General features: G+C 68.2%; 120 protein-coding genes, 1 tRNA gene and 1 pseudogene. 58 read left to right on the forward strand and 64 right to left on the reverse strand.

What is annotated here, in order from left to right:
* The 4 genes from KBZ13_RS00005 to KBZ13_RS00020 all read left to right on the forward strand — a co-directional run.
* Positions 1-764, forward strand: a 764-nt coding sequence (locus KBZ13_RS00005) for a hypothetical protein (RefSeq protein WP_255004782.1), incomplete at its 5' end; no start/stop codon positions are given.
* A 253-nt stretch (positions 765-1,017) separates the two neighbouring features.
* Positions 1,018-1,320 carry a HigA family addiction module antitoxin gene (locus KBZ13_RS00010; RefSeq protein WP_255004783.1) on the forward strand — a complete coding sequence of 101 codons (303 nt, stop codon included), beginning with the start codon at positions 1,018-1,020 and terminating at the stop codon, positions 1,318-1,320.
* A 110-nt stretch (positions 1,321-1,430) separates the two neighbouring features.
* On the forward strand, positions 1,431-1,727 hold the full coding sequence (locus tag KBZ13_RS00015) for a hypothetical protein (protein WP_255004785.1): 297 nt from the start codon (positions 1,431-1,433) through the stop codon (positions 1,725-1,727).
* Positions 1,724-2,005, forward strand: a complete 282-nt coding sequence (locus KBZ13_RS00020) for a type II toxin-antitoxin system YafQ family toxin (RefSeq protein WP_255004786.1) — start codon at positions 1,724-1,726, stop codon at positions 2,003-2,005. Before KBZ13_RS00015 ends, KBZ13_RS00020 begins: the two co-directional genes overlap by 4 nt.
* Positions 2,006-2,191: 186 nt before the next feature.
* Here KBZ13_RS00020 and KBZ13_RS00025 read toward each other — a convergent pair whose 3' ends face one another.
* Genes KBZ13_RS00025 through KBZ13_RS15675 form a run of 3 tightly spaced genes read right to left on the reverse strand, consistent with a single transcriptional unit; the run spans position 2,192 to position 3,019 of the window.
* A complete protein-coding gene (locus KBZ13_RS00025) occupies positions 2,192-2,434 on the reverse strand; it encodes an AbrB/MazE/SpoVT family DNA-binding domain-containing protein (protein ID WP_255004787.1) in 243 nt (80 codons plus the stop codon).
* 58 nt (positions 2,435-2,492) lie between these two features.
* The gene (locus tag KBZ13_RS00030; RefSeq protein ID WP_255004790.1) at positions 2,493-2,741 is read right to left on the reverse strand and encodes a DUF2442 domain-containing protein; all 249 of its coding nucleotides are present in this window, start codon (positions 2,739-2,741) and stop codon (positions 2,493-2,495) included.
* 20 nt (positions 2,742-2,761) lie between these two features.
* Positions 2,762-3,019 (reverse strand): DUF4160 domain-containing protein, encoded by a 258-nt coding sequence (locus tag KBZ13_RS15675; RefSeq protein WP_315859577.1) that lies wholly within the window; start codon positions 3,017-3,019, stop codon positions 2,762-2,764.
* 741 nt (positions 3,020-3,760) lie between these two features.
* On the opposite strand from KBZ13_RS15675, the pseudogene KBZ13_RS15770 reads away from it, so the two are divergent.
* The 5 genes and pseudogenes from KBZ13_RS15770 to KBZ13_RS00050 form a co-directional block, all read left to right on the forward strand.
* Positions 3,761-3,934: pseudogene (locus tag KBZ13_RS15770) on the forward strand (type II toxin-antitoxin system RelE/ParE family toxin); the annotation flags it as partial.
* On the forward strand, positions 3,934-4,215 hold the full coding sequence (locus tag KBZ13_RS00035; RefSeq protein WP_255004792.1) for an XRE family transcriptional regulator: 282 nt from the start codon (positions 3,934-3,936) through the stop codon (positions 4,213-4,215). The pseudogene KBZ13_RS15770 and the gene KBZ13_RS00035, both read left to right, overlap by 1 nt.
* Positions 4,216-4,439: 224 nt before the next feature.
* Positions 4,440-4,673 (forward strand): DUF433 domain-containing protein, encoded by a 234-nt coding sequence (locus KBZ13_RS00040; protein ID WP_255004794.1) that lies wholly within the window; start codon positions 4,440-4,442, stop codon positions 4,671-4,673.
* Between the two features lie 119 nt (positions 4,674-4,792).
* Entirely contained in the window at positions 4,793-4,951 is a 159-nt protein-coding gene (locus KBZ13_RS00045) for a DUF5615 family PIN-like protein (RefSeq protein ID WP_255004796.1), read from the forward strand.
* Between the two features lie 89 nt (positions 4,952-5,040).
* The gene (locus KBZ13_RS00050) at positions 5,041-5,253 is read left to right on the forward strand and encodes a type II toxin-antitoxin system HicB family antitoxin (protein WP_255004797.1); all 213 of its coding nucleotides are present in this window, start codon (positions 5,041-5,043) and stop codon (positions 5,251-5,253) included.
* Positions 5,254-5,425: 172 nt separating this feature from the next.
* On the opposite strand, the gene KBZ13_RS00055 is transcribed toward KBZ13_RS00050, so the two are convergent.
* The gene (locus KBZ13_RS00055) at positions 5,426-6,667 is read right to left on the reverse strand and encodes a cation:proton antiporter (protein WP_255004804.1); all 1,242 of its coding nucleotides are present in this window, start codon (positions 6,665-6,667) and stop codon (positions 5,426-5,428) included.
* Positions 6,668-6,856: 189 nt separating this feature from the next.
* Between KBZ13_RS00055 and KBZ13_RS00060 the strand changes: the two genes are divergently transcribed.
* A complete protein-coding gene (locus KBZ13_RS00060; RefSeq protein WP_255004806.1) occupies positions 6,857-7,231 on the forward strand; it encodes a hypothetical protein in 375 nt (124 codons plus the stop codon).
* Positions 7,218-7,538: a hypothetical protein gene (locus KBZ13_RS00065; RefSeq protein ID WP_255004807.1), complete on the forward strand. Its 321-nt coding sequence runs from the start codon at positions 7,218-7,220 to the stop codon at positions 7,536-7,538. The genes KBZ13_RS00060 and KBZ13_RS00065 overlap by 14 nt, the downstream gene beginning before the upstream one ends.
* Before the next feature lie 100 nt (positions 7,539-7,638).
* Here the strand turns inward: KBZ13_RS00065 and KBZ13_RS00070 are convergent, their stop codons facing one another.
* Positions 7,639-11,637 carry a magnesium chelatase subunit H gene (locus KBZ13_RS00070; protein WP_255004810.1) on the reverse strand — a complete coding sequence of 1,333 codons (3,999 nt, stop codon included), beginning with the start codon at positions 11,635-11,637 and terminating at the stop codon, positions 7,639-7,641.
* Between the two features lie 100 nt (positions 11,638-11,737).
* Between KBZ13_RS00070 and dapB the strand changes: the two genes are divergently transcribed.
* The 5 genes from dapB to KBZ13_RS00095 all read left to right on the forward strand — a co-directional run bounded on the left by dapB (position 11,738) and on the right by KBZ13_RS00095 (position 15,114).
* Complete coding sequence (gene dapB / locus KBZ13_RS00075) at positions 11,738-12,589, forward strand: 4-hydroxy-tetrahydrodipicolinate reductase (protein ID WP_255004814.1); 852 nt, start codon at positions 11,738-11,740, stop codon at positions 12,587-12,589.
* The gene (locus KBZ13_RS00080; RefSeq protein ID WP_255004816.1) at positions 12,589-13,236 is read left to right on the forward strand and encodes a hypothetical protein; all 648 of its coding nucleotides are present in this window, start codon (positions 12,589-12,591) and stop codon (positions 13,234-13,236) included. The genes dapB and KBZ13_RS00080 overlap by 1 nt, the downstream gene beginning before the upstream one ends.
* A gap of 81 nt (positions 13,237-13,317) precedes the next feature.
* Positions 13,318-13,581 carry a high light inducible protein gene (locus tag KBZ13_RS00085; protein ID WP_255004821.1) on the forward strand — a complete coding sequence of 88 codons (264 nt, stop codon included), beginning with the start codon at positions 13,318-13,320 and terminating at the stop codon, positions 13,579-13,581.
* A gap of 104 nt (positions 13,582-13,685) precedes the next feature.
* On the forward strand, positions 13,686-14,861 hold the full coding sequence (locus tag KBZ13_RS00090) for an FAD-dependent monooxygenase (RefSeq protein ID WP_255004823.1): 1,176 nt from the start codon (positions 13,686-13,688) through the stop codon (positions 14,859-14,861).
* Positions 14,862-14,901: 40 nt separating this feature from the next.
* Entirely contained in the window at positions 14,902-15,114 is a 213-nt protein-coding gene (locus tag KBZ13_RS00095) for a DUF2949 domain-containing protein (protein ID WP_255004825.1), read from the forward strand.
* Between the two features lie 3 nt (positions 15,115-15,117).
* On the opposite strand, the gene KBZ13_RS00100 is transcribed toward KBZ13_RS00095, so the two are convergent.
* Positions 15,118-15,645, reverse strand: a complete 528-nt coding sequence (locus tag KBZ13_RS00100; RefSeq protein WP_255004830.1) for an adenine phosphoribosyltransferase — start codon at positions 15,643-15,645, stop codon at positions 15,118-15,120.
* Between the two features lie 36 nt (positions 15,646-15,681).
* Here KBZ13_RS00100 and KBZ13_RS00105 point away from each other — a divergent pair, with 36 nt between their 5' ends.
* The 4 genes from KBZ13_RS00105 (at position 15,682) to KBZ13_RS00120 (ending at position 17,562) form a co-directional block, all read left to right on the forward strand.
* A complete protein-coding gene (locus tag KBZ13_RS00105; protein WP_255004831.1) occupies positions 15,682-16,251 on the forward strand; it encodes a DUF3038 domain-containing protein in 570 nt (189 codons plus the stop codon).
* A gap of 10 nt (positions 16,252-16,261) precedes the next feature.
* Complete coding sequence (locus KBZ13_RS00110) at positions 16,262-16,861, forward strand: DUF4335 domain-containing protein (protein ID WP_255004836.1); 600 nt, start codon at positions 16,262-16,264, stop codon at positions 16,859-16,861.
* A gap of 90 nt (positions 16,862-16,951) precedes the next feature.
* Positions 16,952-17,194 carry a hypothetical protein gene (locus KBZ13_RS00115; protein WP_255004838.1) on the forward strand — a complete coding sequence of 81 codons (243 nt, stop codon included), beginning with the start codon at positions 16,952-16,954 and terminating at the stop codon, positions 17,192-17,194.
* Positions 17,194-17,562, forward strand: a complete 369-nt coding sequence (locus KBZ13_RS00120) for a hypothetical protein (protein ID WP_255004840.1) — start codon at positions 17,194-17,196, stop codon at positions 17,560-17,562. The genes KBZ13_RS00115 and KBZ13_RS00120 overlap by 1 nt, the downstream gene beginning before the upstream one ends.
* On the opposite strand, the gene KBZ13_RS00125 is transcribed toward KBZ13_RS00120, so the two are convergent.
* Entirely contained in the window at positions 17,547-18,083 is a 537-nt protein-coding gene (locus KBZ13_RS00125) for an EF-hand domain-containing protein (protein WP_255004844.1), read from the reverse strand. The two genes, KBZ13_RS00120 and KBZ13_RS00125, sit on opposite strands and share 16 nt — an antisense overlap.
* A 144-nt stretch (positions 18,084-18,227) precedes the next feature.
* Between KBZ13_RS00125 and KBZ13_RS00130 the strand changes: the two genes are divergently transcribed.
* The 5 genes from KBZ13_RS00130 to KBZ13_RS00150 all read left to right on the forward strand — a co-directional run bounded on the left by KBZ13_RS00130 (position 18,228) and on the right by KBZ13_RS00150 (position 21,933).
* Complete coding sequence (locus KBZ13_RS00130) at positions 18,228-18,953, forward strand: response regulator (RefSeq protein ID WP_255004850.1); 726 nt, start codon at positions 18,228-18,230, stop codon at positions 18,951-18,953.
* Positions 18,954-18,955: 2 nt separating this feature from the next.
* Positions 18,956-20,296, forward strand: a complete 1,341-nt coding sequence (locus tag KBZ13_RS00135; protein ID WP_255004853.1) for an ATP-binding protein — start codon at positions 18,956-18,958, stop codon at positions 20,294-20,296.
* 77 nt (positions 20,297-20,373) lie between these two features.
* Positions 20,374-21,375, forward strand: coding sequence for a polyphosphate kinase 2 (ppk2, locus tag KBZ13_RS00140; protein WP_255004854.1), 1,002 nt, complete (start codon positions 20,374-20,376; stop codon positions 21,373-21,375).
* A gap of 53 nt (positions 21,376-21,428) precedes the next feature.
* Positions 21,429-21,755 (forward strand): hypothetical protein, encoded by a 327-nt coding sequence (locus KBZ13_RS00145; RefSeq protein ID WP_255004856.1) that lies wholly within the window; start codon positions 21,429-21,431, stop codon positions 21,753-21,755.
* Entirely contained in the window at positions 21,748-21,933 is a 186-nt protein-coding gene (locus KBZ13_RS00150) for a hypothetical protein (RefSeq protein ID WP_255004857.1), read from the forward strand. The genes KBZ13_RS00145 and KBZ13_RS00150 overlap by 8 nt, the downstream gene beginning before the upstream one ends.
* Before the next feature lie 156 nt (positions 21,934-22,089).
* Here KBZ13_RS00150 and KBZ13_RS00155 read toward each other — a convergent pair whose 3' ends face one another.
* Entirely contained in the window at positions 22,090-23,376 is a 1,287-nt protein-coding gene (locus tag KBZ13_RS00155; RefSeq protein WP_255004860.1) for an Nramp family divalent metal transporter, read from the reverse strand.
* Between the two features lie 116 nt (positions 23,377-23,492).
* On the opposite strand from KBZ13_RS00155, the gene KBZ13_RS00160 reads away from it, so the two are divergent.
* Positions 23,493-24,599, forward strand: coding sequence for an FAD-dependent oxidoreductase (locus KBZ13_RS00160; protein ID WP_255004862.1), 1,107 nt, complete (start codon positions 23,493-23,495; stop codon positions 24,597-24,599).
* Positions 24,600-24,640: 41 nt separating this feature from the next.
* Positions 24,641-25,072: a hypothetical protein gene (locus KBZ13_RS00165; RefSeq protein WP_255004863.1), complete on the forward strand. Its 432-nt coding sequence runs from the start codon at positions 24,641-24,643 to the stop codon at positions 25,070-25,072.
* On the opposite strand, the gene KBZ13_RS00170 is transcribed toward KBZ13_RS00165, so the two are convergent.
* The gene (locus KBZ13_RS00170; protein ID WP_255004865.1) at positions 25,030-25,248 is read right to left on the reverse strand and encodes a hypothetical protein; all 219 of its coding nucleotides are present in this window, start codon (positions 25,246-25,248) and stop codon (positions 25,030-25,032) included. The two genes, KBZ13_RS00165 and KBZ13_RS00170, sit on opposite strands and share 43 nt — an antisense overlap.
* 54 nt (positions 25,249-25,302) lie before the next feature.
* Positions 25,303-25,890 carry a thermonuclease family protein gene (locus KBZ13_RS00175; RefSeq protein ID WP_255004866.1) on the reverse strand — a complete coding sequence of 196 codons (588 nt, stop codon included), beginning with the start codon at positions 25,888-25,890 and terminating at the stop codon, positions 25,303-25,305.
* A 537-nt stretch (positions 25,891-26,427) separates the two neighbouring features.
* On the opposite strand from KBZ13_RS00175, the gene KBZ13_RS00180 reads away from it, so the two are divergent.
* The 3 genes from KBZ13_RS00180 to KBZ13_RS00190 all read left to right on the forward strand — a co-directional run bounded on the left by KBZ13_RS00180 (position 26,428) and on the right by KBZ13_RS00190 (position 27,758).
* Complete coding sequence (locus KBZ13_RS00180) at positions 26,428-26,817, forward strand: AbrB family transcriptional regulator (protein ID WP_255004867.1); 390 nt, start codon at positions 26,428-26,430, stop codon at positions 26,815-26,817.
* A 78-nt stretch (positions 26,818-26,895) separates the two neighbouring features.
* Entirely contained in the window at positions 26,896-27,066 is a 171-nt protein-coding gene (locus KBZ13_RS00185; RefSeq protein ID WP_255004868.1) for a hypothetical protein, read from the forward strand.
* A gap of 86 nt (positions 27,067-27,152) precedes the next feature.
* Positions 27,153-27,758: a HupE/UreJ family protein gene (locus KBZ13_RS00190; protein ID WP_255004869.1), complete on the forward strand. Its 606-nt coding sequence runs from the start codon at positions 27,153-27,155 to the stop codon at positions 27,756-27,758.
* Between the two features lie 9 nt (positions 27,759-27,767).
* On the opposite strand, the gene KBZ13_RS00195 is transcribed toward KBZ13_RS00190, so the two are convergent.
* Positions 27,768-27,899, reverse strand: coding sequence for a hypothetical protein (locus tag KBZ13_RS00195; protein WP_255004871.1), 132 nt, complete (start codon positions 27,897-27,899; stop codon positions 27,768-27,770).
* A gap of 91 nt (positions 27,900-27,990) precedes the next feature.
* Between KBZ13_RS00195 and gap the strand changes: the two genes are divergently transcribed.
* Positions 27,991-28,992, forward strand: coding sequence for a type I glyceraldehyde-3-phosphate dehydrogenase (gap, locus tag KBZ13_RS00200; protein WP_255004879.1), 1,002 nt, complete (start codon positions 27,991-27,993; stop codon positions 28,990-28,992).
* A gap of 129 nt (positions 28,993-29,121) precedes the next feature.
* On the opposite strand, the gene KBZ13_RS00205 is transcribed toward gap, so the two are convergent.
* Positions 29,122-29,268: a chlorophyll a/b-binding protein gene (locus KBZ13_RS00205; protein ID WP_255004880.1), complete on the reverse strand. Its 147-nt coding sequence runs from the start codon at positions 29,266-29,268 to the stop codon at positions 29,122-29,124.
* Between the two features lie 107 nt (positions 29,269-29,375).
* Here KBZ13_RS00205 and KBZ13_RS00210 point away from each other — a divergent pair, with 107 nt between their 5' ends.
* Positions 29,376-30,566: a fatty acid desaturase family protein gene (locus tag KBZ13_RS00210; RefSeq protein ID WP_255004882.1), complete on the forward strand. Its 1,191-nt coding sequence runs from the start codon at positions 29,376-29,378 to the stop codon at positions 30,564-30,566.
* Positions 30,567-30,643: 77 nt separating this feature from the next.
* A complete protein-coding gene (locus KBZ13_RS00215; protein ID WP_409995583.1) occupies positions 30,644-31,036 on the forward strand; it encodes a hypothetical protein in 393 nt (130 codons plus the stop codon).
* 30 nt (positions 31,037-31,066) lie between these two features.
* Here KBZ13_RS00215 and KBZ13_RS00220 read toward each other — a convergent pair whose 3' ends face one another.
* The 4 genes from KBZ13_RS00220 to KBZ13_RS00235 form a co-directional block, all read right to left on the reverse strand.
* The gene (locus KBZ13_RS00220) at positions 31,067-31,435 is read right to left on the reverse strand and encodes a hypothetical protein (RefSeq protein WP_255004884.1); all 369 of its coding nucleotides are present in this window, start codon (positions 31,433-31,435) and stop codon (positions 31,067-31,069) included.
* 54 nt (positions 31,436-31,489) lie between these two features.
* Positions 31,490-31,574, reverse strand: a tRNA-Ser gene (locus KBZ13_RS00225).
* A 65-nt stretch (positions 31,575-31,639) separates the two neighbouring features.
* Positions 31,640-33,970: a ribonucleoside-triphosphate reductase, adenosylcobalamin-dependent gene (nrdJ, locus tag KBZ13_RS00230; RefSeq protein WP_255005774.1), complete on the reverse strand. Its 2,331-nt coding sequence runs from the start codon at positions 33,968-33,970 to the stop codon at positions 31,640-31,642.
* Positions 33,971-34,195: 225 nt separating this feature from the next.
* Complete coding sequence (locus KBZ13_RS00235) at positions 34,196-34,645, reverse strand: hypothetical protein (RefSeq protein ID WP_255004886.1); 450 nt, start codon at positions 34,643-34,645, stop codon at positions 34,196-34,198.
* A gap of 101 nt (positions 34,646-34,746) precedes the next feature.
* Between KBZ13_RS00235 and KBZ13_RS00240 the strand changes: the two genes are divergently transcribed.
* Positions 34,747-35,511: a DUF92 domain-containing protein gene (locus KBZ13_RS00240; protein ID WP_255004887.1), complete on the forward strand. Its 765-nt coding sequence runs from the start codon at positions 34,747-34,749 to the stop codon at positions 35,509-35,511.
* Positions 35,512-35,525: 14 nt separating this feature from the next.
* On the opposite strand, the gene KBZ13_RS00245 is transcribed toward KBZ13_RS00240, so the two are convergent.
* From KBZ13_RS00245 to KBZ13_RS00275, 7 genes are all read right to left on the reverse strand, one after another.
* On the reverse strand, positions 35,526-36,365 hold the full coding sequence (locus KBZ13_RS00245; protein WP_255004890.1) for a sigma-70 family RNA polymerase sigma factor: 840 nt from the start codon (positions 36,363-36,365) through the stop codon (positions 35,526-35,528).
* A 180-nt stretch (positions 36,366-36,545) separates the two neighbouring features.
* Positions 36,546-37,226 (reverse strand): GDSL-type esterase/lipase family protein, encoded by a 681-nt coding sequence (locus tag KBZ13_RS00250; RefSeq protein ID WP_255004894.1) that lies wholly within the window; start codon positions 37,224-37,226, stop codon positions 36,546-36,548.
* On the reverse strand, positions 37,217-38,776 hold the full coding sequence (locus KBZ13_RS00255) for an ABC transporter permease subunit (protein WP_255004899.1): 1,560 nt from the start codon (positions 38,774-38,776) through the stop codon (positions 37,217-37,219). Before KBZ13_RS00255 ends, KBZ13_RS00250 begins: the two co-directional genes overlap by 10 nt.
* The gene (locus KBZ13_RS00260) at positions 38,773-39,543 is read right to left on the reverse strand and encodes an ATP-binding cassette domain-containing protein (protein WP_255004940.1); all 771 of its coding nucleotides are present in this window, start codon (positions 39,541-39,543) and stop codon (positions 38,773-38,775) included. Before KBZ13_RS00260 ends, KBZ13_RS00255 begins: the two co-directional genes overlap by 4 nt.
* 86 nt (positions 39,544-39,629) lie before the next feature.
* Positions 39,630-40,853, reverse strand: coding sequence for a hypothetical protein (locus KBZ13_RS00265; RefSeq protein ID WP_255004941.1), 1,224 nt, complete (start codon positions 40,851-40,853; stop codon positions 39,630-39,632).
* Positions 40,854-41,138: 285 nt separating this feature from the next.
* Positions 41,139-42,083, reverse strand: a complete 945-nt coding sequence (locus KBZ13_RS00270) for a putative selenate ABC transporter substrate-binding protein (protein ID WP_255004946.1) — start codon at positions 42,081-42,083, stop codon at positions 41,139-41,141.
* An 18-nt stretch (positions 42,084-42,101) separates the two neighbouring features.
* A complete protein-coding gene (locus tag KBZ13_RS00275) occupies positions 42,102-43,280 on the reverse strand; it encodes a pyridoxal phosphate-dependent aminotransferase (RefSeq protein WP_255004948.1) in 1,179 nt (392 codons plus the stop codon).
* Between the two features lie 128 nt (positions 43,281-43,408).
* Between KBZ13_RS00275 and KBZ13_RS00280 the strand changes: the two genes are divergently transcribed.
* The 3 genes from KBZ13_RS00280 to KBZ13_RS00290 all read left to right on the forward strand — a co-directional run bounded on the left by KBZ13_RS00280 (position 43,409) and on the right by KBZ13_RS00290 (position 46,795).
* Entirely contained in the window at positions 43,409-44,023 is a 615-nt protein-coding gene (locus tag KBZ13_RS00280) for a uracil-DNA glycosylase (protein WP_255005776.1), read from the forward strand.
* 31 nt (positions 44,024-44,054) lie between these two features.
* Positions 44,055-45,302 (forward strand): (E)-4-hydroxy-3-methylbut-2-enyl-diphosphate synthase, encoded by a 1,248-nt coding sequence (gene ispG / locus KBZ13_RS00285; protein WP_255004950.1) that lies wholly within the window; start codon positions 44,055-44,057, stop codon positions 45,300-45,302.
* 125 nt (positions 45,303-45,427) lie between these two features.
* Complete coding sequence (locus KBZ13_RS00290) at positions 45,428-46,795, forward strand: S41 family peptidase (protein ID WP_255004953.1); 1,368 nt, start codon at positions 45,428-45,430, stop codon at positions 46,793-46,795.
* A gap of 65 nt (positions 46,796-46,860) precedes the next feature.
* On the opposite strand, the gene KBZ13_RS00295 is transcribed toward KBZ13_RS00290, so the two are convergent.
* Positions 46,861-47,028 carry a hypothetical protein gene (locus KBZ13_RS00295; protein ID WP_255004955.1) on the reverse strand — a complete coding sequence of 56 codons (168 nt, stop codon included), beginning with the start codon at positions 47,026-47,028 and terminating at the stop codon, positions 46,861-46,863.
* 119 nt (positions 47,029-47,147) lie between these two features.
* Complete coding sequence (mfd, locus tag KBZ13_RS00300) at positions 47,148-50,684, reverse strand: transcription-repair coupling factor (RefSeq protein ID WP_255004956.1); 3,537 nt, start codon at positions 50,682-50,684, stop codon at positions 47,148-47,150.
* Positions 50,685-50,777: 93 nt separating this feature from the next.
* On the opposite strand from mfd, the gene KBZ13_RS00305 reads away from it, so the two are divergent.
* Positions 50,778-51,602 carry a hypothetical protein gene (locus KBZ13_RS00305; RefSeq protein ID WP_255004957.1) on the forward strand — a complete coding sequence of 275 codons (825 nt, stop codon included), beginning with the start codon at positions 50,778-50,780 and terminating at the stop codon, positions 51,600-51,602.
* A 71-nt stretch (positions 51,603-51,673) separates the two neighbouring features.
* Positions 51,674-53,803, forward strand: coding sequence for a glycogen debranching protein GlgX (glgX, locus tag KBZ13_RS00310; protein WP_255004961.1), 2,130 nt, complete (start codon positions 51,674-51,676; stop codon positions 53,801-53,803).
* Here glgX and KBZ13_RS00315 read toward each other — a convergent pair.
* Together KBZ13_RS00315 and KBZ13_RS00320 are read right to left on the reverse strand one after the other, a co-directional pair.
* Positions 53,749-54,348: a histidine phosphatase family protein gene (locus KBZ13_RS00315; protein WP_255004964.1), complete on the reverse strand. Its 600-nt coding sequence runs from the start codon at positions 54,346-54,348 to the stop codon at positions 53,749-53,751. The genes glgX and KBZ13_RS00315 overlap by 55 nt on opposite strands.
* Before the next feature lie 126 nt (positions 54,349-54,474).
* Positions 54,475-55,410: a hypothetical protein gene (locus KBZ13_RS00320; RefSeq protein ID WP_255004969.1), complete on the reverse strand. Its 936-nt coding sequence runs from the start codon at positions 55,408-55,410 to the stop codon at positions 54,475-54,477.
* A gap of 65 nt (positions 55,411-55,475) precedes the next feature.
* Between KBZ13_RS00320 and KBZ13_RS00325 the strand changes: the two genes are divergently transcribed.
* The 4 genes from KBZ13_RS00325 (at position 55,476) to KBZ13_RS00340 (ending at position 58,474) form a co-directional block, all read left to right on the forward strand.
* Entirely contained in the window at positions 55,476-56,285 is an 810-nt protein-coding gene (locus KBZ13_RS00325) for a TerC family protein (RefSeq protein WP_255005778.1), read from the forward strand.
* Positions 56,282-56,629 carry a DUF6464 family protein gene (locus KBZ13_RS00330; protein WP_255004971.1) on the forward strand — a complete coding sequence of 116 codons (348 nt, stop codon included), beginning with the start codon at positions 56,282-56,284 and terminating at the stop codon, positions 56,627-56,629. Before KBZ13_RS00325 ends, KBZ13_RS00330 begins: the two co-directional genes overlap by 4 nt.
* 182 nt (positions 56,630-56,811) lie before the next feature.
* Positions 56,812-58,056, forward strand: a complete 1,245-nt coding sequence (locus tag KBZ13_RS00335; RefSeq protein ID WP_255005788.1) for a DEAD/DEAH box helicase — start codon at positions 56,812-56,814, stop codon at positions 58,054-58,056.
* Between the two features lies 1 nt (position 58,057).
* Positions 58,058-58,474, forward strand: a complete 417-nt coding sequence (locus KBZ13_RS00340; protein WP_255004972.1) for an MAPEG family protein — start codon at positions 58,058-58,060, stop codon at positions 58,472-58,474.
* A 20-nt stretch (positions 58,475-58,494) separates the two neighbouring features.
* Here the strand turns inward: KBZ13_RS00340 and KBZ13_RS00345 are convergent, their stop codons facing one another.
* The 12 genes from KBZ13_RS00345 to KBZ13_RS00400 form a co-directional block, all read right to left on the reverse strand.
* Positions 58,495-58,929: a 23S rRNA (pseudouridine(1915)-N(3))-methyltransferase RlmH gene (locus KBZ13_RS00345; protein WP_255005790.1), complete on the reverse strand. Its 435-nt coding sequence runs from the start codon at positions 58,927-58,929 to the stop codon at positions 58,495-58,497.
* Between the two features lie 6 nt (positions 58,930-58,935).
* A complete protein-coding gene (locus KBZ13_RS00350) occupies positions 58,936-60,000 on the reverse strand; it encodes a methionyl-tRNA formyltransferase (RefSeq protein ID WP_255004975.1) in 1,065 nt (354 codons plus the stop codon).
* 11 nt (positions 60,001-60,011) lie between these two features.
* Positions 60,012-61,409: a TldD/PmbA family protein gene (locus tag KBZ13_RS00355; RefSeq protein ID WP_255004978.1), complete on the reverse strand. Its 1,398-nt coding sequence runs from the start codon at positions 61,407-61,409 to the stop codon at positions 60,012-60,014.
* 3 nt (positions 61,410-61,412) lie between these two features.
* A complete protein-coding gene (locus KBZ13_RS00360; RefSeq protein ID WP_409995594.1) occupies positions 61,413-62,843 on the reverse strand; it encodes a TldD/PmbA family protein in 1,431 nt (476 codons plus the stop codon).
* A gap of 33 nt (positions 62,844-62,876) precedes the next feature.
* Entirely contained in the window at positions 62,877-63,989 is a 1,113-nt protein-coding gene (gene acsF, locus KBZ13_RS00365; RefSeq protein ID WP_255004988.1) for a magnesium-protoporphyrin IX monomethyl ester (oxidative) cyclase, read from the reverse strand.
* 49 nt (positions 63,990-64,038) lie between these two features.
* Complete coding sequence (locus KBZ13_RS00370; protein WP_255004990.1) at positions 64,039-64,506, reverse strand: DUF2996 domain-containing protein; 468 nt, start codon at positions 64,504-64,506, stop codon at positions 64,039-64,041.
* Between the two features lie 49 nt (positions 64,507-64,555).
* Positions 64,556-65,086, reverse strand: coding sequence for a hypothetical protein (locus KBZ13_RS00375; RefSeq protein ID WP_255004991.1), 531 nt, complete (start codon positions 65,084-65,086; stop codon positions 64,556-64,558).
* 7 nt (positions 65,087-65,093) lie between these two features.
* Positions 65,094-65,708: a flavin prenyltransferase UbiX gene (locus KBZ13_RS00380; RefSeq protein WP_255004992.1), complete on the reverse strand. Its 615-nt coding sequence runs from the start codon at positions 65,706-65,708 to the stop codon at positions 65,094-65,096.
* 2 nt (positions 65,709-65,710) lie between these two features.
* Positions 65,711-68,017 carry an RNB domain-containing ribonuclease gene (locus KBZ13_RS00385; protein ID WP_255005800.1) on the reverse strand — a complete coding sequence of 769 codons (2,307 nt, stop codon included), beginning with the start codon at positions 68,015-68,017 and terminating at the stop codon, positions 65,711-65,713.
* 108 nt (positions 68,018-68,125) lie between these two features.
* On the reverse strand, positions 68,126-68,419 hold the full coding sequence (locus KBZ13_RS00390) for a TMEM165/GDT1 family protein (protein ID WP_255004993.1): 294 nt from the start codon (positions 68,417-68,419) through the stop codon (positions 68,126-68,128).
* A gap of 13 nt (positions 68,420-68,432) precedes the next feature.
* Positions 68,433-68,831: a TMEM165/GDT1 family protein gene (locus KBZ13_RS00395; protein WP_255004995.1), complete on the reverse strand. Its 399-nt coding sequence runs from the start codon at positions 68,829-68,831 to the stop codon at positions 68,433-68,435.
* Positions 68,831-69,187 carry a YkgJ family cysteine cluster protein gene (locus tag KBZ13_RS00400; protein WP_255005002.1) on the reverse strand — a complete coding sequence of 119 codons (357 nt, stop codon included), beginning with the start codon at positions 69,185-69,187 and terminating at the stop codon, positions 68,831-68,833. The genes KBZ13_RS00395 and KBZ13_RS00400 overlap by 1 nt, the downstream gene beginning before the upstream one ends.
* Positions 69,188-69,343: 156 nt before the next feature.
* Between KBZ13_RS00400 and psb30 the strand changes: the two genes are divergently transcribed.
* A complete protein-coding gene (gene psb30, locus KBZ13_RS00405; RefSeq protein ID WP_255005015.1) occupies positions 69,344-69,451 on the forward strand; it encodes a photosystem II reaction center protein Ycf12/Psb30 in 108 nt (35 codons plus the stop codon).
* On the opposite strand, the gene KBZ13_RS00410 is transcribed toward psb30, so the two are convergent.
* A complete protein-coding gene (locus KBZ13_RS00410) occupies positions 69,430-70,746 on the reverse strand; it encodes a chloride channel protein (protein WP_255005016.1) in 1,317 nt (438 codons plus the stop codon). The genes psb30 and KBZ13_RS00410 overlap by 22 nt on opposite strands.
* 1 nt (position 70,747) lies before the next feature.
* The gene (gene recJ, locus KBZ13_RS00415) at positions 70,748-72,712 is read right to left on the reverse strand and encodes a single-stranded-DNA-specific exonuclease RecJ (RefSeq protein WP_409995584.1); all 1,965 of its coding nucleotides are present in this window, start codon (positions 72,710-72,712) and stop codon (positions 70,748-70,750) included.
* Positions 72,713-72,732: 20 nt separating this feature from the next.
* Here recJ and KBZ13_RS00420 point away from each other — a divergent pair, with 20 nt between their 5' ends.
* From KBZ13_RS00420 to KBZ13_RS00430, 3 genes are read left to right on the forward strand one after another with little or no spacing between them, the layout of a single operon-like run.
* Positions 72,733-73,536 (forward strand): HAD-IA family hydrolase, encoded by an 804-nt coding sequence (locus KBZ13_RS00420; protein WP_255005018.1) that lies wholly within the window; start codon positions 72,733-72,735, stop codon positions 73,534-73,536.
* Positions 73,533-73,877: a DUF565 domain-containing protein gene (locus KBZ13_RS00425; RefSeq protein ID WP_255005019.1), complete on the forward strand. Its 345-nt coding sequence runs from the start codon at positions 73,533-73,535 to the stop codon at positions 73,875-73,877. The genes KBZ13_RS00420 and KBZ13_RS00425 overlap by 4 nt, the downstream gene beginning before the upstream one ends.
* The gene (locus tag KBZ13_RS00430) at positions 73,874-74,899 is read left to right on the forward strand and encodes a hypothetical protein (RefSeq protein WP_255005020.1); all 1,026 of its coding nucleotides are present in this window, start codon (positions 73,874-73,876) and stop codon (positions 74,897-74,899) included. Before KBZ13_RS00425 ends, KBZ13_RS00430 begins: the two co-directional genes overlap by 4 nt.
* Here KBZ13_RS00430 and rpmF read toward each other — a convergent pair.
* On the reverse strand, positions 74,860-75,039 hold the full coding sequence (gene rpmF / locus KBZ13_RS00435; protein ID WP_255005021.1) for a 50S ribosomal protein L32: 180 nt from the start codon (positions 75,037-75,039) through the stop codon (positions 74,860-74,862). The two genes, KBZ13_RS00430 and rpmF, sit on opposite strands and share 40 nt — an antisense overlap.
* 318 nt (positions 75,040-75,357) lie before the next feature.
* Here rpmF and ftsH point away from each other — a divergent pair, with 318 nt between their 5' ends.
* On the forward strand, positions 75,358-77,190 hold the full coding sequence (gene ftsH, locus KBZ13_RS00440) for an ATP-dependent zinc metalloprotease FtsH (protein ID WP_409995595.1): 1,833 nt from the start codon (positions 75,358-75,360) through the stop codon (positions 77,188-77,190).
* 31 nt (positions 77,191-77,221) lie between these two features.
* Here the strand turns inward: ftsH and KBZ13_RS00445 are convergent, their stop codons facing one another.
* The 3 genes from KBZ13_RS00445 to thrC form a co-directional block, all read right to left on the reverse strand.
* Entirely contained in the window at positions 77,222-78,184 is a 963-nt protein-coding gene (locus tag KBZ13_RS00445; protein WP_255005022.1) for a cupin, read from the reverse strand.
* 118 nt (positions 78,185-78,302) lie between these two features.
* Positions 78,303-78,578, reverse strand: a complete 276-nt coding sequence (locus KBZ13_RS00450; protein WP_255005023.1) for a MoaD/ThiS family protein — start codon at positions 78,576-78,578, stop codon at positions 78,303-78,305.
* A gap of 44 nt (positions 78,579-78,622) precedes the next feature.
* Entirely contained in the window at positions 78,623-79,909 is a 1,287-nt protein-coding gene (gene thrC, locus KBZ13_RS00455) for a threonine synthase (protein WP_255005024.1), read from the reverse strand.
* A 131-nt stretch (positions 79,910-80,040) separates the two neighbouring features.
* On the opposite strand from thrC, the gene KBZ13_RS00460 reads away from it, so the two are divergent.
* Positions 80,041-82,920: a UPF0182 family protein gene (locus KBZ13_RS00460; protein WP_255005025.1), complete on the forward strand. Its 2,880-nt coding sequence runs from the start codon at positions 80,041-80,043 to the stop codon at positions 82,918-82,920.
* Between the two features lie 68 nt (positions 82,921-82,988).
* Here KBZ13_RS00460 and fba read toward each other — a convergent pair whose 3' ends face one another.
* The 15 genes from fba to KBZ13_RS00535 all read right to left on the reverse strand — a co-directional run bounded on the left by fba (position 82,989) and on the right by KBZ13_RS00535 (position 96,262).
* Positions 82,989-84,062, reverse strand: a complete 1,074-nt coding sequence (gene fba, locus KBZ13_RS00465) for a class II fructose-bisphosphate aldolase (protein WP_255005026.1) — start codon at positions 84,060-84,062, stop codon at positions 82,989-82,991.
* Positions 84,063-84,315: 253 nt separating this feature from the next.
* Complete coding sequence (locus tag KBZ13_RS00470) at positions 84,316-85,455, reverse strand: Gfo/Idh/MocA family protein (protein ID WP_255005027.1); 1,140 nt, start codon at positions 85,453-85,455, stop codon at positions 84,316-84,318.
* Positions 85,452-85,868 carry a hypothetical protein gene (locus KBZ13_RS00475; protein WP_255005028.1) on the reverse strand — a complete coding sequence of 139 codons (417 nt, stop codon included), beginning with the start codon at positions 85,866-85,868 and terminating at the stop codon, positions 85,452-85,454. The genes KBZ13_RS00470 and KBZ13_RS00475 overlap by 4 nt, the downstream gene beginning before the upstream one ends.
* Positions 85,869-85,884: 16 nt before the next feature.
* Positions 85,885-86,763, reverse strand: a complete 879-nt coding sequence (gene accD / locus KBZ13_RS00480) for an acetyl-CoA carboxylase, carboxyltransferase subunit beta (protein WP_255005815.1) — start codon at positions 86,761-86,763, stop codon at positions 85,885-85,887.
* A 29-nt stretch (positions 86,764-86,792) separates the two neighbouring features.
* On the reverse strand, positions 86,793-87,650 hold the full coding sequence (locus tag KBZ13_RS00485) for a prepilin peptidase (RefSeq protein ID WP_255005029.1): 858 nt from the start codon (positions 87,648-87,650) through the stop codon (positions 86,793-86,795).
* A gap of 7 nt (positions 87,651-87,657) precedes the next feature.
* Positions 87,658-88,017 carry a hypothetical protein gene (locus tag KBZ13_RS00490; protein WP_255005030.1) on the reverse strand — a complete coding sequence of 120 codons (360 nt, stop codon included), beginning with the start codon at positions 88,015-88,017 and terminating at the stop codon, positions 87,658-87,660.
* A 41-nt stretch (positions 88,018-88,058) separates the two neighbouring features.
* A complete protein-coding gene (locus KBZ13_RS00495) occupies positions 88,059-88,961 on the reverse strand; it encodes a phosphoribulokinase (protein WP_255005031.1) in 903 nt (300 codons plus the stop codon).
* A 79-nt stretch (positions 88,962-89,040) separates the two neighbouring features.
* Positions 89,041-90,114, reverse strand: coding sequence for a 3-isopropylmalate dehydrogenase (gene leuB / locus KBZ13_RS00500; RefSeq protein WP_255005032.1), 1,074 nt, complete (start codon positions 90,112-90,114; stop codon positions 89,041-89,043).
* Positions 90,115-90,193: 79 nt separating this feature from the next.
* Positions 90,194-91,231, reverse strand: coding sequence for a UDP-3-O-(3-hydroxymyristoyl)glucosamine N-acyltransferase (gene lpxD, locus KBZ13_RS00505; RefSeq protein ID WP_255005033.1), 1,038 nt, complete (start codon positions 91,229-91,231; stop codon positions 90,194-90,196).
* A gap of 39 nt (positions 91,232-91,270) precedes the next feature.
* Positions 91,271-92,392, reverse strand: coding sequence for a glutamate 5-kinase (proB, locus tag KBZ13_RS00510; protein ID WP_255005034.1), 1,122 nt, complete (start codon positions 92,390-92,392; stop codon positions 91,271-91,273).
* A complete protein-coding gene (locus KBZ13_RS00515) occupies positions 92,392-92,904 on the reverse strand; it encodes a YqeG family HAD IIIA-type phosphatase (RefSeq protein WP_255005035.1) in 513 nt (170 codons plus the stop codon). The genes proB and KBZ13_RS00515 overlap by 1 nt, the downstream gene beginning before the upstream one ends.
* Positions 92,901-93,452, reverse strand: coding sequence for a DUF3727 domain-containing protein (locus KBZ13_RS00520; protein ID WP_255005036.1), 552 nt, complete (start codon positions 93,450-93,452; stop codon positions 92,901-92,903). Before KBZ13_RS00520 ends, KBZ13_RS00515 begins: the two co-directional genes overlap by 4 nt.
* 19 nt (positions 93,453-93,471) lie before the next feature.
* Positions 93,472-93,948, reverse strand: a complete 477-nt coding sequence (gene ruvX, locus KBZ13_RS00525; RefSeq protein WP_255005037.1) for a Holliday junction resolvase RuvX — start codon at positions 93,946-93,948, stop codon at positions 93,472-93,474.
* A 13-nt stretch (positions 93,949-93,961) separates the two neighbouring features.
* A complete protein-coding gene (locus tag KBZ13_RS00530; protein ID WP_255005038.1) occupies positions 93,962-95,008 on the reverse strand; it encodes a hypothetical protein in 1,047 nt (348 codons plus the stop codon).
* A gap of 66 nt (positions 95,009-95,074) precedes the next feature.
* Positions 95,075-96,262, reverse strand: coding sequence for a F420-0:Gamma-glutamyl ligase (locus KBZ13_RS00535; RefSeq protein WP_255005039.1), 1,188 nt, complete (start codon positions 96,260-96,262; stop codon positions 95,075-95,077).
* An 83-nt stretch (positions 96,263-96,345) separates the two neighbouring features.
* Here KBZ13_RS00535 and KBZ13_RS00540 point away from each other — a divergent pair, with 83 nt between their 5' ends.
* The 7 genes from KBZ13_RS00540 (at position 96,346) to KBZ13_RS00570 (ending at position 103,635) form a co-directional block, all read left to right on the forward strand.
* Positions 96,346-97,737, forward strand: coding sequence for a PhoH family protein (locus KBZ13_RS00540; RefSeq protein ID WP_255005040.1), 1,392 nt, complete (start codon positions 96,346-96,348; stop codon positions 97,735-97,737).
* Positions 97,738-97,773: 36 nt separating this feature from the next.
* On the forward strand, positions 97,774-98,583 hold the full coding sequence (locus tag KBZ13_RS00545) for a fumarylacetoacetate hydrolase family protein (RefSeq protein WP_255005041.1): 810 nt from the start codon (positions 97,774-97,776) through the stop codon (positions 98,581-98,583).
* A gap of 212 nt (positions 98,584-98,795) precedes the next feature.
* Entirely contained in the window at positions 98,796-100,475 is a 1,680-nt protein-coding gene (locus KBZ13_RS00550) for a SulP family inorganic anion transporter (protein WP_255005042.1), read from the forward strand.
* 88 nt (positions 100,476-100,563) lie between these two features.
* Positions 100,564-100,938, forward strand: a complete 375-nt coding sequence (locus KBZ13_RS00555; protein ID WP_255005043.1) for a DoxX family protein — start codon at positions 100,564-100,566, stop codon at positions 100,936-100,938.
* Between the two features lie 28 nt (positions 100,939-100,966).
* Positions 100,967-102,622: a peptide chain release factor 3 gene (locus KBZ13_RS00560; protein WP_255005044.1), complete on the forward strand. Its 1,656-nt coding sequence runs from the start codon at positions 100,967-100,969 to the stop codon at positions 102,620-102,622.
* 41 nt (positions 102,623-102,663) lie between these two features.
* Positions 102,664-102,888 (forward strand): hypothetical protein, encoded by a 225-nt coding sequence (locus tag KBZ13_RS00565; protein ID WP_255005045.1) that lies wholly within the window; start codon positions 102,664-102,666, stop codon positions 102,886-102,888.
* Positions 102,889-102,939: 51 nt separating this feature from the next.
* The gene (locus KBZ13_RS00570) at positions 102,940-103,635 is read left to right on the forward strand and encodes a CPP1-like family protein (protein WP_255005046.1); all 696 of its coding nucleotides are present in this window, start codon (positions 102,940-102,942) and stop codon (positions 103,633-103,635) included.
* A 36-nt stretch (positions 103,636-103,671) separates the two neighbouring features.
* Here KBZ13_RS00570 and KBZ13_RS00575 read toward each other — a convergent pair whose 3' ends face one another.
* Positions 103,672-104,265: a MarC family protein gene (locus KBZ13_RS00575; RefSeq protein WP_255005047.1), complete on the reverse strand. Its 594-nt coding sequence runs from the start codon at positions 104,263-104,265 to the stop codon at positions 103,672-103,674.
* 118 nt (positions 104,266-104,383) lie between these two features.
* Here KBZ13_RS00575 and KBZ13_RS00580 point away from each other — a divergent pair, with 118 nt between their 5' ends.
* Complete coding sequence (locus KBZ13_RS00580; RefSeq protein ID WP_255005048.1) at positions 104,384-105,586, forward strand: NAD(P)-binding protein; 1,203 nt, start codon at positions 104,384-104,386, stop codon at positions 105,584-105,586.
* Here KBZ13_RS00580 and KBZ13_RS00585 read toward each other — a convergent pair.
* The 3 genes from KBZ13_RS00585 to KBZ13_RS00595 all read right to left on the reverse strand — a co-directional run bounded on the left by KBZ13_RS00585 (position 105,583) and on the right by KBZ13_RS00595 (position 107,840).
* The gene (locus KBZ13_RS00585; protein WP_255005049.1) at positions 105,583-105,840 is read right to left on the reverse strand and encodes a hypothetical protein; all 258 of its coding nucleotides are present in this window, start codon (positions 105,838-105,840) and stop codon (positions 105,583-105,585) included. The two genes, KBZ13_RS00580 and KBZ13_RS00585, sit on opposite strands and share 4 nt — an antisense overlap.
* Before the next feature lie 31 nt (positions 105,841-105,871).
* Entirely contained in the window at positions 105,872-107,443 is a 1,572-nt protein-coding gene (locus KBZ13_RS00590) for a cryptochrome/photolyase family protein (RefSeq protein ID WP_255005050.1), read from the reverse strand.
* Between the two features lie 175 nt (positions 107,444-107,618).
* Entirely contained in the window at positions 107,619-107,840 is a 222-nt protein-coding gene (locus KBZ13_RS00595; protein ID WP_255005051.1) for a chlorophyll a/b-binding protein, read from the reverse strand.
* Between the two features lie 123 nt (positions 107,841-107,963).
* Here KBZ13_RS00595 and KBZ13_RS00600 point away from each other — a divergent pair, with 123 nt between their 5' ends.
* The gene (locus KBZ13_RS00600; RefSeq protein ID WP_255005052.1) at positions 107,964-108,338 is read left to right on the forward strand and encodes a hypothetical protein; all 375 of its coding nucleotides are present in this window, start codon (positions 107,964-107,966) and stop codon (positions 108,336-108,338) included.
* The last annotated feature ends 92 nt before the right edge of the window (positions 108,339-108,430 follow it).

Raw genomic sequence — 108,430 nt, forward strand, 5'->3', positions numbered from 1 at the left:
ACGATGCCAAGTTCGCCGACTTCGGCATCTGGGTCGACAAGAACGCTGATGGTGTCACCGATGCGGGTGAATTCCACACCCTCCCCGAGGCCGGCATCACCAGCATCGACCTCACCAGTGATGCTCATGTGGCTTCGGCCGCCGGTGGCGATGTGCTGGTTCACGGCAGCACCACCTACTCCTATGCCGATGGCACCACGGGCCTCGCCCAGGATGTGACCTTCACGGCATCGCTGGCAACGGCCGACACCAGCGCCGATCACAGCGCATTGATTCCAGACGCAACAGTTGTGTCCGATGCAACAGCCGTGCCCGACGCCACCACCGTGACGGCCAGCACGACCGAAAGCACCACCACCACCACCGAGCATGCGCTCGATGCGGCGATCGCCGCCTTGCCCGCCACCCATGTTCAAGATCTGGTCGACACCTTCCTCACCAACCTCCACGCCAACGACACCGATGGCACGATCCTCACCCACAACGATGTGGTCTATGAGCTCGATGTGGCGGTCAGCTCCTTCATCACCGATCACGGCATCACCGCCGACCAGTACCACGACATTCACCAGCAGGTGATCGACCACATCGCCCAGGATCTCCAGGACCATGGCCTGGTGGATCCCACCGCCATCGAACACGATGCGGCCGGCCATGCCGACGGCAGCGACGTCATCGCCGCCCTCGACAACCACTTCCACGACCTCTACGACACCCACACCATCCACGACGTCCACATGGACGACTACTCCGCCCACGTGTGATCGCAACTGCCGCATTGGCGGCCCGATGTTGCCCCTTTCCCCGAACGGTTCGCCGCTCGGGGCTTTTGTTTGGCTTGCTGATGCGGGCCTCAATCGACAGCGAACCTACGACTCAAGTGCTACGAGCCGAGTAACATCTGAAATGGGATCAAGTCCTTCCGCGCAACCGCCTCGAGCGCCTCTCTGGAGACCGCAAAAGCCAGTTCAGGATCTACGTAACGACAACCACTGAACACCGAACACTCGAGGCCCCATGGCCCAGCTTTTGTCCCCCATCCCCCCCGGTGAAATCCTGCAAGAGGAGTTCCTTGTGCCCATGGGGCTCAGCGCCAATGCCCTCGCCAAGGCGATTGGCGTACCTCGTAACAGAATCTCGCTGATCCTCAAGGGTGATCGAGCCATCACCGCAGACACGGATCTGCGCCTCTCTCGGTTCTTTGGGCTGAGTGAGGGCTACTGGCTTAGGCTCCAGGTTTCCTTTGACTTGAAGGTTCAGTCCCGGCTGCTCGCCGACCAACTCAAAGCGATCAAACCCTTCCAGCTGGCCTGTTCCTGAAGCAAATTCAGGATCACCAGTTCGCTGAGGCCGCGGATGTTCATCAGAGAGCCCATCGCCTGGGGTCTCATTGGCTGGCATCCAACCCGCTCAGGGCTTTTCTTGGTATTATGAATCGTACGATTAAAGGTGTGGTGATGCAGTCGATTTCAGCCAATGAGCTCAAAATGCGTGGGGTTGGAGCCATCGCTGAGGCCCTTCAGCAGGGCCCTGAGGTGGGAGTGAGCGTCCGCGGGCAGCTTCGCTACGTCTTGATGGACGCCGAGCACTACCAACACCTGCGGGAATGTGAACTCGAAGTGGCGCTGATCGAAACCCGCGCCGATCTCGCCGCCGGTCGCTTCGTGGTGGAGTCCGCTGAAGACCATCTCAAGCGATTGGAGCAAATGGAATCCGATGATCTGTGAATTGGACGCTCGTCGTTACCGGCCACTTTTCAAAAAAGGCAAAAAAGTTCCTCAAACAGCATCCGGAACAATCAAAGCTTTACCTGAAAATCCTGCTCCTACTTGAGGCCAACCCTTATCACCCCTCCCTGCGCCTGCATCCACTCCAAGGCAAGCACAAGGGCCTTCATTCCGTTTCGATGAACATGAGCTACCGGATCACCCTTGAATTCTTAATCGAAGGGAATCAATTGATTCTCATCGACATCGGCGATCATGATGCGATCTACAGAGGCTGACTTACGCGCCGTCGCCCCATAGCCCAACCATTGCGGCAGCGTCGATGGCTGCTTTTACACGATCAAGCGCTTCCGAAACTCCGGCGCGAAATCGGCACCATTCAGACAGAAGATGGTGCGAAGATGGGAGCTTTTGCTTGGCCTGCTGATGTGCGGGTCCACGATCGAAGACATAGGCGGCCGGCATCAGAAGAACTCCACGCCAACGGCCTCTTCATTGTCCACGGCTGAATGAAGGTTGTCAGGAGTGATGCCTGAGAGCAGATCTTCCAGCTTGAACCGAACAGGAAATGTCGGCTTCATGATCAGCTCACCCTCAACAACATTCAGACTGACTTCTGAGCCAGGAACGACTCCGACCTCTTCGGCAAGGGCGCGTGGGATCCGCACACCAAGGCTGTTTGCCCACTTCTGCACCCGTGTTCCCATGGCCCGATGGCGGCTATACGAAGAGTATCCGCCATCATGCTGTTGCTGGATCTTGTTGTTAGGCGGGCTGCTTTTGCAAGACCAAGCCCTTGAGAAACTCTGGTGCGAAGTCGGCACCATTGGGCCAGCAGACTGTTCGCAGCTCAGGATCGAGATAGGCTTCTTTGAATTGATCGGGATCAAGAAGCTCTTCAAAGATTGGACCTGTCAGCTGCTCAGCCATGTCAACCTCTCCATGGGTCCCGTCGTCGAAATGAAGCAATAGGCGATGCCCAGCAATGACTTGAGCAGATGTGACGTGAAGCATGATGGATACAAAATAAGGAACTACTCAAGAGGTGAAATCGGCGATAGCGCCTCGTGGCGACGCGCTCGATCCCAGTCAAGCATCAACTCATCGCGATGCTGCTGGTACCACTCCAACACGTGAGAAAGAGCTCTCCTTGGAAATTGACCGGTGACAACGCCATCAGCAATGTTGACCGTGATCTCATACTCGCCATAGATTGCATGGAAATGTGGTGGATCGTGATCTCGATAAAGGATAGCTATTGCGATCCCAAGGAAGCGGCTGATAACTGGCATCTATAAACAATAGCGTAAAATTGGACAGTCGCAAAACTCAGGTCAAGGCCAATCTAATGGACAAGCCATTGCCTCATTAGGCTCCGTATAAGATCCGCATCAATGACCAATTCCGCCTTTGCTTTGTCTGGTCAGCTGACGAGGCTAGCGATGTTGAAATCGTTGATTATCACTGAACACCTAACACTCGAGGTCCTATGGCACAGCTTCTGCACCCCCATCCCCCCAGTCAAATCCTACAAGAGGAGTTCCTTGTGCCCATGGGGCTCAGCGCCAATGCCCTCGCCAAAGCGATTGGCGTGCCTCGTAACAGAATCTGCGCCTCTCTCGGTTCTTTGGGCTGAGTGAGGGCTACTGGCTTCGGCTCCAAGTCTCCTTTGACTTGAAAGTTCAGTCCCGGCTGCTCGCCGACCAACTCTCAGCAATCAAACCCTTCCCGCTTGCCTGCGCCTGAAGCAAATTCAGGATCACCAGTTCGCTGAGGCGGAGGGTGTTCGGCTACACCACAACCGCCCGAGCCGCTCGGGCCTTTTGTTTGGCTCAGCGGCCTCGTTGCTAACTGCATCATTTTTGGTACAATTTCGCCATACAGGCTCCTACCGTCGTGGGCAAACCCCCCATCCTGCGGGTCCTCTTCTTTCATTCTCAGTCAGGGAGAGAACCGGTGAGAGAGTGGTTACTGGACCAAAAGCGTGAGGATCGCAAGGCCCTTGGGTATGCCGTTGATGCAAGCTAGAGCCCGGTCTTTTGGAGGTAAGGTCGGATATCGACAAAGGTATCGCGCGTGTAATTTTCACTGTTGAAGATGACGCCATGATCCTCCTTCACGGCTTTGTAAAAAAGTCGGCCAAGATGCCGACGGCGGAACTCAAAACCGCGAAAGCACGTCTTGCCACACTACTTGGATCAAAATGATGGACGAGCAACATCTTGGCAGCGACTTTAATGATTTCCTCCGCGACGAGCGTCTCCTGGATGATGCAGAGGCCGTTGCCGCAAAGCGTGTCGTCGCCTTTCAGATCGCTCAGGAGATGAGGCGCGCACAGCTAACGAAAACTCAGTTGGCGCAGCGTATGAAGACGAGCAGACCGGTAGTGGATCGTCTCCTTGATCCCTCGAATCGCTCGGTCACTCTCTCGACGCTCGGGAGGGCAGCAACAGCTGTAGGTAAAACTCTCAAAATCGAACTTACGTAATAGCTTGCCCAATACCTACTTTGAAGGATGGGCCTGAACCAGATTCAGATTTACCCGTTAGGTGAGGCCGCGGGTGTTCATCAGAGAGCCCATCGCCTACGACTGCTTTGTTGGCAGCCCTCCAACCGCTCAGAGCACACCCCTTGGCCGCCAGGTATCCGACGACGACCCCTTGATGGCCCACGTCAGAATGGGAAAATTTCCTGCACCCCCGCTCACACCTCATGACGTCACCTTCTCCACCCCTGATCACCTGCACACCAGGCGTACGCAGCGGTAAGCCGTGCATGGCCGGAACGCGCATCACCGTATCGGATGTGCTCGCGTACCTCGCCAGAGGCATGAGCCAAGAGGAAATCCTGGCTGATTTCCCCGATCTGCAGCCTGAACACATCCAGGCCGTGTTGCGCTACGCCGCCGAACGCGAGAAGCGGCTCAGCGAACTCACCGTGGCCTGAGCAGTGCCATGGCCGGCCGTTTGCTGTTGGATGAAAATCTCAGCCCTCGGCTTGTCAGACCACTCGCAACGCAGTCCCCGGGCAGCAAGCATGTGCATAGATAAAATGATGTTCGCAGCTTGAGCCTGCTGCGCGGGGCGCCACCGCAGGTGATCTGGCTGGTGGTCGGCAACTCCAGCTCCGCGGTGATCCTGCGGATCCTGTTGACCCACATCAACGCCATCGAGGCCTTCATCAGCGAACCCAACACCGCCCTGCTCACGCTTCGCAAGCCCTGACGACTGTCGGCCCATCGGGGCAAGCCGATCGCTGGCCCGTTCAGGTGACCCAGAACCCGTAGCAGAATGGTGACAACACCACCAAGCCCATGACCACCTACTCCGCTGTCGTCGAACGCTGCCCCACGACCGGGCTGCTGGTCGGCTACGTGCCCGGCTTTCCGGGAGCCCATAGCCAGGCGGCAAGCCTTGATGAATTGCAAACCAATCTTGAGGAGGTGATTGGAATGCTTCTGGAAGACGGACAACCACAGCTAGAAGGTGATTTCGTCGGGCTTCAACAGATACACATCGCGAGCTGAATCTTGGGCCGACTTCCTGTTCTCAAGCCATCAGAAGTGGTGCGAATCCTGATATGAAACCCTTTTTCTACAATTCAGCAGACTCAGACGATCAATTGAGCGACGACCTCCTGCAGGCGCTGGAAGAAACCCGCGCCGATCTCGCCGCTGGGCGCTATGTGATCAACTCCGATCAGCCCCCCACCCCATAACCCAACCGTTGCAGCAGCGGCGCCGCCATCGCCGTGGTGATCAGGGCCATCAGCACCATCATCGTGAACAGCTCGGTGCTGATCACCCCCAGGCTCAGGCCCACGTTGAGGATCACCAGTTCGGTGAGGCCGCGGGTGTTCATCAGCCAGCCCACCGCCTGGGCCTCCTTCGCGGGCAGCCCGCCGGCTCGGGCCACACCCCAGCAGCCCAGATACTTCCCTCCGATCGCCACCGCCAGCACCGCCGCCAGCGTCAGCCAGGCCCCGGCGCTGTTGAGGCTGCCGATGCGCGTGCTCAGGCCGCTCACCGCAAAGAAGATCGGCAGCAGGAGCGTCAGCACCAGCTGCTCGGTGCGCAGCTCCAGCCAATGCCGCAGCGGCCCATAACGGGGTAACGCCAGACCAAACAGAAACGCCCCGAAGATCACGTGCACGCCCGTGAGTTCGGTCACCACGCCCGAGAGAATCGCCCCGGCGAACACCAGCGCCAGCAGCAGCGGAGTGAGTTCATGGGCGCGCCGGTACTGCCGGGCCAGCCGGCCCATCAGCGGCCTCAGGCCCACCAGCAACACCAGGGCCCAGAGGGCCGTGCCCCCCAGGGCCGGCAACGCCCCGGCCAGCGATCCCGAGCGGCTGAAGGAGACCACCGCCGCCAGCAGGGTCCAACCGAGCACGTCATCGATGGCGGCGCAGGTGATCACCAGCTGCCCCAGGGGCTGCGCCAGCAGGCCACGTTCCTTGAGGATGCGCGAGAGCACCGGGAAGGCCGTGATCGCCATCGCCGTGCCCAGGAACAGCAACCCGCTCAGCCGGAAATCCCCCGGCAGCAACTGCGGGGCCCAGGTCTCCAGGCCCAGCCCCAGGCCGATGCCCATCGCCAGCGGCAAGGCCACGCCCGCCAGGGAGATGCGCGTGGCCAAGGGCACCCGGCCCTTGAGCTGCTCCGGGCTCACCTCCAATCCGATCAAGAACATGAACAGGATCAGCCCCAGCTGCGAGAGCACCTGCAACTGCGCCAGCGCCGCCGGAGCGAACAGGTTCGCCTGCAGCTGCGGCGCTAGCGCCCCCAGCAGCGAGGGGCCCAGCGCGATCCCTCCGAGGATTTCACCGATCACCGCCGGCTGCTGAAACCGAGCCAACAAAGCCCCCAGCAGCTTCGAGACCACCATGATCAGGGCCACATCCACCAGCACGGTGGTCAGGGTGCTGAGCTCCAGGGTCATGGGCGGGCGGGCTGTTGATCCAGTGGAGGGACCCTAAGAGTTCGCTGAAAAACCCAGTAAGACCAACGGAAATGGGACTGCTGCACCAGTCGTGATAGCAGGGCAGCTGGAGTGCCTGGGGCAGGCCGGGCCCAGGCGGTTGATCCTGCGGCGGCTGTGAGGCCCCGCCCCACCAACTGGCTTTGGGCGTTGAGCCCGCCGAAGCTGCTTCCCGTCGAAGACCTTGGATTGCGTGCCGCACTAAAGCTAAAATTTCGTGCAGACCCATCAAGGCGCGTCGTCATGACCCGTGCAACCCGTGCCCCTGCGGTCAAGCTGGTGGGCGCCAATGGTCAGATTTCCCTCGGCAAGCAATACGCCGGCCGGCCGGTCCTGGTGGAAGAGCGTGAGCCTGGGGTGTGGATCGTGCGCTCCGCCACCGTGATTCCCGACAACGAGCTCTGGCTGCACGAATCGAAGGCCGCTGCCGATCTGGACGCCGCGATGGCGTGGTCGATCAACCATGCGCCCAACGACTCTGATCTGGATCACACGCTGAACCGCCTCGGCCATGCCAAGCGATGACGCAACGGTGAAGCTGGACCTCAACAATCCCGTCTTCCAGGAGCACCTGCTGACACTGCAAAAAATCGAACGCAACGCAGCACTCGACACGCTCAACAAGATTCGCCAACTGACCTGGAATCAGCTCTACCGCGACCCTGGGCTCAAGTGGGAGAAAATCACAAGCATTAAGCCGCCCAAGGGTATCGATGCCGTGTATTCACTCCGCATCAGCCGGTCTCGTCGCGCCACAGCCCATCGTGACGGTGCCTTCATCCGCATGCTCACCATCGCGCCCGATCACGATGCCACCTACGGCAAGAAATGAGTGGCCAGCGTCCCTACTCCGGGACTGAGAGGAGTCAACGCTCCCAACTAGCGACACGTCTCCGAACATCCCCCAATCATCAGGGCCTTAGGCCACCCCATCAGCTCACCCCTTCGATGCGGTCTTCAATCTCCTGGTAGATCTCCTGCAACTGCGCGATATTCTCATCGCTGGTTTCCCAGTAGCCGCGGCCGTTCACCTCCAAAAGGGTGCCAACGATGCGGCGGAAGCTGTGGGGGTTGAGTTCCATCAGCCGCTTTCGCATCTCCGAATCGTTGATGAAGGTCTCGTTGGCCTCCTCATACACGAAGTTATCCACAGCGCCGCTGGTGGCGCTCCAGCCCAGGGTGAAGTTGAGCCGCTTGGCCACCTCACGCACGCCTTCGTAGCCGGAATTGAGCATGCCCTCGTACCACTTGGGGTTGAGCAGCTTGGTGCGCGAATCCAGGCGGATCGTTTCGCTCAAGGAACGTACCTGGGCATTGGCGGTGGTGGTGTCGGCGATGTAACTCGCCGGCGCCTTGCCGTCATCACGCAGGCCCGCAATCAGCTTGGTGGGATCGGAATCGAAGTAATGGCTCACATCGGTGAGTGAGATCTCGGCTGAATCCAGGTTCTGGAAGGTCACATCGGCGGTCTTCATCGCCGCCTCGAACACCTCACGGTTCTGGTTCATCTCACCGGGGTTGTCGGCATTGAAGGCGAAGGTTTTGCGGCTCAGATACATCTCCTGCAACTCGCCCTCTTCTTCCCAGGTGCTGTTCTCCACCGCCAGGTTCACATTCGAGCTGTAGCTGCCGCTGGCATTGGAGAACACCCGCGTGGCCGCCTCCCGAATCGAGATTCCCTGGGCCGCCGCCTGCTCCTGGCTGTGCTTGCGCACAAAGTTCATATCCAGCGGCTCATCGGCCTCCGCCGCCATCTTCACGCCCTGATCAATCAGGCCCATCTGGTTGATGAACAGATCGCGGAACACCCCCGAGCAGTTCACCACCACATCGATGCGCGGGCGGCCGAGTTCCTCCAAGGAGAGCAGCTCCAGCTTGTTCACCCGCCCGAGCGAATCGGCCACCGGCTTGACGCCGATGAACCAGAGGATCTGGGCGAGCGATTCGCCGTAGGTCTTGATGTTGTCGGTGCCCCAGAGCACGCAGGCGATCGTTTCCGGCCAGGCGCCCTGCTCCGCTTTCTGGCGCTCGATCAGCCGGTCCACCACCACCTTCGCCGCAGCGATCGCCGCGCGGGTGGGAATCGACTGGGGATCGAGGGCGTGGATGTTCTTGCCGCTGGGCAGCACACCCGGGTTGCGGATCGGATCACCACCGGGGCCGGGGATCACGTATTCGCCATCGAGGGCCCGCAGCAGGCTCTCCATCTCCTTGTCGGCGCAGATCTGCTCGAGGCAGAAGCGCAGATAGCCAAACAGCTTGTCGAGTTCGGCGGGCTCGACGGCCGCAAAGCCTGAGCCACGGCAGGAGCTCAGCCACGGGCTGGGTCGCTCATAGCCAAATCGCTCCAGCAGGGCGAAGAACCAGCCGAAGCGGCCCTTGAGATCCACCCGGCCGTCGCTGCCGGTGACCGCGCGCACCATCGAGGCCACCGCCTTGCGGCAGGCCTCGGTGATCCGTTGGTTCAGCTCCACATCAACCAGCACCCCGGCATCGTTGCCGCGGTACACCTCGTCGATCGTGCGGCCGATGCTCTCGGCCAGCAGAGCCGGCAGGCTGCGGTAGCCCTCCTCCTCGCGCTCGAGGGCGGCGATGCTCACCAGGGTGGCGATCGCCTCCTCGGCGGTGGGGGGCTTGCCGATCGTGTGCAGGCCGCAGGGCAGCAGCCGGCTCTCGATCTCCATCAGCTGGCGGTAGAGCGCCCCGACCACGTCATCGCGCTGCTCGCGGCTCAGCTCGGCGGCGTCCTGCTCGGGCAGCTTCACATCCTTATCGAGGTTGCACTGGCGCGCCGTCTCCACCATCGCGTTGACGATCTGCACACCCCGGCTGCTCTCGCGCAGCTGCTGGTAGGAGCCCACCAGTTCGCCCAGCTCCTTGAGCCCCTTGTAGAGGCCGGCGTTTTCAGCCGGCGGGGTGAGGTAGCTGATGGTTGCCGCATAACCCCGGCGCTTGGCGATCGTGGCCTCCGACGGGTTGTTGGCGGCGTAGTAGTAGAGGTTCGGCAGGGCGCCGATCAAGGAATCGGGATAGCAGGTGTCGCTCATGCCCATCTGCTTGCCTGGCATGAACTCCAGCGAGCCGTGGGTGCCGAAATGCAGCACCGCATCGGCCTTCCAGATCTTCTCGAGATAGGTGTAGTAGGCGGCGAAACCGTGGTGGGGGCTGGCACTGCGCGAGTAGAGCAGGCGCATCGGATCGCCCTCGTAGCCGAAGGTGGGCTGGACGCCGATGAAGACGTTGCCGAAGTGGCGGCCGTAGATCAAAAGGTTGGTGCCATCGCTGTTCAGGTTGCCGGGGGGCTTGCCCCAGTTCTCCTCCAGGCGCTCGGAGTAGGGGGTGAGCCGTTCGTACTCGGCCACGCTCATGCGGTGGGCGATCGCCAGCTCCGGCGCCCCCACAAGGGCCTCGGGGTCGTTGATCACCAACTCCATCAGCGCCTTGCTGTCGCGGGGCAGATCCTGCACGTCGTAGCCCTTGGCCTTCATCTCCTCGAGCACCCGGTGGATCGAGCCGAACACATCGAGGTAGGCCGCCGTACCCACGTTCCCCTTGTCGGGGGGGAAGCTGAACACGGTGATCGCCAGCTTCTTCTCGTGGCGGGGTTTGCGCCGCAGCTGGGCCCAGCGGATCGAGCGCTCGGCGATGGCGTCGACGCGGTCCTGGAGGGTGTGGGCCATGCCGGTGGCGTCATCGCGCCCGGACAGCACGATCGGCTCGATCGCACCATCGAGTTCGGGTATGGCGATCTGCAGCGCCACCTGCACCGGGTGCAGACCCAGATCGCTCTCCTCCCATTCCTGGGTGGTCTGGAACACCAGCGGCAGCGCCACCATGTAGGGCCGGTTGAGCCGCTTGAGCGCTTCGACCGCCTTGGGGTGGTCCTGGCGGGCCGGGCCGCCCACCAGGGCAAAGCCGGTGAGGCTGACGGCCCCATCGACGATCGCCCGCTCCGCATCCAGCGGGTCGTAGAAGAAGGCAGCCACCGGTTTGCTGAAATCGAGGCCGCCGCAGAACACCGGGATCACGGTGGCGCCGCGGTATTCGAGCTCCTGGATCACGGCCACGTAGTGGGCGTCATCGCCCGTGACGATGTGGCTGCGCTGCAGCACCAGACCGATCACCGGGCCCGAGCGGGCGCTCTCACTGAGATCGCGGCGGCTGGCGGTCCAGTTGAGGTAGTCCTTGAGGTCTTCGAACATCCCCGGCGCCAGGGGGTGCCAGATGCCCAGATCGGGGAACACCACCGGATCGACCACCGCCAGCTCGGGGCGGCCCTCCTCTCCCTTGGGGAAGACGTACTTATCGGCCAGCATCAACAGGAAGTTGCGCAGGTTGTCCGGCGTTCCCCCCAGCCAGTACTGAAAACTGAGCATGAACGAACGGGCGTCCTGCGCCTTCTCCACCGGCAGGTATTTCAGAACGGTGGGAAGCGTGTTCAGCAGCTTGAGCATCGCGTCCTGGAAACCGGCGCCGCCGGCCTCCTTCCGCTTTTTCATGAAGCTGGCGATGGCGCTCTTGCTCTGGCCCAGCTGGGCCATCGAGAACGTACCCAGCTTGTTGAGGCGCATCACCTCCGGCATCGACGGGAACACCACCAGCGCCTTGAGGCGATCGCGGTGGGGCGCCACCGCCTCCACCACCTTCTGGGCCAGGTCTTCGATGAAGATCAGCGAGGCGATGAACACATCGGCGGCCGCCAGATCGGCGCAGAAGGCGGCGTAGTTCTGGGGATCACGAAGTTCCTCGATCAGGTAGCCGCACAAATCCACCGCCAGGGCGTTGTTCTGTTCGTTGAGGCTGGTGGCCGCCACGGTCAGGGCGTTCTGGTACTGGGGTTCGAGCACCACATAGACCACCCGCATCAGGGCACGGTTCCCCAGGTCGACAGGGCTGACCCGGCGGGAGGCGGAGCGGACCTGCGTGAACATCGGCGATCGATTGAGCAATGTGAAGCAGCTTACGGAGCTCGCCTGGCCAGCGGGCGCCCCCGCCAGGGGCCATAGGCTCAGCGCAGTTCAGCCTTGGGGCATGACCTCACCGATCCCCGGCCCGATCCCTGTGGTGGTGGCCGGTGCCCTGGGCCGCATGGGCGCCGAAGTGATCAAGGCCGTCTGCGCCGCACCCGATACCGAGCTGGTGGGGGCGATCGACACCACCGCCGGCAAGGAGGGGGCCGACATCGGGCTGGAGCTGGGGCTCGGGGAACTGGAGGTGGCGATCACGGCCGATCTCGAGGGCAGCCTCTGCGCCGCCAGCCAGGCGGTGCGCCAGGCCGGCCCCGGTGGCGGCGCCGTGCTGGTGGATTTCACCCACCCGAAGGTGGTCTACGAGCACACCCGGGCCGCGATCGCCTACGGGGTGCACCCGGTGATCGGCACCACGGGCCTCTCCCCTGAGCAGCTGGCCGAGCTGGCCGTCTTCGCCGAAAAGGCCTCGGTGGGGGCCGCCGTGATCCCCAATTTTTCCGTCGGCATGGTGCTGCTGCAGCAGGCCGCCGCCGCCGCCGCCCGCTTCTACGACTTCGCTGAGCTCACCGAACTGCACCACAACCGCAAGGCCGACGCCCCCAGCGGCACCTGCCTCAAGACAGCTGAATTGATCGAAGAGCTGGGCAAGTCCTTCAACGCCCCCCAGGTGGAGGAGCACGAAACCCTCGCCGGCTGCCGCGGCGGCCAGCGCGACAGCGGACTGCGGCTGCACTCCGTGCGCCTGCCGGGGCTGGTGGCCCACCAGGAAGTGATGTTCGGCGCCCCGGGGGAGACCTACACCCTGCGCCACGACACGATCGAGCGGTCCGCTTTCATGCCCGGCGTGCTGCTCAGTGTGCGCAGGGTGCGCAGCTTGAGCGGCCTCGTCTATGGCCTTGAGCGCCTGCTCTGATGCTGCTGCCGCTCAAGCCCGGTGAACTGCAACGGCTGATCCCCGCGATCGCCACCGGCCCCCAGTTCAATGCCTGCTCCGGCAACCCGCGCAAGCTGCTGCAACGGGTGCTGATCGCCGTGATCGGTGGTGTGCTCTCGCTGCTGATCAGCCAGACCCTGGCCTTCAGCAGCCAGTTCGGCCCCGTCTGGCTGGTGATCGGCGTGGTGTTCGCCCTCTACATCTTCTGGGGGCCGATCCTCGAGGCCGGCCAGCGCAACGCCACCCTCAGGCGCTACCCGGCGGCGGCGATCTTCGAAGGCGAGATCGCCGAGCTGTTCACCAAGGAGCGGGTGGAGGAGCGCAGCGAGCAAGCCGATGCCCGCGGCCGCCTGGAGCTGGTGGAGAACCGGCGCACCTGGCTGTGCCTGGAGCTGGAAGACGAGGACGGCTACCTGGGCCAGCTGCGCTTCCCGATGGACAAGAAGCACAAGGTGCTGCGGCGGGGGATGGTGATCCGCTGCCTGGTGCTGAGTGAGCGCAAGGATTTTTCCCGCGTCGGCGCCCTCAGTGACGCCTGGATCCCCCAGCTGAAGCTCTGGGTGGGGGAGTATCCGTTCCTGCTGCGGCCGGCGTTTGAGGAGATCTGCCTGCGGCGCCTGCGCTGAGGCCAGCCGGGCCGGATTTCACACTCTGTGACCTGACGCAACATTGCGTTACAATTTGCGCATACCAACACCGATCGGCCCATGACTGCTTCCGCCGCCCCCACCGCTGAGCAACGCGCCACCATCCGCGGCGCCACCGTCACCACCGAAGACGGCGGCCGCCTCAACGCCTTCGCCACCGAGCCCAGGATGGAAGTCGTCTCGGTGGAAAGCGGCTGGGGCTTCCATGAGCGTGCTGAGAAGCTCAACGGCCGCATGGCCATGCTCGGCTTCATCGCCCTGCTGGCCACTGAATTCGCCCTCGGCGGTGAGTCCTTCACCCGCGGTCTGCTCGGCCTCGGCTGATCCCTTCCTGGACGGTTTCCACGCCGCAGCAGACTCCTGCTGCGGCTTTTTTGTGGCCATCATTTTTCTGGCCATCCCTTTTCCAGTGGCCAGCACCGATCTCCATGCCCACTCCCCCCCTGGCCCGGGTGGTCGGCGCTGGGCCCACCGGCGCCCTCGCCGCCCTGGTGCTGGCCCAGGCGGGCTGGCGGGTTCAGCTGCTCGATCCCCTGGGCACTGGGCCGCTCAAGGCCCGTAGCCGCGCCTACGCCCTCAACCACTCCAGCCAGGACCTTCTGCAGCAGTGCCAGCTCTGGGAGGCCCTCGGCCCCGATCTGGTGCCGTTCCGCCAGCTGGAACTCTGCGACCTTTCCTCGGGGCAGCGGGTACCTTTCTCCACCGCCGACCTGGGCCGCCAACGCTCCCAGCGGCCCGATGAGGCGGTGGGCTGGGTGCTGGATCACGGCCCCCTGATGACCCTGCTGCTTGAGCGCCTGGCCGCCCATCCGGCCGTGGACCTGCAGCTGGGGAGCAACATCACGGCGATCTCCACAGGCGCCCCCGAGCCCCCCGACCTCACGGTCGTGGCCGACGGCGGCGGCTCCAGCACCCGCAGCGCCCTGGGCATCGGCCACTGGAGCCTCCCCTACCGCCAGGGCTGCCTGACCGTGAAGGTGCGCCTGCGGGGCTGCGCCCCCGACCAGGCCTGGGAGCTGTTCCGCCCCGAGGGGCCCTTCGCCGTGCTGCCCCTGGGGGGCGACACCTTCCAGCTGGTCTGGAGTGCCCCGGCCGAGCGCCTGCGCCGGCTGGAAAGCCTCGATCCGGTGGCCTTCCTTGAGGCCCTCGCCGGGGTGCTGCCCAACACGATCCAAGTGGACACGCTGCTCGATCGGCCCCGCGCCTACCCGGTGGCCCTGGAGCTGGCCCGGCGCCTGCATCGCGGCAGCGCCCTGCTGGTGGGGGAGACGGCCCACCGCTGCCATCCCGTGGGCGGCCAGGGGCTCAACCTCTGTTGGCGCGATGTGGCCGAGCTGCGGCGCCAGGCGCTGCGGGTGAGCCGCGGGCGTCTTTCCCCCCGGCGCCTCGGGGCCGCCTACGCCTTCCGCCGCTGGGGCGATCTGCTGATCACCCTGCTGGCCACCGATCTGCTCGTGCGCCTGTTCTCCAATCGCTTCCCCCCGGCCCGGGCCCTGCGGCAGCTGGCGCTGGCCGCCCTGGGGCGCTGGGGGTTCCTGCGGGCCGCCTTGTTGGGCCTGATGACCTTCGGCCCTTGCCGTCGCCTGCTCCCCTGGTCAGAGTGAGACCACGAAGAGTGCCCCAACCCACCCTGCGGAAGCGGCCATGGTGATCAGCACCGCCCCCCAACCGATCCCCTCATCAGACCTGGTGCGTTACCTGGGCCGGGAACTGGGGCTGAGCGACAACGCCCTGGGCCTCGGGGTCAAGCAGGCCCAGCTGGAGCAGGCCCCCCTGCCGGTGGTGCTCTGGCGCTTCGGGCTGATCAACCTGGAGCAACTCGACCAGGTGCTCGCCTGGCAGGACATCCAGACCTAAAGCTCAGTCGTAGACGATCAACGACTCCACGGGCTGCTGCTCCGGCAGGCGCGAGCGCCCCTGGAGCGCCGCCAGCTCGGCCACGAAGCCGAAGCCCACCAGGGCCCCACCCGCCTGCTCCACCAGCTGGGCGCAGGCACGGGCGGTGCCGCCGGTGGCTAGCAAATCGTCCACGATCAGAACCTTGGCCCCATCAGCGAGGGCGTCGTGCTGGATCTCCAGGCGGTCGCTGCCGTACTCCAATGCGTAGTCGAGGCCAAGCACCAGCCCAGGAAGCTTGCCGGGCTTGCGCACGGGCACGAACCCCAGGCGCACGGCCGTGGCCAGGGCGGTGCCCACGATGAAGCCGCGGGATTCGATCCCCACGATCAGATCCGGCTGCAACCGCTCACAGATCGCCCCCAGCTGGCGCACCACCTCCTGCCAACCCTCCGGATCGCGCATCAAGGGGGTGAGATCGCGGAACAGGATCCCGGGCTTGGGAAAATCGGGAATGTCACGGACCAGCTGACGCAGATCAACAGGAGGCACTGACGGATCGCCTGGAGCGCTGGCATCATCGCAGCCATGCCCGATATCACCTCCCTCCCCGCCACCTCCTCCAGCGGGCCGGCCAGCGAAGCCGCCAGCCCCCTGCCCCGCCGGGGGCTGGAGCGCCTGGATCTGCTGCTGCTCTGCGTCGAAGCCCTCGACCTCAACGGCGGCGAGGCGATGGTCTGGATGAGCCAGCAACTCGGATTCGCTGAGCTGTTCCCGAACCGCGTCGAGCTCTGGAAGCGGCGCTGCACCAACCCCCTGCGCCGGGCCACCCGCCGCGGTCAGCTGGCTCCGCTGGAAAGCGACGCCCTGATCCGCATCCTCTGCGCCATGGCCGAGCGCCTCTACCCGATGCTGCGTCAGTTGCTCTCCAGTGCCGAACCCGAACCCGTCACCGCCGAGCGCTGGGCCCTGTTCCAGGCGCGGCTGAGCGATCTGGTAGCCGAGCGGCTCAACCTGCGCCGCGGCGCCGTGCAGCGGCTGCTCCATCCCGACGATGGCCCCCAGCTCTCCCGCCAGCTGGTGCGCGCCCTCTCGCTGACCGCCGGTGTGGGAGGGTTCGAGCGGCTCCGGGCCAGCCTCCTGGACGCCCCCGCCTGATCGCGCCGGCATGAAGCTCACCTACCGCTACGAACAGATCAGCGCCCGGCTGCAGCTGGAGGGCCTGCCGGACGTCTCGATCGGCCAGGGCGAGCAGGTGCTGGGCATCCTCACCGGCTGGACGCTCACCCTGGCGGGGCGGCCGGAGCTGGAGGGCAAGCGCGACCACCTGGTGGCCCTGATCGAGGTGGTGTTGCCCTACGCGCGGCACCTGGTCAGCGATGTCCCCAAGGCCTTCGGGCCCGCCACGAGCCCGGTCACGATCGAACCGCGGGGCACGGGCCACCGGCTGCTGCTGCGCAGCAGCCAACCCAACACCGAGCCCCTCGATCTGCAGCTCGATGACGCCGAGCTGGCTGATCTGGTCAGCTGCCTCGATCAGGCACGCCTCGACTGGCGTGTGCAACTGCCCCTCGGCCTGCCGGCCGCCCAGCCGCTCAAACGCCGGGAACTGCTGGTGCGGACGCCCCTGGCCCAGCGGCTGGCGGCCCCCCTCTGCGGAGCCGCCGCGGTGGCGCTCACCGCCTCCCTGGCACTGATGGTGCCGCCGCCGCGCCCCGGCGCTGCCCCCGCGCCCGCCCCGCCGCTTCCGGTTGAGAAAACCCGTTGACGCCAGGCCTGTTGACGCCAGGCCCGTTGACGTCAGCCAGTGCCCCGTCACACTGATGATTGATGCGCACACCGTTCAAGACAGGCTCCCATGACCATGAGCTGGTCGGAACTGCGGCGCCGGGTCACCCGGTTGGGGGCCAGCCTCGATGTGGTCGTGCGCAGTGATCCTGAGGTCTGTGGCCTCAGCGGCAAGAACTTCCAGCTCTCGCTGCACCACGGCGGCCAGGGGGACTGCACCGTCGGCTGCCTGAGCCTGGTGGACTGCCCCAACGAACTGGTGTTGATCGAGTTCGAGCGCTGGATGCGCGGCGCCGGTTTCGCCCTGGAGTGATGAACGAACCCAAGCGACACCTGCGCCTCGCCCGCACCGCTCAGCCCTCCAGGGACGTCTACCGCAGGCGCAAGCGCACCAGTCGCCCCAAACAGTTCGCCGTGGGCCTGCTGCTGGCCGCCGCCGGCACCGGTCTGCTGCTGGCGCTCCTGAAGCTGCCGGAGCGCCTCGACACCCTGCTGCTGGTGAGCAAGGCGATCGGCAACCTGCTCACCGGCCTCACCCTGCTGGGCAGCGGCCTGCTGCAACTGCTTGGGGTGCTGCTGCTGGTGGCCCTCGCCCTGACGGCCCTGGCCCTGGTGGTGATCGGTCTGGTGCGGATCGTGCGCGCCTTCTGGCCGGCCCGCAAGGCTCAATCGTCCCGCTGAGGACGGGGCGAAAGCGAGCGCCGCAGGATCCAGAGTTCCTCCAGGCTCACGCAGCCGTCACCGTTGCGTTCGGCCTGGGCGAAATTCAGCTGCAACCAGGGGAGCGCCGACACCTCAGCGCCGCAAAGGCGCCCGTCGAGGTTGCGGTCGGCCCGCTGGAAGGCCTGGCGCAGGCGTTCACCGAGGAAATGGCCCTGGCCCGGGGGCGGGGTCAGATCCGGCCGCAGCAGGTAGCCCTTGCTGCCCTGATCAAAGCGCTGGAAATTGGATTCCAGGAACGGGCGGCCGCGGGCCTCCTCGGGGCTGAGCCGGCCATCGCCGTTGCTGTCGAGCTTGCGGAACAGCTTTTCGAGCCGCTTTTGGTAACGCTGCAGATCCCCAAGTTCCTGGGCCCGCACCGCCGGAACCAGCGACAACGCCTGTGGCCCGGCCAGAGACAACGCCACGAGCAGCACCGCGGCGGCGGCGATCGCGCCTCTGCTCCCCGGCGCACCCTTCACCCCCTGGTCCCGCTGCGGCATCGATTCAGACTATGGACCAATGATCAAATTGTCCCTGGCCCAGGGCCTTTCGGGGCCCCCGCATCTGTGACCGGATCCGACTGGGACTGGCCTGAGCCCCTGGGCTCCATACAGTTCAGGGCAGCTGCCACTGCCCCCATCCCCATGAGCCGACCCCACACGATCTGGGTGGTGGATGACGATCCCGAGCTGCGCCAGCTGCTCGGCACCTACCTGGGGGAGCAGGGCTACGAGGTGCGCTGCCTCAGTGACGGGGCCCAACTGCTGGCCCGTCTCGATTTCCAGCGCCCCGACCTGGTGGTGCTCGATCTGATGATGCCCGGCGAAGACGGCCTCACCGTGCTGCGCCGCCTGCGCGACAACGCCGACGACCTGCCGGTGGTGATGCTCACCGCCCGGGGGGAGGCCGTGGACCGGATCATCGGCCTGGAGCAGGGCGCCGACGACTACCTGGCCAAACCGTTCCTGCCCCGGGAGCTCACCGCCCGCATCGAAGCCGTGATGCGCCGCCGCGGGGCCGTGCCGGCGGGGGCCCCCGTCGCCGGTGGGGAAATTGTGAGCTTCGGAGACAATCGCCTCGATCTGGCGGCCCGCTCGCTGGAATGTGCCGGCGTGCCGGTGACGATCACCAGCGGTGAATTCAGCCTGCTGGCCGCCTTCGTGCAGCACCCCCAGCGGCCCCTGTCCCGGGAGCGGCTGATCGAGCTGGCCCGGGGCCCCTCCAGTGACACCGACAGCCGCAGCATGGATGTGCAGGTCTCGCGTGTGCGCAAGCTGATCGAGCCGGATCCCAGCCGCCCCCGCTACCTGCAGACGGTCTGGGGCTACGGCTACGTGTTCGTTCCCGACGGCACCCCCCGCAGCCACTGACCATGGCGGGATCGCGGCTGACGGGAGCCCTGCCGCTGCGGCTCGCGGCCTACTTCGTGGGCGGCTGGGGCGCCACATTGATGGTGCTCCAGGGGCTGCTGGGCAGTCAGCTGGAACGGGCCCAGATCGTCGAGATGGGGCCTGATGTGGCCCAGAACATCCGCCTGAGCGAGCTGGCCCTGGAGCGCTTTCCGCCGGTGGTCGTCGCCCAGCTCAGCGGCCTCGAACTGGCTGAGGGCTCCCTGGCGGCCCCCGTGCCCGATGGCGTCGTGCTCAGCGGCGATGGCCTGCAGATCGATCGCGCCCTGCGCCTGCGCCGGGAACTCTGCCTCCACCTGCCCCACTGCCCGCGGGTGGTGGCCGGCGGCGGCCGGGTGCCCGGGGCCTGGATCGAGCTGGTCTCCCCGTTGGAACCCGTGTGGCTGTTCGCCGCGATCCGCCCGCCCCTGAGCTTCCCCCCCGATCCCCTGCTGCTCAGCCTCTCGCTGGTGAGCGGCAGCCTGCTGGCGGGGGGCCTGTTCCTGCTGCTGGATGTGCAGCAACCCCTGCAGCAACTGGAGCGCGCCCTGGCCCGGGTGGGGGTGGACCGGCAGCCGCCGCCGCTGCCCCAGAGCGGGGCCAAGGAGGTGCGCCGGCTGGCCCAGCACTTCAACGCGATGCTCGAGCGCCTGGATTGCAGCGACCGCGAACGGGCCACGATGCTCGCCGGCATCGCCCACGACCTCAAATCACCGCTGACGCGGCTGCGGCTGCGGCTGTCCGTGGGCGGGGAAGCGCTCCATGGCCCCGGGCGGCAGAAGGCGGAGGCCGACCTCGATTCGCTCGAGCGCATCACCCGCCAGTTCCTGCTGTTCGCCGGCGGCGGCAGCGGTGAGGCCTTGGTGGAGTTGCCCCTCGATGAGCTGCTGGCGGAACTGGCGGCCCAGTACGACGATCCACCCCTGATCCTGGCGCTCACGCCGCTGCGGGCCACGGTTCAGCCCACCGCCCTCAGCCGCGCCGTCGCCAACCTGATCGACAACGCCTTCAGCTACGGCCAGCCACCGGTGCGGCTGAAGCTGATCGAGGCAGCGGAAGACGGCTTCGAGCTGCAGGTGTGGGACCAGGGGGCGGGCATCCCCGAGGCGCTCCGGGAGCAGGCCCTGATGCCCTTTCAGCGGCTGGATCAGGCCCGGGGCGGCCAGGGCCACTGCGGCCTCGGGCTGGCGATCGCGGCGCGGGTGGCCCAGGCCCATGGCGGCCAGCTGGGGTTCCGCCAGGGCGACGTGCGCGAGGGCGGTGGCTTCTGCGTCAGCCTCAGCGGCCGCTGGCAGCCGCCGGAGCCCCCGATCAGCGCCAACTGACGCCACCGACGCAGACGCCGGGCCAAAAACGGTCAGAGTCGGCAGGCTGTCGTCAGGTAAGACCCACCCGTAACGCCATGGCCGAGACATCAAACGAACATCCTTCAGCCACTCCTGGGGAGCGATCCGGCAAGGACAAGAAGGTAAAGAAGGCACAAGGCAAAGAAAAGACTAAAAACAAGAAGAAAAGCGGCTCACCGCCGCCACCGATCCCCCGTCTGGGGAAATTCACGGATCGCTATTACCCCTCCGCCCTGTTGGAGGATCTGGCCAATGGCAGTCGGCCGGAGTCGGGCAATGGAAAGCTTGATCGCAAGTACTACGAGAAGGAGCTATCCAGCCTCCAGGAGGAGCTGGTCAAGATGCAGTACTGGGTGAAGGCCACCGGCTTCCGCCTGATGGTGCTCTTCGAAGGCCGCGACGCGGCCGGCAAGGGGGGCACGATCAAGCGCATCACCGAACCGCTGAACCCCCGCGGCTGTCAGGTGGTGGCCCTGGGCACCCCTTCCGATCAGGAACGCGGTCAGTGGTACTTCCAGCGCTACGTGGAGAACTTCCCCACCGCCGGCGAGATCGTGATCTTCGATCGCAGCTGGTATAACCGCGCCGGCGTGGAGCGGGTGATGGGCTTCTGCACCGAGCAGCAGGTGGATGAGTTCCTGTTCTCCTGCCCGGAGTTCGAGCGCATGCTGGTGCGCTCCGGCATCGTGCTGCTCAAGTACTGGTTCTCGGTCAGCGACGAGGAGCAGGAGGCGCGCTTCCGCTCCCGCATCGAGGACCCGACCCGCCGCTGGAAGCTGAGCCCGATGGACCTGGAATCCAGGGACCGCTGGGTGGAGTTCTCCAAGGCCAAGGACGCCATGTTCGCCCACACCAACATCCCCGAGGCCCCCTGGTTCACGGTGGAGGCCGATGACAAGCGCCGGGCGCGGCTCAACTGCATCCGCCACCTGCTCAGCAAGATTCCGTACCAGGACATGACGCCTCCGGCGATCGAGCTGCCGCCGCGCAAGAGTGCCAAGGGGTACCAGCGCCCCCCGATGAACGAGCAGTTCTTCGTGCCCAATGCCTACCCGTGACCTGGCCTATCCATGACCTGGCCTACCCGTGATCGGCCCTACCCCTGAGCGCCATGGTCTTCTCCAGCGACGATGACCTGCCACTGCCGGCCACGGCACCGCTCCTGGGACCGGATGGCGCCCTGATCTACACCACCAGCGATGGCCGCCAGGTGATCGTCTGCGACGACCCCTCCCTGGCCGGGCGGCCGGAGCTGATCGAGGCCTTTCAGGCCCTGCGGGCCGGGGCGCCAGAGCTTGAAGCGGTGGGCCAGGCGGCCGAGCGCTGGATCGCCGTGGCCGAGCGCTACGGCGTCAACCGGGAGCTGGCCCTGGCCCTGCTGCTGGAGCGCCTCAGCGGGCACGCGGCCCAGGGCGGGGGCGAAGAACCCCTTGGCTGAACAGACGCGCCAGCGGCCCGATCGCCGCCTGGCGCTGAAGCTGATCTTCGGGGTGCTGGTGGCGGCCTTCGTCTGGTCGCCGTTCATCGCCATGACCTGGAAGCTCTCCAGCCGCAACCGCATGGTCGCCCCGGCGCCGGTGCCCCCGTTCAACCTGTCCGCCCCTCGCCAGCCCTGAGCCGGTGAACGCATTCCGCTCAGTTCAACTGGTGGAACCAGAAGCCCGCCAGCTGCCAGGACGACCAGAGAAAGATCCCGAGGATGACCCAGTTCAGCCAGGGCGGGCGCCGGTCGTTGTCGAAAGCCATCGCCGCGCACCCGTGCTGCGGGGAGCCTAAATCCAGCCCGCCAGCTGCAGCAGCAGCGAGAGGTTGATCACCACGATCAGCGCGGCGCAGCCCCAGCCCACCCCCTGCAGCCAGCGGGGCGTGCGCAGATCGCCCATGGCCTGGCCCTTGCCGCACAGCCACACCAGCGGGATCACCGCGAAGGGCAACTGCAGGCTGAGCACCACCTGGCTGAGCACCAGCAGAGCCACGGTGGCCTCATCCCCCAGCCAGAGCACCGTGGCCAGCGCCGGCACCAGGGCCAGGCCACGGGTGATCAGGCGCCGCTGCCAATCGGGCAGGCGCAGATCCAGGAACCCCTCCATCACCACCTGACCCGCCAGGGTGCCGGTGAGCGTGGAGCTCTGACCCGCCGCCAGCAGGGCTACCCCGAACAGCACACTGGCCAGGGAGGTGCCGAGCAACGGGGTGAGCAGCCGGTAGGCCTCGCTCAGGTCGGTGACGGGGGGCAGGCCACGGCCATGGAACGTGCCCGCCGCCAGGATCAGGATCGAAGCGTTAACCAGGAACGCGAAGCTCAGGGCGATCAGGGAATCGAGGTTGGCGTAGCGCAGGGCCCGGTGGCGGGCGCGGGGCTGCTCCGGCCACTGGCGTGACTGCACCAGAGACGAATGCAGATAGAGGTTGTGGGGCATGACGGTGGCCCCGAGGATCCCGGCTGCCAGGTAAAGCTGGGCCCCGTCCCGCAGGCTCCCGGCCCGGGGCAGGAACCCCTGGGCCACGGCGGGCCAGTGGGGTTGAAGCAGCAGCAGTTCCACGGCGAAACAGCCCCCCACCAGCAGCACCAGGGAGATCACCAGGGCCTCCAAACGCCGGACCCCGAACCCCTGCAGGGCCAGCAGCAGCAGGGTGTCGACCACCGTCAGAGCGACCCCCCAGGGCAGGGGCAATCCGAACAGCAACTTCAGGGCGATGGCCGTGCCCACCAGTTCGGCCAGATCGCAGGCGACGATCGCCACCTCCGCCAGCAGCCAGAGCGGCAGGCGCGTGCGTTCCGGCAGGTAGCGGCGGCAGGCCTGGGCCAGATCCAGGCCCGTGGCGAGGCCCAGCCGGCAGCAGAGCGACTGGAGCACCATCGCCATCAGGCTTGAAAGCGCCACCACCCAGAGCAGGGCGTAGCCGTAGCTGGAGCCGGCCGCCAGATCGGTGGCCCAGTTCCCCGGGTCCATGTAGCCCACGGCCACCAGGTAGGCGGGCCCCAGCACCCGCAGGAACACCTGAAAGCGCGGCGCACCGGCAGGAATGGTCACCCGCTGCACGGTCGACTCCCCCAACGACCATGGCGTTGACGCTGGGGCAAACCTAGAGGTGGGCCTGCCCGCTCGTGTCGGTTCTCACCTCGGCCTGACACCATCTGGTTCAGAGTTCCGGGGGCCTTGGGCAGAGCGAGATGGCAGCGGCGCTTCGGATCGGCATCGTCGGCGCCGGCACCGCCGGGCTCTACCTGGCGGTGCTGCTGCAGCGGGCCGGCCACCGGGTGAGCCTGTTCGAGAAGGCGGCCAGCGCCCGCACCGCTGGTTGCGGGATTCTGCTGGTGAAGGCGGGGGTGGAGGCGATCGCGGCCGGGGGCGTTCCCGGCCTGCTGAACGCCCTGCTGGCGGCGGGCCAGCCGGTCAACCGCTACGTGTTCCGCAACCTCAAGGGGGGCGAGATCGAGCGCAGTCCGGTGGAACGCGAACCCGGAGCGCTGCCGGCGCTGCTGATCCATCGCAGCGCCATCCTCGAAGCGCTCTGGGACGCCTTCGATCCGGCGGATTTCCAGCCCCTGGCCGAGCTGGTGGGGGTCGAGCAGGACTGCGAAGGTGTGACTGCGCTCTTCGCGGACGGAAGCCGCTGGAGCGGCGATCTGCTGGTGGGCGGCGACGGCCTCTACTCCGCCCTGGCCCCGCTGGTGCAGCCGCAGCGGCGGCTCAATTACCTCGGCGATCGGGTCTGGCGGGGGGTCGTCAGCGACGACAGGTTCTGCGCCGACGGGGAATTCTTCGTCTACGCCCGGGGCCGGGGCATCTACGCCAATTTCTTTGATCTCGGTCCGGGCGCCGATGGCCGCGGCCGCACCCACTGGGGCTTCTTCAACGAAGAACCCCTCCCGAGCGAGCGCGGCGAACGCCGCAGCCGGCTGGCGGAGCCGATCCCCGCCGAGGCCCTCGCCAAGCTTCCGGCCGATGCGGCGGCCGTGATCGCCGCCACCGCCCCGGAGGCCGTGGTGGCGGGCTACACCCACGACATCGACCCCCTGCCGTCGCTGGTGATCGATCGGGTGGCGCTGATCGGAGATGCGGCCCACGCCATGAGCTCCTCCCAGGCCCGGGGCATGACCGCCGGTTTCGAGGACTCCGAAGCCTTGGCCCGGCAGCTGAACGCCGCCCCGGGGGCCTGGCGCGCCGCCCTGGCGGCCTTCGATGCCGAGCGCCTGCCGGTGGTGCACCGCTACCAGGCCGCCAGCCGCGAGGTGAGCAACCGCACGGGTCGCAGCCGAGCTATTCGCAGCCGCTGATACGGCCGGGGCACTGGTAAGGGGCCCCCGTTGACCCGCCCGTGTTCAGCTCCGCCGTCTATTCATTCCTTGGCTTTCCCGGTTGGGGCCCGGTGCATCTGGTGGTGCCCCACCAGGGGAGTCCGTCGGGCACGGCGGCCCGGCTGGAGCGGGCCCGGCGCAGCGCCCTGGAGGCTGGATCGCCCCCGACAGCCCTGCTCAGCCAGTTGCTGCGCCAGGAGCAGCGGGCCGATCCACTCAGCAGTCCAGAGGCCTGCCGCCAGGCGGACTACCGCTACCTGGTGGTCCACCGCCACGGTGGCCGCTGGCCCCTGAGGATCACGGCCTGGCGTTGCAGCGGCGAGCCACCGGCCTGGCGGCGGTGCTGCGGGCCGATGGAGCTGGAGCGGTTCATCGCACGCTTCCAGCCCATGCGCCGCGGCGAAGCGGCTCAGGCGGTGAGCTCCTGGGCCTTGGCGCGGCGCTCGTCGTGAAGCGCTTCGAGCTGGTTGTAGATCGCCACCAGTTGCAGGCGCAGTTCGTCGGTGTCATCGAGCCGAGCCAGGTTCATCAGGGCCCCTTCGATCTGCTCCTTGGTGTCGATCAGCAGCCGACATTCGTTCGTACCCGGTTCGTAGCCCATGGCGTGGTGGGAAGTGACGGCATCCAACCGTCTACGGAGTGCTGAGTCTGTCCGATCGGCTGCTGTTTGTGCCCCGCTGGTTCAGGGCTCCTCGACGGAGTCGCCCTGGCGGGCCAACAGGTTCCAGGGGCGCTCGATGCCGCCGGCAACGCTCCAAACCCCCTGCCGCGACTGGCGCGCCTCCCGCTCGAGGCGGGGATAGCCGAGGTCGGCGCACTGGCCCAGGTAGCCGTCGAAGGCGAACAGCGCCCCCTGGCGCAGCAGTGACGGGGCAACATCGCGGCCATTCAGCCGCACCACGGCCACCAGGCGGCCGAACACGTCACGGGCGCGCAGGCTGATCTGCACCGGGCTGCCCAGGGGCACACGGCGTTGCAGAGCCTCCCCGGCCTGGGTGGCCCAGGGCTCCTGCGCCGGGCGCGGGGCCTGCACGCAAGCCAGGCGCACCCGCCGCTCCTGGGCGCCGATCCGCACCAGCAGCACCTGGCCGTTCTCCACCTTCAGCACCGTGGCGCCGTAGGTCACCGGCCGCGAGCTGAGCGGGGGAACGCCTATGGGAACCGGGCCAGCGGTGGGTGCTGGGGCAGCCGTGGGCGCTGGGCCAGTCGGTGCCGAGGCCGGTTGGGCGGCGACCGCCAGGGGCTGGATCAGGCTCAGCGCGAGCAGCATCGGTGCTGTGATCCGCCGACCGGAGCGCCGCCAGCCTGCCCACAGATCACCATGCAAAAGCTTTAGGGCCAACCGCCGTGGCCCCAACGGGGGGTGGAGCCGATGCAGTTGGAGCAGACGCAAGGGAGCCCGGGGCAGCGCTCCGAGCGTAGGGGTGGCCCTTGGGACCATCGAGCGATCTGAATCTGCGCTCAACCCACGCCCGCCGCACGCCTCCGGGCGCAGGCCAGGCCCCCGCCCTTGCAGGGGCTCAGGAGCAACCGACCCTGAGGCGCTCACGCCGTGACCAGGAGCCTTTGATGGAGAGGACACCCCTCTGGACGGCTGCTCGATTCCTGCGGCGGCCGGTGGTGTCTGCCTGGGCCGATCGTGCTCGGGATCGCAGCGTGCGTTGGGTGAAATCAGGTCAACAATCGCAGCGAATGAAGCGAAATCAGGGAGAAATGTAACCCTTCTACCTGCAGCGCATCTGCGGCAATCAAAGGGCTTCATCCGCCGTCAGACCCATAGATTGAGGACATAAGTTGGAATGGAGCGATGCTTTTTGGTGACGAACTCTTAGGTGTTGTCAAGGACCTCTCAGAGGCCAGCAAGTCCGAACTTGTACGTGCTTCCGGCTACGTCACAACCTTGAAGGACGGCAGTGAACGGCTCCATTTCACGGCCTTCTACGAGGCCCTGCTGGAGGCCAAGGGCCTTGATCTGAGCGCCCGAAACGGGTCCCGCAAGGGCGGCAGGCGCCGGCTCACCTACCAGACCAAAGTGCAATTCAACGGCAATCTGATGGTGGGCAAGGCCTACACCAACCTGCTGGGTCTGCTGCCCGGGGATGATTTCGAGATCAAGCTCGGCAAGCATCAGATCCTTCTGGTGCCCCTCGGTGTCGTCGAGGGTGATGGCGTCCATGAGGCTGAAAACGAGGGCTGAGTGAAGGCGTCCAAAGCGTCGCCCGTCCAGCGGCGTTAAGCCCGGAACGGGCAAGCTGATGCCCATCAAGCCATCCCAGTGAGCCGCACCCTGCTGACCAGCGGGGCCAGCCGTGGCATCGGTCGGGTGGTCGCCCCCGAGGCGATGACCCAGAGCGACGACCTCGCCGCCCTGGTGAGCACGCTGTTGATGCTGCCAAAGGCAGTGGTGCCGTTTGAGCTGGCCGTGAACGGCCCGCTGAAGACGTAGGCGGACCGGTCCGGAGTTCAGCTTGAACAGTGCCAGCCAGGGCCGTCGATGCCAGGATGACGCCAGAAATTGACGGGTTTTCGCCGATGAAACGCAGTGCAGCGGTCCTCGCCTCGGTGGCGACGGCTTCAGCGGTTCTTCTGGGCACCCTGCCGGCCCAGGCCCACGGTGGTGTCCACGGCGGTGTGCTGGCCGGCCTGGGCCACCCCCTGTTTGGCCTCGACCATCTGTTCCTGTTGATCTCGGTGGGAGCCGCCGCTTCGTTCATCTCCGCGCGACTGCTGATCTGGGCCCTGGGGGGGGCGGTGCTGGGGGCGATCCTCGGTGCGGCCGGCATGGTGCTGCCCGCCGGCGAGCTGCTGGCGGCCCTGGCGATCTCCTCGGTGGGGCTGCTGATCCTGGCCACCGGCCGTCTGATCGATCCCACCAGCCCCTGGGTGGGGGTGGTGGTGGCCGCGGCGGTGGGCATCCACGGCCTGCTCCATGGCGGTGAATCACCGAAAGACGGCAGCACACTGCTCTGGTGGACGGGTGCCCTGGTGAGCTCGGTGCTGGTGAGTGGTGCCAGCTATCTGATCCTGCGCAAGCTTCCCCTGGTCTGGACCCGCTGGGCCGCCGTGGCCTTCCTGTTGATCGGTGCCGTGCTGGCCTTCGGACCCCTGGGCCTGCTGGCCGGGGGCGCCGGGACCTGAGCCAGCGCTTCAGCGCTGGCTGGCTTCGCTGTTGGTGTCTGAGTTGTTCTGGTGACCGTGCAGGTGCTTCTCGCAGGAGAAAGCGGCACCGGCCTGGAGCATGGCCAGCAACGCCAGGGAAAGGCTGAGCAGGTTGCGCATGGCCGCTGGGCTGAATGGTGCGCAGATTAGGCCCTCACCTGAGCCTGCGTCCTAAGTTCGCCCGATGCCTGAATGAACGGGAGCAGCGGCCTTGACCATCAAGATCGGCATCAACGGCTTTGGACGGATCGGCCGTCTGGTGTTCCGCCGGGCCAGCCAGCTCGAGGGCTTCGAGGTGGTGGGCATCAACGATCTGATTGAGCCCGACTACATCGCCTACCTGTTGCTCCACGACTCCACCCATGGGCGCTTCCAGGGCGAGGTGACCGTTGAGAACGGACACCTGGTGGTGAACGGCCGCACGATCCGGCTGAGCTCCGAACGCGACCCCCGCAGTCTCAACTGGGGGGCGATCGGCGCCGAGTACGTGCTCGAAGCCACCGGCCTCTTCCTCACCGATGAGAAGGCCCGGGCCCACATCGACGCCGGTGCCCGTCGCGTGGTGATCTCAGCCCCCTCCAAGGACGACACGCCGATGTTCGTGGTCGGGGTCAACCACAGCAGCTACGCCGGCCAGGACATCGTCTCGAACGCCTCCTGCACCACCAACTGCCTGGCGCCGATCGCCAAGGTGCTCAACGACAGCTTCGGCATCCGTGATGGGCTGATGACGACCGTGCATGCCACCACCGCCACCCAGAAGACCGTCGATGGTCCTTCGGTGAAGGACTGGCGCGGCGGGCGCGGCGCCGCCCAGAACATCATTCCCTCCTCCACCGGCGCGGCCAAGGCGGTGGGCAAGGTGATCCCAGAGCTCAACGGTAAGCTCACCGGCATGGCCTTCCGCGTGCCCACCCCCACCGTCTCGGTGGTGGATCTCACCGTGAACCTGGAGCGACCCGCCAGCTACGAGCAGATCAAGGCGGCGATGAAGGCCGCTTCCGAAGGCCCGATGAAAGGAGTGCTGGGCTACACCGAGGACGAAGTGGTCTCCACCGATTTCCTCGGTGATCCGCGCACCTCGGTGTTCGATGCCAAGGCCGGCATCGCCCTCACCGACACCTTCGTGAAGGTGGTGTCCTGGTACGACAACGAGTGGGGCTACTCCAGCAAGTGCCTCGACCTGATCCAGCACATGGCCAGCCACAGCTAGGGCCAGCTGCAGCTTTGGGGCCCGAGGCGCTTCCACCAAAAAAACCGGCTGGGTGAACCGGCCGGGTCTTGGTGGATCAAGCTTGACAGTCCCTGGCCAGGCCAGGGACCAATGGCTTATGCCGAGGGATCAGCCGAGGCCGATCTGGGACAGGATGCCCTGGCCGGTGAGCAGCTCGGTGCCTAGGCCAATCACGAATCCGAGCATGGCCAGACGGCCGTTCCAGGTTTCAGCGAAAGCGACGAAGCCGAAGCGGGATTCGGTGGAGGTGGTCATGGGTGGCAAGTGTGAAGGAACTCAACTAAATGTAACGCATCTTGAAGCGATCGGCGCATAACTCGCCCAAAGCGGTTCCAGGCGCCGCTGTGCTGCAGTGGTCAGGCATGGCAGCGCCCCCGATCACCACTCCGTCCCTGGCCCCACAACCCCTCTCTCCCAACGTTTCTCCGCCCAAAACCGCTCCAGCCGAAGCGCTTTCCCCCCAGGCCGCCGTGGCCAGGGCGCTGCGTCCACGACTGCCCGCCAGCGCCTTTAGCACCAACCCCGACCGTCTGGGACTGGTGGCGATCAACCTGGCGATCCTGGCCCTGGGTTGGGTGATGGCCGATCGGCTCGATCAGTGGCCCGCCCTCGCCCGGTTGGCGTTCCTGCCCTTTGCCCTGGTGATGGGCAACAGCGTGGTGGTGCTGTTGTTTTCCACCCACGACCTGCTCCATGGCCGCAGCCTCAAGGGTCGCGCCTGGAGGAGGTTGGTGGGCCTGGCGGGGTTGGCCATGCTCTGGATGCCGCCCAGCCTCTGGCAGGCGGTGCACAACCGGGAACACCACGGCCACACCAACGCCCTGGCGGATCCAGACCGTGGCTATCTGGAAAGCCAACCTCAGAGCTGGGGTAAGGGCATCCAGGATCTCTTCGTGCCCTCCCAGCAGGTGAGCTGGCCCTGGTTGGTGGTGGGACTCTCCAGCTCCTGGGGCGTGCACAACCTGCGCCTGCTGCTTTCCGTTCTGCTGCGCAACGACGGCAGCAGTCAGGGCCCAGCAGGTTTTCGAGTCAGCCACCGGGAGCGCCGTGCCATCGGTCTGGAATTGGCGCTGATCGCCCTGCTGCATCTGGGGGTGCTGCTGTGGCTGGATCTCAATCCCCTCAAGCTGCTGCTGGGCTACTTCCTGCCGATCTGGATCGGCTATGGGGTGGCGATCGCCTACATCTTCACCAACCACATGCTCTGTCCGCTCTCGGAGGTGAACGACCCGCTGGACAACAGCCTCTCGCTGCAGATGCCCCAATGGCTCGACCTGCTGCACCTGAACTTCTCCCACCACACCGAACACCATCTGTTCCCAGATCTCGACTCCAGCCACTACCCCTTGGTGCGTCAATTGCTGATCGAAAACTACGGCGAGAGCTACCAACTCGTTGGCGGAAGGAGGGCCTGGTCGTTGTTGATGGCAACCCCCCGTCTCTATCGCGATGCCACAACGCTGGTGGGCAGTGATGGCCGTGGGGCGGTGACCCTCCCCGACCTTCACATCAGCTCAGGGCGGTCACCAGCCTCTTCTGGCGATCCGGCCTGAGGGCGCATCAGAACAGCTGGCCTGGGGTTGAAGGGCTACCTGGGCCAAGCCTGAGATGGGGCAAAGAGTTCTGAAGGATGGATCGCGAGGGGACCTCGACCGGCGCCCTCTCCCTAGGATTGGCCTTCGAACGGCACGCCCGACGCAGCGCAGGCATGGGGAATCCAATCAGCCATGAGCTGTTCCTCGATCGGGCACGGATTCGTTTCGGCGACGCCTACGACTACGCGTCGATCAACTACCGCAGTTACAAATCACCAATCAAGATCCGCTGCCGCAACCATCCGGTCAAAGAAATCTCGATCACACCGGAGAAGCATCTGCAGACCACCGGCGGCTGCAAGTACTGCCTCAAGGCCATGCGGGTCACCTCCCTGGAACGGGAGTTGCTGCGCGAGGCCATCGAGCATCCGGTGATGGACGCCCCCCTCCAACCGCTGCCACCGGCACCAACGGCGCCAGGCCTTTGACGCGCTGATCCGGCCGCCCTGGGGCCGATCTCACCGCTTGAGTTCCAGGCAGCCCGAGGCGCCGAAGGCGCTGGCCAGTTCCGCCAAGCGTTCGCTGGCGGCGGCCGCCGCCTCCACCTTCTGGCCGTAGAGAGCGGAATAGTTGATGAAGGCCTTCACGTCCGTCTCGCGCAGGGCCTGGGCCTGGCTGGGGTTGAGGCGGATCTGGCGCATCTCGGCGATGCGGGCATCGAGCACGCCGGTCTTGAAGCTGCCCAGGGCCTTGCGCTGCTCTAAGCACTGGGCGCGCCGGCGTTCCTGTTGCTGATGCTGGATCGTCAGCACCAGCGCCGCCACCAGCACAGCCCCAAGGGCGATCGAGGCAATGATCCAGCGGGGTCGGCGGCGGGTGTTCACCATGGCGAGAGCCTGCGAGGCCTTCGGATCAAATGGATTCTGCGGTGATGGAGAGAACGGAGAGGGTGGGATTCGAACCCACGGAAGCTTTCACTTCGCTGGTTTTCAAGACCAGAGCCATCAACCACTCGACCACCTCTCCCTGGTGCCCATGGGGCGCCTTCACCATGGTCCCACGGAACCCCCTCTGGCGAGACCCCTGGCCCGTCAGGGCTTGGCCAGGGGCAACAGGCACTTATCGGAGTCACAGCCAGCGGGACCGGCCTCCATCAGTTCAGCGCCGTCGTAGCGCTGCAGGGCTTCAAAGAAGTCGTCACCCTGACGGCGGGCCTTGACCTCCTCCAGCAGGCGCAGGTAGGTGGTGTGATCGATCGGCTCAAATGGCAGGCGGGGGAAGGTGGCGTTGGCATCGAAGCGTGCCAGCAGGGCGGCGGAGATGTAGCCCTCGCCGTCATCGATCGCCCTGTGGATGGCGTCGGCCAGGGGCTCGATCTCGCTCTCGCGGAACTCCACGGTGGCGGAGGTGTTGTGGGCGGTGTAGTGCTTCTGCACCTGCATGTAGAAATCGAACTGGGCGAGGGCTGAGAAGTTGTTGATCTCCACCGCATCGGCACCGGGGATGTTGGCCCAGCTCACCTCCGTCGGGATCTCCACCAACCACTCGGTGCAGCGGGGATCAAAGGGATCATCCAGCAGGCGGCCGTTCTCGTCTTTGTCGGATTGCGACGGCACGATCGAATAGCCGTAGTCGAGGCAGGCCAGGGCCACCGGATCGTTCTTGCGGAAGGTGATGCGGCGAATGAAGCGCTGGGCCTTGGGGGGGTGCCAGCCGGGGGAGGCCCCGGTGAGCAGGCTCTTGGTGCCGGCGGGCTGCACGGTGGTGCAGCGGTTGGGACGGCGCAGGCCGTGGCGGTCGCAGTAGTCCCACACCGCCTCGTTCACGAAGGTCTTCCAACGGGAGAGGAAGACGGCTTCTTGGGCCTTGAACGACTGGCCTTCGGCGGTTTCCGGGCGGCCCTCCTCCCACCACTTCAGCCAGGGGGTGCCGAAGGCATGCACGAAGAAGTCGAACAGGCCGGTGAAGCTCACCCCCACAATCGGATCCCAGGCGCGGCTCTGGCGGTAGCGCTCCACCTCGAAGCGGTGGTTGAGCAGGCAGGCCACCGCCAGACCGGCGGCGCGGAAGGCATCCTCCTGGGCCTGCAGATCGGCCGGGTCGATCTGGTTGAGGTGGATTTCGGCCAGGTTGCAGTGGAAGTCAGCGCCGAGGATCTCGCCGCAGGGGTTGAGGCCGTAGCGGTTGAGCCGGTGCTCCAGCTCGGCCGCGCCGATCTCCGGGTGGTTCAGCTGCAGCCAGCGGCCGGCCTCCTCCCGGCCCTGATCCACGTAGAGGTCGATGAATTCACTGCGCAGCTCGGCGGTGGAGAGCAGATCGGCATTGGAGCGGGCGATCGCCTCGGGGGCGAACTGGATCGCCCCTTCCCCCGACTGGAACTGCTTGATCACCGCCTGCAGCACCGTCTCGCGGTCCGGCCGGGTGTGGAAGACGCGGGTGTGGTTGGCCATGCGCAACGCATCGCGCTCCGGGTCGATGCGCCAGTTGCCCTCGCTGTCCTGCTGCCAGAGGTTGTCCTTGGCGGTGGAGGCGGCGGTGTCATCGGCGGCGAACTGGCGCATGCCGGCGCTGCGGCGGATGTTGCCCGCCACGATCGTGACCGCGGCCTCATCGATCAGCAGGCAGCACTCCACGGAGGTGAGCTGACGGCCGATCGCCTTGTTGAGCAGGCTGGCGACGCGGCCGTAGAGGTCTTTGAGTTTCACCGGGTTGGCCATTCCGCCGAAGCCCTTGAGGGTTTCCCCCACCGGGCGCACATCGGAGAGATCCACACTCACCTCGATCGGCGCGCCGGCGTCAAAGCGCTCGTCGCTGCACAGCTCCAGCAGCAGCCGGTAGCTCTCCACCCAGCCACCGCGGGTGTCGCCCACCTTGATGGCGACGCGCTGGCCGTCGATCCGGTGGGTGGTGGCCTCCTGGCGCAGCTGGGCCGGGGTGGCGCCGATGTCGGTGACGCCGGAGATCACCAGCTGGTTGCGCACCGCCGGCAGGCGCTCGATCAGGCGCGGCTCAATGATGGCGCCGGTGCCGCAGCCCATCATCGCCAGATCCATCATCAGGGCGAAGGCTTCCCAGTCGATCAGGTTGGTGGAGGTGCAGTTGTAGGCGCCGGAGAAGTTCTGGGTCTGCTCGATCCACTCGGTGCCGCCGATCCACAGCCAGCGGCCCGAGGGCAGGGCCTTCTGACGCTGCTGCATGCGCCGCAGCAACGCCACCTCATCGGCGTTGAGATCCCCAAGCCTGCGCAGGCCCTCAAGGTTGCGCTCGCTCACCTGGTGCCAGCTCTCGCGGCCGCTGGGGGTCTTGCGGCTGTAGGTGCGATAAAACACCGGGTTCGCCGCCGGGGCGGTGACCGGGAAATCCGGGTCCACCAGGCCCGCCAGGCGGGTCAGATCAGCCGTGGTGGGGGGCGTGGCGGACAGGGTCACGGAGGGCTGCGGCGTGGTGGGTGGCGGCACCTTAACGCCACCGGTGGGGGCTGCAAGCGAACGCAAGCACCAGAGGCAGCGTGGTTGGTGTCAACGGCGACGGGAGCGCCGGATGCGCCGAGCCCATACCGGATGCCTCCCTTGGCGCTGGTCGCCAGAAGCTGCCGCGGGCCAGGCCGGCCTCGCCCCAAGCCCAAGGTCAAAATTCCCCGTAGGGGCCTACTGACGGAACAGGCTGGCGGCGACGGCGCGGAAGGGGGCCAGGTTGGCGCCACCGCGCTTGCGGCGCCGGGGCAGGGCACCGCCAGGGGCAAGGTTGGCGGGGGCGAAGGTGGCCTGGCTGGGGGCCGGGCGGCTGGCCTGCTCGGCGGCCAGTTGGGCGGCGATCGCCTCGGCGGTGGTGAGCACCGTGCCATCGGCGAGTTCGGCGGGTACAGCGGCCGCCACAGCTGTGGCGGGAGCCGTGGACGCTGGGCCGCCTTGTTGGGCGTCCTGCTTGGTCAGCTTTGCGGGCTTGGTTATGACGGTAACGACGGCTGCCGGGGACTTGGCGTCCGGGGCCTGCTTCACCGGCTCCGCTGCCACCGGAGCCACGGTGGCTGGCTGCTTGGCCGCGGTGTCATCAAAGGTGAGGAAGAAACCCTTGCGCTTGAACACGTCGAACACCATGGCGCCAGCCGTACAAGCCGAATGGTTCGATTATCCGCCGCGCCAGGGCCCCGGGGCGGGGCCCTTAAGGCCATGCAACATGTGAGGGTCGCAGCGGCGCCTTGATCGAACTCCCCCCCCAGGACCTGCCCGGCAGCCTCTGGGGCTGGATCTGGGCCCTGGCCCTCAACGGTGCCCTGATCGCCGTCGCCCAGCGCCTGCCGCTGCTCACCCCATCGGGCTGGGTCCATGCCGGGGTGCTGGGCACCCTGCTGCTGGGGTCCCTGGGCTGGACGGGCTGGTGGGCGGTGGTGCTCTACCTGGCCCTGGGTTCGCTGGTGACCCGGCTGGGGCTGAAACAGAAGCAGGCGGCCGGGCTGGCGGAAGCCCGGGGCGGCCGCCGCGGCCCAGAGAACGTCTGGGGGTCGGCCGCCACGGGGGCCAGCCTGGCCCTGCTCACGGTGCTGCCGTCGGCGCCGGTGCCCCTGCTGCTGCTTGGTTTTTCCGCCAGCTTCGCCGCCAAGCTCGCCGACACCTTCGGCAGTGAGATCGGCAAACGCTGGGGCCGCCACACCGTGGCGATCACCACCCTGCGCCCGGTGCCCCCTGGCACCGAAGGGGCGATCAGCCTGGAGGGCACCGCCGCCAGCCTGGTGGGAGCGCTGCTGATGGCGCTGGTGATGGAGCGCCTGGGTCTGCTCAGCGGCGCGGCGGCCTTCGCCCTGGTGAGCGCCGTGGCCCTGGCGGCCACCTTGATCGAGAGCCTGATCGGCGCCACGCTGCAGCCGCGCCTGCGCTGGCTCAGCAACGAGCTGGTGAATGCGCTTCAGACCCTGATCGCTGCGGTGCTGGCCATGACCATGGCCCAGGCGTGGGCGATCGCCTGAGCGTTCGCCAGCGCTCAGACGCGAACGGGCTGGAGCTCCTGACGCAGCTCCTCGATCAGAGTCTCGAAGCGACGGCGGGCCATGCGGGCATGCAGGCCCAGGGTCTCCCCCAGTTCCTGCCAGCTGGCCCCGTAGAGCAAGCGCCCCTCCAGCAGCTGGCGCAGCAGGGGGTCCATCTGCCCGAGCTTTTGGCGCAGGGCCCGCTGGGAATCAGTCAAGGGCCGCTCCTCGGCGCGTTCGTCGAGGGCGGCAAGCCCTGGATCGCCCAGGGAGGCGAGCTGATCAAGGCCGGTGAGCGGCCCCGCGTCGCCGCTTCCAAGCCCACGGCCTCTACCACTTCCGCTGCCGCCATCGCCGCCAGAGGGCGCATCGAGGCTGCGCACCTGCAGGGCCCGGTGCACCGCCACCGCCTCGTGCCACAGCGCAGCGCTGCATCCCAGCGCTTCCGCCAGGGCCGCCTCCCCCAGGGGCTGTTCGCCACGGTGTTGGCGCTGCTGTTGCAGGGCCTGGCCACGCTGGTGCAGTTCCCGCAGGCGCCGCGGGCAGCGCAGGGCCGGGTGGCGATCACGCAGAAAATGGCGGATCGAGCCACGGATGTAGGGGACCGCAAAGCTGCTCAGGGCGCTCTGACGGGAGGCATCGAAGGCCTCGATCGACTGGATCAGCCCCAGGCAACCCAGCTGGAGCAGATCGTCGTAGGGCAGATCGGTGCGCTGGCTCTCCTGATGGGCCACCTTGCGCACCAGCGGCAGGTTCAGCTCCACGAGCCGGTTGCGGGCCTTGATGTCGCCCTGGCGGCCGTAGGCCCGCAGCAGGTTGGCGTTGAGCGCATGCAGGGGTTGTGAACTGGCCATGGCGGGGGCGGTGAGGGGTCGGAACGTCCGTGTTTTCACGGTCGCCCTGGCCCGCACCTGCGGTTCTCACCCGGCCGATGGAATTCGCCTCCCCCAAATGGGGGAGATCGAGGAGGATCTGGTCACAACTGAACCGCTGGCGCGCCCGGTCGTTGTTCTCCTGGAGTGCGATCCCTGCGCTCAGAAGGCTGGGGTGCGCAGCCGCAGCGGCTCGAGGTCGGCCCAGCGCAACAGGGCGGGCCAGGTCTTGACACGCTCGTAGACGCGGCGGTGGCCCTCGCCATTGAGGTGCACCCCATCGCCACACAGCCATTGCAGCCACTGGCGCTCGCCGGTGAAGCTCTCCAGCAGAGGCAGAAAGGGCACGTCCGCCTCCAGGCAGGCCTCCTCCAGCAGGCACTCGTAGTGCGCCACGGTCTCCAGGTCGTACCAGAGGCAGTCGGCGAAGGGCATCACCGCCCCATCCACCGGGGTGAGCCCCAGCACCAGCACCGGCGCCAGGGCTTTGGCCTCCCGCAGCAGTTGCTGCAGGCCGAACAGGAAGGCTTCGGGGGCCAGCTGGTGGCGGCCATCCGGGCGGCCCACCCGGGCGGTGTCGTTGAGACCGATCGACAGCAACACCCCCTGGGGGCTCTGGCGCCGCAGTTCACCGCGCCGACCCACCTCCGGGCCCAGCCGCGCCGCCAGCCGCTCGAGGCCATCGCCGCGCACCCCCAGGTTGTAGAGCACGGGCGCCTCCGGCAGCGCCATCCAGTGGCACCGCAAGCGCTCGCACCAGCCGCCCTCCTCCGGGTCCCCCCAGCCGAAGACGCCGCTGTCCCCCAGCACCACCAGCTTGCGCGGCACGGCGATCAAGGACATGCGAGCAGTCGCCTTCGGGCACGGTCGGAGAGATCTTCCCCCACCAGGGTGAGCAGGGCATAGGCCGCCATCAGGGCCAGCACCTGGTCCCAGGCGAAGGAGCTGAGCGCCTCCAGCAGAGCGGTGCCCAGCCCGGCGGCTCCCACCAGCCCCACCACCACCGTTTCGCGCAGGATCACATCGCTGCGGTAGGCGCCATAGGCCAGGTAGGAGCGGGCCAGGGCGCTGTAACGGCCATAGAGCAACGCCAGCCGCGGCCCGGTGCCTGCCGCCGCCAGGGCCTGCTCGGCCCCCAATGGGGCGGCCTCGGCCGCCTCCAGCAGCAGGCGGCCGAGGATGCCCAGGTTGTGGAAACCCAGGGCCAGGGCGGCCGTCACCAGGCCGGGCTTGAGCACGAACAACAGCAGCAGGGCCGTGAGCGGCGGCGGCCACAGGCGCCCCAAGGCCCAGACCAGCTGCAACAGCGCCCGTCCCCAGGGCCAGGGGGCCACGAGCAAAAGCAGCAGTGGTGCCAGGCCCACCGCCAGGGCGGCGGCCAGCAGGGTCAGTCCCAGGGTCTGAGCCACCAGGGCCGCCCAGGGCAGGGCCAGCAGCTCATCCGGCCGCAGGCTGGCGCCCCAGTTGGGCAGTGCGCTCCCAGGAAAGAGCGAGAGGGGATCGACCTCCAGGGCTCGGGCCAGCACCAGCAGGAGCGGCAGCAGCAGCAGAATCATCAGGGCGATCTCCCGGCCCCGCCGGCCGACCACCACGGTCCCAGCCCCAAAGCGGGTGGGCAGGCACCAGCGGCGTCGCAGCAGCCGCACCAGCGCCTCCAGCAACAGCATCACCGCCAGCAGCAGCCACAGGCCGCTCCAGAGCTCATTGAACTGCAGGGACTGCAGGGTGAGGCGCAGGTCGGTGCCCAGGCCACCGAGGCCGAACACCCCCAGCAGGGTGGCGCTGCGCAGGGCGCACTCCAGCCGGTAGCCCCCGTAGCTGATCACCCCCGGCAGCAGGGCCGGCCCCAGGGCCGTGAGCAGCGCCGGCCCGGCCGGGGCCCCCGCCGCCCGCAGGGCCTCCAGTTGCGTGGTGGGCAAGGCATCGAGCTGGTCGCCCACCACCCGCGCCACCAGGGCGCCGAAGGGCAGGGCAATCGCCAGCACCGCCACGGCTGGATCCAGCCCCAGCACCTGCAGCAGCAGCAGACCCCAAAGCAGCTCATGGATCGAGCGGGGCACGGCCAGCAGCCGGCGAATCAGCTCCGCCGGCCAGCGCTGGCCCGAGCTGCTCTGCCAGAGGGTGCGGGAGCTGAGCAGCCCCCCCAGCAGCCCCAGGGCCAGGCTCAGAGACCAGCCCAGCAGGGCGATCGCCACGGTGACCACCAGGCCCGAGAGGGCCGAGCCCAGCACCTGCGGATCCAACGACGGCCGCAGGGCCGCCGCCAGGAACTGGCCGATCAACTCCCAGCCACCCCCATGGGCCATGGACGGCAGCGCCAGCAGCACCGGCACCAGGGCCAGGGCCGGCAGCAGCAGCAGCAGCGGCGGGGCGGGCCGCAGCCGAACGCTCACGGCCCCTCGGCGTAGAGCTGGGTCAGGGTCTCCACAGCCAGTTCAGCCCCCAGCCCGGCCCTCAGCTCGACCACCGGGCGATCGAACAGCAGGCGGCCCTGGCGCAGGCCGATCACCCGGTCGAACCCCTCCAGCAGGTCGGGGCGGTGCAGGCTGAGCAGCAGGGCGCGGGGCGCCCTGGCCTGGCGCAGCAACAGATCCAGCAGTTCAGCGGCCAGCCGCGGATCAAGGCTGGCCAGGGGTTCGTCGGCCAGCAGCAGCAACGGTTCCTGGCGCAGCAGCCGCGCCAGGGCCACGCGCTGGCGCTGGCCGCCGGAGAGGGCCGTCACCGGCTGGCCCAGCAGGGCCGGCTCCAGCTCAACGCGCCCGAGGGCGGCGGCGCAGGCGGCCGTCTCCAGGGGCAGCAACAGATTGAGCAGGGCCCGGGGCCAGCCCCAGACCGCCAGCCGGGCGGCGTTGAGGTTCTGCTGCACCGTCAGCTCCTCGATCAGGCGCAGGTCCTGCCAGAGGGTGCCGATGCGGGCCTGCTGGCGGCGCCTGTGGCGGCGGGAGCGGGCCAGGGGTTGCCCTTGCCAGCGCACCACACCGGCGCTGGGCTGGAGCATGCCGTTGGCCACCGCCAGCAGGGTGCTCTTGCCGGCGCCGCTGGAGCCGAGCAGCGCCACGCGCTCACCCACTTGGATCTGCAGCGAAATGTCCTGCAGCCGAGGCTGCCCGCGGCCGGGCACCTGAATCCCCTGGAGTTCGAGAACGGGGGGCAGGTTCATCGCTGGTGCATCTCAACGCCCGCTCAGGGGCGCTCGTCAAACGGATTGGTTCATGCTCCCACTCCCCCAGCGGCCGATGGCCAGCTTCAGGACGGGGGCGGATCGCTGGAGCTGTTCCGCTCGGGCTGAGCGATGGGCAGCACCTGGCCCAGCCGGGTGCCCTTCGGAGCCTCCGCCTGATCCGATCGGGGTGGCTCGCTGCCCATCAGGCCCTCCGTCACCGCTGGGGGGAGCGGCTCCATCGCGACCTGGGGCGAGGGTTCGCTCCGCCGTGCGGCGCGCAGCTCCATGAGCCGGTTCTCGAAGATCGGCAGGAGCGAGGTCGCTTCGTCCACGGCGATCTCGAGGCGATCGGCGACCTGCTCGGCCTGGGGTTGGATGGCGAGAGCCTGCTGAAACAGCTCGGCGCTTTGATCCAGGGCCAAGCGCAGGCGGCGAGCCTCCATCGCGGCCTGCTCCAGCTCCAGCAGGGTGGTGATCTCTCCAGCGGCAACCGTGGGGGATTCACCGGGGCCCAGCGGCGTAACGACCGCATCTGTCTCTGTTTGCTGCTGATTGGATGGGAGTTGATCGGAAGCCTCACCTTCAGTCCCATGGAGCATGGGCGGCACGGCTGGTCCGTGAACGCCGCCCTGCTTGATCACCCCCAGGATGCTGTGGATCGCCTCGACGGCCACGTTGAGGGTCGCGATTTCGAACTTGGCTTCCGCCCTGAGCGTGCTGAGCAGTTCCTCGGAGCGGCGGCGCATCTGCCGGCGTTCATGCAGAACCACCAGCAGCAAGACCGCCAGCAAGAGCGTCGTGGCCAGGGCGGCAGCAGCGATCCAACGCAGCTCGCGCGCTCCAGGGTCAGCCGCCGGAGGGGCGGTCACCACACTGAGGCCGGCGGAGGGAAGCAGCTCACGGGAGCGGCCGAGCGGTTGCAGGAAGCTCCAGACCACCGTGCGGCCCGCCGCTATGCGGCCCGCCGACGTGGAGGCCGCGAACACCAGGCAGTTGGCGGTGGGGCAAGAGAGGCGCGCGCTGCCCGCGGCATCGGTGCGGAGGAGCCGATGACCCTTTTGAACCACCAGCTGGCCTTCCGCCCTGGTCAGTGCCTGGGAGATCGACGCCCCCGTCCAGACCTGCTTCACCCGGAACGGAGCCGCCAGGGCGTTCAGCAGGTCCCGGCAGGTGGCATTGATCGGCGCACAGGGAACCACGTGGACGGCTGCATCCACCACGGGGGTGGGTCGGTCCTCAATGAACTGGGTGAACTGAAGCCGGCTCACCGGGCCGGCGGCGGCGAGGGCCAGCGATGAGGAGGCCACCAGAACGGTGGACAGGGCCAGCCCAAGGCCAACAGGTCTGGTTCGGTTGAGCTGGAACACACGCCAATGGGAGATTTTAGGGATCGTAAGGTACAAATCAGCAGGGTCAATCCGCCCAAAAAGATCACAACTCTGGAGTGATCTCCATGGGCCCAGGATGAACGATTTCAACGAATGACTTCTCTCTGCCCAGAATGAAAAAAGTTGTCCACCCCAGGCACTCCCCCCACCACCCCCAACGATGGGTTGGCGGGACGGGAGGAAGGCCTGGCCCCTGGGCTGATCTCAGCGGATCTTGCCGATTTCCCGGCCCATCTTCTCGATCGCCGCATACTGATCGGCCTTGGCGGGCACAAACTGCTGGGCGCCGAACAGCTCCAGGATCGAGGCCTGGCTGGGGTTGGTGCGCCGCAGGGACACCAGGGCCGCCGTGATCCGATCGGTCGTGCCCTTGCCCAGGCGCTTGTCCAGATCGCCTTGGGCGATCCAGTGGTAATCGGGATAGCCGGGGGTGCGCCAGATCGCAATCACCTTGCTGCGATCGACCTTGCGCTCATGCAGGCTGGTTTTCCAGACCTGTTCATTGACGGCGCCGGCGTCATAGGCGCCGCTCTGAACCAGGGCGATGGTGGCGTCATGGCTGCCGCTGAAGCCCGGGGCACCGCCGCTGAAATCCGTGAGCTTCACGCCCGCCTTGGCCAGGAAGACCTGGGGCATCAGCCGGCCGGAGGTGGAGCTCTCGGATCCGAAGGTGAAGCGCTTGCCCTTCAGTTGATTCAGCCCCTTCCCATTGAGCACCGGCTTGAGGCCGCTGCGGGCGTTGGCGATGAAGACGCTGTGGAACTGCACGTCGATGTCCCGCTGGGCCAGCACCCGGGCGCCGGGCTTCTGGAGGCGGGCCTGCACGCCGGTGAGGCCGCCGAACCAGACCAGGTCCAGATCGCCCGTGCGGAACGCCGTGACGGCGGCGGCGTAGTCGATGACGGGCACGTATTTGACCTTGAAACCAAGCTGGCGGCTGAGTTCATCGGCCAGCTGCCCGTAGAGCCGGTTCAGCTTCTCCGGCTTCTGGTCGGGGATCGCGCCGATGCGCAGCACCCTGGTGGCGGCGGGCTGGCTTTGGGCCTGGGCCCCATTGAGAAGACCACTGCTGAGGGGAAGCACGGCCGCCGTTGCGGTCAGTACGGCCAATCCGCTGACGACGGCGGCCCAGGGTTGTCGGAGGCGCATGGATTCAGTGAGGAGAGTTCAGAGGCTGGCCAGGAAACGCTCGAGTCGCTCCAGGCCGTCGGTGATCGTGGCAGGGGAGGCGGCACAGGAGAGGCGGATGCAGCGGTCGTCGCCGAAGGCCACACCCGGCACCACCGCCAGCCCCTCCTGCTCCAGCAGGCGGTTGCAGAAGCTCATCGAATCGAGCCCATAGGCACTCACATCCGGGAAGGCGTAGAAGGCCCCCGAGGGTGGGGTGAGCGTGAGACCGGCGATCGCCTGCAGCCCGGCTGTGAGCAGGGCGCGGCGTTGGTTGAACTGCTCGGCCATGGCCCGCACGCAGTCCCTCGGGCCGCTGATCGCGGCCAGGGCCCCGTACTGGGCAAAGCTGCAGACGTTGCTGGTGCTCTGGCTCTGGAGCGCACTGGCGGCGGCGATCACCGGCAGGGGGCCGGCCAGATAACCGATTCGCCAGCCGGTCATCGCCCAGCCCTTGGCGAGGCCATTGACCACGAACACCCGATCGAGCAGGTCTGGGGCCACAGCCCCGAAGCTGTGGTGCTCCTGGCCAGGGGCCAGCAGGAATTCGTAGATCTCATCGCAGACCACCGCCACCTGGGGATGGCGGCGCAACACCGCAGCGATCGCCTCAAGCTCGGCGCGGCTGAGCACGGCGCCGGTGGGGTTGCCGGGGCTGTTGAGCACCAGCAGCTTGCTGGCGGGGGTGATCGCCGCCTCCAGACGCTCGGCGTCGAAGCGGAACCCCTCGGCGGCGGCACTGGGCAACAGCCGCACCGAGGCACCGGCCAAGCGGGCCATCTCTGGGTAGCTGAGCCAGTAGGGGGAGGGCAGCAGCAGCTCATCTCCGGGTCCGAGCAGCACCTGAAACAGGTTGAACAGGGCCTGCTTCCCACCGTTGGTGACCAGCACCTGGGCGGAGCTGGTGGGAATGCCGTTCTCGCGGCTGAGCTTGACGGCAATCGCTTCGCGCAGTTCCGGCTCACCGGCGGCCGGGCCATAGCGGGTGTGACCGCTCTCCAAGGCCGCCGTAGCGGCCTGACGAATGAAGGCGGGGGTCTCGAAGTCGGGTTCGCCGGCGCTGAGGCTGCAGACGTCCTGCCCCTCGGCCCGCAGTTGCTTGGCGCGGGCGGCGATCGCCAGGGTCAGGGAGGGCTGCAGAGCTTCGGCCCTTGCAGAGAGCCTCAACGGGGGCTGCATCGCAAGCAGCGCTCCGCCGCAGGAACGCCTGAAAGAGGGCCATCCTGCCCCATGGCTCCTGCCGAAACGGGATCGAACCTGCATCTTCGTTGCGTCAGGATGCGGAACGCCCCAGCGCCGCCGGGCCCATGGATCCCGAGCAGCAGCTGCGTGAGGCCTGCCAGGCCTGCGTGCGCTGTCCCTTGGCAGCGGGCCGCCATGGGGCCGTGGTGAGCCGGGGCCCGAGCGGCGCGCGGCTGATGCTGATCGGCGAGGCCCCCGGCGCCGAGGAGGACGCCAGCGGGCGGCCCTTCGTGGGCCGCTCCGGCCGGCTGCTGGACCAGTTGCTGGCCGGCGCCGGCATCAGCAGCGAGCGGGAGGCCTACATCTGCAACGCGATCAAGTGCCGGCCGCCGGGCAACCGAAAGCCCGCGGCGGCCGAGCTGGCGGCCTGCCGGCCCTGGCTGGATCGCCAGCTGGAGCAGGTGAATCCGGCGCTGGTGGTGCTGGCCGGAGCCACGGCCGTGGAGGCACTGCTGGGGGTCCGAGGTGGGCTCTCGCGGATGCGGGGGCAATGGCAGAGCTGGCAAGGGCGCTGGCTGATGCCGGTGTTCCATCCCTCCTACCTGCTGCGCTTCTCCTCCATGGAACCGGGCTCGCCCCGCTGGCACACCGCCGCAGATTTCCTGGAGGTCAGGCGGCGGCTGGATCGCCTCGATGGACCGACCAGCGGCCAGGAGCAGCCGCTGCCGCCCCGTTTGTGACAGGCTTGGTCCACCTCCGGCCCCCCCTGCGATGACCGGCACCCTGGCCCGCCCCGACACCGCTTCCCCCGAGGGCGGAGCCCGGGACTGGGCCAATGATCCCCGCTACGCCACGGTGATCACCCGCCGCAAGACCCGCAGCGTGCGGGTGGGCGACATCTGGGTCGGCAGCGAGCACCCGGTGGTGGTGCAGTCGATGATCAATGAGGACACCCTCGACATCGAAGGGGCCACCGCCGGCATTCGTCGCCTGCACGAGGCGGGCTGCGAGATCGTGCGGCTCACGGTGCCGAGCCTCGGCCATGCCCGGGCCGTGGGGGAGATCCGCAGGCGCCTCGAAGACAGCTACCGCCCCGTGCCCCTGGTGGCCGATGTGCACCACAACGGCATGAAGATCGCCCTGGAGGTGGCCCAGCATGTCGACAAGGTGCGCATCAACCCTGGCCTCTATGTGTTCGACAAACCCGACCCCAACCGCACCGAGTTCACACCCGAGGAGGTGGCGGCGATCGGTGAACGGATCCAGTCCACGCTCGAGCCGCTGGTGAGCCTGCTCAAGGAGCAGGACAAGGGCCTGCGCATCGGCGTCAACCACGGATCGCTGGCCGAACGCATGCTGTTCACCTACGGCGACACCCCCCTGGGGATGGTGGAGAGCGCCATGGAGTTCATTCACATCTGCGATCGCCTCGACTTCCACAACATCGTGGTTTCGATGAAGGCCTCGCGGGCGCCGGTGATGCTGGCCGCCTACCGGATGATGGCCGACCGCATGGATAGCGAAGGCTTCCACTACCCGCTGCACCTGGGCGTCACCGAAGCCGGCGACGGCGACTACGGCCGCATCAAGAGCACCGCCGGCATCGCCACCCTGCTGGCCGAGGGCCTCGGCGACACGATCCGGGTGTCGCTCACCGAGGCACCCGAGAAGGAGATCCCGGTCTGCTACTCGATCCTGCAGGCCCTGGGCCTGCGCAAAACGATGGTCGAATACGTGGCCTGCCCCAGCTGCGGCCGCACCCTGTTCAACCTGGAGGAGGTGCTGCATGTGGTGCGCAACGCCACCGCCCACCTCACCGGCCTGGACATCGCCGTGATGGGCTGCATCGTCAACGGCCCCGGCGAGATGGCCGATGCCGACTACGGCTACGTCGGCAAGACCCCCGGCACCATCTCCCTCTACCGCGGCCGTGAGGAGATTCGCCGGGTGCCGGAAGCCGAAGGGGTGGAGGCCCTGATCGCCCTGATCAAGGAAGACGGCCGCTGGGTCGATCCCTGACCTGAACCGGGCCCATCGCAGCCCGAATCACGACCAGAAGGTTTCCTCGGTCACATTCGGTCGGGGAGTCCGCACCGAATTTCGGCTCCCCCACCTCGGCGGCCCCCGCTGCGGGGACTAGCTTGATGGCACTCTCAAGGCTCCGGAGCCTGCTCACGATGGTCAAAGGTCGCACCACCCTGATCGTGCTGGCCGGAGTGGGCACCTTTGCCGCCACCGCCCTGGTGGGAGGCCGCAGCTTCGTGCCACCCAGTCTGGCCAGCCTGATCAATGACAGCCCCAAGGAGGTGATGGACCAGGCGTGGCAGATCGTCTTCCGCGACTATCTCGACACCACCGGTAAATACACCCCCGAGCAATGGCGCAAACTACGCCAGGAGATTCTCGCCAAGAGTTACGGCAGCACCAAGGAAAGCTACGAGGCGATCCGGGGCATGCTTCAGACCCTCGATGACCCTTACACCCGCTTTTTGGATCCGCGGGAGTTCAAGGAGATGCAGATCGACACCTCCGGCGAGCTCTCCGGGGTGGGCATCCAGCTGAGCCTCGACAAGGACACTAAGGAACTGGTGGTGGTCTCTCCGATCGATGGGTCCCCGGCCTCGCGGGCCGGCGTGCAGCCCAAGGACGTGATCGTCTCGATCGACGGCAAGAGCACCAAGGGCATGACCACCGAGGACGCGGTCAAGCTGATCCGTGGCCAGGCCGGCACCAAGGTGGTGATCCAGCTGCGTCGCAAGGGGCAGTTGCTCGACACACCACTGATGCGCGAGCGCATCGAACTGCACGCGGTGGAGCATCAGATCAACACCGCCCCCGATGGCTCCAAGGTGGGCTACATCCGCCTCAAGCAGTTCAACGCCAACGCCGCCAAGGACATGGCCGCGGCGGTGAAGGATCTGGAGACCAAGAACGTCCAGGGCTACGTGCTCGATCTGCGCAGCAACCCCGGCGGGCTGCTGATGGCCAGCATCGCCATCGCCCGTCAGTGGCTCGATGAAGGAATCATCGTCTCCACCAAGACCCGTGACGGCATCCAGGACATCAAGCGCGCCAACGGTCGCGCCCTCACCAAGCGTCCCCTGGTGATCCTGGTCAACGAGGGCTCCGCCAGCGCCAGCGAGATCCTCTCGGGTGCCCTGCAGGACAACAAACGCGCCGTGCTGGTGGGCCAGAAGACCTTTGGCAAGGGGCTGGTGCAGTCGGTGCGGGGGCTCTCCGATGGCTCCGGCATGACCGTCACCATCGCCAAGTACCTCACCCCCAGCGGCCGCGACATCCACCACCACGGCATCGCCCCGGATGTGTCCGCCAAGCTCAGCGACCTTGACGCCCAGAAGCTCAAGTTCGAAGACATCGGCACCCGCAAGGACAGCCAGTACCGGGCGGCAGAGACCACCCTGCTCAAGAAGGTGCAGGCCGCCGGTGGCAATGCCAAAAGGGTCTACAACCCCACCAGTGCGAACCTGCCGGAGGCCCTAGGCACCAAATAGGTCAGGGGATCAAAGGCATCTCTGCGGGGCCAGCCGACCGCTGGACGTCGGCGAGGCCCTGCGCCTCAGGCCACCGGCTGCATCAGGCCGCCGCCGGGAGTGGAGTCGTCGTCGTCGTTTTCGCTGGAGTTCTGGAACAGGGCGAACAGGCCCAGGGCCGCCACGCTCACCAGGGCGGACACCAGGCTGAAGCCGCTGGTCACAGCACTGGATCCCTGCAGCAACTCACCCATGGAAAACTCCTGTTAACGAATGACCTGAATTGTAACGCCATATTGCGCCAAATGAGGATGGGGCGCTCCCCCAGCTCCAGCCTCCCCCAGCAGCCCGTCTGCTCAAACAGCTGATCTGCTCAAACAGCCAGCACCTCGGCATTCTTGGCCTTGAGAGCCTCCGCCCGCTGGGCTTCGCTCAAGCCATCGGCCCCAGGGATCTGCTCCGCCATCGCCTGCAGCCACTCCATCAAGGTGTCGAGCTGCTTCTCGAAAGGGAGCACGCTCAGCCCCCGGGCCAGCACCTTGGCGGTGCTGCCGGAGCCCCCCTGATACACCAAGCGCCCATGCAGGTGCTGGGGCAGGCCCTGGCGCAGCAGCCGGAAGGCGGGCTCCTCCATCGGCGTTTCGAGCACCAAATTGGGTTGTTCGGCCCTGAGGCGCGAAAAGCCGCAGCGCTTGGCCAGCAGCTTGAGCTCCATCAGCTGCAGCAGCGCCTGCACCGGGGACGGCAGGGCGCCATAACGGTCGATCCAGGCGGCCGCCAGCTCCAGCAGTTCGCCTTTGCTGCTGCAACCCGCCACCGAGCGGTAGGCGGCCATCTTCTCGTCGCCTTCGCTGATCCAATCGGCGGGAATGAAGGCCGTGATCGGCAGATCGATCTGGGTGTCATCCACCACAGGGATGTCCTGGCCCTGGATCTCGGCCAGCGATTCCTGCAGCATCTCCATGTAGAGGTCGAAGCCGATCACCTCCATCTGGCCGCTCTGCTCCACCCCGAGCAGATTGCCGACGCCGCGGATCTCCATGTCACGCATGGCCAGCTGGTAGCCGGAGCCCAGCTGGGCGAATTCCTGGATCGCCCGCAGGCGCTGGCGCGCCGCCTCGGAAAGCGAGGCGTCACCGGGATAGAACAGCCAGGCATGGGCCTGGATGCCGCTGCGGCCCACGCGGCCGCGCAACTGATAGAGCTGGGCGAGGCCGAATTTGTGGGCGTCCTCCACCAGGATCGTGTTCACCCGGGGAATATCCAGGCCGCTCTCGATGATCGTGGTGCAGAGCATCACATCGGCCTCACCGGCGTTGAACGCCACCATGGCGCTCTCCAGCTCGCCCTCGGGCATCTGGCCATGGGCCACCTGCAGCTTCAACCCCGGCAGCATCTCCCGCAACTGGCCCGCCACGTCCTCGATCCCCTCCACCCGCGGCACCACATAGAACACCTGGCCGCCGCGGTCGAGCTCCTGGCGGATGGCGCTGCGCACCGCCTCGCCATCAAGGGCGGCCAGGTGGGTCTTGATCGGACGCCGCAGGGGCGGCGGGGTGGTGATCAGGCTCATCTCACGCACCCCGGAAAGGCTCATGTAGAGGGTGCGGGGGATCGGCGTGGCGCTGAGCGTGAGCACGTCCACGTCTTTTCGCAGCGCCTTGATCTTTTCCTTCTGGTTCACCCCGAAGCGCTGCTCCTCATCCACCACCAGAAGCCCCAGCTGCTGGAAGTTGGTGCCCTTGCCCAGCAGCTGGTGGGTGCCGACCACCACATCAATGGTGCCGGCGGCGAGGCCCTCGAGGATCGTCCTGCGCTCGGCGGCGGTGCGGAAGCGGTTGAGCAGCGCCACCTTGAGCGGGTAGGGGGCGAAGCGCTCTGAAAGGGTGCGCCAGTGCTGCTGGGCCAGAACGGTGGTGGGGGCGAGCAGGGCGCACTGCTTGCCGGCGGTGACGGCCTTGAAGATCGAGCGGATCGCCACCTCGGTCTTGCCGAAGCCCACATCACCGCAGACGAGCCGGTCCATCGGTTGGGCGGCCTCCATGTCGCGTTTCACCTCGACGATCGCCTTGAGCTGGTCGGGGGTGGGCTCATAGGGGAAGGAGTCTTCGAGCTCCAGCTGCCAGGGGCCATCGGGGGGGAAGGCGAAGCCCGGCGCCTGGTGGCGCTCGGCGTAGAGCTTGACCAGATCGAGGGCCACCTTGCGCACGGCCTTGAGGGCGCGCTCCTTGGCCTTGGCCCAGGCCACCCCGCCCATGCGGTTGAGCTCCGGCGGGGCGTCGGTGCTGGCGCGGTAGCGGCCGAGGCTGCCCAGCTGGTCGGCGGCCACCCGCAGGGTGCCGTCGGCGTACTGCACCACCAGATAGTCGCGGGACTCGCCGCTGAGGGCGAGTTTTTCCAGCTTCAGGAAGCGGCCGATGCCGTGGTTGCGGTGCACCACGAAATCGCCCGGCACCATCTTGAGCGGGTCCACCGTGCGGCTGGCCGCCTTGCGCCGCCGGCGCACGTAGCCACTGGCCGCCAGGGAGTGCTGACCAAAGAACTCCCGGTCGCTGAGCAGAACCAGCTTCCAGGCCGGCAATTGCAGCCCTTCGAGCTCGGCGGTGCCCTTGAGCTTGAGCGCCACGGGGGTGCCCTGCTCCACCAGCCGATCGATCGCCGGCCAGTCGGCGGCATTGGGCACGAAGCGGGCGATGCAGTCGTGCTCCTCCAGCAGGGCCACGGCGCGGGAGGGCTGGGCCGAGAGCAGCCACACCCGCGCCTTCTCGATTTGGTAGCCCTTCACCAGGGCCGCCAGGCGGCCGAACTGGTTGGGGTGGGCGGGCACCGGCCGGCTGGCCAGATCAAAGGCATTGGGGTGGCCGTCGGTTTCGGCCAGCTCCGAGAGATCAAAGCCCGCGAAGGCCGCCGCCGCCCCTAGGGCCTCGGCCGGCGGCCAATGCAAGGGCGGAAGCTGAGGGAACTCCCCGTGATGCGAAGCGGCGTGATCGAACCACTGCTGGCCGTGGGCCAGGCACTGGCGCCGCTCATCGACGGCCACCAGGGTGGCTTCGCTCAGGTAATCGAGCAGCGAGGCGGGCCGTCCCCAGGCCAGCCCCATCAGCCGGCGCATCCCCTCGGGGGTGCCCCCCTCCAGCAACTGCTCCAGCGCTTCGGGGCTGAGCAGGGCTTCGAGCCCCTCGGGCATGGCCTCGCGCAGGGCCTCCGCCACCAGGGGCCCGTAGCCCGTGGGGGTGAGCCGCACCACCTCGATTGGATCGAGGGAGCGCTGGCTGGCGGGATCGAACTCCCGCAGCTTCTCGAGTTCCTCGCCAAAGAATTCCAGCCGCACCGGCAGCTCGGCGCTGACCGGAAACAGGTCGACGATGTCGCCGCGACGGCTCCAGGTGCCCTCCTGCTCGATCGTGGGCACCCGCTCGTAGCCCAGCCGCGCCAGGGTCTCCGCCAGCTCCTCCAGATCGACCGTGGCCCCCTTGGCCAGGGTCAGGCACTGGGACGCCAGCGCCTGCGGCGGCGGCAGATGGGGCTGCAGGGCGCGCTCGGTGGCGACGATCGCGCCCTGCCAGGGGTTGGGGCCCACCAGCTCCGCCAGCACCTGCAGCTGCCCCCAGGTGATCTCGCTGGTGGGATCAAAGGGCTCGTAGGGCGAACCTTCGCTGGTGGGATAGAGCTGGGCCGTCGGCCAGCCCATCAGCTCCAGCAACGCCGTCCAGCGGCCCGCCTCCTCCAGGGTGGGCACCACCACCAGCAGCGGCGCGCGCCGCTGGCGTGCCAGGGCCGAGCTGACCAGCGCCCGGGCGGCCCGGCCGGCGCCTCGAAGGCTGAGGCGCTCGGGCCGCTCGATGCGGGCCTGCACCTCACCGGTGAGGGGCACCTGCTCCAGCTGGCGCACCAGGGCGGTGAGGGGCATCGGGACAGCGGCGGGATCGAGGGACGATCTTCGCAACCAGACCGCCAGAATGAGGGCCGGCGGACGGGAACCCTTGGATCCGGCCGCACCGCCATGAGCATCGACCGCTGCCCCGCCTGCCGCTCCCAGCCCCTGCGCACCGCCCGCAGCAGCGACGGGACGCGGATCTGCCACCACTGCGGACGACCGCTCCAGACGCAGCGGGCCCCCAGTCCGCTCAAGGCCCTGGTCGCCCTGGCGGTGTTCGCGGCCGTGGGGGCGGCGGCAATCACCGCCTTCTCCAGCACCCAGACCTTCAAGGCCCAGCCCCGGCCCGACGATCGCCCGCTCAAACCCGCCAACGACAGCGCCTTGATGGCCGTCTTGGATCAAGCCGATGAGAGTTGGCGGCCCCGGGCCCAGAGCCTGCCGGGTGGCGGCATCCGATACACCTACAAGCGCCGCCAGGACGACCCGCCGCTGGACATCGAGCAGATCAAGTTGCTGATCCTCTACCCGCCCCGCTTCGATCGCGAACGGGCGGCGATCGCGGCGCAGCTGGGTGAACTGCGCTCCCGGGGGGTGCTGGTGGTCTTCGGTCCGACGCGCAAGGCAGGGGCGGCGGGGGAATGGGAACCACGGGCCGGCATCCTGCGCATCCGCCCCGATGTGCCTGCCAAGGGGAGCTCGGAATTCGCCAAAGTGATCAACCACGAGGCCATCCACGTGGCCCAGAGTTGCCGCAGCGGCAGCCTGCGGGCCATGCCCCAACCCCTCGGGCTGCCCACCGCCTCCACCCCTGCCGTCGAGCGCTTTCTGGCCAGCCCCGTCTATGCCGGCCTGTCGGCCAACCAGCGGCTGCTTGAGCGGGAGGCCTACAGCAACCAGCAGCAGCTGGAGCTGGGGGTGGCGTTGCTGAGGGCGAATTGCCGGAGATGAAGGGGCCTCGCCGCTGCTGGGACAGACGTCATCGCCAGCGGTAGGGTCAAGATTCTGGGTTGTGCTCTGCCATGGGTGGTGCAACAACAAGCCCCAAGCCCGGTGACACGGCCAGGCTCGGGGCCTCGCTCGCCGGGGATGGGGTCAATTTCAACGTCTATTCCAAATACGCCGATCGGATCGAATTGCTGCTGTTTGATCACGAAACGGACGCTGAGCCCTCGCAGATCTTCGAACTCGATCCCGCCCTGCACCGCACCTACCACTACTGGCACTGCCTGGTTCCAGGCATCGGCGAGCGCCAGCTCTACGGCTACCGGGTCCATGGTCCCTGGCAGCCGGAGCGGGGTCTTCGCTTTGATGCTCGCCAGCTGCTGCTTGATCCCTACGGGCTAGCGGTCGCGACACCACCGGGCCACCGGCGAAGCGAGAACGATCCCAGCGGCCATGACCTGGCCGTAGCGATGAAGTCGATCGTGGTCGATCCAGAGCGCTACGACTGGGAGGGTGATCGCCCCCTGCGGCGGCCCCGCAGGGAAACCATCATCTATGAGCTCCATGTGGGCGGCTTCACGCGCCATCCGAGTTCAGGGGTGGCGCCCGAACAAGCCGGCACCTATGCGGGGTTGATCGAAAAGATTCCCTACCTGCGGGATCTGGGCATCACGGCGGTGGAGTTGCTGCCGGTGTTCGCCTTCGATCCCCTCGATGCCCCAGCAGGCCAAACCAATTACTGGGGGTACTCACCCATTTCCTTTTTTGCCCCCCATGCCGCCTACAGCTCCAACCGGGAGGCGCTGGGGCCACTCGATGAATTCCGCGACATGGTGAAGGCCCTGCACCGGGCCGGCATCGAGGTGATCCTCGATGTCGTCTACAACCACAGCGCAGAAGGAGACGCGAGCGGACCCAGCTTCTGCTGGAAGGGGTTCGCCAACGAGGCCTACTACCTGCTGGAGGACCACGACCCGAGTCAGTACTGCAATTTCAGCGGCACCGGCAACACCCTCAACGCCAACCACCCGATCGTGCGGCGGTTGATCCGCCACAGCCTGCGCCATTGGGTGAAAGCCATGCACGTGGATGGCTTTCGCTTCGATCTGGCTTCCGTGCTGGCCCGCGATGAACGTGGTGATCCGATGCCGCTGCCACCGGTGCTCTGGGACATCGAGACCGATCCTGCCCTGGCGGGCACGAAGCTGATTGCCGAGGCCTGGGACGCCGCAGGGCTCTATCAGGTGGGCAGTTTCATCGGCGACAGCTGGCAGGAATGGAACGGGCATTTCCGCGATGACCTGCGCCGCTTCGTCAAAGGTGATGCCGGAATGGCGAAGAAGGCAGCCCTGCGCCTACTGGGCAGCCCGGACATCTATGGCCACGAGGAACGGGAGGCCGAGCAGAGCGTCAATTTCATCACCTGCCATGACGGCTTCACCCTGGCCGATCTGGTGTCGTTCAACGGCAAGCACAACGAGGCCAATGGAGAAGACAACCGCGACGGCACCAATGACAACGCCAGCTGGAACTGTGGGGTGGAAGGCCCCACAGACGATCCCCGGGTGCTGGCCCTGCGCCAGAAGCAGATTCGCAACTTCCTCGCCCTGCTGATGCTCTCCAACGGCACGGCGATGCTGCTGATGGGCGACGAGGTGGGCCGCAGCCAGCAGGGCAACAACAACCCCTACTGCCAGGACAACGAGCTCAGTTGGTTCGACTGGTCGCTGCTGGAGCGCCATGGCGACATCCACCGCTTCGTGAAAGCGTTGATCGCCCATCGAATGCGCCGCGACATCGTGATCGACCAGCGCCATGTCTCCCTTAACGATCTGCTGGCGGAATCCGTGATCGAATTCCACGGTGTGGCGGTCCAGGAACCGGATTGGTCAGAGGCGTCCCGTTCGTTCTCCACAACGATCCACAGCCTCAACAACCGCTTCCGCATCCACCTGATGGTCAATGCCTACTGGGAGGCGCTTCGCTTTGAACTACCCGCCGCGGAGAGCAAAGAGCGCCAGTGGCAGCGCTGGATCGATACCGCCCTGGCTTCACCCGCGGACATCAGCGACTGGAGTTCAGCCCCCGTGGTGACCAGCAGCCATCTGCAGGTGGAGGCCCGCTCGCTGGTGGCCCTGTTCGTGACTCTCGATCAGGCCTCTCCCCCCGGTGCGTTCCAGCCCTTCACCGCCGGGATTCCCCGGTAGTAGGAAAGAACCGAGAGCGTGGAGGTATTGAGCAGGAAGTGGCGGCCATGGCCAGGCGGCAGGCCGATCCAACGGGCCGCGAACACCCGGAGCACATGGCCATGGGCGAACAGGGCCACCCGGCCTTCGGCGTTCCGCACCCTGGCGATCACCCGATCCACCCGTTCACCGACCTGATGAGGGGTTTCACCCCCTGGAGCGCCAGCCTCGAACAGCAGCCAACCGGGATGGCGCTGGTCAATCTCAGCGGATGTGAGGCCCTCGAACGCTCCGTAATTCCACTCGGCGAGATCCTCCTCGATCCGCACCCGATCGCCCAGGCCAGCCAGCTGACAGGTCTGGAGCGCCCGCTGGCGCGGGCTGCACAGAACCATCGCCCACTCCATCGTTGCCAGCACCGGTGCGAGGCGTTGGGCCGCCAGCCGTCCGTTCCCGGTCAAGGGAAGGTCGGTGGTGCTGGTGTGCTGGCCGCTGAGGCTCCAGGCGGTCTCACCGTGGCGGATCAGGACCGCGTCGCCGTCAGAGCCGCCCTCGGCCGTGGTCATGGGTTCCTGGAGGAGTGATCAGGGATCCGTGGGTGCAGCGCCCGGGCGCGGTCGCTGGCATCGGCATCCGGCAGGGGCGCGCAGGTTGCAACAGAAGTCTGACTGGGGTCCAGCGACCAGTCCAGCTCAGCCCAGAGACCCCGCACCCGCCTCCTCCTCCAGCAACAGATTGAAGTGCAGCAACTGCTCATCGCTGAGCTGCTGGCGGCTGCTCAGGGCGAAGTGCCGCTCCAGGAAGGTCCGCCCCTGGGCGGCCTCCCAGTGGAGCTGGCCCAGCAGCAGATCCGACTGCTCCAGCAGGTCCCGGCGCCGCAGGGGGGCCGGCAGTGCGGCGGGATCGGCACCGATCGGTGCGCGTCGCAGCACCCCCAGGTAGGCACCTAGATCGGCATAACGCGTCAGCCGGCCGCGGCTGGGGTGACCGAAGACGCGCTCGAGGTAGGCCGCCTCCTGCTCCCGGCCCCAGCCCAGCCGTTGCAGCTCCAGCTCCACCTGGGCCAGCTCATCGCTCCAGTCTTCGGGGTCGGGGGGCGGCTCCGGCGCGCTGGCTCCAGGCGTTGCGACGGCAACGGCCGCGGATGCAACGGCCGGGCCCGGAACCGCCAGGTCCGCCGGTGGAGCCTGGAGCCGTGGCGGCAGGGGGGAAGCGCTTGGCGCGGCTGACGGCGAGGCTGCCGGCGAGGTGGACGGCAAGCTGGGCGGGCCCGCCGTGGCCCCAGGTCCGCCGTGGGCGGGCGGCGGCGAGGGCAGGCTGGGCTGCCTGATCTGGCCTCGCCCCGATCCGGAGCCCGGCGAGCTCGCCGGGGCCGCCGAAGCCGACGTCGCGGCCGTGATCCTGGTCGCTGGATCTGCGGGAGCCGCAGCTGCGGGCTGAGCTGGGGCCGCTGGCCCCCCCGCCAGAGCCAGGCGTCGCCTGAGCCGCTCAATCGCCCGGTCTTCCGCTTCCTCCGCCGTGGCCGCCTCCCCCAGGGCGCTGCCGAGACACTCCCCCGCCTCCCAGGCACTGGCCCGCACCACCCGCCGGCCGGCTTCGGCATGCACCAGTTGTGTGCGCAACGGCATCACCGGCTCCGGCCCGAAGGAAACGTTTTTCTAGAGTGCCGTCTTTCGGCAGCCGCTGCGACGCGATGGAAGCGGAGTCGATCACCTCGTTATCTCCCCTGATCGACCAGGCGGACCAATGGGGTGAGGTGCTGTTGCTGCTGCCGCTGCTGGTGGCCCTTGAGGTGGTGCTCTCCGCCGACAACGCCATCGCCCTCGCGGCGATCTCGCGCCGGCTCAAGGACCCCCAGCGCCAGGGGCAAGCGCTCAATTTCGGCCTGGCCCTGGCCCTGGTGTTCCGCTTGCTGCTGATCGTGGCCGCCCAGTGGGTGATCGACTACTGGCCCCTGCAGCTGGCTGCCGCCCTTTACCTCTTCTGGCTCGCCGGCACCAGCCTTCTGGCCAGGGACGACGACGGCCCCCCGGAAGCTGGTGAGGCCTCGGAGCAGGCCCCGACAGCGGCTCACGCCCCGTCCGTGACCCTGGGCAGCGTGGTGGCCACCCTGGCGGTGACCGATCTGGCCTTCTCACTGGATTCCGTGGCCGCTGCCGTGGCGGTCAGTGATCGCCTGTGGCTGGTGATGGCCGGAGGGGCCTTCGGTGTGTTGGCCCTGCGGGTGACGGCGGGTCTGTTCGTGCGCTGGTTGGCGATCTTCCAGCGCCTGGAAAAGGCCGGCTACCTGGCGGTGGCTCTGGTGGGCCTGCGGCTGATGCTGCGCCTGATCGCTGAGGACCTGGTGCCGCCGGAATGGGTGCTGCTGCTCACGGTGGCCGCGCTGTTCGCCTGGGGCTTCTCCCGCCGGCTCGAGGAACCGGGCGCGCAACTCCCCCCCGGCCCACTCCCCCCCGGTCCACTGACCCAGGGACCCCAGGCCACGGGCCCTGAACTGCCTTGAGCACCACGCGGGTGGAACTGCGGCAGGCAGGCAGCAACCGCCTGCTCGAATCCGTGGAACTGGAGGAGGTGCCCTATCCGGGCCGCTGGCTTCAGCTGGGGGAACGCAGTTTTCTGGTGCTGCAACGCCAGCACCGCTACCGCCTGCGCCAGGGCCGCTACGAACTGGCCGCCATCGCCCTGGAGGTGAAGGCCCAGCGCCAACCCGACGACGCCCGCTGGTGGAATGGCGGCTGGGTGATCGGCGATCCCCTCTGCCGCTACAACGCCCGCACGCCGCTGCTGCGCTGCGCCGTGCTGCCGGAGGGCCCCTGCGAGCGCTGCACCCACCATCGACCCCGTTAACGACTCCCCCCCTAGGCTTGGCCGACCCTGCGGTACACGCCATTTCCCTCCTGACCCACCCAGCTCCGGGACAGGAGCGCGTTCCCCCCGATCGCCAGGCCAAGCCAGGAGCAACGGCCGGCCCTGAGCTCAGCGTCAGCCCCAGCGGTGATTTCGCCGACCTGGGGCTCTCCAAACCACTGCTGGAGGCCGTGGCCGCCAAGGGCTACAGCCACCCTTCTCCGATCCAGCTGCAGTGCATTCCCGCCGTGCTGGCCGGCCGCGACGTGATGGCGGCGGCCCAGACGGGCACCGGCAAGACCGCCGGCTTCACCCTGCCGATGCTGGAGCGTCTGCGCCACGGTCCACTGGCGCGCCAGAACCAGGTGCGCTCCCTGGTGCTCACCCCCACCCGTGAGCTGGCGGCCCAGGTGGCCGAGAGCGTGGTGGCCTACGGCCGCTACCTCGACCTGCGCGCTGATGTGGTCTTCGGCGGGGTGAAGATCAACCCCCAGATGCAGCGGCTGCGCCGTGGCGCCGACGTGCTGGTGGCCACCCCCGGCCGGCTGATGGACCTCTACCAGCAGAACGCGATCCGTTTCGACCGCCTCGAGATTCTGGTGCTCGATGAAGCCGACCGCATGCTCGACATGGGCTTCATCCGCGACATCCAGAAAATCCTCGCCCTGCTGCCCCCCAAGCGCCAGAACCTGATGTTCTCGGCCACCTTCTCCGGCGAGATCCGCCGGCTGGCCACGGGTCTGCTCCACAACCCGGTGCAGCTCCAGGCCACCCCGGAAAACCAGGCGGCGCCGCTGGTGGAGCAGGTCATGCACCCCTGTGACATGGCCCGCAAGGGCGACCTGCTCAGCCACCTGATCCGCAGCAATGACTGGCGCCAGGTGCTGGTGTTCTCGCGCACCAAGCACGGTGCCAACCGCATGGCCGACCGCCTCGCCAGCGAAGGGATCAACGCCGCCGCCATCCACGGCAACAAGAGCCAGGGGGCACGCACCCGGGCCCTCTCCGGCTTCAAGAGCGGCGAGGTGCGAGTGCTGGTGGCCACGGATCTGGCCGCCCGCGGCATCGACATCCACCAGCTGCCCCACGTGGTCAACCTGGATCTGCCCAACGTGGCCGAGGACTACGTGCACCGCATCGGCCGCACCGGCCGGGCCGGCCAGACGGGCCATGCCCTTTCGCTGGTGGCGGCCGAGGAGCATGAACTGCTGCGGGCGATTGAGCGCGTGATCGGCGCCCCCCTGCCCCGCCAGGAGGTACCGGGCTTTGAACCCAAGATCCACAAGGCACCGCCCCTGGATCTCAGTGGTGGCCGTGGCAAGGGGGGCGGCGGTCGCCGCGGCGGCTCCCAGGGATCCCCGCGGGGCAGCGGTTCGCCCCGCAACGCGGCCCTCTCCCGCGACAGCCGTCCCCGGGGCAGGGGCTGAGATGCCAAGCGACCTGTCGCCCCTGCTCCAGGCCCTCGCCCTGCCAGCCCTGGTCACCCTGCTGGCCCTGGCCGTCTATTTCGTCAGCGCGATGCTGGTGGGGCGGGCCCGGGTGGCCCACCAGGTGAAACCTCCCTCGATCCAGGGCCCTGAGGCGTTCGAGCGCGTGCTGCGGGTGCAGCAGAACACCCTTGAACAACTGGCCTTCTTCCTGCCATCCCTGTGGATGGCGGCCCTGTTCAACAATCCACGCCTGGCGGCGGCCCTCGGCTTTGTGTGGGTGGGCGGCCGCATCGCCTACGCCATCGGTTACACCCGCGCAGCTCAGCAGCGGGCTCCGGGATTCGTGATTGGCGTGTTCACCAGCGTGGTGCTCTACGCCCTAGCCCTCAGCGGCGTGATCGCCCAGCTGAGTTGAGCGGAGGCCCCACAGGCAGCTCAGCCCCGGTGATAGGGGCCCTCCTGAAGGATCGTGCGGGCCCGGTAGAGCTGCTCCAGCAGCAACAGGCGCGCCAGTTCGTGGGGAAAGGTGAGCGCTGAGAGGCTCAGCAACCAGCTGGCACGGGCCTTGAGGGCTGGATCGAGGCCATCGGCGCCACCGATCACGAAGGCCAGCCGCTCGGAGCCGAACCCCTCCAGGCGACGGGCCAGATCCACCGAGCCCAGCCGCTCGCCCTCCTCAGCGAGCGCCACCAGCCGCTCATCGGGCCGCAGGGCCGCCAGGACCGCCTGGGCTTCGCTGGCGGGGTTGGAGTCCTTGAGCTCCAGCACCTGCAACCCCGGCAGCCGCTTGAGGTAAAGGGCCGCCCCCTCACTCACCCAGCGTTTGCGCAACTTGCCAACGGCGATCAGGCGCAACCGGGCGGGGTTCAGCACCGATCAGTTCTGGGCGCGCTCGACCAGCGGCTCGCCCAACCGCTCCCCCACCTCGGCCCCCAGTTGCTGCAGCAGCGCCTGGCCGGCCGCGGCCCGCTTGCCCTCCAGCTGGGAGGCGCGGAGCAGCAGTGGGCAGCCGCCGGTGGCGACCACGAGCCCCGTGGCCTCCACCCGCTCCAGCACCGTGCCCGGGGCGGCGGCTCCCCCCACGGGATCGGCGCCCGAAGGCGGCGCCCAACGCTCCGCCAGGGCGGCGCCCTCAGCGCTGAGCTGGGGCGCCAGGCGCCGCACCAGGGGCTCGCTGGCCAGCAGCTTGAGGCGCAGACCCCGCCAGCTGGTGTGGGCCGCGGGGTAGAGCGCCATCACCCGGCGGTGCAGGGCCAGGGCCGAAGCGCTCCAGTCGAGGCTGAAATCGGCCTTGGTCAGCATCCGGGCGTAGCTCAGGCCGGCTTCGCCCTGGGGCCGCACCCCCAGCCGCCCCCAGCGCTCAGCCTGGGGACCGGGGCCGGCCGCCTCAATGCGTGGCAGGGCCGCAACGAACAGCTCCGCCGTGAGCTGGCTAAGCCGCTCCCCCAGTTGCTGGGCATTCTCCAGCAGGCCGATCGGGATCGCTCGCTCGAGCAGCACCGGCCCGGTGTCGAGGCCCTCCTCCATGGCCATGATCCCCACCCCGGTGACGGCATCGCCCTCCAGCAGACTCCATTGGATCGGGCCGGCACCGCGCCAGCGGGGCAGCAGCGAGCCATGGCCGTTCCAGCAGCCCAGGGGCGGCTGGGCCAGCACCTCGGGGGGGAGGATCTGGCCGAAGGCCACCACCACCGACAGCTCAGCGCCGAGGGCGGCCAGGGCTTGCTGGGTGGCGGGCTCCCTGCGGATCCGCTCGGGCGTGAACACCGACAGGCCCAGTTCCAGGGCCCGGGCCTTCACGGGCGAAGGCACCAGCTCCTTGCCCCGACCCCGGCGCCGATCCGGCTGACTCACCACCCCCACCAGCTCGTGGCCCGCCGCCACCAGTGCCTCAAGGGTGGGCACCGCGTAGGCGGGGGTGCCCCAGAACAGAACGTTCAAGGCCGGACGCCTCAGGCGTCGCCGGTGATCGAGAGCCCTTCCACCCACACATGGGGGCAGAGGCCATCGGGGGTGATCTTGGCTGCGCCTTCAAAACCCACGATGCCGTTGAGCACCGAGCGGATGTCACCGGCGACGGTGGCCGCCTCGATCGAGCGGGCTTCACCGCCTTTGACCAGCCAGCCGTCGAAGGGCAGGGAAAAGGAGCCCTGACTGGCCTTGACGCCCGCATGCAGGGCCGAGAGCGAATCGATCCAGACGATCCCATCGGCGCTGTGGCGATCGAGCCCCTGCTGCCCGCCCTGGGCACCCACTTCGAACCAGTCGGGTCCGACCGACACCTTCGCCCCCAGACCCGCATGGCCCGTGGGCGCCACGCCGAAGGCCCGGGCGGTGGCCTCGGAATGCAGGAAGTTGGAGAGCACCCCGTTCTCCACCAGCGCCAGACGACGGGTGGGGGTGCCTTCGCCATCAAAGGCGCTGGCGCCAACGTTGCCGGGATGGAGGCCGTTGTCATGGAGCTGAAAGAAGGGCACCGCCAGGGGCTGCCCCAAGGAGTCCCGTTTGCTCAGGCTCACCCCGTCGAGCACGGCGCGGGCATTGAACAGGCTGCTGAAGGCTCCGATCAGGTCAAGGAAGGCCTCGGGGCTGAAACAGCAGGTGTAGTAGCCGGTCTCGATCGGGGCGTAGTCGAGGTGGCGGATGGTGCGCTCGGCCGCTTCGTCGATGCAGCCGGCGACGTCGAGGGAATCAGCGCCGTAGGCCAGGCGCACGGCTCCGCTGCTGCGCGGTTTGCGGCCCGTCTCCTCGGCGCGGGCATAGAGATAGACACTGGCGGTGGTGAGCCGCTGGTGGCGGCTGGCCCCCTCACTGTTGAGGTACAGGCGTTCGCTGCTGCGTTCCGCCAGGCCGTTGTAGGGAACGGTGGTGATGGCGGCGTGGCGTCCGAGCAGGTCACGCTCGGCCTCCTTGAGGGTGCCCAGCAATTGCAGGATCCCCTGGGGTGCGTGCAGCGGTTGCTCCAGCGGGGGCAGGGGCGCCGTGGCCAGGGGCGAGAAGGCGGGGGTGTCCTCGGGGTTACCGAAGGCGCTGGCCTCGCCGGCGCTGGCCAGGGCCCGGGCCAGGCCGCTGTCGGTCAGATCGGAGGTGCTGGTGATCCCCACCAGCCCATCACCGTTCCAGACCCGCACGGTGATCGAGCTGCGCTGGGCCCCCTTGAGCTGCTTGGCCTCGCCCCGGTCCACCTGCACCGAGGTGTCGGTGCTGCAGGCGGCCCCGAGGTCCCAGCGGGAAATCGAGAGCTCCCGAGCCAGATCCTCAAGGCGCCCCCGCAGACGGTCGGAGTCGATGCTGCTGCTGGTGATGGATGGGGCGCCGATGGAGCTGGCCTCACTTGACTCAACGGCCATGACTCAACGGCCCCCCACGGTGATCGAATCCACCTTGATGTGGGGCTGGCCGACGGTGACATAGATGCTGCCGCTCACCGAGCCGCAGTAGCCCGCCGCCAGTTCCAGATCATCGGCGCACATCGAGATCTTCGGCATCACCTCCTTGGCCTCGCCGATCAGGGTGGCCCCCTTCACGGGTTTGGTGAGCTGGCCGTTCTCGATCAGGTAACCCTCCTCGACGGAAAAGTTGAACTGGCCGGTGGGCCCGACGCTGCCGCCGCCCATGGTCTTGCAGTAAAGGCCCCGATCCACCGAGGCGATCAACTGCTCGGGGGTGTGGGGGCCGGCGGCGATGAAGGTGTTGCGCATGCGGCTGGCGGCAGCGAAGGCGTGGCCCTGCCGGCGGCCGCTGCCCGTGCGGGCATGGCCCGTGCGCCGCTCCCCGGCCCGGTCGGAGAGGAACCGCTGGAGCACCCCGTTTTCGATCAGCACCGTGCGCTGGGGCTCCATGCCCTCGTCGTCCATGGACAGGCTGCCGAAGGCGCCATCACTGAGGCCCTCATCGATCGCCGTGACCGCCGGATGGGCGATCACATCCCCAACCCGTTCAGCGAAGGGGGTGGTGCCGCGTTCCACCTGGGTGGTTTCCAGCAGGTGCCCGCAGGCCTCGTGGAAGATCACGCCGCCGAAACGGTTGGCCAGCACCACCGGCCACTGGCCGGCCTCCACGTAGTCGGCGTAGAGCATCGTTCCGGTGCTGGCGCAGAGGTCGCGGGCGGCCGCCTCGGCATCCCACTCGCGCAGATCATCGGGTCGACCGGAGGTGCCGTAGCGGCGCCCCAGGCTCGCCCGGTGATCGCCATCGGCCGCCAGCACGTTCAGCCCCACCGACTGATGCAGGCGGATGTCGCGGGCGAAGGTGCCATCGCTGGCGGCCACCAGCACCTCCTGCCAGTCGCGGGAATAGCTGCCGCGGCGCACCTGCAGGTGCTGGCCGAGGCGATCGAGCTGGGCCGTGCCCTCCAGCAGCCGGTCGGTGGCCTCCCCCAGGGCCGGGCAACGGCCAAGCCATTCGGACTTCAGGAGCCCGAAATCGCGCAGGGCCGGCAGACCCTCGAAAACGCTGCGGGCCTGGGCTGAGCGCTCCAGCCCGAGCATTCCCAGGGCTTGATCGAGGGCCGTGAGCAGGCCCGCTTCGCTCAGGTCATTGGTGCTGACGAAACCATCGCGCTCCCCGAGGAACACCCGCAGCCCGGCGCCCCGGCCCAGGCCGGGGCTGACACTGGTGATGCGGTCCTGCTCCGCCAGCACACCGACCACATCGGTGCGTTCCAGGAACACCTCCACCAGATCAGCCCCAGCCCCGCAGCCGGCGGCCAGGAGGGCTTCCAACTGCGGCTGCCACAGCTGGTCAAAGGGTTCAACCGCCCTTACGGCGACAGGGGAAGACAGCAATGGCGGGCTCGTAGGGGTGGTGGATGGGGATCAGCGGACGGCTGGCTGGAACTGTTCGCTGCGGATCGGGGCCGTCAGGAACAGCTTGGCCATCACCAGACCGTTGGCGGTCCAATAGGGCAGCTTGCGCAGCAGCTTCAGGGGCGCAGGGCCACCTGAGGCCTCGACGGCACTGAGGGCGGCGTTGTTGCTGACGATCCGCTCCAGGCGTGGGTAGAACTTGGGATGCTCGACATTGAGCACCACAGGGAACACCCGGGCGGAGGTTTCGTTGGTCTTGGCGATCACGTACTTGTCGTAGTCGCGGGCATCAAGGCCGAGGGCTTCGTAGAACTCCTTGCGGGCCACGTCGCGCACGTACATGGTGGCGAACACCGCCAGCAGGAAGAAACGGCACCAGAGCCGGGAGGAGAGGCCGCGCACGGTGCCTGGCTGGGCCTTCATCAGGGCGTCGAAGAAGTCACCGTGACGGTTCTCGTCCTGGCACCAGCTCTCGAAGAAGTTGAAGATCGGGAAGATCTTGCTCTCGGGGTGCTGCTCGAGGTGGCGGTAAATGGCGATGTAGCGCCAATAGCCGATCTTCTCGGAGAGGTAGGTGGCGTAGAAGATGAACTTGGGCTTGAAGTAGGTGTACGACTTGCTGGAGGTGAGGAAGCCGAGATCGAGCTGGAGCCCGAAATCGCCCATCGACTTGTTCAGAAAACCAGCATGGCGGGCCTCATCACGGGCCATGTGGGCGAAGCACTCCGCCAACAGGGGGTTCTTCTCCTTGATGCGGCGGCTGAGCTCCTTGTAAAGCAGGAAGCCGGAGAACTCGGAGGTGCAGCTCTGCTCGAGGAACTCCACAAACACCTTTCGGGTCTCGGGATCGAGCTTGTCGGCCGCTCCGTCGAATTCCTCGTTACGAACGAAGTGGTGGCGGTTGTAATCCTTGCGGAACTCCTCGCAGATCGCTTCGAGTTCCACCTCGTTGGGCCGCAGGTCCATGGCCGCCATGGCCTCGAAATCTGTGGTGTAGAACCGCGGCGTCAGAATCGTGTCCTTGACCGGTTCCTTGAAGGTGGCGGCAGCTCCTGGGGCGGCGCCAGGAAGGGTGTCTGTGGCGGTGGCTGTGGCGGTGGCTGTGGCGGCGGGGGGCACCATCGCGGACCAGGCTTACGTCTGAAGGTGCATCGTAAGGGGGCTGGACCCCTCAGTTGGGTCCCAGCCACTTCTGGCCGTTGAGCCTTGACACAACCCGCGACACCAGCAGCGCCAGGGTGCTCTTTTTCTCATCCACCAGGAACGACTCCAGCAGGGTGGGCTCGCTCCCTCCCTCAGCCAGGGCGAAGGTCTTGGCGCCGTTGATGTCGGCGTCGATGAAGCTCAGCCAGAAACGTCGCCCCCCGGGGAGGCCCCCCTTCACCTGCCAGGCGCTGCTGGCCACCACGGGGATCGCCCCCTGCTCGAACACCAGCTCATCCAGGGCAGCGCCGGAAGCCTCCATGCGCTCGCGCAGGGCCGGCAGGAACAGCTCGGGGATGAACACGGCGAAGGGCTGATCCTCCGGGGCGGGGGGCTTGGCCTTGGCCGCCGCAGGCTTGGCGGCGGCTGGCGCCGCAGCGGGGCTGGTCGTGGGGTTGGTCGTGGAGTTGGTCTCTGGGCTGGTCGGATCGCTCACGGCGCAAACCTGACGTAGGCGGGTGGCAGGACTGTAGAAGCGAAGCGCTCTACCAGTCGTCCTGTTCGGGGCTGTCCCAGCTCACATCCGGATCGGCCGCCGCGGCGGAGCGCCCGTGGGACGGGCCCGTGGCGACGGTGGCCTGGGCCGCCGCGGCGGGCTTGCCCTTGCGGATCACCCGAAACGGCACCGACACGGTGGGGGGAGGGTCCTGGGGGGCGCGGCGCGGCCACTGGCCTCCGGTCGGTATGGCGACCTCGGGGGCGGCGAAGCCTGGGGCCCGCTCCGGTTCTGCGGCCGGGCGCGGGCGGGTGGGCCCCTCCCAGGGCGCACCGGCGGGCCCCTGGCGCAGCCGGCGACGCAGGGCCGGAGCCCCGGAGCGCAGGGCCAGGGCCGTGGCCCCGCCGCTGAGCAGGGCACCACCACCGGCCGCCAGGGCCATCCAGATTCCGATCGGCAGGGCCGGTGCGCTCCAGACCAGCAACCGCAGCGGCAGGACAGGCCGTGGATTGAGCGCGCCCACCAGAAACACCGCCAGCAACGGCGCCAGCAGGGGAATCAGCAGCAGGCGACGGAGCACGGGCCGTTCAGGTGGGGGGAAGGGGACCTTGCCAGCGGCGCAGCGAGCCGAGGTCGTAGCCGAGGCAATCGAACACCCGAATCACCAGAAAATCCACCATCTCCTCGATCGTGCTGGGGCGGTGGTACCAGGCGGGCACGGGCGGGGCGATGCGGGCCCCCGCCTCGGCCAGGGCGGTGAGGTTGCGCAGGTGCACCAGGCTCCAGGGCATCTCCCGGGGGGAGATCACCAGGGGCCGGCCCTCCTTGAGGTGCACGTCCGCCGCCCGCTCGATCAGATCCAGGGCCACCCCCGAAGCGATCCGCCCCACGGTGCCCATGCTCGCCGGCAGGATCACCATGCCGCGGGTGCGGAAGCTGCCGCTGGCGATCGCAGCGGCCTGGTCGTTCCAGCGGTGGCAATGGAGTGTGCCGGAACTGGTGCCCGTGCACTCCCGCCAGAAGGCCTCCTGGGCCGCCGGTTCCGACGGCACCCTGAGCCCCAGCTCCGCCTGCCAGACCCCGATCGCCCCGCGACTGGTCACAAGCTCCACCGTCTCGCCCGCCTCCAGCAGCAACTGCAGGGCCCGCTGGGCCAGGGGCTGGGCGGAAGCGCCGGACACGGCCAGCACCACCGGGTCCATGCTCAATCCTCGCTGGGGGCCATCGTCAGGGGTTCGGGGCCATCGAAACCAGAGGCCCCAGCGGAGCCGGACTCACTTCCGTCGTCGCCATCGGGCTGAACCACGACCAGGTCGATCTGGTGACGCAGCACGTCCACCTTCTGAATCACCACATCAACGGCATCGCCGAGCATGTAGGTGCGCCGGTTCTTGCGGCCCACCAGACGGTTCTGGCGGGAGCGGTACTCGTACCAGTCATCTTTCAGGGAGCTCACGTGCACCAGCCCCTCCACCTGCGATGGGGGCACCTCGACGAAGAAGCCGTAGCTCTGCACGCCGCTGATCACCCCCGGCAGGGTCTGGCCCACCAAGGGTTCGGCCTGGCGCGCCTGGGCCAGGGCCAGGGCGTCGGCGTGCAGCTCCTGCACGAAGCGGGAGCGGGTGTTGAGGCGGTGCAGCAGGGCGCTGCTGCGGGCCTCCTGGATCGGCGCCAGGGTGCTGGGGGGCAGCAGCGGCCAGTCCACCTGTCCGTGGCAGCTGTCGGAGGCCAGCTCCACCTTGGTCTTGTGGCGCACGGAGGGACGGTCCTTGCCCTCAGTGAGCAGCAGCACCAGCACCTGCTGGTTCCAGATGTCGGCGTAGTGGAGCGCGGGAAGGGTCCAGGGGGCGTAGGCGGTGTCCTCGCCGACCACGTGGTTGGGGCCAGGGGTTTCGCTCAGCAGCACCGGCCGCAGACTGTCCTTGAGCTGCTGCTGCAACACCCGGGCGCGGTCGCTGCTGGCGAAGGCCGTGGCCAGTTCCGAGGCGGTGGCGTTGCCGTCGGCCGAAAGCTCCAGGGGGAGTTCCAGGGCCAGGGCGGCCTTGGCGACCTCGTTCAAGTCGGCAGGGTCGGGGGCCTCGTTGGTGGCATAGAGACCCGGCAGATCCAGGGAAGCCAGGTGGCGGCCCAGGGCCCGGTGGGCCGGGATCAGCAGTTCCCGCAACAGGGCGAAGGGATGGGTCTCGTCCAGGGACACCAGCCAGCCTTCGCGGCTCTCATCCGGGGGCGCCGTGGTCAGATCCCCCAGGCTCTCGATCGCCGGGGTCGGTAGGTCCAGATCAATCGAGCCGGCCTGCCACCGTTGCTGACGCAGCAGACCCGCCAGCTCAATGAGCTGCTCCAGCAGGGGCAACTGATCCTTGAGGGCCTTGAGGGCCGCCGGCACGGTGCGGGCCTTGGGCTTGCGCTCGGCGAGCGCCTGGAGCGTCCCGGCGTCGACGCGGGCATCGACGCGCACGCTGCTGCGGCTGAAGGTGTAGTGCTGCAAGCTCCCCTGGCGATCGAGGTCCAGGGCCACCGACAGGGCCGACTGGCTCTCACCGCTGCCCAGGGCGGCCGCCTTGGTGAGGGCGGGGCTGAGCAGGGGCAGCCAGCGGGGGCCGATGCACAGGGCCTCCGCCTCCTCCCGCAGCCAGAGATCGAAGCTTCCGCCCGGGCTCAGCCTCTCAGCCACCGCCGGGGCGTGGACCCACAGCCGCCAGCCCTCGCCGGTGTCCTCGAGGGACACGGCCGGCAGCAGGGGGGCCTCAGCGCCGCTCCAGCCCTCCAGCAGCAGGGTGGGGAGGGCGGTGAGATCGTCGCGGCCCTTTTCCGGCAAGCTCTTGAGCGTGGCGCGGGGCGCGGCGGGCCGCTCCCGAAGACCGTGCTTGGTGATCAGCAGATCCAGGTCGGCCTCAGGGCCACCGTTGATGGCCAGGCTGCGGGCCACGTGGCCCTGGGGGGCGAACTGGCCGACCGGGTAGCGGTCGATGCGCACCTCCACCACGGAGTCCTGCTGAGGGCTCAGGTGGGCGCTGTCGGTCTCGGGCAGCTCGACGGTGGTGAGCAGGCGGTCATCCAGGGGCAGCGCCACCAACCGCTCGTTCTGCTGGGCCACCTGGGCCAGCAGCGAGGTGGTGCCCCGCTCGAGGATGCACTGCACGCCCCCTTCCGGGGAGCGGCGGCGACCGCCGTCGCGGGTGATGCGCACCAGCACCCGATCGCCGTTCCAGGCGTGGTTGAGCTGGTGGTCACGGATGTAGATGTCTTCGCCGCCGTCATCCCGCAGGGCGAAACAGAAGCCCTTGCTGGAACAGCGCAGCCGCGCCTCGATCAGGCTCTCGTCCGGCCGGCGGCTGACGGCCTCGCCATCGGCCTCCAGCAGGCCCACACGGCTGAGGCCGTCGAGGGCGATGCGCAGCTGCTCTTTGTCGGCCTTGTGGCTCAAACCGAGCGCTTTCTCCAGCTTGGCGACCGGCAACGGATCGCTGGCGGGGAGCTGGTCGAGCAGGTCGGCGACCGTGAACTTCATCGGGGGCGGTGGGGCGGCGATGGGCACCTCGGCCGTCTGGGCGTGCAGCGAAGCCCAGGCGGACGTGCGTCTTGACACCTGACTCTAAGGATCGGTGGGATCGCAGGCCTAGGCCGTGGGCGGCTCGGCCTGGGTGGAGCGCCAGATCAGCCGGCCGCCGATCAACAGAAAGCCCAGGGCCGCCGCGAGCTGAAGGGTCTCCGGGTCAATCACCGAGGAGAGGGAGCCCCCGGCGGCGGACCCCAGCAGGCTCGCCAGCACCAGGGCGGCGGAGCTGCCGGCGAACACCGCCCCGGGTCGGTTCGTGGTGCCGCTGATGGTCACCACCGCCAGCTGGGTCTTGTCGCCAAGTTCCGCCAGGAAGACCGTGATGAAGGTGGAGGCCAGCAGGGGAAGGGTCATGGGAGTGGTGATCTCAGGGGGCCATCAGGCCGAGGGCGGCCTGGCGGCCGATCCACAGCCCCAGGCCCACCATCAAGATGCCCGCCAGGCGCTCCAGCTGATGGGCCGGCATCACGCCCGCCAGCCATCGGCCCAGCAACACGCCCACCAACGAGGAGCAGACCAGGGCCAGGGCGGCACCGATGAACACCACCACGGGCTGCCCCGACTGGGCCGAAAGCAGCAGGGCCGCCAGCTGGGTCTTGTCGCCCAGCTCCGCCAGAAACACGGTGGTGGCGGTGGTGAGGAACACGGCGCCCCAGCGTCCCGCCCCCAGGTCGGCCGTTGGGGCAGCAGGCGTTGGGCTTGGCTCCACCACGGCAGGTGGGTCGGCAGCGGCCTCAGTTGTGGCGGACGGGTTCTCATCGACCATCAGCGTCCCTGGATCGCCCGCTCGAAACGTCGATACACCCTGCCACGGCCTCCGTAAACACCGCGGATCTGCTGGCGGCAGCAGGCGATCGCGAAGCCGTCGGCGGCCTCCTCCTCCACGCCGAACAGACCGGCCAGGTTCCCCACCCGGCAGAACTCCGGCCGCTCGTCGTAAATGCGGCAGCGGCGGCCACCGCTGTCGTAGTAGAGGCACCAGCCATCGGGTCCCACCATGGCCAGATAGAGCTCCCGCTGCTCCGGGCCCAGGGCCTCGAGCGCCTCGCCCCGCTCCTCGGGATCGAGCCGGCAGCAGGCGCCGCAGCCGCTGATGCAACTCCACTGCTCCGGGCGAGTCATGGCCGCTGCCCCACCAGCTGTGACAAGCCGTCACAGTGGCCCGGCAGGCCAGCATGGCGGGCTTGCAGGGCCCCGTAGGCTGCACCCAGGCCAATGGTCCGGGGAGTTGATCCCCGCCCACCATCTGCACGCCGTCCAACCGCAAGCCGACCAACCATGGGCATCGACGTCCACCTGATCGCCAACTTTCTCGCCCTGGCCCTGATCACCCTGGCTGGTCCCGCCGTGATCTTCATCCTCTTCTACCGCCGCGGCGCCCTCTGAAGCTCCGCCAGGGCGTGGTAGATCGGCCGATCGAGCACCAGCCGGCTGGCGTAGGCCGCCAAGGCGGCTGCCAGCAGCAGCCCGGGTAACAGTTGCTGGTCGCCCGCCAGCCGCATCGCGAACACGATCGTCATCACCGGCAACTGGGTGGCGCCCGCCAGGCCGGCGGCCATGCCCAGGGCCAGTCCCAGGTGCGCGTCGGCCCCGAACAGCTGCAGCAGGCCGACCCCAAACACCGCTCCAAGGCTGAAGGCCGGATCGATCAGGCCCCCGGGGATGCCCGCCCCAAGGGCGAGCACCGGCCCAACGAGCCTGGCCAGCAGCACCCCCAGCCCGCCCAGCGGCGTGAAGGGAACGCCCGTGGCCTCGATCAGCTGACTCATCAGCCGCTCGCCGTCGCCGCCGCTGCTGCCGCCACTGACCAGGGCGAGGGCCGCCAGCAGTCCCCCCAGCCCAAGGCCGAGGCGCAGCGGGCGCCGGCGCAGATGGGGCAACAGCCTGGCGCTGACCAGCAGCAGCAGCCGCGAGAAACTGCCCCCCAGCAGACCGCCCAGCAGCCCCACGGGCACGGCCCAGGCCAACTGATCGGATTCAAACGCCGGGCCGCCCAGCAGCCCCAGCCCAAACATCGGCTCACCCCCCAGGTGGCTGAGGGCGGCGGCGCTGGAGCACACGAGCAGGGCGGGCCAGATCAGCTGCAGCTGGAAGCTGTGGGTGAGCTCCTCGGCCATGAACACCACACCCATCAGGGGGGTGTTGAAGCCACCCGCCAGACCGGCGCCGGCGCCGAGGGCAATCAGGTCAGGGGGCTGGAGGTCCTTGAGCAGTGCGGGCCAGCGGCGCCTGAGCCCATGGGCCACGGCGGCCCCCACGTGCACCACCGGTCCCTCCCGCCCCAGGGGCATCAGGGCAAGGGTGGCCGCGCTCCAGAGCGCCAACCGCTGCAGGGTGGGCCCGGGGGCCATGAGGCCATGGGCCTCGGCGGCATTCTCCAGGCTGGCCATGGTCTGAGGGATGCCGGAGCCGGCACCGTTATGCCAGCGATCCGCCTGCAGCCACAGCAACAGCGGCAACACCAGCAGCGGCGAGGCCGCCAGCAGCAGACCCGCCGTGGTCCAGCCCTGGCCACTGAAGGCCGGCAGCAGGCCCAGCCACTGGGACTGGAGCCCGTCGATCAGGTTCAGGGGCCAGCAGGCCGCCCCCACCGCCAGCCCCAGAAGCGCCAGTTGCAGCAGCTTGCGCGCCAGGGCCTGCCCCTGGTTCAGCAGCGGCGGCAACAACCGATCCGTTTCCATCTCAGGCCACCAGACCCAGGGCCACGGCGGCCTCCTGCACTAGGGAGCGGATGTAGGGGTGCTCAGCGGCGGCCTCCCCCAGCGGGCCGATGGCGGCCTCCACCTCCTCGCCGGCGGCATTGCGGATGAGCAGGCCCTCCCCCTGGCGCCGGCACCAGTAGCTGCGCTCCCGGCGCAGCAGCAGCACCTCGCCCGCACCGCTGCAGCGCACCCCCGCCAGCTCCAGTTGCAAGCGCTCCTGACCCTGCCAGCGGTCCAGCCGCAGGCGGAAGGCCACATCCACCTGCTCGGGCAAGGGGCCCTGGCCCTGCCAGCGCCAGGCGATCGCCCGCAGCCGGCTCTCCCCCTGCTCCAGGGTGAGTTGTAGATGGCCGCCCCGCAGCAGCCGTTGCTCCAGCACGCGGCAGCGGGCACACCAGAACAGGGGCGCCGCCAGGCCGATCCCGAAGGGCTCCAGCCGCCGCAGCTGCTGCCAGAACGCACGGTCGATGCGCCCCAGGGCCAGGTGCGCCTCCGGCTCCAGGGGCAGGCCTTCGCCCCGCTCCGCCAGCCAGCTCTGGGCCAGACCCTCGAGGCGCTCCTGCAGGGCCGCCACCTGCTCGGCGCGCACCGTGAAGCCCCCGGCGGCGGGATGCCCCCCAAAACGCTCCAGCAGGTCGGCGCACTGCTGCAGGGCCTGATCGACGGCGAAGCCCTTGGGCGAGCGCACCGAGGAGCGCAACCGGCCCTTGCCCTCACTGGACAGCAGCGCCACGGGCCGGCCGAATCGCTCCACAAGCCGGGCCGCCACGATCCCGATCACCCCGTGGTGCCAATGGCCCTGGGCCAGCAGCAGGAAGGCCGAGCGCCGGGGGCCATCGGCCTCCACCAGGGCCACCGCCTCGGCCTCGATCGCCTCACAGAGTTCCTTGCGCTGGCGGTTGAGGGCCTCGCACTCCCGCGCCAGTTCCAGGGCCCGTTCCGGATCGCCGGTGGTCAGCAGCTCCACCACCAGCCGCGGATCCCCCAGGCGGCCCACGGCGTTGATGCGTGGCGCCAGCTGGAAGCCGATCGTGGTGGCATCCATCGGCCCCTCCTCCAGGCCCGCCACCCGGGCGAGCGCCTGCAGGCCGGGCAGGCCGCTGGCCCCGAGCCGGGGCAGCCCATCCATCAGCCAGCGGCGGTTGACCCCCAGCAGGGGGGCCATGTCAGCCACGGTGCCGATGCAGAACAGATCAAGGGCCACCGCCAGGGCATCAGCGCGCTTGAGCTTGAGGCAGAGGGCCTGGGCGAGCACATAGGCCAGACCCACCCCCGCCAGGCCGCGGTAGGGGGAGCCTTCGGGGGTGCAGGCCGGGTGCAGCAGGGCCAGGTAGGGCGGGTGCTCCGCCGGCAGGCTGTGGTGGTCCGTGAGGATCACCTCCACCCCCAGGTCCCGGGCCCGCTCCAGGGCCTCGCGGGCGGAGATGCCGTTGTCCACGGTCACCAGCAGACGCACCCCGCCGGCTTCCAGGCGCTCCACCATCGGCGCGTTGAGGCCGTAGCCATCGTCCTGGCGGCTGGGGATCGCCGCCACCGGCCGTGCCCCCAGCCGTTGCAGCACGCCCACCAGCAGCGCCGTGCTGGTCATGCCATCGGCGTCGTAGTCGCCGCAGATCGCCACCGCCTCACCGGCGGCGCAGCTGGTTTGCAGGCGGGCCACCGCCTTGGAGAGATCGGCGAAATGAAGCTGAGGGTCCGGGGCAGCGGGCGGCTCCAGCAGGGCTGCAATCGCAGCGGCGCTGGTGAACCCCCGGCGCCGCAGCACCGCCAGCAGTTCATCGGGAAGGGCGAAGGTCTCCAGGTCGCCTGGATCAGCCCGGTCGTTCGGCCCGGCGGAGCCCAGGCCCTCAAGGGGGGCAGGCAGGTGCCAGCGTTGCTCGGGCAGGGAGGGGAGCAACGGCGGAGCGCTGGGGCCGCCGCATTCTGCGTGCCGTTCGGACTCCATGCACCTCCTAGCCTGCGCCCATGCAGGTTTCATCCCCTGAGAGTTCCCCGGGGTGTGCGCTGAGGGCGCTGCTCTGGGATGTGGACGGCACCCTGGCGGAGACGGAACAAAGGGGCCACCGAGTGGCCTTCAACCGGGCGATGGCCGACGCCGGCCTGCCCTGGCAGTGGGACGAAACCACCTACCGGGAGCTGTTGAACGTGAGCGGCGGCCGCGAACGGCTGGAGCTCTTCCTGGAGCAGCGCGAAGGGCGGGTCCCGGAGCCCGCCCGACTGGAGGATCTGGTGGGGCGCAAGCAGGAGCACTACCGCGCCCTGGTGGAAGCCGGTGAACTGCAGCTTCGCCCGGGGGTGCGCCGGTTGATGGCGGCGGCGGCGGCGGCCGGCCTGAGCCAGGGCATCGTCACCACCAGTGGCCGGGGCTCGGTGCAGACCCTCTGCCAGCACCTGCTCGCTGACCTGGCCGGGGCGCTGAGCTTCTGGATCTGCGGCGAGGACGTGCGGCGCAAGAAACCGGACCCCGAGGCCTACCAGCTGGCCCTGACCCAGCTGGAATCAGGCGGCCAGGGGGTGCTGGCGATCGAGGATTCGCTCAATGGCCTGGGCGCGGCGAGCGCGGCGGGCCTGAGCTGCCTGATCACCCTGGGACTCGACAGCGCCGAGCAGGCCATCGCGGGCTTCGCCGCCGCCGCTGTGACGACCAGCGTGGCCGTGGTGGATGGGCTGGGGGATCCTGGCCGTCCAGCAAGCGTGCGCTGCGGTCCGGCTTGCCCCGAGGGGCTGGTTACGCTCTCCTGGCTGGAGCAGCTGGTGCCCAGGCCATGACCCGGCTCCCGGTGGAACCGACCCGCTTCAGCCGGGTCCAGGAGCGACTGGGGAGCGTGCTCTTCGGGGGCCTCGCGGGCAGCTGGCGGGAGCGCAGCCTGGCGATCCTGGCCCTGCTGCTGGGCTTCTATGGCGGCAGCAACCTGACCGCCTACTTCCTGCAGCGCATCGGCCAGCGCCCCCTGGTGGTGCTGGCGTTGGTCCTGCTGATCGAAGCGGTGGTTCGGGTGCGCAGCCGCTGGCTCAAAGGCGACCCCGGCCTGGGCTGGGTGCTCTGCGACAACCTGCGCATCGGGCTGGTCTACGCCGTCGTGCTGGAAGCCTTCAAGCTCGGTTCGTGACCAGCGCGGCCCTGCTGGCGGCCTGCGGCGTAGCGGATCCAGAGCGTTGGCGGCTCCTGGGGCAACAGCGGCTCGAGGCCGCCGCAGCTGAGGCCGAACACCAGGGTGATCCCGAACTCCGCGACGCCCTGGAACGCGCCCACCCCAGCCTGATTTGGGGCCTGTGGCTGCCGCTGCTGACGGCGCTGGAGAGGCGCCAGGGCGCCGGCAAGCCGGTGGTGATCGGAGTCAATGGCCCGGTGGGGGCCGGCAAATCCACCCTGGCGCGGGTGCTGCGGGCGCTGGCCGCCCAGGCGGGCCTCAGCCTGGCCACGGCCTCGATCGACGACGCCTACCTCCCCTGGGGGGATCGGCAACGGGTGTTGGCGGGCAATCCCTTCGGGGTGCTGCGGGTGCCCCCCGGCAGCCACGGGAGCGGGGAGCTCACGGTGGCCCTGGAGCGTTGGCGCCAGGGCGGGGTGCTGCGCCTGCCCCGCTTCGACAAGACCCTGCGGGGGGGTGACGGGGACCGCAGCGGCTGGGGGGAGCAACGGGCCGATGCCGTGCTGCTGGAGGGCTGGCTGCTCGGCTGCCGGCCGCTGGCGGCGGACCAGCTCGAGTACCTCGTTGAGGCCCACGGTGGCGCCGCCGGCCTCGGGCTGACAACGGCGGAAGTCGCCTGGCTGCCCCGCTGGAACAACGCCCTGGAGTTGTATGCGCCCCTCTGGGGACAACTGGACGCCCTCTGGATCCTGCGACCGGGCGATTGGCACTGGCCCAGGCGCTGGCGCCTGGAGGCCGAAGCGCGACAGCGGCGCCGCACCCCAGGCTCAGGGCTCACGGCAGCGGCTGTGCTGGCTTTGGTGCGGGCCAGCCTCGGATCCTTGCCCCCCCGGCTCTACCAGGACCCGCTGCTGAGCACGGCCGAGGGGGTGGCCCTGCTTGATCGCCGCCGCCGTTGTCTCTGGAGTGGCACAGGCGCTGAAGCGCCCGCAGCGCTCAATCAGCTGTCGCTGGACTCGTCGACGTCAGCGATCGGATAGATGAAGCCCTGGGCCCGGCCGCTCAACACGGACTTGCCGATCGAGAGAGCTTTCTGGGCGGCCTCGCCGGCCTTCGCCTTCCAGTGGGCGTGGCGCTGATTGCGCTTGCCCTTGGAGGTTTTCTTCTTGGGAACAGCCATCCCCGTCGCTCTGCCAAACAACGATCCTGCGCTGCGGCCCTGCCATTCGTCAAATCGCTAAGCTCTTGGAAGTGGTCGAGCCCAGTGAGCACAAGCCTTCCTCCGGCTGCATCCGCGGCCCTCGGGGCCGCACCTGTCACCGCCTTCGCGGCCCCCGGGGTCGGGGCGCTGGCGGCAGCGGCTGAGCCGCAGGTCACCGCCCCCAAGACCTCGCCCCAAACAGCCGCGCCCCAATCCGCCGCACCCCAGGCCGCCAAGACCACGCCCGAGGCGGCGGCACCGGCGGCACCTGGGGCCCCCAGCAGCGCGCCAGCGCCGATTCGCCCCAACGCCTCTGCTTCCCTGCTTCAGGATCTGGGCCTGCGAACAGCCCCCGGCCCGAGCTACAGCCAGCTTCTCAGGGAGATGAAGGCCGGCACCGTCAAGAGCCTGGAACTCTCGGTGCGCCAGCGGGAGGTGCAGGTGAGCTTCAAGGACGGCAGCACCGCCCAGGTGGCCGTGTTCGCCAATGACCAGCAACTGCTTCGCACCTCCCAGGAAACCCGCGTGCCACTCACGGTTCGCGACGACCGCCAGGACGACGCCACCGCTGGCCTGGTGGCCAACCTGCTGCTGGTGGCCCTGCTGATCGGCGGGCTCACCCTGCTGATCCGCCGCTCCGCCCAGGTGGCCAACAAGGCCATGGGCTTTGCCCGCAGCCAGCCCCGGATGCAGCCGGAGGGCACCGTCAGCGTGCGCTTCGAGGATGTCGCCGGCATCAACGAAGCCAAGGCGGAGCTGCAGGAGGTGGTGACCTTCCTCAAGGAGCCCGAACGCTTCACCTCAATCGGCGCCAAGATCCCCAAAGGCGTTCTGCTCGTCGGGCCGCCGGGCACCGGCAAGACCCTGCTGGCCCGGGCGATCGCCGGCGAGGCCGGGGTGCCTTTCTTCTCGATGGCCGCCTCGGAATTCGTCGAGCTGTTCGTGGGCGTGGGGGCCAGCCGCGTGCGCGACCTGTTCCGCAAGGCCAAGGAAAAGGCGCCCTGCATCATCTTCATCGACGAGATCGACGCCGTGGGGCGCCAGCGGGGAGCCGGCATCGGCGGCGGCAACGACGAGCGGGAGCAGACCCTCAACCAGCTGCTCACCGAAATGGATGGTTTCGAAGAGAACTCGGGGGTGATCCTGCTGGCGGCCACCAACCGCCCCGATGTGCTGGATTCCGCCCTGATCCGCCCGGGCCGCTTCGATCGGCAGATCAGCGTCGACCTGCCCGACCGCCTCGGCCGTGAGGCGATCCTGGCGGTGCACGCCCGCACCCGCCCCCTCGACCCGGAGGTTTCCCTGGCCCGCTGGGCCGTGCGCACCCCGGGCTTCTCCGGCGCCGATCTCTCCAACCTGCTCAACGAGGCGGCCATCCTCACCGCCCGCCGCCACAAGAGCAGCATCGACGACGGGACGCTCAATGACGCCCTCGAGCGGATCACCATGGGCCTGACGGTGGCGCCCCTGCAGGACAGCGCCAAAAAGCGCCTGATCGCTTACCACGAGGTGGGCCACGCCCTGCTCACCACCCTGGTGCCCCACGCCGACAAGCTCGACAAGGTGACCCTGCTGCCCCGGGCCGGCGGAGTGGGGGGCTTCGCCCGCACCACCCCCGATGAGGAGATCCTCGATTCCGGCCTGATCAGCCGCGCCTATCTCCAGGCCAGGCTGGTGGTGGCCATGGGCGGGAGGGCGGCGGAGCTGGTGGTGTTCGGTCCCAGTGAAGTCACCCAGGGGGCCTCCGGGGACCTGCAGATGGTCACACGCATCTGCCGGGAGATGGTGACCCGCTACGGGTTCTCCAGCCTCGGCCCGGTGGCGCTTGAAGGAGGCGGTGGTGAGATCTTCATCGGCCGCGATCTGCTGCAGTCCCGTCCCCACTACGCCGACAGCACCGGGCGCCAGATCGACGCCCAGGTGCGCGCCCTGGCCCAGCAGGCCCTCGATCAGGCCGTGGCCATGCTCGAGCCCCGGCGGGAGTTGATGGATGCCCTGGTGGAGCAGTTGATCGAGCAGGAAACGCTCGATGGCGATGAGTTCCGTCGCATCGTCAACGCCGACGGAGTCGCCGCGGAGGTTGAATCCAGCGCGCCCGCGAGCGCTGAGGCGATCGCCGCCGTGGGCTGAGGCTGGAGCGCGGCTCCAGGCAACCGGCCCCTCAGCTGAAGCGGATGTCGAGGCTGCGCAGGTAGGTGTGCAGGCCGGCGTCCTGAATCGGCAGGAGCATGGAGCTTCGTCCGCTCTCGTTCACATGCGAGTGCCAGAGGCCAGGGGGGGTCACGAAGGCGGCCCCGGGTTCCCAGTCCATGCGCACGGGATTGCGGATCGTGCCGTCCCCATTGAGCTCTGAACCCGAGAGCGTCGCGCAGCCGGGATCACAGTCGATCACCAGATCCAGGGCCACCGATTGGTGGCGATGGGGGGGCTGAACCGCTCCATCGGGCACCAGGCCCAGCATGGCCCAGAGGGTGTGGGTCACGGTTCGGCTGGCGGGCAGGTCTCGATTGGCCATCAGCAGGCTGAGTCGGTTGCTGCGGGCACTGGAGGGATCGGCGGCGAGGGTCTCCAGCTCCTGCCGCAGCCAGGGCCCGGGGTAATGGGTGGCCTCGAAGCGGGGCTGGGTGGCCGTGACCCCAAGGAAGCTCAGCAGCGGAGCGTCATGGACCCAGTAGAGAACGCTCTCGGCGGAGGCCTCCAGCCGGGCAGGCCCACCGGCGGGCAACACGAACAGATCGCCGGCATTCCAGGGCTGGTTGAACTCATTTCCAAGGCCGTCCGCGGGACGCCGGCAGCTGCCGGCCCCACGCCAAACATAAAAAAGTTGGCTGGTGGCTTTGGCGCTGACCTCGATCGCCTCCCCGGCGAGGATCCGGATGAAGTTCGCCGAGAGGGCCGGGCTGGTGGCCGGACCCTCGCAGCCCAGCTCGGCGCTGAGATCCAGGGGCAGCACCGCCGTGGGCCCGTGGGCATGGAGGGCGGCGCCCCAGCGGTGCTCGCGCATCGGCTCGGTGAGGCCGTGGCGGATCGGATTGGCGGCCTGGCGGTAATCGAACACCAGGGCCTTGGCGCTCCCTGGGCAGGCGGCAGACCCTGCATTCGTTGCCTGGGGTGCCTGGGTCATGGATCCAGCCGCTTGATGGGAATGAGCCTATTGACCCAGAGGCCGGGGCGGGCGACCAACAGCTTCGACAGGGTTGTTCGAGCTTGTTGTTCGACCCGGTTGCTCGACTCAGCTGGGTTCAGCCCCCGGCCACCGCCGGCACGATGCTCACCTCATCGCCGTCCTTGAGGAGAGTGGATTGGTTGTCGAGGAAGCGGATGTCCTCGGTGTTGACGTAGACGTTGAGAAAGCGGCGCAGCTTGCCGTTCTCATCGGTGAGCCGCTCCTGGATGCCAGGGAACATGGCCGCGAGCGCCTGAATCAGCGCGTCCACATCGCTGGCCTCAATCGCCACGCTGGCCTGGTCGGCGGTGTACTTCTGCAGCGGAGTGGGGATCAGAACCTGAACGGCCATGGGGAAGCTTCGGGGATGGGCAATGGTGGAGGGAAGGCCGGGGCTCAGGGGGTGAGCTGCTCCCAGGAGGCGCGTTGCAATGACTGGGCCCGCTCCCAGGCCGCATTGAAGCTGGCCAGCTGCGGTTCGATCGTCAGCGGTTCGCCCACGGCGGAACTGATCGCCTCGGTCGTCTTGAGGCCGTTGCCGGTGATGTAGGCGACGGTGGTCTCCTCCGGGTCGATCTTGCCCTGCTCCACCAGCTTCTTGAGCACGGCGATGGTGGTACCGCCGGCGGTTTCAGTGAACACCCCCTCGGTTTCCGCCAACAGCTGGATCCCGGCGACGATCTCGGCGTCGCTCACCGCGGCGATCGAGCCACCGCTGGAGCGGGCGATGTCGAGGGCATAGGGGCCATCGGCGGGGTTACCGATGGCGATCGATTTGGCAATCGTGTTCGGCTTGACCGGGGTGATGAAATCGCGCCCCTCAGCGAAGGCCTGGGCGATCGGGCTGCAGCCCTCGGCCTGGGCACCGCTGAAGCGGACGGGCTTCTCGTCCACCAGACCCACCTTGACGAACTCGTCGAAGCCCTTGCGGATCTTGGTGAACAGGGATCCCGAAGCCAATGGCGCCACGATGTGATCGGGCAGCTGCCAGCCCAGTTGCTCGATCACCTCAAAGCCCAGGGTCTTGGAGCCTTCGGAGTAGTAAGGGCGCAGGTTGATGTTGACGAAACCCCAGCCATAGGTGTTGGCCACCTCACAGCAGAGCCTGTTGACCTGGTCGTAGTTGCCTTTCACCGCCATCAAGGTGGGGTTGTAGATCAAGGTGCCGAGCACCTTGCCCAGCTCCAGATCAGCGGGGATGAACACGCAGCATTCAAGGCCGGCGTAGGCGGCGATCGCGGCGGTGGAGTTGGCCAGGTTGCCGGTGGAGGCACAACTCACCGTGGAGAAACCCAGCTCCTTGGCCCGGGTGAGGGCCACCGACACCACCCGGTCCTTGAAGGAGAGGGTGGGGGAATTGACACCGTCGTTCTTGATGTAGAGCTTCTTGAGGCCGAGGCGGCGGGCCAGGCGATTGGCGCGCAGCAGGGGGGTGAAGCCGGTGCCCACATCGATCGGATCGCCTTCGATCGGCAGGAAGTCGCGGTAGCGCCAGATCGAGACGGGGCCGGCTTCGATCGAGGCGCGGCTGACGCGGGCGCGGATGGCGTCGTAGTCGTAGACGACCTCAAGGGGGCCGAAACAGACGTCTTCGCAGACGTGACGGGCCGTGGCCGCGTAGGGATGGCCGCATTCCTTGCAACGCAGGCCCGTGAAGGTGGCGCGGGAGAGGGTGGCGGTCACATCCCGGAAACTGAGTTGAAGAAAGCTAGCAGCGCTCTCTAAGCTGGCCTTCAATAGCCGATTCTTTTGGTCGGGATTAGTGAGGCCTGGGGAACCCTTGCGCCCCTGGTGACGCGAACTAGCCTCACGCCGTGGCTTTTCGTCCCTTTCGCCGGCCGTTCCCGTGGCTTGCCGCGGCCCTGGGACTGCTTGTCGCCGCCACCGCGGTGCTGCTCCTCTCGCGGCTGTCGATCGAGTGGGAATGGTTCGCCCAGTTCGACTTCCAGCAGGTGCTGCTCCGCCGCTGGCTGCTGCAGCTGACGGCCTTCGTGCTCGTGATGGGGTTGGGGGTTCCGCTGCAACTGCAGCAACTGGGCCGTTGCTGGCGCCTTCGGTCCACAGGCGGAACCGGCAGCGCGCCGGCCAAGGTCCTGCCGCGCCTGACCTTGCTGCGGCTGGAGCCCGCACCGTTGGTGATCATGCTGGCGGTGCTGCTGCTGCTGCTGGTCGGTGGCCTCACCTACCTGTTCATGCAGGCCAGGGGGCTGATCAGCGCTCCGTTCAGCGGCGAGGTGATCACCGGCCTGCCGGCCCTGGCCGATCTACCGATCCCCCTCGTGGTCGCGTTGCTGGTGGCGCTACCCCTGCCCCTGCTGACCCGTCCATTCACCACGCTGCAACTCACGCTGGTGGCGGCCCTGGCCGGTTCGGCCACCGCCCTGGCGCGGGGCTGGAGCCTCTGGTTGCCAGCGCTGCTGGCGGTCCCCTTCGGCGAGGGGGATCCGCTCACCGGCTTCGACATCAGCTTCACCGTCTTGCGGCTGCCGGCGCTGAATCTGCTGCTGAGCATCCTTCTGGCCCAGACGATCGTGGGGTTCGCCGCCTGCCTCTGGCTCACCTTCAGCGAAGGAACCAGCCTCAGCGATCTGCGCTTCGTGGGCCTGAGCCGTGCCCAGCAAGGGGTGCTCAAGCCCCAGTTCGCGGTCCTCTGCCTGCTCGCCGCCTTCAGCACCGCCCTGGCCCCCTTCGATCTGATGGTGCAGGGCAGCGGGGTGGCCTCCGGCGCCGGATTCGTCGATCTGCATGTGCGCCTGCCGCTGCGGCTGCTGCTCGCCGCCCTGCTGGTGCTCACCGCCACGGGCCTGCTGGCCTCGGTGCGCCGTCACTGGTTGCGGCGAGTGGCATTGCTCCCCCTGCTGGCCACGCTGGTGCTGGTGCCGATCACCGAGTTCGTGGTCGCTCCTCTGGCGCAACGCTTCTGGGTGCAGCCGCGGGAGCTGGTGATGGAGGCGCCCTACATCGAGCGCAGCATCCGCGGCACCCGCCGAGCCTTCGGGCTGGAGGCGATCCAGGAGGGCACCCTCAATCCCCAGCAGAAGCTCACCCCTGCCGATCTGGAATCGGCGCCGGGAACCCTGGCCAACATCCGCCTGTGGGACAGTCGCCCCCTGCTGGCCGCCAACCGGCAGCTGCAGCAGTTAAGGCTGTACTACACCTTCCCCTCCGCGGCGGTGGACCGCTATCCGCTGCTGGGGGATCCCCTTCGCCGCGGCTCGCAGCAGGTCTTGATCGCGGCGCGGGAACTCGACAGCGGCGCCCTGCCGACCGGCTCGCGCACCTGGCTCAACCGCCATCTGGTGTTCACCCACGGCTACGGCTTCACCGTCTCGCCGGTGAACGTCTTCGGCCCTGACGGCCTGCCTCTGTTCTTCGTCAAGGACCTGGGCCGCAGCGGCCGGGTGCAGGGCATCCCCAAGCTGGGCATCAGCAACGCCGCCGCCGAGACGTCTCTGCCGGTGGGGGAACCGCGCCTGTACTACGCCTCGGCGCCGGCTCCCTATGTGATCGCCCCCACCAAGGTGCAGGAATTCGACTTCCCCGACGGGGAGCTGAACGTCTACACCCATTTCTCGGGGCGGCTCGGAATCCGCCTCGACTCCTCCTGGCAACGGCTCAAGGCAGCGGTCTACCTGCGCGAACCGCGGCTGCTGTTCAACGGTTCGTTGACACCCGACTCGCTGCTGCTGATCCGCAGGCAGGTGAACGAACGGCTGGAGGCCCTGGCGCCGTTCCTGCATTTCGAGGCCGAGCCGTATCTGGTCACGGCGCGGGTGGAGGGCTCCCCCGGCTTCGAGCCCTCCCAGCATCAGTACTGGATGCTCGACGGATTCACCAACAGCCGCAGTTACCCCTACAGCGACGCCAACGCCAAGGGCATCCGCTACTTCCGCAACCCGGTGAAGGCGGTGGTGGATGCCCACGACGGGCGCCTGTGGCTCTACGTGAACGATCCCAGCGATCCGGTGCTGCGCACCTGGCAGCGGGCGTTCCCTGAGCTGTTCCGCCCGCTGCAGGAGATGCCGGCGGCGCTGCTCAGCCACATCCGCGTGCCGCTCAGCCAGTTCGCGATCCAGTCGGAGCGTCTGCTGCGTTACCACGTCACCGATGTGCGTACCTTCTACAACGGTGACGACGTCTGGTCGATCCCGCTTGAGGTCTACGGCTCCAGCAACGTGCCCGTGGAGCCGTATCACGCCACCCTGCAGCTGCCAGGCAAGGAGCGGCCTGAATTCGTGCTGTTGCTGCCGTTCTCGCCCCTGCGCCGCACCAACCTGGTGGGCTGGCTGGCGGCGCGCAACGATCCCCCCCATTACGGCGAGCTGGTGCTAGTGCGCTTCCCCCAGCAGCGGCTGCTGCTGGGTCCGCAGCAGATCTCGGCCCTGATCGAGCAGGACCCGGTGATCAGCTTTCAGTTTGGCCTCTGGAACCGCACGGGCTCCCAGCTGCTTCGAGGCAATCTGCTGTTGCTGCCGGTGGGCCGGGGCCTGCTCTACGTGGAGCCCATCTACCTGCAATCGAAAAACAACAATCTGCCCACCCTGGTGCGGGTGGTGGTCACCGACGGTCGCCGCTTCGTGATGGAGCGCAGCCTCGACGACGCCCTCGCCCGGTTGGTGGGGCCCAAGGCCCAGGAGGCCCAGGGATTTGCCGCCCTGGAACAGGCGGCCGCGCCCGTCAAAGCAGCGCCCTGAGAAGCCGCACCGTCCCATGAAAAAGGGGCCCGAAGGCCCCTGAACCCATCCTTGGGCTGGTCTCGGATTCAGACGGCCACCGCGGTCTTCGGATCAAGAGCACCCTTGGCGTAGAGGCCGGCGTAGAAGTTGATGTCGCGTTGCTTGATCTTGCTGGCGTTGCCGGCACACCAGAACTGCTGATAGCGGTCGAGGCAGACCTGCTTCATGTAGGCCCGGGCGGGCTTGTTGAAGTGGCGGGGGTCGAAGTTGGAGGGATCTTTGAAGGCGGCTTCACGCACGGCTGCTGTGAAAGCCAGGCGGTTGTCGGTGTCGATGTTGATCTTGCGCACACCGTTGCGGATGCCTTCCTGGATCTCCTCGACGGGCACCCCGTAGGTTTCGGGGATCGCGCCGCCGTACTTGTTGATCATGTCCAGCCATTCCTGGGGCACGGAGGAGGAGCCGTGCATCACCAGGTGGGTGTTGGGGAGGGCCTTGTGGATCTCCGCGATCCGGGAGATCGCCAGCACCTCACCGGTGGGCTTGCGGGTGAATTTGTAGGCGCCGTGGCTGGTGCCGATGGCGATCGCCAGGGCATCCACCTTGGTCTTGGCGACGAAGTCGGCCGCCTCGGCCGGATCGGTGAGCAGCTGGTCGTGGGAGAGGGCGCCTTCGAAGCCGTGGCCGTCCTCGGCCTCACCCTTGCCGGTCTCCAGGGAGCCCAGGCAGCCCAGTTCGCCTTCGACGCTCACGCCGATGGCATGGGCCACATCCACCACTTCCTTGGTGACAGCCACGTTGTACTCGTAGCTGGCGGGGGTTTTGGCGTCGGCTTCGAGCGAGCCATCCATCATCACGGAGGTGAAGCCGTTGGCGGCGGCCCCAAAGCAGGTGGCGGGGCTGTTGCCGTGGTCCTGGTGCATCACCACCGGGATGTCGGGATAGGTTTCCACCGCCGCCAGGATCAGATGGCGCAGGAAGTTCTCACCGGCGTACTGACGGGCGCCGCGGGAAGCCTGCAGGATCACCGGGCTGTCGGTCTCGTAGGCCGCCTCCATGATCGACTGCACCTGTTCCAGGTTGTTGACGTTGAAGGCTGGGATGCCATAGCCGTTCTCTGCGGCATGGTCCAGCAGCAGCCGAAGCGGAACGAGCGCCATGGGAAGAATCCTCGGGGGTGTGGAGAGAGATGACAGGGATGAAGGCAGCCGTGATGAACGACGTTCACCCGGAGGCTTGGTCGCCTGGATTGCCTGGGTTGCCTGAACGGCGTTGAACGCCGACCTTGCTGAGCCTGTTCAAACTCTAGGGGATGCCCCTTGAACCCCTGCGAGGGAGCCCCAGACAGCGAAAGTGCTCTCACCAGATGGCCTGACGAGATCGCTGAGCGGGCCCCTGAAGAGAGGGCCTCACTCAGCCGAGCCGCTCCTGCAGGCCGCTGGCGGCGGAACGCTGGGCCGCATCGCAGCAGCGCTGGCTCAGGGCCGCCTCCGCCAGACCGGGCACCATGGGCCTGTCAGCGCGGACGGCCTCGGCCCACCAGCCCAGCAGCCGCCGCACCGGGGCGATCCGTCCATCCACCCAGGTGCGCGCAAAGGCCAGGGCCGGATCGGGGCTCACGCTCTGGAGCGGCTCACCGCCGCGGGAGATCCAGAGCTGGAAGCCGTGCACATAGTCGCCCTGGTTGTCAGACCCCAGCACCAGGGTGGCCTCACTGCCGTAGAGCTCGATCCAGTAGCCACGCCCCCGCCGCGTCACCGCCGCCAGGGTCAACTGGGCCGGCACCGTTCCGTTCACTCCAGCCCCCAGGCTGAGCTGGGCCAGGGCAATGTCCTCGGCATCGACCGCGGCCAACCGGCCGGAACCATCGGACAGCGGCCGCTCGGGGATCGCCACCCGGGTGCTGGCCGTCAGCTCCAGGGTGGGCCCGATCAGCCAGTGCAGGGTGTCGAAGGCGTGGCTGCCCAGGGAGCCGATCACGCCACCGCCCTGGTCCGCCTGGGCATACCAGTTCCAGGGGCGGCTCGCGTCACTGCGGCTGCCCATCAGCCAGTCGAGCTTCACCAGATAGGGCTCCCCCAGGGTGCCCTGTTCCAGCAGCGCCTTGAGCTGCTGGAACACCGGCACCGCCCGGTACTCGAAATCCACCGCCACACAGCACCGCCGAGCCAGGGCCAGCCGCCGCAGCTCCTCCACCTGGCCTGCCCCAAGGCCCACGGGCTTCTCCAGCAGCAGGTGCTTGCCGGCTTCCAGGGCCCGACAGGCCAGATCGAAGCGCACGGCGGGGGGGGTGGCGATCACCAGGGCCTCGATCGCCGGATCCGCCAGCAGGGCCTCGAAATCGCAGGTACCGGGCAACTCGGCGGCGCGACAGGCGGCCTCCAGCCGCTCGGCGCGCGGATGCCAGAGGGCCACCGGCTCGGTGAGCGGCTGATCCCGCAGGGCCGGCAGGTGCACCTTCTCGCCGAACCCCAGGCCGGCGATCGCCACCCTCAAAGGGGTCGCAGGTGAAGCCGCCAAGGGGGCCCCTGCCGTGGCGGGGACGGCACTCATCGGGCGGCCAGCAGCGGGGCTCCCGCGTCACAGGCCGCCTGCAGCACCGCGGCAATCAACGGATCGCCTCCAGCCGGTTGCCACTGGGCGCCGAACTGGGGCCAACCGCCGATGGAGGTGTCGCGGTAGAGCCCCTGGCCGCAGTCGAGATCCATCACATAGAGGGTGCCCAGTTTGGGCCGGGCCTCCAAATCAGCTTCGTCCGAGGCGGTGCGGAAACGGCTCAGCACCGTGAGTTGGCCGTCGCGGCCGACCCGCAGGCTGCCCGCATCCCACCACTGCTCCCCCTCGGCCGTGGTGCCCACCGAGCGCCACTCCAGCGGGGCCGCCCCAACCCCCGCCGGCAGCCCCATCCAGACGACCAGCGCCAGCAGCAGAGCGCACAGGAGCTTGATTGGTCTGAAACGGCCCATCACGTTCAATCCAGGTTCAGGCCTTCGCGGCGACGGTGGTGCAGCCATGGAGCCGCAACAGCCCCGCCAGGGTGGAGCGCAGGCGGGTGCGCGGCACGATGTGATCAACGAAGCCATGGTCCTGCAGGTATTCGGCGGTCTGGAAGCCGTCGGGCAACCGCTCCCGCAGGGTCTGCTCGATCACACGCCGGCCGGCGAAACCGATCAGCGCCTTGGGCTCGGCCAGGATCAGGTCGCCGAGCATGGCGAAGCTGGCGGTCACCCCGCCGGTGGTGGGGTGCGTGAGCAGGGGGATGTAGAGCAGTTCCGCCTGGCGGTGGTGCTGCAGGGCCCCGGAGATCTTCGCCATCTGCATCAGGCTCAGCATCCCCTCCTGCATGCGGGCGCCACCGGAAGCGCAGACGATCACCACCGGGATCCGCCGGGCGGTGGCCTCCTCGATCAGCCGGGTGAGGCGCTCGCCCACCACCGATCCCATCGAGCCGCCCATGAAGCGGAAATCCATCACCCCCAGGGCCAGGGGCAGACCCTCGATCCGGCACAGTCCCGTGACCACCGCATCCTTGAGGCCTGTGCTGAGCTGGCTGTCCCGCAGACGATCGGCGTAGCTGCGGCGGTCCTTGAAAGCCAGGGGATCGGTGGGCGTGAGCTCGCCATCGAGCACCTCAAAGCTGCCGGGATCGGCGATCAGCCGGATGCGCTCCTCGCTGTGGATGCGGTGGTGGTGGCCGCAGCCGCTGCAGACGCTGGCATGGGCGATCAGGTCTTTGCGGTAGACCACCAGGCCGCATTCGGGGCACTTGCTCCAGAGGCCGTCCCCCTCTTCGGGTTCCTGGGCGGCACGCACCACCGGAGTGGTCTTGCGACGATCGGCGAACCAGTCGAACAGCGACACGGCGGAGCGGACCCTGGGGGAATCAGCCATTAAAGGCCGGCAAAGCCCAGGCGCTCAGCGAACTGCCGCAGCCACCAGCCGTTGCCCCCCAGCCACAGGGCCACGCCGCCGGCCGCCAGGAAGGGACCGAAGGGAAAGGGCTCATGGCGCTTGAGCCGGCCCGTGAGGCGCCCCAGGCTGCCGAGCAGGGCACCGCCCAGCACCGCCAGGGCCACCGCCAGACCCATCCCGGCAAGCCCCAGCCAGGCCCCCAGCAGGGCGGTGAGCTTGGCGTCACCGAGGCCCAGGGCGGGCTGACCCATGGCCTTCTCGGCCAGCCAACTGAGCCCTTCAAAGGCCAGCAGACCGACGGCGGCGGCAAGCAGATGATCCAGCAACAGCCGCCGGCCGATGGCCTCCCCCTGGCTGAACCCCAATACCGCCGTCACGGCCCAGCCCAGGAGCACCCCCCAGCGGCAGAGCGGTTCCGGCAGCCACAGCTGATCGAGGTCGATCAGCACCAGCGGCACCAGCCAGCTCACGAACAGCCAGCCGGCCGCCAGCAGCAGCCAGGGGGCTGGAGCTCCCATGGCCGAGGGAACCGCCAGCAGCACCGCCACCCATAGCCCGGCGGTGAGCAGCTCCACCAGGGGGTAGCGGATGGCGATCGGGCCCCGGCAATGGCGGCAGCGGCCCCGCAGCAGCATCCAGCCGAGCAGGGGCAGGTTGTCGTACCAGCGCAGGCGGGTGCCGCAGTGGGGGCAGTGACTGGGGGGGGAAACGATCGATTCCTCCCGCGGAACCCGCCAGGCCACCACGTTCAGGAAGCTGCCGACGCAGGCCCCGATCAGCGCCGCCCCAAGGGGCAGAACCTGGACGCTGGCAAGAAGCGGAGCCGTGGCGCTCAAGCGGACCTCAGAGGGACTTCGGGGAGGAGGGTTTGCGGGGGAGGCGCAGCCGGGCTGAACCGCCGCGGCCCAGCCGGCCCCAGATCAGCTCGATCGGAACAAACTGCTCGTCCGGCAGCAGCACCGGCGGGTCAAAGACGATCCGCCCCTGGAGCGTGCTCAACCTGGCGTTGAGCACCACGCCGCAGACATCAGCTCCAGCGAAACAGTGATCGAGGGCCTGGAACAGAACCCGACGGGCGGCCTGGATGACCAATCGGCTGTTGATCTGATCGAGACGCAACTCTGGGGCTGCCTTGGTGGAGGCGCCCGAGATCAGAAACGAGGGGGCAGACTTCGTGGGTGTGGCGAAGGAAATCGGCCTCACCAGTACGAATGGCAGCACCAGACTAAGGGCTGACGCTGCAATCAGGCCAGCTTCTTCTTCTCTTCAATCATCCGATGGATGATCGGAGTGAGGATCAGCTCCATCGCGAAGCCCATCTTGCCGCCGCTCACCACGATGGAGGTGGGGCTGGACATGAAGGAGTCGTGGATCATGTCGAGCAGGTAGGTGAAGTCGATCCCCCACTTCTCGCGAGCCCCCTTGCGGAAGTGGACGATCACGAAGCTTTCATCTGCGGTGGGAATACTCCGAATCATGAAGGGGTTCGAGGTATCGACGGTGGAGACCCGCTGGAAGTTGATGTCGGTGCGGCTGAACTGCGGGCAGATGTGATTGATGTAATCGGGCATGCGGCGCAGGATCGTGTCCACCGTGGCCTCGGCCGAGTAGCCGCGCTCCTGGTTGTCACGGGCGATCTTCTGGATCCACTCCAGGTTCACGATCGGCACCACGCCGATCAGCAGGTCCGCCAACTTGGGCAGGTCGTAGCCCTCCCCAACCACGCCACCGTGCAGGCCCTCGTAGAAGAGCAGGTCGCTGTCGGCGGGGATGGTCTCCCAGGGGGTGAACTGGCCGGGCTGGAGGCTGGTGCCGAGGCGGGCGTTGTGCTCGGCAGCTTCCTCCACCGAGTGCAGGTAGTAGCGCTTCTGGCCGCTGCCGGTCTCGCCGTAGGTCTCGAAGAGTTCGGCGAGCTTGTCGAACAGGTTGGCCTCGGGGCCGAAGTGGGAGAAGTTTTCGCCATTGGCCACGGCAACGGCCATGGCTTCCTTCATCGGGCCCCGCTCGAAGCGGTGGTAGCTGTCGCCTTCCACCACGGCGGGATGGATGCCCTCGCGGGTGAAGATGTATTCGAAGGCACGCTTGACGGTGCTTGTTCCAGCGCCGGAGGAACCGGTGACAGACACAACCGGGTGACGCTTCGACATCGGAGCAAGGGGAGGAAAAGCGAATTCGAGTGTCGCAGATCGCCCGCCCGCCCCCGCTGCCGGCAGAGCTGAGCCGCCTTCAGAGCACCGCCAGCAGCTGCTCGCCCATGGCCTGGCAACCGAGCACCGTGGCGCCTTCGGCGGCCAGATCTCCGGTGCGGTAACCGGCCTCCAGCACCCGATCAACGGCACGCTCCAGATCGGCGGCAGCGGCCCCCTGGTGCAGGCCGATGCGCAGCAGCATGGCGGCCGAGAGCACCATCGCCAGCGGATTGGCCTTGTCGGTGCCGGCGATGTCGGGGGCGGAACCGTGCACCGGCTCGAACAGGCCTGGGCCTTCGGAGCCCAGGGAGGCCGAGGGCAGCATGCCGATCGAACCGGTGAGCATCGCCGCCTCGTCGCTGAGGATGTCGCCGAACAGATTGCTGGTCAGCAGCACATCGAACTGGCGAGGGTCCCGCACCAGCTGCATGGCGGCGTTGTCCACGTACATGTGGCTCAGCTCGACGGCGGGGTAGTCGGCGTGAATCGCCTCGACCCGATCGCGCCAGAGCTGGCTCACATCGAGCACGTTGGCCTTGTCCACCGAGCAGAGCCGGCCGCCGCGCTGGGCAGCCAGCTCGAAGCCCACCCTGGCGATGCGGTCGATCTCGTCATCGGAGTAGGCCATGGTGTTGAAGGCACGCACGTGGCCATCGGCCTCGACGCGGCCCTTGGGGGTGCCGAAGTAGATCCCCCCGGTGAGCTCCCGCACCACCAGCAGATCCACGCCTCTGATCACCTCCGGGCGCAGGCTGCTGGCGTCGATCAGGGCGCTCAGGATCTTCACAGGCCGCAGGTTGGCGAACAGGCCCAGGCCCGAACGCAGGGCCAGCAGGCCGGTCTCGGGGCGCTGTTCCCGGGGCAGGGCGTCGTACTGGTAGCCGCCGATGGCCGCCAGCAAAACGGCGTCGCTGGCGCGGCAGGCCTCCAGGGTGGCCTCGGGCAGGGGCACGCCGGTGGCGTCGATGGCGGCCCCACCCACGGGCTGCTCGTCGTAATCGAGCGCGAAGCCGTGGCGGGCGCTGACCGCATCCAGCAGCTGCCGGGCCACTGCCGTGATTTCCGGCCCGATGCCGTCACCGGGCAGCAGGGTGAGGCGGTAGCGGGTCATGGCAGGTAGGAGCGGCTGGCGGTTGCGTGGCGCGAAGCTACCCCAGCGGTGATGGCCCGCCGAGGCGGGCGGTCCTGGCTCAGCTTGCGTCGCGGCTCAGCTGGCGCAGGGTGCGTGCCATCTCCGGCAGCTTGTTGAAGGCGGCCGAGCAGCGCAGCCAGAGCCGGTTGGGGATCGCCGGGTAGCCGCTCACCACCTCACCGGCGGCCACCTCGCCGTGGATGCCGGATTTGGAGGAGGCGATCGAGCGGTCGCCCATCACGGCCTTGTTGGCCAGGCCCACCTGGCCGGCCAGGATCACGCCGTTGCCGAGGCGGGCGCCGCCGGCGATGCCCACCTGGGCCGCCAGGGCGCAGCCCTGGCCCGTCACCACCCCATGGCCGATGTGCACGAGGTTGTCGATCTTGGTGCCAGCGCCGATGCGGGTCTCCCCCACCGAGGGCCGATCGATCGTGCTGCCGCAACCCACCTCGACCCCCTCCTCAAGCACCACCAGGCCGGTCTGGGGCATCTTGCGCCAGCCGCTGGCGGTGGGCACGAAGCCGAAACCCTCCGACCCCACGACCGCGTTGGAATGCACCACGCAGGCGCGTCCCAGGCGGGAACCGGGGTGGAGGACGGCGTTGGCGTGGATCTCGCAGCCCTCCGCCAGCACCACGTCGTCGTAGAGCACCACGCCGGGGTGGAGGGTGGAGCCCTCACCCACCACCGTGCCCTCACCCACCACCACATGGGCCGCGATGGACACACCGGCGCCGAGGCTGGCACTGGGATCGACCACGGCGCTGGGGTGGATGCCGCTGGGCCGGGGCCTGGCTGGATAGAGCGCTTCGAGTGCCTCGGCAAAACCGAGGCGGGGGTTCTTCAAGGCCACCCAGGCCAGGCCGGCCGACGTCGCCTGCTCCTGCAGGGCCGGGTCGCTGGGGAGCAGCAGGGCGCCGGCGCCGCTGGCCGCCAGTTGGGCCGCCAGGCTGTGGCCCGCCTCCAGAAAACTGAGCTGGGAAGGGCCCGCCTGATCGAGGGCGGCGGCACCGGAGAGCTCGGGATCCGCAGCCAGATGGGGCTCACCGGCGGCGTTGCCGGGGCTGAGCCGGGCCAGCAGTTCACTGAAGCGCATTCCGCCGATCGCCAGCCGCGGCCGGATGGTAGGTCGGCCTCAGGCCAGGGCGGCGGGGGCGGTTAGCACCAGGTGGTCGCGGTGCACCACCGCAACGCCCACATCGGCGCCCAGGGTGCGCTGGAGCGTCTCACTGCTCTGGCCGATCACCAGGGCCAGCTCCTCACTGCTCAGGGCGCTCAGGCCGCGGCCGAGCTCGCGGCCATCAAGGGCCATCAGGCGCACGGCATCGCGGCGCTCGAAGCGACCATCCACCTGCCGGATGCCCACCGCCAGCAACGAGGCGCCGCGCTCCAGCAGGGCGCGCTCGGCGCCAGGGTCGATCCAGAGCTTTCCCTTGGGCACCAGGGCATGGGCCAGCCAGCCCTTGCGATCCGGCAGGGGTTCGGGGCTGGGCTGGAACACGGTGCCCAGGCTCTCCCCGGCCAGCAGGGCCTCGAGCACAGCCGGATCGCGGCCATCGGCCAGGCGCACGCGGATCCCACTGGAGGTGGCGATGCGGGCCGCCGCCAGCTTGGTGGTCATGCCTCCAGTGCCCCACTGGCCGCCGCCCGTGGCCACGCCGCTGAGCCGTTCCAGTTCCGCGAGGCTGCCCACCTCCTCGATCGGCTCGGCGTTGGCGTCGCGCCGGGGATCCCCTGAGTAGAGGCGGTCCACGTCGGTGAGCAGGATCAGCTCGTTGGCCCCCACCGCCACCGCCACCAGGGCCGAGAGGGTGTCGTTGTCGCCAAAGCGCAGCTCGTGGGTGGCCAGGGTGTCGTTCTCGTTGATGATCGGCACCACGCCCCAGGCCAGGAGCTGCTCCAGGGTGCGGCAGGCGCTCTGGTAACGGCGGCGGGAGGCGAGATCGCCGCGGGTCAGCAGCACCTGGGCCACCGTCTGGCCGTGGGCGGAAAAGGCGGCGTCATAGAGGCCCATCAGGCGTCCCTGACCCACGGCAGCGGCGGCCTGGAGCGCCGCCACCTCCTTCGGGCGCCCCGGCAGCTCCAGGGCGCGGCAGCCCAGCCCCACCGCACCGCTGGTGACCAGGGCCACGCTGTGGCCATCCGCGCGCTGACGGCTGAGGCTGGCGGCCAGATCAGCGATCACGGCGGCGGTGTCGCGCCCGGCGATCCCCCGCAGCAGGCTGGTTCCCACCTTGATGACACGGCGCACGGGCATCAGCCCAGTTCGCTGCCCACCCAGCGGGCCAGGCGGAGCTCGAAGTTCTGCAGCCGGTCGTGCTCGCAAGGCTGACCCACCGCGTTCACCGGCTTGACCAGCACCGTGTAGAGACCCAGCCGGTTGCCGGCCAGCACATCGGTGAACAGGCGATCACCCACCAGGGCCACCTGCTGCGGGGGCAGATTCAGCTCGGCCAGCACCCGGCGCAGGGCGCTGCGGCGGGGCTTGCCGGCGGAGGCGGTGAAGGGCACCCCGATCCGCTCGGCCACGGCGCCGATGCGCGCCTTGGAGGGGTTGTTGCTGAACAGCCGCAGCTCCAGGTGCTCCTGGGCCCGCTGGAGCCAAGCCTCGATCGGTGCCGGCAACTCCGTGCGCCGCGCGGGCAGCAGGGTGCGATCCACATCGAGCACCAGGGCGCGCAGCGGCACCGCCAGCAGCCGCTCCAGCGACAGCTCCGCCAGGGTGCCGCTGGCGAGCCAGTCGGGTTGCAGCAACTGGGGGAGATTCAATCCTCGCTCTCCCTCTCCTCAAGCTCGGCTTCGATGCGGGGCTGGACACGATCAAATTCCTCCCCCTCCACCAGCACCGCTTCGCCGTCGGTGATCCGCGCCAGCACGAAGAAGGGATCGAGGGGAATGAACAGGCCGTACTCCTGGTCGTCGGCGCGGAACTGGATCAGCAGTTCATAGGCGTCGGTGTCGTCGTCGAGGTCGTCCTCCTCGTCGTCGAAGTCATCGGGATCGGGCTCTTCGAGCTCACCGCTGACCGTGAGCGTGACGGCAGAGCGCACCAGGGTGAGGTCGTGCTCCTGGAGGACCACATCGGCCACCGAGAGGATCGGCTCGGCCGCGTCCACCGATTCGATCACCTCCGGTTCAGCGTCGTCTTCGAGACGCACCAGACACACTGGGGTGTCCACCGGGGTGAGCAGGGCGTAGTCGTGGCCGTCGAGGGGAATCAGCTGCTCGAGAAAACACAGCAGTTCCCTGCCGCGCTCACGCACCAGCACCGTGGGCACGTCACCGGATCCGGAGATGGAGGGGCCTTCGGCGCTCATGGTGCGAGTTCAGATCTGCTCAGAATGAATCAGCGTGGTCCCGGCGGCCCGGATCGATGGCCGCCGCTCCGACCGGTAGCGGCTCAGGCCCTTCCACCAACCACTGCTGCAGCAGCAGGGCGGCGGCGGCGCTGTCGAGGGCGCCGCTGCGGTCGCCGTGCAGGTGATGCTGGTCCGCGGCGGCCCAGCTGCTGGCGTGCTCGTTCACCCAGGCCAGGGGCAGATCAAGGTCGCGGGCAAGGCGTTCGCCGTAGCGACGGCAGTGGCGTGCCTGCTCGGTGGGTTGCTGGTTCCCGTCCAGGGGCAGGCCCACCACCAGCGCCCGTACCCGCCGCTGGGACACCACCAGCTGCAGCTTGGCCCGGTCGAGGGCATAACGGCCCCGCAGCAGGGGTGGCAGCGGAGTGACGGTGAGGCCGAGGGGATCGCAGCCGGCCAGGCCCAGGCGGCGGCGGCCCACATCAAGGGCCAGCACGGACTGGGGCTGGGGCTTCAAAGGAGCTGGGGCTTCAACGGGGCTGGAGCACGGGGGTAGGCAGGGGCCGCCGACGGGGCTGCCAGCTCTCGAGCATCGCCTCCAGCCGGCGAGCCGCCTGGCGGGAGGGTTGGGGCTCCTGGCGCCGCCAGACGCTGCGCGCCATCAGCACCTCTTCTCCCTCGGGCCGCAGCCCCAGCCCGCGCAGCCAGCCGTTGCGGGGTTGATCGAGCACATCACTGCGCAGCAGCACCCCATCAAGGCCAGCGGCCGCCTCCCACATCAGGCGCTCAACCGGCGCCCCCAGCATCTGCTCCCATCCTGGGTGGATGGTGAGTTCCAGTTCGGGCAGGGACTGACCCGGCTCACTGCGCAGTCGGCGCACGGCCGCGACCGCCTGGCGGCGGCTGGTATCGATCAACAACAGGCTGGGGGCGCCGCTGTGGTCGAGCAGGTCTTCGACGCGGCGATCCAGCAACTGGCGCAGGTGGGCCGGACAGGCGGCCTGCTCCAGGTGCCAGAGCAGCGGGGCATTGCGGCGCTGGAGGGGCCGCACCTGCAAATCAGTCGGGAGCGCGGCCAGATCGGGGGAGATCGCGGCGGGGGACCAGCGCCACAGGATTTCGGTGCGCTGGGGCTGGAAGCCCAGCTGGCGCAGCAGGGCCAGGCGGTCACCATCGAGGCTGGAGGCGCTGGCGATCCAGCTGGCGGCGCCATGGCTGCGCTGAATCGCCTCCCGCAGCAGGGCCGTTTCCACCGCCAGGGTGCTGGGGCGGTCACCGCCTCCGGCCGCCTCACCATCGGCCACCCGCAGGTGACGCAACTCCCAGCAGCTGCCGCTGCGGTTGAGCCGCTGGCTCACCACCAGCCCGAACAGTCGCTGATCGGCTCCGGAGGCCACCAGCACCTGGGGCGCCAGGGGCCTACGGGAGGCCACCATGCTCAGCAGCCAGTCCGGTCCCTGCAGCAACAGCGCTCGCTGCAACAGCGGCTGCAAATCCAGGTAGGCGGCCTCGTGCAGCAGGGGGAGATGCCAACCCTGCAGCGGTTCGATCACCAATCCCCGGGGGTCGTGACGCACGGCAGTGGCGCTGATGGGTGGCTCGCGCTGAGCTTCAACTGTATCGACCCTGGTCGATTGCCGGGATCAGGCGGGTCGTACCACCACCAGCGGGGTGCGCTCGTTGGCATTGCCAGCGGGGTTGGGGCGCAGGGCCCGTTGCAGCAGCGCTTCATCGCAGCCGGCGCTGGAGGCGAGCACCTTGACCCGCCCCAGGTCGTTCACATCGACCACAGCCACGGGCACCCCCAGCTCCGCCGCGAGCTCGCGGCAGGTGCGCTCGGGCTGATCAGGGCCCAGCACGATCGTCTGGTCATAGGGGGGGGTGGTACCGGTGATGTCATCGATCAGCCGGGCCTGGGAGCCGGCGAGGCGATAAAAGCCCCCTTTGCTGCCCACCAGCTTGAGCAGGCTGCCCAGGATCCAGGCCAAGAGCACCCGGGCGGGACCCACCTGGTCGATCAGGGTCTGCAGGCCGCAGGCGGTGGCCAGGCTGCTGGTGGGATGGAACACGCGGCAGAGCAGCCGGGCCAGGGCCGAGGGCTGCACAGTGGACGGGTGGTGGTAACGCCCCTGGATCACCGCCAGGGGCGTCTCGCCGATGGTGAGGATGTCGCCCGGCTGGAGCACGGCGCCCGCATAACGCCGGAGCACCTCGATCGGATCGTCAAGCACCCCCAGCAGGTGAGTGCGCACCGGAAGAACGCGGCAGCCATCCCCCAGGCGCCATTGGGCCGCCTCCGGTGCCACGGGAGCGGGCCTGCGCAGGGGCACCAACAGGCCATCACGGCGCTCAAGGCGGCCGAAGGGGCCGTAATTCACCCAAAAAACATCCACCCAGAGGGTGTCGATCAGGGAGTTGAGATCGATACCGGCGGGGGCCTCGATGCGCACGGTCAACCTCGCCCGGGTGCGCTTGTGGCCTTTGACGATGTAGGCGGCCCAGTAGCCATCGGCTCGGGCCTCCTCATCGGGGTGAAGCGCCTCGATGCGTGTGCTGACCTTGAGCTGGTCGAGCCGACCCGTGCCCAGCAGGGTGGGCAGCACGCGCAGTTCGGGCACCATCACCTCCATGCGCCGGTGGGGGTTGGCGATCTCGATCTCACCGATCGCCTTGAGGCCCTGATCGAAGGGGCGCACGGACCAGGGACCCGAACGCAGGATCAGCGGCGAGGCGGGCCGCAGCCGATGGCGCAACTCCAGCACCAGCAGCGTGAGCCCGAACAGCAGGGCCACCGACAGGAGCAGGCTGAGCGGAAGGGAAAGGGCAGGCACGCCGGGCTGGTGAGGTCTGCGGGAGCGTAGGTCGGGCCAAGGCGGGGGTAGGTTTTCAACCAGGCCAGGCCCAGGGGGGCGCCATGCGCAAGACCTTCGTTCTCGACACCAACGTCCTGCTGCACGACCCCCGTGCCCTCACCCGCTTCGAAGACAACGATGTGGTGATCCCGATCGAGGTGGTCGAGGAAATCGACCGCTTCAAGCGGGACTCCTCCGAGAAAGGCCGCAATGCCCGTCAGGTGTCACGGCTGCTGGATGGCCTGCGGCAGAAGGGCAACCTGTCCGACGGGGTGGAGATCGACGACGTTCACCACGGCCTCCTCAAGGTGGTGTTCTGCCGGAGCGAGACCCTCAGCCAGTTGCCGCCGGAGCTGAAGGCGGGCAACGGCGACAACAACATCCTGGCCGTGGCCCTGGAGCAGCGGCTGCAGGAGGTGATGGGCAGCAAGCGACCGGTGGTGCTGGTCACCAAGGACACCAACCTGCGCATCAAGGCCGATGCGGTGGGGCTGATCGCCCAGGACTACAGCACTGACAAGGTGGACCTGGCGGACCTCTACCCGGGGTTCTGTGAACTGCCGGTGAGTGCCGCTCTGATGGAGCAGTTTAAGGGCGGCGGGGGCCTGGGGATCGATCAGTTGCCCGACGGGGCGCGCTCGGGGGTGACGCTCCAGGCCAATGAAGGGGTGACGCTGGTGGATGAACTCCAGGGCAACCACACCCTGCTGGCCCGCTACGACGGGGCGACCCGCCGCCTGCAGCCGCTGCAGAAGGTGCATCGGATCAAGCTGGGGCGCATCCTGCCGCGGAACCGCGAGCAGACCTTCGCCCTCGATCTGCTGCTGGATCCGGCCATCCAGCTGCTCACGCTGGTGGGCAAGGCGGGCACGGGCAAGACCCTGCTGGCCCTGGCGGCGGGGCTGCACCAGGTGGCCGATGACCACCTCTACGACCGGTTGCTGGTGACCCGGCCGGTGATCCCCCTGGGCAAGGACATCGGCTTTCTGCCCGGCGATCTGCAGGACAAGCTGGGCCCCTGGATGCAGCCGATCATCGACAATCTCGATTTCCTGCTCGGATCCAGCGCCAGCGATGAACCAGGGGCCGGCCGCGGGCGGGGGAACCGGGCCCAGCGCAGCAACTGGGCCGACCTCAAGGGCATGGGGCTGCTGGAGGTGGAGGCGATCAGCTACATCCGCGGCCGCTCGATTCCACGGCAGTTCATGGTGGTGGATGAGGCCCAGAACCTCACCCCCCACGAGGTCAAAACGATCGTCACCCGGGTGGGTGAGGGCACCAAGATCGTGCTCACCGGCGACCCTTATCAGATCGACAATCCCTATGTGGATGCCGACAGCAACGGCCTCACCTGGCTGGTGGAGCGCTTCAAGGGCCAGGTCCTGGCGGGCCATGTGACCTTGATGCGGGGCGAGCGCTCGGAGCTGGCGGAGTTGGCGGCGAATCTGCTTTGAGGCCCGGCAGGCCGCCGCTGGGCCAGGATTGAACCGATGAAGGTGCTTCGCTACGTCGATCCCCAGGGCATCATCCACCTGGCGGTGCAGCACTCCGACGGCTCCCACGAGCGCCTGAACGGCGAGCTGTTCGGCGCCCTCAACCCCAGTGGGGAGGCTGCCGACGTCAAGCGGGTGCTGGCGCCCCTGGAGCCAGGAACCATCTACTGCATCGGCCTCAATTACCGCCAGCACGCCGCCGAAACCGGCGCCGCCCTGCCTGAGCGGCCGGTGCTGTTCATGAAGGCCGCCTCCGCCCTGCAGCACCCCGGTGGGCCCATCGAACTGCCCCGGGCGCTGGCCAGCGACTCCGTCGACATTGAGGGTGAGTTGGCGGTGGTGATTGGCCGCCGCTGCAAGAACGTGCCGCGTGAGCGGGCCCTCGAGGTGGTGCTCGGTTACACCTGCGCCAACGATGTGAGCGCCCGCGACTGGCAGAAACGCCTGGGGGGCGGCCAGTGGTGCCGCGGCAAGACCTTCGACACCTTCGCCCCCCTGGGCCCGCTGCTGGTGACGGCCGATGAGATCCCCGACCCCAACAGCCTGCGCCTGCGCACACTCCACAACGGCGTGACCGTGCAGGACGCGAGCACCAGCGACATGATCTTCGATGTGCCGGCGCTGATCGAATTCCTCAGCGGCAGCACCACCCTGTTGCCCGGCACCGTGATCCTCACCGGCACCCCCAGCGGCGTCGGCATGGCCGCTGATCCACCCCGCTGGCTTCAGAGCGGCGATCGCGTCGGTGTGCTGATTGAGGGCATCGGCCAGCTGGACAACCCGGTGATCGAGGAGCCACTCGGCTGAGGCCCGACACGATCACGCCGTGAACGGCACTCCCAGCTCAGGCTTCCCGGCGCTGATCACCTCCCAGGTGGAGCCATGGGCAGCGGCTTGGGCCTGGGGCAACAGGTGTTGCTGTCCAAGCGAGCAAGCGGGCCTGGGGCGCCTAGGAAGGATTCGGATGGCTCGGGGCCCTCGGGCGCCTCAAGCAGCACCATCGCCCAAGGGGAGCCGAGATGAACCAGCTGAACCTCCCCGCCCCCGCCGCCTGGCTGCGCCACTACCGAGCGGAGTGGTTTCGCCCCGATCTGCTGGCCGGCCTGACGGCGGCAGCGGTGGTGCTGCCCAAGGCAATGGCCTACGCCACCGTCGCCGGGTTGCCCGTGGAAGTGGGGCTCTACACCGCCCTGGTGCCGATGGTGATCTACGCGCTGCTGGGCAGCTCACGGCCCCTGAGCGTCAGCACCACCACCACCCTGGCGATCCTGGTGGGATCGGAACTGCAGCGCAGCGCCCCGGACGGTGATCCCGCCAGCCTGCTGGCCACCAGCGCCACGCTCACCCTGCTGGTGGGGGTGATGCTCACCCTGGCGGCGCTGCTGCGGCTGGGCTTCGTCGCCAACTTCATCAGCGAATCGGTGCTGGTGGGCTTCAAGAGCGGCATCGGTCTGGTGATCGTGGCCGACCAGTTGCCGAAGCTTCTCGGCCTGCACGTCGAAAAGATCGGCTTCTTCCGCGATCTCTCCTCTCTCCTCCAGCAGTTGCCTCAGACCTCACTGGCCACCACGGCCCTGGCCCTGGTGTTACTGGTCCTCCTGGTGGGGCTGCATCGATGGCATCCGAGCCTGCCCGCCCCGCTGCTGGCGATCGCCGTGGCGATCGGCGCCTCGGCCCTGCTGGGGCTTGATCGCTTCGGGGTGGCCGTGGTGGGCCCGGTGCCCACGGGCCTGCCGCCGCTGGTGCTGCCCCATCTGGATGACGTGCTGCGGCTCTGGCCCGCCGCCGCCGGCATTGCCCTGATGAGCTTCACCGAGAGCATCGCCGCCGCCCGCACCTTCGGCAACGGCAACGAGCCCCGGCCCGCGGCCAACCAGGAGCTGGTGGCCCTGGGGCTGGCCAACATCGGCGGCGCCTGCTTCGGCGCCATGGCCGCCGGCGGTGGCACCACCCAGACGGCCGTGAACCGCCTGGCGGGGGCGCGCTCCCAGATGGCGGAACTGATCACCGCCGCCGGCGCCGCCCTCACCCTGCTGCTGCTGGCCCCCCTGATCGCCCGCATGCCCATCGCCGCCCTGGCGGCGGTGGTGGTCGTCTACTCCTTCGAGCTGATCGCGCCTGGGGAGTTCCTGGCGATCCGGCGCGTGCGTGTCACCGAGTTCCACTGGGCCCTGATCGCCTTCGCCGGGGTGGTGCTGCTGGGCACCTTGAAGGGGATCCTGGTGGCGGTGGTGGTGTCGCTGCTGGCCCTGGCCCAGCAGGAGGTGAACCCGCCCGTCTACGCCCTGGCCCGTAAACCCGGCAGCGATGTGTTCCGGCCGATCTCGCCGGAACACCCCGAAGACCAGACCTGGCCAGGCCTGCTGCTGCTGCGGGCCGAGGGCCGCCTGTTCTTTGCCAATGCCCAGTCCGTGGCCACCTTGATGCGCCACCTGATCGATGCGGTCCAGCCGAAGGTGGTGGTGCTCGATTGCAGCGCCGTGATCGACATCGAGTACTCGGCCCTGCGCATGATGATCGAAGCCGATCAGAACATGGCCCGCCATGGCGTCAGCCTCTGGCTGGCGGCCCTCAACCCCCACGTGTTGGAGGTGGTGCAGAAGTCGGAGCTGGGAGCGCGCCTCGGCCGCGAGCGGTTGTTGTTCAACGTGGAGCGGGCCGTGGAGCGCTTCGAGGACCTGTCCGAGTCAGGGGCATAGGTGCTGGAGTCGGTGGGCCCAGCGCCCTTGACAGGCCCCACAGCCCTGCCCAGGGTTGGGCCCCCACCGATGTCCTCGGGTCAGACGGATGACGCGCTCCTCCCCCACCGCCGGCAACCCCCTGGTGGATGGCATCGCCAGGGTTCTGCTCAGCCTCGTGTTCGTCCATGCCCTGCTGGGCAAACTGACGGGCTTCGAGGCCGTCGCCGCCAAGATCGCCGCCAAGGGATTGCCGTTCCCCTCCCTGCTGCTGGGGGCGGCGGTGCTGCTGTTGGCGGTGGGTTCGCTGCTGCTGATCAGCGGCTGGAAGCGGCGACTCGGGGCGGTGCTGCTGCTGGTGTTCCTGATCCCCACCACCTTGATCTTCCACGGCGCCGTGGCCGAACTCCCCGAGCGCATTCAGCTGCTGAAAAACGTGGCGATCATCGGTGGGCTGCTGCTGGTGGCCAACCAGAGCGATTGAGGGAACCGGGGGCTGGCAGGCTGGGGCGATGACCAGCAGCTCCAGCACCGCCGCCGCCTCGGCCCCAGGCAGCACCTTGTCCCTGGCCGAAGCGGTGGCCCGGCGGCGCAATTTCGCGATCATCTCCCACCCGGATGCGGGCAAGACCACCCTCACCGAGAAACTGCTGCTCTACGGGGGCGCGATCCAGCAGGCCGGCGCGGTGAAGGCCAAGGGCGAGCAGCGCAAGGTCACCTCCGACTGGATGGAACTGGAGAAGCAACGCGGCATCTCGATCACCTCCACTGTTCTGCAGTTCGACTACGCCGGCAACACCGTCAACCTGCTGGACACCCCGGGCCACCAGGACTTCTCGGAGGACACCTACCGCACCCTGGCCGCCGCCGACAACGCGGTGATGCTCGAGGACGCCGCCAAGGGGCTCGAACCCCAGACCCGCAAGCTCTTTGAGGTCTGCCGGCTGCGGCGGGTGCCGATCTTCACCTTCATCAACAAGATGGACCGACCGGGGCGCGAGCCCCTGGAGCTGATCGATGAGATCGAGAGCGAGCTGGGCCTCACCTGCTGGCCGGTGAACTGGCCGATCGGCAGCGGCGACCGCTTCCGTGGCGTGATCGACCGGCGCAGCGGCGACGTGATCCTGTTCGAGCGGGCCGAGCGCGGCAAGCAGGCCGCCGAGCGGCGCCTTTCGGTGGCCCAGGCCCGCGCCACGGGCGCCGTGGAGCCGGAGCTGCTGCATCAGGCCCTTGAAGAGCTGGAGCTGCTGGATGGGGCCGGCGCCGAGCTGGATCTGGAGCTTGTGCATGCGGGCGAACTGAGCCCGGTGTTCTTCGGTTCAGCGATGACCAACTTCGGGGTGCGTCCCTTCCTCGATGCCTTCCTGGAGCTGGCCCAGCGCCCGGTGGCCCGCAGCGGCAGCGATGGCCCGGTGGATCCGTTGCGCGAGGAGTTCAGCGGCTTCGTGTTCAAGCTCCAGGCCAACATGGACCCCCGTCACCGCGACCGCATCGCCTTCGTGCGCGTGTGCTCGGGCCGCTTCGAAAAGGACATGACCGTGCGCCACGCGCGCACGGGTAAGACGATCCGGCTCTCGCGGCCCCAGAAGCTGTTCGGGGCCGACCGCGAGGTGGTGGAGGACGCCTACCCGGGCGATGTGATCGGCCTCAACAACCCCGGCATGTTCGCCATCGGCGACACGTTGTACGTGGGGCGAAAGGTGGAATACGAGGGCATCCCCTGCTTCAGCCCGGAGATCTTCTCCTGGCTGCGCAACCCCAACCCCTCGGCGTTCAAGAGTTTTCGCAAGGGGGTGAACGAGCTGCGCGAGGAGGGGGCCGTGCAGGTGCTCTATGACACCGACGCCAGCAAACGGGATCCGATCCTGGCGGCCGTGGGCCAGCTGCAGCTGGAGGTGGTGCAGTACCGCCTGGAGAACGAATACGGCGTGCCCACTCGCCTGGAGCCCCTGGGCTACTCCGTGGCCCGCTGGGTGGTGGGGGGCTGGGGGGCCCTGGAGGCGGTCGGGCGTTTGTTCAACTGCAAGACCGTTCGCGACGCCTGGGACCGGCCGGTGCTGCTGTTCAAGAACGACTGGAACCTGCACCAGCTGGCCGAGGATCACCCCAGGCTTGAGCTCTCCGCGGTGGCACCGGTGGTGAGTGGGGTGGAGCCGATCGCGTTGTAAGAAGCGGCGCGCCAGAATCTTTGCAACGAAAGGTCACAGTCATGGCTGAGCCGCTCTGGCTGGTTCGCCCCCGCCGCGATGGAGGTTGCGATTACGTCCGCTTCCTGCCCACCCAGGAGCGGGTCGAGGTGCGTGAAGGGAGCCACCTGCCACCCCAGATGCCCCTGCTCAAACACCGCCAATGGGTGCAGCGGGCGGAAGCCGAAGCCCAGAGCCTCCACTTGCAACAGGAAGGTGGCTATCGCTGCAGTGAGCCCCTGTTTTGAGCGCCGCCTCGATACGCTCAGGCCAGCACAGCGCGTCCCGCGCCGGGACCCATGAACCAGGCCTCTGACCAGCCCTCCAGTGATGCCGCCGCTCCGGGGCCCTACGAACGCCTCGGTGTCACGGCCGACGCCAGCTTCGATGAGGTGCAGGCCGCCAAGCTGGCCCGTCTCAAGGACCTGGGCAACGATCCCCAGGCCAAGGCCCTGATCGAGGCCGCCTACGACAGCGTGCTGATGGACCGGCTCAAGGAGCGCCAGCAGGGCAAGGTCAGCAGTGCCGCCCTCAATGCCTCCCAAAGGGAAGCGGCCAGGCCCACCGCCACAGCCCCCAGCCGGCCAGCGCTTCCGTCCTTCCCCTCCCTGCCGCGGCTCCCCGCCGGGAGGCTCCAGGCCCCACGCTTCAGCCTGCCCCAACTGCAACTGGCCGAAGGGCGGGAACGCTGGTTCCCCCTGGCCGCCGACGGGGTGCTGCTGACCTTGGTTCTGCTCGCCCCCGGCGCCTCACCCGAACTGCTGCTGGCCATGTCCACAGGCGTGACCGTGATCAACCTGCAACGCCGTAACGGCCGCTTCCTGGCGGCCGTGGGCTGGAGCTTTCTGCTGTTGAGCGTGGGCCTGGCACTGGGGGCCCTGCTGCTCGGTCTTCTCCACCCCGGCCTGCCCCTGGGGCTGCCCCTGAACGCCTTGCAGGTGCAGGCGCTGCCGGCGCTGCTGCTGCTCCTCCTGGGGGCGCTGCTGATCGCCTGAGGTCGGGCCTCCCCATGCTCGTCCAGCGGGGGCCGCTCAGCCCAGGGCTGGAAACGAGCCCCTTAGGCCACCCACCAGCATCTGCACGGCGATGGCCGTGAGCAACAGGCCCATCAGCCGGCTGATCACCTTTTCCTGCAGCTCCCCCAGGGCCCGGCGCAGGGGCATCGACACCAGCAGCACCAGGTAGATCCCCAGCGCCAGCAGGGCGATGATCGCGCTCAGGGCCAGGCGCCCCTGCCAATTCGGCGGGGCATCCGACACCACCAGAGAGATGGCGCCAGGCCCGGCCAGCAAGGGCAGGCCGATCGGCACCACCCCCAGCAGGCCCTCATCGAGGTCGAGTTCGGAGCTGCTCACCTCCTTGCCATCGATCAGGCGCAGGCCGATCGGCAGCAGGATCAGGCCGCCGGCCACCCGAAACGAATCGAGGGTGATCGCGAACAGATCCAGCAGCGCCTGGCCCCACCAGCAGGCGGCCAGCAGCGTGAGCAGAAAGGTGAGCACCGCCAGGCGGCTGATGCGCCGCACACGGCTCGGGTCGTTGCCGGCGGCCTTGGCCACCACCGGCAGCACGCTGATCGGCGAGCTGATCGCCAGCAGACCGACGGCGGTGTTGATCAACGACACGGCGGCCCCCCAGATGGAACGGGGGGCTCACCGTAAGGCCCGTGGACGCTGCTCGCTGGCTGGGATCCATGCCCCAGCATCCGTCATCCTGATCAGGCTCGCCGGGCGAGGGTGCCTGATGACTGGCTCACCGGCAGACCGGCTTGCGGTGATCGGTGCCGGGGTTTCCGGCTGCGCGCTCGTGGCCCAGCTGCGGCGGTTGGGCTGGCACGGTGACCTGAGCGTCTGGGAAACAGGACGGGGCCCGGGTGGTCGGGCCAGCACCCGTCGCTCCCGCAGCGACGGCGGACGGCGCCTCGATCACGGAGCTCCCCTGTTCAACATCAGCTCCAGCCCTGAGCCGGCCTTACTGGCGCCGCTGCTGGAGGGGGGCTGGATCGAGCCCTGGCCCGGCCGCCTCGCCCAGCTCGATGTCGACGGCGCTCTGCATCCCCACCCGGGTGATCGCCTCCATGGGGGACGGCTCTTCCGTGGCCGTGGCGGCATGGATCAGCTCTGCCAAGGACTGCTGGAACTGGCGGGCGGCAGGGTCGAGCTGCGTTTCGGCACCCTGGTGCGCCACCTGGCGGTGACCCCCACGGGGCCCTGGCAGCTACTTGATGACGGCCAGCAGCTGCTGGACGAGGCCGACTGGCTGGTGCTGAGCGGCACCCTGCTCGCCCATCCCCGCAGCCAGCAGCTCCTGGGCTGGGAGGAGCCTCCCCTGCAGCCGGTGGCCCGAAGCCTGGGGGACCCCCAGCTCACGGAAGCCATGGCCTCGATCGCGGCCCTTGGCTACGAGCCCCGCTGCGTCTTGCTGCTTCTGATCGACGCGAGCAGGGCCGATCACTGGCGCAAGTTGCCGTTTCGCTTGCTTGAATTCCAGCCTGCGGCCCGGCAGCGTTGGGGCCTTGAAAGGCTGGCCCTCCAACCGCTCGAGGATGGACGCTGCGCTGTGGTGGTGCATTCCACAGACGCCTTCGCTTCGCGGCATCTCAGCGTCTACGGCGCAGGCTCGGCGATCGCCCGGCTGCAGCCCACGCAGCCCAGCGGCGAACGGGAGCAGGCGGTGATCGCGGAGCTCACAGCAGCCCTGCAGCAGGTGCTGAAGCACTGGATCAGCCCCTGCGATCTGGGGGATGGTCCGAGCAAGTTGATGCGCTGGGGTGCCGCCTTTGCCCAGCCGCCAGGGCTGCCCGCCGAGCTGATGCTGTGCCCGCAGAGCCGCATCGGCTTCTGCGGCGATGGGCTGGAGGGCCCTGGATTCGGCCGCGTCGAGGGAGCCCTGCTCAGCGGCGAACGACTGGCGAACCGCCTGGTCTCAACCCTCCGAGCGCACTAGGCCTGGGAAGGGCGATTCCGCCGTCGCCCCAGGGGCTCGATCCAGGACACGCGCACCTGATCGTGATGGAGTTTCAAGGCCGGCAGGCGGCAGCCCAGCCGAATGGCCCCTTGATCCAGCAGGCGTCCAAGGCGCAGGGCCGTCGCCTCCTCGAGCCGGGAAAAGCGGTTCTGCTGCCGGGTGATCCAGCCCAGCTCGGAGGGGGTGATCACCCCAGTGGAGAGGGACTCAAGGAACAGCTCACCAACCGTCATGACTTTTTGTAACGGAACCTCAGCAAGTCTGTCAGCCCGTTCCCTGGGCCGTGGGTTGAGCTGGATCCTGGGTTCCCGAACGCTCCGGTTCAGGCGCAAGGGTGACCCGGGCGATGAACGCCTCCGCCTGCTCCCGTTGCCGCGCACGCTTGGCCGGCTCGATCCGATCGTGCAGCGCCACCATCATCGAAAGGCGGGGGTTGGCGGCAAAAAAATCCCGGTGGAGATCAATGAAGCGCCAGTAGAGCCCATCCCAGATCTCGCACCACGGGCCCCGGGGACCGCCACCCATCTTGAGGATGTAGTTGGAACCGCAGATGTAGGGCTTCGTGGCGAAGATCCCCCCATCACTCATCTGACCCATCCCGTACACGTTGGGACCCATCACCCAGGCGTAGGAATCGATATAGCGCTCCATGAACCAGCCGTAGACCTCGCCGGGGTGGATCTCGCAGAGCAACATCAGGTTGCTGATCACCATCAGGCGCTCGATGTGGTGATTCCAGGCGAGACGGTTCAGCCTCTCGATCGCCTGATCCAGGGGCGGCAGACCCGTTTCGCCGGCATTCCAGCAGGGGGCCAGACGGCGCTGGTGACCCCAGAAATTGCCCCCTGCCTGGCGCTCGCCGTACACCAGATCGATGCCGCGCACGAACTCCCGCCAGCCCACCACCTGGCGCAGGAATCCCTCCAACGAGGCGATCGGCGTGGCGGCGACGGCGGCGTGATCCAAGGTCTGCCTCACCACGGTCGCGGGGCTGAGCAGGCCGATGTTGAGCAGGGGCGCGAGCAGGGAGTGCTGCAGCACATCGTCACTGGAGCTCAGGGCGTCCTCAAAAGGTCCGAAGTCATGGAGGCGCACCGCCAGGAACTGATCCAGCCAGTCCTGGGCGCCGGCGTGATCGAAGGGCACCACCAGGGGCCCCAGCTGGCCGGGATTCTGCGGGAAGTGGGTCTCAATCAGGGCGCGCACCGCCGGCTCCTCGGCACTGGGCGACACCTGGGGCAACGGCGGTTCCCGGTAGCCCCTGGGCAGCTTGCGGCGGTTGTCGGCATCAAAACTCCAGCGGCCACCGCTGGGGCTGCCGTCGGCCTCGATCAGCAGATTCAGGCGCCGGCGCTGGCGCTCGTAGAAGGTTTTCATGAACGGCCGCCGCCGCCCCTCGAACTCAGCGCGGCTTTCCGCCGCGCTGGCCAGAAAAGCCGGCGACGGCAGCACCACCAACGCCACCTGGCGCTGGTGGCAGAACGCCACCAGCTCGGCCTGAACACCGGGATCGGGAATTTCGGCGATCCGCAGCTCCGGCTGGAACCCATCCGCCGCGGCCTGGGCAAGCTCCTGCTCCAGGCGCCCCCAGAAACTGAGGCCGATGGAGTCGCCCAGCTCGAAGTAGTGCACGGGAATCGCGGCGGCCCGCAGGGCCTCGCGGAAGGCCCGCATCGCCACGAAACAATGGAGCAGCCGCAGCTTGTGATAACGAAACCGCGACGCCAGGCCGAGGTCTTCCACCATCAGCACCCGGCTGGAGGGATCGAGCCGCAAGGGCGGGGCCGTGAGCCACTCGGGGTGCAGCTGGTTGCCAAGAATCAGGGTCAGTCCCATGGCGTCAGAAGCTCCCTGGCACGCTGAATTCGCCCGAGCGATCATCTTGGCGCTGAGCTCCCGACTTGATCAGCGGGCGAAAGTGGAGGCCGGGGCCCTTGACGCAGGGAGCACTCACTGGCTGGAAACCGCCTGCGGGAGAGCCAACAGACGCCCGACGACCAGCCGCCACAGCTCAGCCCAGCTCCAGGTACCAGCGCAGCAGTGCGGCGAGTTGACCGGCCGGCCCCCGGCCGGTGATCAACTCGCCCACCACGGCGGCAACAAAGCCGAGCATGGCGGCGCGCCCATTGAGCCGCTCCACCCCCGCCAGCGCCGTGGTGTTCCAGGGCCTGCGGGTTGTGAGGCCCTCCCCGAAGCGCTCCAGCGGCTCGTAGCGGAACGAATCATTGGCCAAGGGGTGTGCACGCAGCGGTGCAGAGCCTATGGGTCCTGCGTCCTCCCCTGCGACCTGGATCGATCCCACGTCAGAGTTGGATCAGCTCGCTGGGCCGGTGGAGCGCCAACAGGAGGTGAAGCGATGGAGCGCACGATTGCTGAGCTGACCTCATTGCTCGTCGGCCGCGGCGGCCAGCGGGTGGATTTCGCTCCCGGTGATGGCCGTGACTTCGGCCAAGGTTGCTGGACCATCTACGAAGCGGACGACGACCCGACCCTGGTGCTGATCATCGGCCGGGAGAAAGGGAGCATGAGCGTCAACGTCGAGCGAGACAGCGGCCTGCTGCAGACGCTCGAGCTGGACGACGACGAGGGCGGCACGGTGATGGCGCTGGCCTGGTGGCCGGGCCTCGAGAGAGCCGAGGAGCTGTGCGATCTGGCTGTTGCACTGTGGGGCGATCGCCGCAAGCAGATCCGTCGCTGGCTCAGCGCAGGGGAGACGATCCCTGACACCTGATCCACCTTGGGCGCAAGGCCCTGGAGTGTCTGAACAGGCCGAAGGCAGGGTGATCGCTGATCGCTGCGGCTGAAGCTGCCGGCACTTCCAGT

The organism is Cyanobium sp. ATX 6F1 (assembly GCF_024346315.1).
Taxonomy (GTDB): Bacteria; Cyanobacteriota; Cyanobacteriia; order PCC-6307; family Cyanobiaceae; genus ATX-6F1.

What these genes read in the sequence shown, in the direction of transcription:
- KBZ13_RS00010 (WP_255004783.1), top strand. Translation starts at nt 1,018, where the DNA reads ATGGCCCAGCTTTTGTCCCCCATCCCCCCCGGTGAAATCCTGCAAGAG.
- KBZ13_RS00015 (WP_255004785.1), top strand. Translation starts at nt 1,431, where the DNA reads ATGAATCGTACGATTAAAGGTGTGGTGATGCAGTCGATTTCAGCCAAT.
- KBZ13_RS00025 (WP_255004787.1), bottom strand. Translation starts at nt 2,434, where the DNA reads ATGGGAACACGGGTGCAGAAGTGGGCAAACAGCCTTGGTGTGCGGATC.
- KBZ13_RS00030 (WP_255004790.1), bottom strand. Translation starts at nt 2,741, where the DNA reads ATGCTTCACGTCACATCTGCTCAAGTCATTGCTGGGCATCGCCTATTG.
- KBZ13_RS15675 (WP_315859577.1), bottom strand. Translation starts at nt 3,019, where the DNA reads ATGCCAGTTATCAGCCGCTTCCTTGGGATCGCAATAGCTATCCTTTAT.
- KBZ13_RS00035 (WP_255004792.1), top strand. Translation starts at nt 3,934, where the DNA reads ATGGACGAGCAACATCTTGGCAGCGACTTTAATGATTTCCTCCGCGAC.
- KBZ13_RS00040 (WP_255004794.1), top strand. Translation starts at nt 4,440, where the DNA reads ATGACGTCACCTTCTCCACCCCTGATCACCTGCACACCAGGCGTACGC.
- KBZ13_RS00050 (WP_255004797.1), top strand. Translation starts at nt 5,041, where the DNA reads ATGACCACCTACTCCGCTGTCGTCGAACGCTGCCCCACGACCGGGCTG.
- KBZ13_RS00055 (WP_255004804.1), bottom strand. Translation starts at nt 6,667, where the DNA reads ATGACCCTGGAGCTCAGCACCCTGACCACCGTGCTGGTGGATGTGGCC.
- KBZ13_RS00065 (WP_255004807.1), top strand. Translation starts at nt 7,218, where the DNA reads ATGCCAAGCGATGACGCAACGGTGAAGCTGGACCTCAACAATCCCGTC.
- KBZ13_RS00070 (WP_255004810.1), bottom strand. Translation starts at nt 11,637, where the DNA reads ATGTTCACGCAGGTCCGCTCCGCCTCCCGCCGGGTCAGCCCTGTCGAC.
- dapB (WP_255004814.1), top strand. Translation starts at nt 11,738, where the DNA reads ATGACCTCACCGATCCCCGGCCCGATCCCTGTGGTGGTGGCCGGTGCC.
- KBZ13_RS00080 (WP_255004816.1), top strand. Translation starts at nt 12,589, where the DNA reads ATGCTGCTGCCGCTCAAGCCCGGTGAACTGCAACGGCTGATCCCCGCG.
- KBZ13_RS00085 (WP_255004821.1), top strand. Translation starts at nt 13,318, where the DNA reads ATGACTGCTTCCGCCGCCCCCACCGCTGAGCAACGCGCCACCATCCGC.
- KBZ13_RS00090 (WP_255004823.1), top strand. Translation starts at nt 13,686, where the DNA reads ATGCCCACTCCCCCCCTGGCCCGGGTGGTCGGCGCTGGGCCCACCGGC.
- KBZ13_RS00095 (WP_255004825.1), top strand. Translation starts at nt 14,902, where the DNA reads ATGGTGATCAGCACCGCCCCCCAACCGATCCCCTCATCAGACCTGGTG.
- KBZ13_RS00105 (WP_255004831.1), top strand. Translation starts at nt 15,682, where the DNA reads ATGCCCGATATCACCTCCCTCCCCGCCACCTCCTCCAGCGGGCCGGCC.
- KBZ13_RS00110 (WP_255004836.1), top strand. Translation starts at nt 16,262, where the DNA reads ATGAAGCTCACCTACCGCTACGAACAGATCAGCGCCCGGCTGCAGCTG.
- KBZ13_RS00115 (WP_255004838.1), top strand. Translation starts at nt 16,952, where the DNA reads ATGACCATGAGCTGGTCGGAACTGCGGCGCCGGGTCACCCGGTTGGGG.
- KBZ13_RS00120 (WP_255004840.1), top strand. Translation starts at nt 17,194, where the DNA reads ATGAACGAACCCAAGCGACACCTGCGCCTCGCCCGCACCGCTCAGCCC.
- KBZ13_RS00125 (WP_255004844.1), bottom strand. Translation starts at nt 18,083, where the DNA reads ATGCCGCAGCGGGACCAGGGGGTGAAGGGTGCGCCGGGGAGCAGAGGC.
- KBZ13_RS00130 (WP_255004850.1), top strand. Translation starts at nt 18,228, where the DNA reads ATGAGCCGACCCCACACGATCTGGGTGGTGGATGACGATCCCGAGCTG.
- KBZ13_RS00135 (WP_255004853.1), top strand. Translation starts at nt 18,956, where the DNA reads ATGGCGGGATCGCGGCTGACGGGAGCCCTGCCGCTGCGGCTCGCGGCC.
- ppk2 (WP_255004854.1), top strand. Translation starts at nt 20,374, where the DNA reads ATGGCCGAGACATCAAACGAACATCCTTCAGCCACTCCTGGGGAGCGA.
- KBZ13_RS00145 (WP_255004856.1), top strand. Translation starts at nt 21,429, where the DNA reads ATGGTCTTCTCCAGCGACGATGACCTGCCACTGCCGGCCACGGCACCG.
- KBZ13_RS00160 (WP_255004862.1), top strand. Translation starts at nt 23,493, where the DNA reads ATGGCAGCGGCGCTTCGGATCGGCATCGTCGGCGCCGGCACCGCCGGG.
- KBZ13_RS00175 (WP_255004866.1), bottom strand. Translation starts at nt 25,890, where the DNA reads ATGCTGCTCGCGCTGAGCCTGATCCAGCCCCTGGCGGTCGCCGCCCAA.
- KBZ13_RS00180 (WP_255004867.1), top strand. Translation starts at nt 26,428, where the DNA reads ATGCTTTTTGGTGACGAACTCTTAGGTGTTGTCAAGGACCTCTCAGAG.
- KBZ13_RS00190 (WP_255004869.1), top strand. Translation starts at nt 27,153, where the DNA reads ATGAAACGCAGTGCAGCGGTCCTCGCCTCGGTGGCGACGGCTTCAGCG.
- KBZ13_RS00195 (WP_255004871.1), bottom strand. Translation starts at nt 27,899, where the DNA reads ATGCGCAACCTGCTCAGCCTTTCCCTGGCGTTGCTGGCCATGCTCCAG.
- KBZ13_RS00205 (WP_255004880.1), bottom strand. Translation starts at nt 29,268, where the DNA reads ATGACCACCTCCACCGAATCCCGCTTCGGCTTCGTCGCTTTCGCTGAA.
- KBZ13_RS00210 (WP_255004882.1), top strand. Translation starts at nt 29,376, where the DNA reads ATGGCAGCGCCCCCGATCACCACTCCGTCCCTGGCCCCACAACCCCTC.
- KBZ13_RS00215 (WP_409995583.1), top strand. Translation starts at nt 30,644, where the DNA reads ATGGATCGCGAGGGGACCTCGACCGGCGCCCTCTCCCTAGGATTGGCC.
- KBZ13_RS00220 (WP_255004884.1), bottom strand. Translation starts at nt 31,435, where the DNA reads ATGGTGAACACCCGCCGCCGACCCCGCTGGATCATTGCCTCGATCGCC.
- KBZ13_RS00235 (WP_255004886.1), bottom strand. Translation starts at nt 34,645, where the DNA reads ATGGTGTTCGACGTGTTCAAGCGCAAGGGTTTCTTCCTCACCTTTGAT.
- KBZ13_RS00245 (WP_255004890.1), bottom strand. Translation starts at nt 36,365, where the DNA reads ATGGCCAGTTCACAACCCCTGCATGCGCTCAACGCCAACCTGCTGCGG.
- KBZ13_RS00250 (WP_255004894.1), bottom strand. Translation starts at nt 37,226, where the DNA reads ATGTCCTTGATCGCCGTGCCGCGCAAGCTGGTGGTGCTGGGGGACAGC.
- KBZ13_RS00260 (WP_255004940.1), bottom strand. Translation starts at nt 39,543, where the DNA reads ATGAACCTGCCCCCCGTTCTCGAACTCCAGGGGATTCAGGTGCCCGGC.
- KBZ13_RS00270 (WP_255004946.1), bottom strand. Translation starts at nt 42,083, where the DNA reads ATGCGCCTCCGACAACCCTGGGCCGCCGTCGTCAGCGGATTGGCCGTA.
- KBZ13_RS00275 (WP_255004948.1), bottom strand. Translation starts at nt 43,280, where the DNA reads ATGCAGCCCCCGTTGAGGCTCTCTGCAAGGGCCGAAGCTCTGCAGCCC.
- KBZ13_RS00280 (WP_255005776.1), top strand. Translation starts at nt 43,409, where the DNA reads ATGGATCCCGAGCAGCAGCTGCGTGAGGCCTGCCAGGCCTGCGTGCGC.
- ispG (WP_255004950.1), top strand. Translation starts at nt 44,055, where the DNA reads ATGACCGGCACCCTGGCCCGCCCCGACACCGCTTCCCCCGAGGGCGGA.
- KBZ13_RS00290 (WP_255004953.1), top strand. Translation starts at nt 45,428, where the DNA reads ATGGCACTCTCAAGGCTCCGGAGCCTGCTCACGATGGTCAAAGGTCGC.
- KBZ13_RS00295 (WP_255004955.1), bottom strand. Translation starts at nt 47,028, where the DNA reads ATGGGTGAGTTGCTGCAGGGATCCAGTGCTGTGACCAGCGGCTTCAGC.
- mfd (WP_255004956.1), bottom strand. Translation starts at nt 50,684, where the DNA reads ATGCCCCTCACCGCCCTGGTGCGCCAGCTGGAGCAGGTGCCCCTCACC.
- KBZ13_RS00305 (WP_255004957.1), top strand. Translation starts at nt 50,778, where the DNA reads ATGAGCATCGACCGCTGCCCCGCCTGCCGCTCCCAGCCCCTGCGCACC.
- glgX (WP_255004961.1), top strand. Translation starts at nt 51,674, where the DNA reads ATGGGTGGTGCAACAACAAGCCCCAAGCCCGGTGACACGGCCAGGCTC.
- KBZ13_RS00315 (WP_255004964.1), bottom strand. Translation starts at nt 54,348, where the DNA reads ATGACCACGGCCGAGGGCGGCTCTGACGGCGACGCGGTCCTGATCCGC.
- KBZ13_RS00320 (WP_255004969.1), bottom strand. Translation starts at nt 55,410, where the DNA reads ATGCCGTTGCGCACACAACTGGTGCATGCCGAAGCCGGCCGGCGGGTG.
- KBZ13_RS00325 (WP_255005778.1), top strand. Translation starts at nt 55,476, where the DNA reads ATGGAAGCGGAGTCGATCACCTCGTTATCTCCCCTGATCGACCAGGCG.
- KBZ13_RS00340 (WP_255004972.1), top strand. Translation starts at nt 58,058, where the DNA reads ATGCCAAGCGACCTGTCGCCCCTGCTCCAGGCCCTCGCCCTGCCAGCC.
- KBZ13_RS00355 (WP_255004978.1), bottom strand. Translation starts at nt 61,409, where the DNA reads ATGGCCGTTGAGTCAAGTGAGGCCAGCTCCATCGGCGCCCCATCCATC.
- acsF (WP_255004988.1), bottom strand. Translation starts at nt 63,989, where the DNA reads ATGGTGCCCCCCGCCGCCACAGCCACCGCCACAGCCACCGCCACAGAC.
- KBZ13_RS00380 (WP_255004992.1), bottom strand. Translation starts at nt 65,708, where the DNA reads ATGGACCCGGTGGTGCTGGCCGTGTCCGGCGCTTCCGCCCAGCCCCTG.
- KBZ13_RS00385 (WP_255005800.1), bottom strand. Translation starts at nt 68,017, where the DNA reads ATGAAGTTCACGGTCGCCGACCTGCTCGACCAGCTCCCCGCCAGCGAT.
- KBZ13_RS00390 (WP_255004993.1), bottom strand. Translation starts at nt 68,419, where the DNA reads ATGACCCTTCCCCTGCTGGCCTCCACCTTCATCACGGTCTTCCTGGCG.
- KBZ13_RS00395 (WP_255004995.1), bottom strand. Translation starts at nt 68,831, where the DNA reads ATGGTCGATGAGAACCCGTCCGCCACAACTGAGGCCGCTGCCGACCCA.
- KBZ13_RS00400 (WP_255005002.1), bottom strand. Translation starts at nt 69,187, where the DNA reads ATGACTCGCCCGGAGCAGTGGAGTTGCATCAGCGGCTGCGGCGCCTGC.
- psb30 (WP_255005015.1), top strand. Translation starts at nt 69,344, where the DNA reads ATGGGCATCGACGTCCACCTGATCGCCAACTTTCTCGCCCTGGCCCTG.
- KBZ13_RS00410 (WP_255005016.1), bottom strand. Translation starts at nt 70,746, where the DNA reads ATGGAAACGGATCGGTTGTTGCCGCCGCTGCTGAACCAGGGGCAGGCC.
- recJ (WP_409995584.1), bottom strand. Translation starts at nt 72,712, where the DNA reads ATGGAGTCCGAACGGCACGCAGAATGCGGCGGCCCCAGCGCTCCGCCG.
- KBZ13_RS00420 (WP_255005018.1), top strand. Translation starts at nt 72,733, where the DNA reads ATGCAGGTTTCATCCCCTGAGAGTTCCCCGGGGTGTGCGCTGAGGGCG.
- KBZ13_RS00425 (WP_255005019.1), top strand. Translation starts at nt 73,533, where the DNA reads ATGACCCGGCTCCCGGTGGAACCGACCCGCTTCAGCCGGGTCCAGGAG.
- rpmF (WP_255005021.1), bottom strand. Translation starts at nt 75,039, where the DNA reads ATGGCTGTTCCCAAGAAGAAAACCTCCAAGGGCAAGCGCAATCAGCGC.
- KBZ13_RS00445 (WP_255005022.1), bottom strand. Translation starts at nt 78,184, where the DNA reads ATGACCCAGGCACCCCAGGCAACGAATGCAGGGTCTGCCGCCTGCCCA.
- KBZ13_RS00450 (WP_255005023.1), bottom strand. Translation starts at nt 78,578, where the DNA reads ATGGCCGTTCAGGTTCTGATCCCCACTCCGCTGCAGAAGTACACCGCC.
- fba (WP_255005026.1), bottom strand. Translation starts at nt 84,062, where the DNA reads ATGGCGCTCGTTCCGCTTCGGCTGCTGCTGGACCATGCCGCAGAGAAC.
- KBZ13_RS00470 (WP_255005027.1), bottom strand. Translation starts at nt 85,455, where the DNA reads ATGAGTGCCGTCCCCGCCACGGCAGGGGCCCCCTTGGCGGCTTCACCT.
- KBZ13_RS00475 (WP_255005028.1), bottom strand. Translation starts at nt 85,868, where the DNA reads ATGGGCCGTTTCAGACCAATCAAGCTCCTGTGCGCTCTGCTGCTGGCG.
- KBZ13_RS00495 (WP_255005031.1), bottom strand. Translation starts at nt 88,961, where the DNA reads ATGTCGAAGCGTCACCCGGTTGTGTCTGTCACCGGTTCCTCCGGCGCT.
- leuB (WP_255005032.1), bottom strand. Translation starts at nt 90,114, where the DNA reads ATGACCCGCTACCGCCTCACCCTGCTGCCCGGTGACGGCATCGGGCCG.
- lpxD (WP_255005033.1), bottom strand. Translation starts at nt 91,231, where the DNA reads ATGCGCTTCAGTGAACTGCTGGCCCGGCTCAGCCCCGGCAACGCCGCC.
- proB (WP_255005034.1), bottom strand. Translation starts at nt 92,392, where the DNA reads ATGCCCGTGCGCCGTGTCATCAAGGTGGGAACCAGCCTGCTGCGGGGG.
- KBZ13_RS00520 (WP_255005036.1), bottom strand. Translation starts at nt 93,452, where the DNA reads ATGAGCGCCGAAGGCCCCTCCATCTCCGGATCCGGTGACGTGCCCACG.
- KBZ13_RS00540 (WP_255005040.1), top strand. Translation starts at nt 96,346, where the DNA reads ATGCGCAAGACCTTCGTTCTCGACACCAACGTCCTGCTGCACGACCCC.
- KBZ13_RS00545 (WP_255005041.1), top strand. Translation starts at nt 97,774, where the DNA reads ATGAAGGTGCTTCGCTACGTCGATCCCCAGGGCATCATCCACCTGGCG.
- KBZ13_RS00550 (WP_255005042.1), top strand. Translation starts at nt 98,796, where the DNA reads ATGAACCAGCTGAACCTCCCCGCCCCCGCCGCCTGGCTGCGCCACTAC.
- KBZ13_RS00555 (WP_255005043.1), top strand. Translation starts at nt 100,564, where the DNA reads ATGACGCGCTCCTCCCCCACCGCCGGCAACCCCCTGGTGGATGGCATC.
- KBZ13_RS00560 (WP_255005044.1), top strand. Translation starts at nt 100,967, where the DNA reads ATGACCAGCAGCTCCAGCACCGCCGCCGCCTCGGCCCCAGGCAGCACC.
- KBZ13_RS00565 (WP_255005045.1), top strand. Translation starts at nt 102,664, where the DNA reads ATGGCTGAGCCGCTCTGGCTGGTTCGCCCCCGCCGCGATGGAGGTTGC.
- KBZ13_RS00570 (WP_255005046.1), top strand. Translation starts at nt 102,940, where the DNA reads ATGAACCAGGCCTCTGACCAGCCCTCCAGTGATGCCGCCGCTCCGGGG.
- KBZ13_RS00580 (WP_255005048.1), top strand. Translation starts at nt 104,384, where the DNA reads ATGACTGGCTCACCGGCAGACCGGCTTGCGGTGATCGGTGCCGGGGTT.
- KBZ13_RS00585 (WP_255005049.1), bottom strand. Translation starts at nt 105,840, where the DNA reads ATGACGGTTGGTGAGCTGTTCCTTGAGTCCCTCTCCACTGGGGTGATC.
- KBZ13_RS00590 (WP_255005050.1), bottom strand. Translation starts at nt 107,443, where the DNA reads ATGGGACTGACCCTGATTCTTGGCAACCAGCTGCACCCCGAGTGGCTC.
- KBZ13_RS00600 (WP_255005052.1), top strand. Translation starts at nt 107,964, where the DNA reads ATGGAGCGCACGATTGCTGAGCTGACCTCATTGCTCGTCGGCCGCGGC.